Below are 115,343 nucleotides of genomic sequence, written 5' to 3'. Positions count from 1 at the left end.
TGCCAATTTTATGATCAAGATCATGAATGCGTATATTAATATTACCTGTGCCTCGATGGCAGCTGGCAAAGTAACCAAATATTCTAGCTTTTTTTGTTATTACTTCAATTAAATCATTAGGATGTAATGAAAATTTAAAGTTAAAACTATCATCAATAAGTTGCCAATCTTCTTCATCTTTAAAAGCGATAACAGCTCTATCCGGCAAAATCCCTTTCGCTACCTGCCAACTGTAAATCGGAACCAGATAATACTTGCCGCCTTTCTCAAACACATCTACGCGCACCATGGTTGCGTTGTCGGCAATGCCGTTATGGTTGCGCACCCATACGCCGGTTTTCTGTACTTGCTCTACGCGTACGGCTTTTACTTGTTGGGTGCGGTTGCCTGCTTTATCGTATTTGTAAAACGGCTCGGCAAAGGCTTTGGCAGGATCGTCTTTATGTGCTTCCAAACATGCTTTCAGTCCTTCGTATAGCTTAGGTTCGCGCTCCCGATTGACCATTTTTTCCAAGTCTTTCAGTTTTAACTGTGTCAGCGGTACGCGCAACACGCTGATGCCTTCGTCCAGTCGTTTGGCGGATTTGACAGTCTCCATATGGCCTTGCCCGCTCATCTTCCGATTGGGCGCGCGTGAAACAAACAGTGGCGTAACGTATTCGTGTACGGCTTCTGGGCGAGAAGATAATTTTTCTGCGAGCAGGGTACGCAGTTTTTCGGAGGTATCCGCTTCTTCAAATTCGGGTTTGCCGTCCGATTTGCCGAAGACGCGAATCATGACTTCTTGTGCGAAAAATTCCCAAGGTTGCGGGAAGTGTGTTTTTTGATGTAGCACTTCTCCTGTTTCTTTATCTATGGTTTTACCGTCAAACGCGTTCATCTCTTTATAGCGTACAAAACGGGTAATTTTCTGCTGCATGGCAACGGTCGAGCAGGCAACGACGACGGCGTCCAAGGCGTGATGGCGGTCGTTTTCCGTACGCACTTTGCGTAATCCCCAAAAGCCGCGCAACAGATTGGTAATTTGCCCGTTGGATGCAAAGACACGTCTTTTCCCTTTACCTGTCAGCCGCATACGGTCGGCAACGAATTGACACAGGAAACGGTTGACGTAGCGCGTATCGTTCAGATTGCGTTCTTTAAAGCCATCTTCATCGAATTTTTGCAGCAGAATCCGTTGTTTTTTACTGCGTGGGAAACGGCTGGTCTCGACACGCGCTTTAAATTCCTGCCATTCGCGGCTGTTGTCTTTGCCGTTGAAGTATTCGTAAGGAGTTTGGTTGCCTTTATTTTGGTTTTCGCTGCCTAATACCAGCACTTTATTGTTGAAACTGTCGTCCCATGTGCGCGAGAACGGCAGGGCATGGTCGATTTCGACATAACCTTCTTCGTTCAGACGGCCTAAGTTGATTTCTTTGCCCGAATACAGGCATTTGCCGTGTTGTTGCTCGTACAGGCGCAGTTTCAGAATATCTTTGGATTTGGGTTCGCCGACAAAATTGGGGAAATACTCTCGGAATTTGGCGGCGGCTTTTTCCCGGTCTTTACGATTTTCTTCTTGGCGTTTTTCGATTTCTTTGCGGTCTTTAAACGATTTTCCTACTTCCCTTGCCGTTTCAATATGAATACGTGCAGGGGAGCCGTAACGGCGCACAACGGCGTTAATAACTTTCCGTGCTTGAGATAAGGCGCGTAAGACGACGGGGTTGCGGATTTCGTCGGCTGGAATCGGCGGCAGATAAATCTCTTCTTCTGTATTCTTCTTGCCGTAATGGTCTCCGTAGATTTCGGCGCAGGCTTCATCGTAACGTTTGCCTTGCTCCATTAGAGGCACAATTCGGCGCAACGCTTTCAAGGAAATTTGGACGAACTTATCGAAGCTGATGTGTTTCAACAGCGCTTCTAAGATTTCGGGCTGTACACGGTCTTTCAGACGGCCTGTAATGTCTTCATCGGTTTTGAACAGGGAGAATGCCGTACCGATTTCGTCTTGTAATTCGGGAGAAAGGTTTAATGGGGATTTTTTGTCTTTCAATCCTTCTTTTTCCAACGCACGGCTGATGGCATGGTAGGCCTTCATTTCCATCAATGTTGAGGCTTCGGCATTGTCTTTACCATAGCGCAAGCCTTTGAAAAAGGCGGTATCGTCTAGATCCAAAAGTTTACGGGCTTGTGCGTAAGTCAGTTTGGATTTTCTGTATGGCTCGTCCATAAGCGTGGCGCGTTCGGTATCGGTCAATGGCCGCTCGCTGCCTTGCTCTAAAATACGCAGGTTGTTCAGCTTGGTCAGCCAGATGAAACGTTCGGCGATGTAGGTGTTTTTAGCGGCTTTCGGCTCTGTCGGCTCAAAGGTGCAATACCCCAACATTTTTTGAACAGCATCGCCGGACAGGGCAGGGCGTTGCGCCATCAGCAGGGTTTCAATACCTTCTTTAAGGCTGTCTGAAATATGCGGATTGCCGAATTCTTTTTGTTTTTTAAACAGTACATTCAGCTCTGCCTGCAAATCTTTGCGGCTGAACGTATGCGAATAATCGCCGTGCTGGTTGCGGATATGGCCGCTTTCTTTCTCAAATTTATTTAAAGCCAATTCGGCCGGAGTACGGAAATCGCCTGTCTGTAAGGCATGGGCATTGTCAGCTACGCCTTTAAGCAAAGCGCCAAGTTCCTTATCGGCAGTTTCACCCTCGTTTTTTCTTTGTGACAAATAGCCGCGGTGTTTGATTAAATGTAGTAAGACTGCCGACCACTCTAAAGGCGTTAGTTTGCGGTCTAATGCGGCTGTGCGAAGTTGCCATGGTGTATTCGGTAAGGATTTGATTAAGCCGTTTTCATCAAAATCGGCGGCTTGTAATACGCCTTCGCGTTTCAATAGGCGGCGGGCTCGAAGCAGGCGGTGGGCGCGACGGCGGGTCAGGAGGCGAACACTGCGAGCCAAGCGTCTTGCCGCTGCGAGAGAGTCGCCTGTTTTCGGTACTTCTGCACGCTCAAATACGCGCACGCCCAAATCAATCAGGCGGATGGGGTTTTCTTCTTCGTCAATTTCTACCATCGCCCAGCCGACGGATGCGATGCCGATATCGAGGCCGAGGATGTAGTTGATTGGATTGGGTTTGAATACAGCCATCAGTTTCTCCGTAATGTGATGTTTAGTAAGTATAAATATATCCTAGGTAAGTATTTCCATGCAAATGAAATGCTTGACTGGGTGCCGATTTGGAATTAGAATCTGTCCATATTGTTGCACTGCGAAATGAGAAACGTTGCTACAATAAGGCCGTCTGAAAAGATGTGCCGCAACGCTCTGCCCCTTAAGGCTTCTGCTTTAAGGGGCATCGTTTTGTCTCAATGGCAGGGATTAAAAAGGCCGTCTGAAATTTCAGACGGCCTTTGGTGTTACCAGATATCGGATTTGATTTTGCGTTTCAAGCCAGGGTGTTCGGAGAGTTTGAACTCTGGGGCTTTGCCCATTTTTAGTTTGGCTGTGTAGTCTTTCAACAGCAGGAAGGCAAGTGGGGACAGGAGCAGGATGGCGACGAGGTTAATCCATGCCATGATGCCCATTGCCATGTCTGCCATATCCCATACCAAGGGTACGTTGGCAACTGCACCGAAGTAGACCCATGCCAAAACCAGCATACGGAAAACGGCGGTAACCAGCCAATGGCTCTTGATGAATTGGACGTTGGACTCGGCATAGGCATAGTTACCGATAACGGTTGAAAAGGCAAACATAAACAGGATGACGGCAAGGAAGCCCGCGCCCCATTCGCCTACCTGGCTGACGATTGCCGCTTGGGTCAGCGCTGCACCGCTCAGGTCGCCGTAAGGCTGTTGATAGGTCAAGACGATAAAGGCGGTGCATGAGCAGACGATGATGGTATCGACGAAAACGCCCAGCATTTGAATCATGCCTTGGGAGACGGGGTGTTTCACTTCGGCTGCGGCTGCGGCGTTTGGCGCGGAACCCATACCCGCCTCATTGGAATACAGACCGCGTTTGATACCCTGCATCATGGTGGTCGAAATCAGACCGCCGAGGAAACCGCCTGCAGCCGAATCGAAGTTGAACGCGTTGGAGAAAATCTGACCGAACACGTCAGGAATCAGGGAAATATTGGTAGCAATGATGAAGAGTGCTATGACGAGATATAAAACTGCCATCAGCGGAACGATGATTTCCGCGGCTTTGGATACGCGGCGGATACCGCCGAAGATAATCGGGGCGGTCAGAATGACCAGGGCGACGCCGACATAGTGTTGATCCCAGCCCCATGCCGCTTTGGTGGTATCGGCGATGGTATTGGTCTGTACAGCTTCAAATACAAAGCCGAAACAGAAAATCAGGCTCAGGGCGAACAAAACGCCCAGCCATTTTTGTCCCAAGCCTTGAGTGATGTAGTAGGCGGGGCCGCCGCGGAAGTGGTGGTTGTCGTAGTCGCGGATTTTGAACAGTTGGGCCAGTGAAGATTCGACAAACGCCGAACTCATGCCGATTAAGGCGGTTACCCACATCCAGAACACCGCGCCCGGTCCGCCAAGTTTGATGGCAATCGCCACGCCGGCGATGTTGCCCACGCCTACGCGGCTGGCCAAGCCGGTAACAAATGCTTGGAACGGTGTGATTCCGTGCGGATCATCACCTTGTTTGCGGCCGCCCAACATTTCTTTGATACTGCGACCGAAGAGGCGGAATTGTACAAAACCGGTAGTAACGGTGAAAAAGAGGCCTGCGCCTAAAAGCATATATACCAACCCCGACCACATTGGGTCGTTGATGGCGTTTACCCAGCCGTGAAGCTGTTCGAAAAATTGATCCATACAAACCTTTCAGAGTTTCTGCATTTTCAGACGGCCTGTGTGTGAAGGCTGTCTGTAACTGGATGTATTCTAGCAGACTGTCAACAAACTGAAAAACGTTTACATATTCTTTTTTATATTATCTTTTTGATTATCATGTAATTTTATTATTATGATGTAAAGGATTTATCGATTTTAATTTTCCCGGTTTACATATTTGAACAAAAAGGCCGTCTGAAAACAGAGTCTTGTTTTCAGACGGCCTTGATTTTATTTCAATGCGTTATTCGGGACGCATTTGCGGGAACAGAATCACGTCGCGGATGGTTTGCGAATCGGTCAGCAACATGACCAAGCGGTCGATGCCAATGCCGCAGCCGCCGGTCGGCGGCAGGCCGAATTCCATTGCACGGATGTAGTCGGCATCGTAGTGCATGGCTTCGTCGTCGCCGGCGTCTTTTTGGGCCACTTGCGCTTTGAAGCGTTCGGCTTGGTCTTCCGGATCGTTCAACTCAGAGTAGCCGTTTGCCAATTCGCGGCCGACAACGAAAAGCTCGAAGCGTTCGGTCAAACCCGGTTTGCTGTCGGATGCGCGTGCCAATGGCGACACTTCGACAGGGTAGTCGATGATGAAAGTCGGGTTCCACAGTTTGCCCTCGGCGCAACCTTCAAACAAGGCAAGCTGCAGGCTGCCGATGCCCGGAGAAGGAGGCAGGCTTTCGCCGTGTTTGACGATTTCTTTTTTCAGCCATTCTTCATCGTTCAACTGCTCATCGGTGTAGTGCGGATTGTATTTCTTGATGGCACCGAGAATGGTCAGGCGTTCAAACGGGCTTTCCAAATCGACTTCTTTGCCGTTGTAGTTGATTTTTGCCGTGCCGTTTACCGCGCGGGAAGCGTTGCGGATGATGTCTTCCGCCATTTGCATCATGCGTTCGTAGTCGGAGAAAGCTTCGTAGAATTCGATCATGGTGAATTCAGGGTTGTGGCGTACGGACATGCCTTCGTTACGGAAGCTGCGGTTGATTTCAAACACGCGTTCCAAACCGCCGACAACCAAGCGTTTCAGATACAGCTCGGGCGCAATGCGCAGGTAGAGCGGGATATCCAAAGCGTTGTGGTGGGTAACGAATGGTTTTGCTGTCGCACCGCCCGGAATCGGGTGCATCATTGGGGTTTCAACTTCCAAATAATGCTCGTTGACCATGAAATTGCGTACGGATTGGATGATTTGGCTGCGTTTGATGAAGGTATTGCGCGATTCTTCGTTGGCAATCAAATCAACGTAGCGTTGACGGTATTTGGTTTCCTGATCGCTCAAACCTTTGTGTTTGTCCGGCAGAGGGCGCAGGGATTTGGACAACAGACGGATGTTGGACACGCGCACGGTCAATTCACCGTGGTTGGTTTTGAACAAAGTACCTTCCGCGCCGATGATGTCGCCCAAGTCCCAATGGTTGAAATCATCCAAAACTTCTTGGCTCACGCCTTTGTTGTTCAGATAAAGCTGGATTTGACCGGTAACGTCTTGAATGGTGGCGAAGCTGGCTTTGCCCATTTGACGTTTGAGCATCATGCGGCCGGCCACTTTGACGGGAATGCCTTGCGGGTCGAGTTCTTCTTTGCTGATTTCACCGTATTGGGTATGCAGGTCGGCGGCAAAGCTGTCGCGTTTGAAATCGTTAGGGTAGGCGTTGCGTTCTTTGCGGATGTTGTGCAGTTTCTCGCGGCGCAGGGCGATGATTTGGTTTTCGTCCAACTGCGGCTCGATTTGCGGATTGTTTTGTTCGCTCATGGTGTTTTCCGGAAAAATGAGTCAGGCTGCCGGAGTTTGCAGACGGCCTGAATAAAGTGAAAAATTGGCTCTATTTTACGCGATGTCGGTGTTTTTTTCTATAAAGGCAGAAAGGCCGTCTGAAACCTGAAAAATCGGTTTCAGACGGCCTTTTGTTTCATGAAGGGCCGTATCGGCAGTTAGATATCGGTTTCTAAATAAACAACTTGGGTTTGCAGATATTCTTCCAAACCGTGTTTACCGTCCGCGCCGCCGATACCTGATTTTTTCCAACCGGCATGGAAGCCCTGCATGGCTTCGAAGTTTTCGCGGTTGATGTAGGTTTCGCCGAAACGCAGGCGGCGGGTTACATAAAACGCTTCATTCAGATTGGTGGTATAGACGGAGCTGGTCAGGCCGAATTCGCTGTCGTTTGCCAAAGCGATGACTTGATCGAGCGTATCGAAAGCGGCAACCGGCAGGACGGGGCCGAAGGTTTCTTCCTTCATGATGTCCATGCTGTTGTCGGTATCGGTCAGCAGGGTCGGTTCGAAGAAATAGCCGCGTCCTTCGGCGCGTTTGCCGCCGCAGACCAGTGTCGCACCTTGTTTGACGGCGCGTTCCACTTTTTCGGCAACGGCTTTGACAGCGCGCTCTTCAATCAGCGGACCCATTTCCAGCGCGCCTGCTTCGGCTTCGGCCGGGTTGCCGTAGCGCACGCCTTTCATGGCGGCGGTCATTTTTTCGATAAACGCGTCTTTCAGGCTGTTGTGGACATACACGCGTTCGGCGCAGTTACAGATTTGGCCGGTATTGCCCACGCGTGAAGCCAAGATGGATTTGACGGCCAGATCCAAGTCGGCATCTTTCAGAACGATGGCAGGGGCTTTGCCACCCAGTTCCAGTGAGACTTTGGTGATGTTGGCGGCGGCGGCTTCCATCACTTGGCGGCCGGCATCGACAGAACCGGTCAGGCTGACCATATCGACTTGTGGATGCGATGCCAAGGCATTGCCGATTTCTGCGCCCGGGCCGTTAACGACGTTGAATACGCCGGCCGGTAAGCCTGAGGCATGGACGATTTCAGCAAAGATGTGGCAGTTAATTGGGGTAACGCTGCTTGGTTTGACGACGATGGTATTGCCTGTTACCAAAGCCGGGCCCATTTTGCGGGCAATCAGGAAGAATGGGAAGTTCCACGGCAAAATGCCGGCGATCACGCCCAAAGGACGTTTGAACAATAAAATGTTTTCGCGCGGACGGTCGCTTTGGATGATTTCGCCTTCATAACGGCGCGCCCATTCTGCTTGATAGTCGAGATAATCGGCAGTGAACATGACTTCTATGCGTGCCAAATCTTTGGTTTTGCCGCCTTCGGCGACAATGGTATCTGTCAGCTCGTCGGCGCGTTCGCGGATGCCTTGGGCAATTTTGCGCAGGTATGCGCCGCGTTCAACGGCAGGCAAACGCTCCCATGTAGTTTGTGCATCTCTGGCTGCGGCAACGGCACGATCAACATCGGCTTTTCCACCTTTAGGCTCACGCGCGATGACTTCTTCGGTTGCCGGATTCAATACATCACGCCATGTGCCGTTAAAGTCGGTTTCAAAGCGGCCGTTGATATACATAGACAGTTGTTTCATCAAACCTTCTCCTGTTATTGTAGTTGGATGTAGTTTTAGTCTATGCCTAAATTGTCTGGCATACAAGAGGATTTGGCGTGGGTTGATGGTAGGTATTTGGAAGTTTTTAGAAAAAGATGATGGGTGGGGAGTTGGGTTTGATTGATTCAAGAGGTTGGTGATGCTTTGAGTTATATCTATAACAGCATTGTGACAAAGCTCGAATATTCTTGATGTTGATAATAATGGAGGTATTGAGTGAAGAAAGGCTTGATGGAGAATATAAAAAAACCTGCTTTTTTCAAAGCAGGTTTTCATATTTGGTGGGTCGTGAGCGATTCGAACGCTCGACCAACGGATTAAAAGTCCGCTGCTCTACCGACTGAGCTAACGACCCAATAAGCTGTGCATTATAGGTAGCTTGTTTCTTTTCGTCAACTGTTTTTTTGAAATTTTTTTCAAAAAACGTAAACCAGCTGTTATTTGGCGTTAATTCTCCCTTTTTTGAGCGTTTATTATGTTATGATTTTTTAGTCTGTCAGTTTTGACAGATATTTTTTAGACCAAAGGATATACAACATGAAAAAATTATTGATTGCTGCAATGATGGTAGCCGGCTTGGCGGCGTGTACACAAGAAGCGAAAAAAGAAACCCAAGAGGCGGCTTCTGCTGTTGCTTCCGATGTAAACACTGCTGCTGAAAATGCAGCTTCTGCTGTTGATGCTGCTGCTTCTGAAGCCAAAGGTGCGGCTGAGCAAGCTGTTTCTGATGTTAAAGACGCTGCTGCAGATGCTAAAGCAACTGCAGATAAAGCAGTTTCTGACGCTAAAGATGCTGCCGGTAAAGCGGTTGAAGAAGCTAAAGAAGCGGTTTCTGATGCTAAAGATGCTGCCAAAGACGCAGCTAAAGACGCTATGGGTAAAGCAGCCGATGCGACTCAAGAAGCTGCCGACAAATTGAAAGACGCTGCTAAATAAGCTAGTGTTTGATATTTGAAAAGGCCGTCTGAAATGTTCAGACGGCCTTTTTATATCGGTAGATTATTTTTTCTCTTGCTGACGCGTATATACCAAAGAAGTCAGGATGGACGCGCCCAGTGCGCCGAAGACGACGGACAGGGAGATGGAAATCGTGATATGCACCCAGTGCATAATCAGCATCTTGATGCCGATAAAGCTCAATACGAAAGCCAAGCCGTATTTGAGGAAAATAAAGCGTTCGGCAAAGTCTGCCAGTAAGAAGTACATGGCACGCAGGCCCAAGATGGCAAAAATGTTGGAAGTGAGGACGATGAAAGGGTCGGTGGTTACGGCAAAAATAGCGGGGATGCTGTCCACGGCAAAGATGACGTCGCTCAATTCGATCATAATCAATACCAGCAAAAGCGGTGTAGCGATGCGTTTGCCGTTTTCAAGGGTAAAGAATTTTTCACCGTCAAACTGTTGGCTGGTTGGGATGACTTTTTTGAGCAGGGTCAGGATCTTGTTTTGGGAAAGGTCTTCTTCAGCTTCGGCTTCGGGCTTCATCATGTGAATGCCGGTGTATAAGAGGAACGCGCCGAAGAGGTACAAAATCCATTCAAATTGTTGTACCAAGGCGGCGCCGATGAAGATCATGATGGCGCGCAGGACGATGGCACCGAATACGCCATAGAGCAAGACGCGGTGTTGGAATTTGGGTTCGACTTTGAAGTAGCCGAAAATCATCAGGAAAACGAATATGTTATCGACGGCAAGGGATTTTTCGAGTACATAGCCGGTGAAGAATTCGAGGACTTTTTCTTTGGCGACAACGGCCCCGTAAGTCGGGTTGCCAGCCAGTTCAAAATAGAGCCAGCCTGCAAATGCGCAGGATACGGCCACCCAAATGCCGCTCCAGGCGAGGGCTTCTTTGATGCTGACTTTGTGGGCGCCGTTTTTTTTCAGCGATACCATATCGATGGCGATCATGATTAAGACGGCAATAAAGAAGATGCCGTAAAACATCGGCGAGCCGACGGACGGGTATTGGGTCATAAAAAATCCTTGTGTGTGGGGTATGGGTAAGGTTTACCAAGACAGGTAGAACATCGCCTTGGCAAAAAAGACGATAAACAGCATATGGCTGAAGACAACGGCGTGTATGTATTTCGACCAGCCGACGGTGAGGGTGTATCGGGCCATTTTGACAACGGCGATGGCAAAATGTATCAAAACGCTTACTGCCAACAGGATTTTGATGCTCAACATAATGCTGAAGGCGCTGTCGAGAGGATGGTGCAACATTGGCAGATAACGGTTGTACACCATAACGATGCCGCTGATGAAAAGGGCGATGACGACAATCGGCATCACGCGGACGGCACGATGGGACATGGCACGTTCGACTTCGCGGCGCGATTCACGCGAAACGCGGCCGGTGTGCAAAACGGAGAGAACCAGCATTTCGAAAAATACGCCGCCGACAAAGGCAATCGCGCAATAAACGTGGATGATGTGTGCCAGTGCGTAGGTACTCATGACGGGTGTTTCCGGTAGTTCAGACAAGTCGTCATTGTATCACTACCAAATGCGGTTGATGTATGCGCAATTTTATGCCAAATATATTAAATTTTATAAATATTCTATTGGAATTTCCGTTTGTTTTTGAAGTTAACCGTTCATCAAAAGCGTTATCTTAGTTTAATCTGTCTTTACTTATCAGAAAACATATTAATGAAAGGTTGTGCCATACTGCTCCATATACAGCTTAAACCCTGATGGAGAATCAAACCATGAAGAAAACTTTTGCAAAAACTGTGACCTTGATCATGCTGGCTGCCTCTTTGGGTGCATGTGCCAATATGACTCAAACCCAACGCAACACTGCTGCTGGTGCGGTATTGGGTGGCGTGGCAGGTAACTTGATTGGTGGCGATACCGGCTCTACCTTGGGTGGTGCGGCTTTGGGTGGCGTTATCGGCAGTCAGGTTCATACCCGCTACTAATCCTTTATTCGGTTAAAAATAAAAAGGCCGTCTGAATATTCAGACGGCCTTTTGTTTTGCGGTTCATTCGTTGACGAAGGTTACACCGGTCAGTTGCGATTGCAAAATGGCAGTACGCAAAGCAGTCAGTGCTTTCGGACGGACAAAGTTGCGGCGATAGGCCAAAACGACACGGCGCTGCGGCGCATTGCCTTCAAACGGGATAATGCTGAAAAGCATATGGTCGTTTTCGGTCAATGCGGTAGCAGGCATGACGCTGATGGCCAAACCGCTGGCAACCATGTGGCGGATGGTGTTGATGGAGCTGCCTTGCAGGGTATTGGTCAAACCTTGGATTTTCTGTTTGGAGGCCAATTCGGAACAGCTTGCCAACACTTGGTCGCGCATACAGTTGCCTTCGGACAGCAGCAACACTTGTTCTTCGCTCAAAAGCTGAGGTGTAACGGCATCGAGTTCTTCAAAGTGATGGCCTTTGGGAACAATGACGAAGAAAGGTTCGTCATACAGAGGCTCGGTCACGATGCCCGGCTCTTGGAACGGCTCGGCAACGACGATTGCATCGACATCGCCACGTTTGAGCGACTCGGTCAGGATGTGGGTATAGTTCTCTTCCAGCATCAGCGGCATTTTCGGCGCAGTTTCACGCAGCGCGGTAATGAGCTTGGGCAGAAGGTAGGGGGCAACGGTAAAAATCAGGCCGAGTTTGAATGCGCCTTCCAATTCGTTTTGCTCTTCATTGGCAAGGTGCTTGATGAGTTCTGCTTCTTCCAGAACCCGGCGGGCTTGGGCGACAATGCGCTCGCCCGCTTCGGTCGTGATGATGTCGTTGCTGCTACGGTCGAACAGAGATACCGACAGCTCTTCCTCCAGCTTTTTGATGGCGATGGAGAGGGTGGGCTGGCTGACAAAGCAGCGTCGTGCGGCACGTCCGAAGTGACGTTCTTGTGCGACGGCTACGATGTAACGCAATTCGGTCAAGGTCATGTGTTAAGCCTTTTTTGTTCCGGCAGGGTGATGTTCAGCTCAAGAACGTCCAAGCCGTCTTGTTTCTCTTGGGAGATGCGGATGTCGTCCAATGATACGTTGACGTATTTGGACAGGACTTCCAACAACTCTTTACGCAGGGTCGGCAGATAGTCCGGGGCTTGGCCTTCTTGTGCGCGCTCTTGCGCGATGATGATTTGCAGGCGGTCGCGCGCGACTGTGGCGGTTTTCGGCTTTCTGCCGAACAGCATATCGAGCAGTGACATGTATTAACCTCCGAACAGTCGTTTTAAGAAGCTTTTCTTCTCAGCCTCGAGGAAACGCATTTCGCGGTTTTCACCCAAGAGGCGGGCGATAACGTCTTTGTAGGCTTCTGCTGCTGCGGCATTGTCTTGGTGGATGACAGGTTCGCCGGCGTTGGAAGCTTGCAGAACGTTTTGTGATTCAGGAATCACACCGATCAACGGAATACGCAGGATGTCGCAGATGTCTTGTACAGACAGCATTTCGCCTTTGGCTACGCGCTCAGGGGAGTAGCGGGTAATCAGCAGGTGCTCTTTAACAGTGCCGCCTTGTTCGGCTTTGCGGGATTTGCTTTGCAAAATGCCCAGGATGCGGTCGGAGTCGCGGACGCTGGATACTTCCGGATTGGTGGTAATGATGGCTTCGTCGGCAAAGTAGAGTGCCATCAGTGCACCTTGTTCGATACCGGCAGGGGAGTCGCAGATGATGAATTCGAAGCCCATTTTTTCGCTGGCCAGCTCTTTCATCACGTTGTCCACGCCTTCGCGGGTCAGTGCGTCTTTATCGCGGGTTTGCGATGCAGGCAGGATGTAGAGGTTTTCGCAGTTTTTGTCTTTAATCAGGGCTTGATTGAGAGTCGCTTCGCCGTGGATGACGTTGATGAGGTCGTATACGACGCGGCGTTCGCAACCCATAATCAGGTCAAGGTTGCGCAAACCGACGTCGAAGTCGATCACGGCGGTTTTGTGGCCGCGCAGGGCCAGGCCGGTTGCGATGCTGGCGCTGGTAGTGGTCTTGCCTACGCCGCCTTTACCTGAAGTTACTACGATGATTTTGGACACGATATTTCCTTTTTAAGTACTGATGTTTATTCGGCGTCGATTGCGCTGATAACCAGTCGGTTGTCTTGCAATGATACTTGTACGGGTTTTTTGTGCAGATGCTCGGGCAGGTCTTGCTCGAAGTTGCGGTAGATACCTGCAACGGAGACTAATTCGGCCTGCATGGAATGAATAAAGATGCGTGCGTTGGTATTGCCTTTTGCACCGGCCAACGCTCTGCCGCGCATGGGGGCGTAAATATGGATGTTGCCGTCGGCGATAAGTTCCGCACCTTGGCTGACGATGCCGGTGACGATGAGGTCGCCGTTTTCAGCGTAAACCTGCTGGCCGGTACGCACGGGCGTGCTGACCAATACGGTCGGATTGTTGATGACGGTGGCTTGTACGTCTTGCGGCTGCGGTGCTTGGCGCGGAGCAGGTGCTGCCTGTGTGTCGGCTGCCTGGGTGGAGTTACCTTGTTTGAATACCAAGTGGTAACGTGCCGCCGCTGCCGCCCATGTGTCGCTGGTGTGGTGCAGTCCTAAGATTTGCATGCCGTAACGGGCAAACAGGGAAATCATGCCGCCCAAATCGATGGATTCGGGGTGGTCGAAATCTTGTACGTCTAAAATGAAGGGAACGAATTCGTCTTGGGATTGGCCTGCCAGTTGGCGCAGGAATTCTTCCAATTCGGTTAAATCTGCGGTGTGCAGATGGATGGATAAGACGTCCAAACGTGACGTTTTTATGTCGAATGCGGGTTTCATTGTCATGAAATAATAAAATTTTTTAATGACGTAAGTTTACCGTGTAAATCTTGGCTATTCAATCTGTTTGGCCGTCTAAAACCAAAATATTTTGTTTGAACGTTTTTCAGCTGTATTTAGTGTGGTTTTTTGGTGTGAACGCAGGTTTCAGACGGCCTTGGGAAAGGGGTAGCCATGTGCGTCGATGTCATCGGCGGCGGCCCACGGCGTGTGGATAAGGGTAGACGGCAGGTGCGCCAATTCGGGGACGTAACTGCGGATGTAGCTGCCGTCGGGATCAATTTGATGCGAACGGTGGGTATAGCGGACGGTGGCCGGGTCTTGTGCGGCGAGGTGCCAGTTGGCTTGGTTGAGCGCGGGGTCGGTGCCGGTTTGGACGGAGGCTGTCCACGCGATGCCTTGGTTGGGGTCGAAGTTGAGCGCATGGCAGAAATAGTGGGCGCACAGCTGCTGGAGAACGGGGTGTAAGTGACCGGTGGCTTCGAGGCCGCGGATGGAGGCATCGATGATGGGCACGCCGGTTTGGCCGTGTCGCCAGTATTCGCGTACCGGAGCGGCATCGGTTGTTTCGGGCAGGCGGCGGTGGTAGGCGAGTTGGTAGCAGTAGTCGCGGAAAATGAGCTTGTCCAGCCACTCGAAATGTCGGTTTGCCAAGCCTTCGGCGGCCAGCAGGTGCGGGGAAATGCAGCCTGCGGACAGGTAGGCATTGAGGAGGCTGGTGTTTTTTCGTGCCGGAAAGTTTTGGGTAATCGGGTAGTGAACCAAATTCTGTTTGAACGCGTGCCATTGCGTTAAGGCTGCGGTTTCGCCGCCTTGCTGATAGGCAGGCAATACCGCGCCGGTATAGGCTGGAAACAGTGGAACGTTTTGTCCGGTTTGAACAGGCAATTCGGTTTCAGACGGCCTTTGTCCTGAATAAGCCTGCAACCATGCCTGTTTATAGGCGGTAAAATCGGTGTAGGGCAGGCCGTTGGCATCCATAAGGGGGGCTTTGGCCAAAATGCCGCGGTCGTTGGCGTGTTGCAGGGCAATGCCTGCTCGGTCGAAATTGTGCCAGAGGTGGTTGTCTTGGCGGATTTCGGCTTCGGTGTATGCTTCGTCTGTGATGACGGTATGGGCATTGAGCGCAGCAGCCAAGGGGAGGAGGTCTTCATCGGAAGCGACGACATATAAAGGAATATGGTGCGCCGCCAGACGGGTATGCAGTTCTTGCGCGGCTTGATAGTGGAACAGGCTTTGACGCGGATTGTGGTTTTCAGACGGCCTTTGGTTGACCCAGACGCAGGCGATGGGCAAACCGCTTGCAACGGCGGCATTAAGCGCGGCATTGTCGTGCAGGCGGAGGTTGCGGCGGAACCAGACAAGGACGTGAGCAGATTTCATGAGCATGTTCCGACGGAAAAGGGGAGACCATTTTATCAGAATCAGCCTCATGTATCAGGCCGTCTGAAAAATCTTTTGGTTTGATTTTGCTATATAATTTTGGTTTTAGCAACGAGGCGGCAATCATGACCGAGCAAACCGTTTTGGCACTCATTACCTGCCAAACTTATCCCGAACCATCGGACAACCTGAAAACATTGGCGGCATGCTTGGAAACCATGGGCGTGAAAACCGTATTTGATGCGTGGCAAAACCATCCGTCCGCGCCATTTTTGCTGCCTTTGTGTGCATGGGATTATGCCGCCGAGCCCGAAGCCTTCCGCCAATGGTTGGAGCAAGCCGAGCAGGCGGGGCAGCGTTTTATCAATCCGCCCGAGCTGATGGCTTGGAATATGGAAAAGACTTATTTGTGCGATTTGGCGGCGAGCGGCACGCAAGTGATTCCCAGCGTGTTCGTTCCGCCGCAAAAAGCCGAATTGGCCGACATCCTGAACCGACATGGCTGGACGGAAGCAGTCATCAAGCCGGCATTCGGGCAGAGTGGCAAAGGCGTGGTCAAAGTTTGTGCGGAGATATTGGACGTGGATATGGCGGATTATCCGCAAGGCATGATTGTTCAACCTTATATCCGCGAAATCGAAACAGCAGGCGAAACCTCGCTGGTGTTTTTCAACGGTATATTCAGCCATGCCGTACGCCGTCAGCCGCCACAAGGAGAATGGCGCGCCAACTCGGCCTATGGCGTGTCGGTGTTCGGTATCGAGCCGCCCGAGTTTGCCGTCCGTGCCGCGCAAGACGTACTGGCCGCTTTGCCGCAAATGCCGGTTTACGCCCGAGTGGACGGCACATTGGTTGGCGACACCTTCCTGCTCAATGAATTGGAACTCATCGAACCTGCCCTGTATTTGCACACCAGCGAAGGCACGACGGAACGCTTTGCCCGAGTGTTGGCACAGTTGCTTGGGTAACATTCATCAACCTGACTTTATAAATAACAAGCCTCAGGCCGTCTGAAAACCATCTTTCAGACGGCCTGAGGCTTTTTTTAAACAAGATTTGCGCATTTGTATTTTTCAATAATGTGCCATTTGTCGATTGTGTCATTTTAATTGTTGCAGTCTTAATTGATGGTTGATTAACTTTCATTTGGCATTTTATCTCGGCCGCAGCCTTTATTTTTAGCGGATTGTAAACAATCTGGTCGGTCTAAATAGATATCTTTTTAGGGTAAAACCTCAAAAATCTTTTTAAAAAGAAAGATATTGTCTTATTGAATATTCTGTGCTGAAATTACATGACACTACAAAAAGTAGTGCATAAAAAATAAAACAGACAAAGGAGAAAGCCATGCAATTTTTTTTAGATAATCTCAAAGCCTTTTTCGAAACCATCAGCGGCTGGGTCTGGGGACCTATTATGTTGATGCTGCTGGTCGGTACGGGCATTTTGCTGACCGTTTTGCTGAAAGGCTTGCAGTTCACCATGTTAGGTTATGCGCTGAAACAGGCGTTTGTGCCGTCAAAGAAGCATGAAGACGGCGAAGACCACGAAGGCGATATTTCCCATTTTGCGGCGTTGATGACCGCGCTGTCCGCCACCATCGGTACGGGCAACATCGCCGGTGTGGCGACTGCGGTGGTAACCGGCGGCCCGGGCGCGGTATTTTGGATGTGGATGACCGCCATTTTCGGCATGGCAACCAAATACGGCGAGGGCGTGTTGGCGGTGAAATACCGCGTCACCAATTCCAAAGGTGAAATGTCCGGCGGCCCGATGTACTACATCGAAAAAGGCTTGGGCAAAAACTGGAAATGGATGGCCGTCGCGTTTGCGCTGTTCGGCACATTCGCTTCATTCGGTATCGGCAGCTCGGTGCAGTCCAACTCGGTTGCGCAGGCAGTGCAAACCAGCTTCGGTGTCGAACCTGCCTACACCGGCGTGATATTGACCGTATTAACGGCCATTGTGCTTTTGGGTGGCATTAAGGGCATCGCCAAAGCCGCGTCCTTTATCGTACCTGCCATGGCTGTGTTTTATGTAGTAGGCGGTATTGCCATTATCGTGATTAATTCCGATGTACTGATGCCTGCCGTCAAACTGATTTTCTCCGATGCGTTTAGCGCGCAAGCCGTGGCAGGCGGTGCCATCGGTACAGTCATCCGCTACGGCGTGGCGCGCGGCGTGTTCTCCAATGAGGCGGGTATGGGTTCTGCACCGATTGCCGCCGCAGCCGCGAAAACCGACCACCCCGTCCGTCAGGCTTTGGTTTCCATGACCGGTACTTTTTTGGACACCATCGTTGTCTGCTCGATTACCGGTATCGTGTTGGTCATGGGTCTGCTCGGCGCAGGTGGCGAGTTTGTCAAACCTGAATTGAGCGGCGCGGCGCTGACAACCGTCACTTTCCAAAAAATGCTGCCCGGCATCGGCGGTTGGATTGTGACCATCGGCCTGATTTTCTTTGCTTACTCAACCATTCTCGGTTGGTGTTATTACGGCGAGAAATGCGCGGTTTACGTCTTCGGCGAGAAGTTTGCCGGTTTGTACCGTGTCGGTTATGTTTCTTCGGTCATGCTGGGTACCGTTTTGAGCCTTGATTTGGTGTGGCTGGCTTCGGACACATTCAACGGCTTGATGGCCTTACCCAACCTGATTGCACTTTTGTTGATGGCGAAAGTTATCGTCAATGAAACACGCGACTTCAAACAAAAAATCAAAAACGGCGAATTGCCGCATTGATGCCTAAGGTCGTCTGAATTTTCAGACGACCTAATATCTATTATATAGTGAATTAAATTTAAATCAGGACAAGGCGACGAAGCCGCAGACAGTACAAATAGTACGGCAAGGCAAGGCAACGCCGTACTGGTTTAAATTTAATCCACTATATTTTTGAAAAAAGTCAGAGGAGGAACACAATGAAAGTGCTTGTTTTAGGTGCTGGTGTGGCCGGCGTATCTTCCGCGTGGTATCTGGCAGAGGCAGGATATGAAGTAACGGTCATCGACCGCGCCGAGGGCGTGGCGATGGAAACCAGTTTTGCCAATGCAGGCCAGCTTTCTTACGGCTATACCACGCCTTGGGCTGCACCCGGTATCCCGACCAAAGCACTGAAATGGCTGTTTAAAAGCCATCCGCCTTTGCTGTTCCGCCCTGACGGCAGCCTGTATCAAATCGAATGGCTGTGGCAAATGCTGCAAAACTGCACGGCAGCGCGCTATCAAATCAATAAAGAGCGCATGGTCAGGATTTCCGAATACAGCCGTGAAATGTTCCGCCGTTTTGAAGCGCAAACCGGCATGAATTTTGAAGGGCGTAAAAAAGGGACGTTGCAGATTTTCCGCCAAACCAAAGAAGTCGAAGCGGCAGAACAAGACATTGCTGTTTTGGAACGCTACGGCGTGCCGTACCGTCGTCTGAAACCCGAAGAATGCGCAGAATTCGAGCCTGCGCTGGCACGCGTTACCGCCAAAATTGCCGGCGGACTGCACCTGCCTGCGGACGCGACCGGCGACTGCCACCTCTTCACCCAAAACCTGTACCAACTCTGTCTGGAAAAAGGCGTACAGTTCCATTTCAACCAAACCATCCGCCGCATCGACCACAACGGGCTGCGCATCAAAGCCGTTGAAACCGAAACAGGGCGGTTTGAAGCAGATGCCGTTGTCTGCGCGCTCGGCTGCTTCAGTAGGACGGTTTTGGCGCAGTTAGACCTCAATCTGCCGATTTATCCCGTTAAAGGCTATTCCTTGACCCTGCCGGTCACAAATTCCGATGGCGCGCCGGTCTCCACCGTCTTGGATGAAAGCTACAAAGTCGCCATCACGCGCTTTGACAACAGAATCCGCGTCGGCGGCATGGCGGAATTGTCGGGCTACGAAATCAAACTGCCCAAAAAACGCCGTGAAACCTTGGCTTTGGTCGTCAACGACTTGTTCCCAGAAGGCGGCGATTTGAGCCAGGCATTGTTCTGGAGCGGCCTCAGACCGATGACGCCCGACAGCACGCCGTTAATCGGGCGCACCCGCTTTGAAAACTTATTCCTAAATACCGGCCACGGCACTTTGGGCTGGACCATGTCGCTGGGTTCGGCAAAATTAACCGCCGATATCGTGAGCGGCAAAGACACCGAAATCCGCAGCGATGATTTGAGCCTGTCGCGCTATCAGGCTTAAGCTGGAAAGCGATAAGGTTTAGTGACATTTCAAATTTAAAGGCCGTCTGAAAATTATTTTTCAGACGGCCTGAGACCTTTGCAAAATTCCTTTCCTTCCAACAGCCGAAATCCAAACACAGGTTTTCGGCTGTTTTCGCCTCCAATTACTCCTGATTTTACCCAAATTCCCCCTTTTTTCTCCCCGGACACCCCATAATCAGGCATCCGGCCGCCTTTTAGGCAGCTACAGGCGCACTTAGCCTGTTGGCGGCTTTCAAAAGGTTCAAACACATCGCCTTCAGATGGCTTTGCGCACTCACTTTGAGCAGCCCGAAATAGGCTGCCCGCGCATAGCGGAATTTACGGTGCAGCGTACCGAAGCTTTGTTCGACCACATAACGGGTCTTCGACAAATATCGGTTGCGTTTGGTTTGCGCTTCCGTCAGCGGATGTTTACGGTGGGCTTTGCGCATAATGCCGTCCTGCAGTCGACGCTCTTCCAGATATTGACGGTTTTCCGCACTGTCATAGCCTTTATCGGCATAGATAGTCGTGCCTTCGGCTATCCCTTCTAGCAAAGGCGACAGATGTTTGCACTCATGGGCATTGGCGGGGGTAATGTGCAGTTTCTCGATATAGCCTTCCCCATCGGTACGGGTATGTTGTTTGTAACCGAGTTTGTAGAGGCCGTTTTTCTTTATCCAACGGGCATCGCTGTCTTTACTCGGTGTGGTTTGGCTGCTGACTTGTCCTTCTTCATCGACTTCTATGGCCTGGCGCTGTTTGCTGCCGGCGGTCTGGATAATGGTGGCGTCAATGACGGCGGCGGATGCTTTCTCTACTTTTAAGCCTTTTTCGGTCAGTTGGCGGTTGATCAGTTCCAATAATTCGGACAGGGTGTTGTCTTGCGCAAGCCAGTTGCGGTAACGGCATAAGGTGCTGTAATCGGGGATGCTCAGTTCGTCAAAACGGCAAAACAGGTTGAAATCGATGCGGGTGATGAGGCTGTGTTCGAGTTCGGGATCGGAGAGGCTGTGCCATTGTCCGAGCAGGATAGCTTTGAACATGGACAACAGGGGATAGGCGGGACGGCCGCGGTGGTCTCTAAGGTAACGGGTTCTTTGACGATTCAGGTACTGTTCGATCGGTTGCCAATCAATCACCTGATCCAACTTCAATAGTGGGAAACGGTCGATGTGTTTGGCAATCATGGCTTGTGCGGTTTGCTGGAAGAAGGTGCTCATGGAAAATCCCCTAAATGTCTTGGTGGGAATTTAGGGGATTTTGGGGAATTTTGCAAAGGTCTCGGCCTTTTGTTTCAAAATCCGTGTATCCAATCAATAAAATAAATAATAACTATTATCATGCGCATTAAAAAGTGTTAGTCTAAACCTGTCCCAGCTTTGAGCGCAGGTTTTCTCATGCCCGATTTTTCGATGTCCAATTTGGCTGTCGCCTTTTCCATCACGTTGGCTGCCGGTTTGTTTACCGTATTAGGCAGCGGCTTGGTAATGTTTTCCAAAACGCCCAATCCGCGCGTGTTGTCGTTTGGTTTGGCATTTGCCGGCGGTGCGATGGTGTATGTCTCCCTGACGGAGATTTTCAGTAAATCCAGCGAGGCGTTCGCTGAAATTTATGATAAAGACCACGCGTTTGCGGCGGCGACCATGGCATTTTTGGCCGGGATGGGCGGCATCGCGCTGATTGACCGCCTGGTGCCGAACCCGCATGAAACCTTAGACGCGCAAGACCCGTCGTTTCAAGAAAGCAAACGCCGCCATATCGCGCGAGTCGGCATGATGGCGGCGTTTGCGATTACTGCGCACAATTTCCCCGAAGGCTTGGCGACGTTTTTTGCCACCTTGGAAAATCCGGCGGTCGGGATGCCTTTGGCCTTGGCGATTGCCATCCATAATATTCCGGAGGGCATTTCCATCGCCGCGCCGGTTTATTTTGCCACCCGAAGCCGTAAGAAAACGGTATGGGCGTGCCTGCTATCCGGCCTGGCCGAGCCTTTGGGTGCGGCTTTGGGCTATTTGGTTTTACAGCCGTTTTTATCGCCTGCCGTATTTGGTTCGGTGTTTGGCGTGATAGCCGGTGTGATGGTGTTTTTGGCGTTGGACGAGCTGCTGCCGGCCGCCAAACGCTATTCAGACGGCCATGAAACCGTTTACGGCCTGACAACGGGTATGGCGGTGATTGCCGTCAGCCTGGTATTGTTCCATTTTTAAAACCCGTATGCCAAAGGCCGTCTGAAATGATTCAGACGGCCTTTTTGCGTTATAATCCGCACATCAAAAATAACCTTAATTTCACAAAGTTCCATCATGTTAGACAAATACAATCCAGCCGAAATCGAATCCAAACATTATCAAAACTGGGAAGAGCAGGGCTATTTCCAGCCTGATATGGATTTGACGAAACCGTCTTTCTCCATCCAACTGCCGCCGCCTAACGTAACCGGCACGCTGCACATGGGCCATGCCTTCAACCAAACCATCATGGACGGCCTGACCCGCTACTACCGCATGAAAGGCTGCAATACCGCCTGGATTCCCGGCACCGACCACGCGGGCATCGCCACGCAAATCGTAGTTGAACGTCAGCTTGCCGCGCAAAACGTGTCCCGTCATGACTTGGGCCGCGAAAAATTCTTGGAAAAAGTGTGGGAATGGAAAGAAGTTTCCGGCGGTACGATTACCCAACAAATGCGCCGCGTGGGCTGCTCTGCCGACTGGACGCGCGAGTATTTCACGATGGACGACGTGCGCGCCGAAACCGTGACCGAAGTGTTCGTGCGCCTGTTTGAGCAAGGCTTGATTTACCGCGGCAAACGCTTGGTGAACTGGGATCCGGTATTGGGTACCGCAGTGTCTGATTTGGAAGTGGAAAGCGTGGAAGAACAAGGCTCTATGTGGCACATCCGCTATCCGCTGGCGGACAATCCTGCCGAAGCCGTGATCGTGGCGACTACCCGTCCCGAAACGCTGCTGGGCGACGTGGCCGTAGCCGTCAATCCTGAAGACGAACGTTACACCCACTTAATCGGCAAAGAATTAATCCTGCCGCTGACCGGCCGCACCATCCCCGTGATTGCTGACGAATACGTTGAAAAAGACTTCGGCACCGGCTGCGTGAAAATCACGCCTGCGCACGACTTCAACGACTACGAAGTCGGCAAACGCCACGACACGCGCCTGATTAATGTGTTCGATTTGGAAGCCAAAGTGTTGGCAAACGCCGAAGTGTTCAACTTCAAAGGCGAAGCGCAACAAGGTTTTGCCCTGCCTGAAAAATACGCAGGCTTAGACCGCTTTGCCGCGCGCAAACAAATGGTTGCCGATTTGCAGGAACAAGGCTTCTTGGTTGAAATCAAACCGCACACGCTGATGACGCCGAAAGGTGACCGTACAGGTTCGGTGATTGAGCCGATGCTGACCAGCCAATGGTTTGTCGCCATGTCCGCCACGCCAAACGGCGGCGAGCCTGACAGCGAATTCAAAGGCTTAAGCCTTGCCGACAAAGCCAAAAAAGCCGTTGATAGCGGCGCAGTGCGCTTTATCCCTGAAAACTGGGTCAACACCTACAACCAATGGATGAACAACATCCAAGACTGGTGTATCTCGCGCCAACTGTGGTGGGGGCATCAAATCCCTGCATGGTACGACGAAGCAGGCAATGTTTACGTCGCCCGCAATCAGGCGGAAGCCGAAAAACAAGCCGGCAAAACCGGTTTGACCCGCGAAGAAGACGTATTGGACACATGGTTCTCCTCCGCGCTCGTGCCGTTCTCCACGCTCGGCTGGCCGTCTGAAACTGATGAACTCAAAGCCTTCCTGCCGTCCAACGTCTTGGTCACCGGCTACGAAATCATCTTCTTCTGGGTGGCGCGCATGATTATGATGACCACCCACTTCACCGGCAAAGTGCCGTTTAAAGACGTGTACATCCACGGCATCGTGCGCGACCACGAAGGCAAAAAAATGTCCAAATCCGAAGGCAACGTCATCGACCCTGTGGATTTGATCGACGGCATCGACTTGGAAAAACTGCTGGTAAAACGTACCACCGGCCTGCGCAAACCCGAAACTGCGCCGAAAGTGGAAGAAGCAACCAAAAAACTCTTCCCCGAAGGCATTCCGAGCATGGGTGCGGACGCATTGCGCTTCACCATGGCGAGCTACGCCAGCCTCGGCCGCAGCGTCAACTTCGACTTCAAACGCGCCGAAGGCTACCGCAACTTCTGCAATAAATTGTGGAACGCCACCAATTTCGTGTTGATGAACACCGAAGACAAAGACTGCGGTCAAGACGAAATGCAGCCGTTGGCGTTTACCTTTGCCGACCAATGGATTATCGGCAAACTGCAACAAGCCGAAGCCGCCGTTACCGAAGCCTTTGAAACCTACCGCTTCGACCTTGCCGCACAAACGCTGTACGAATTTGTGTGGAACGAATATTGCGACTGGTACATCGAGCTGGCAAAAGTGCAAATCCAAACCGGCTGCCCGACAACCCAGCGCACCACACGCCGCACCCTCGTGCGCGTACTCGAAGCCATCCTGCGCCTGCTGCACCCAATCATGCCTTTCATTACCGAAGAACTGTGGCAGGTCGTTGCGCCTCTGGCCAATGCCAAAACCGCCGACAGCATTATGCTGGCCGCTTATCCCAAAGCCGACCCGGAAAAAATCGTGCAGGCTGCTTTTGACCAAATGGCGCAACTGCAAGACCTGATTGGCGCCGTGCGCAACCTGCGTGGCGAAATGGGCATTGCCCCGAACGTGAAAGCGCCGCTGTTTGTGGAAGGCAGTGTGCCTGAAGCGCTGCTGAAATACCTGCCCGCCCTCACGCGCCTGACCGAAGCCAAAACAGTGGACAGGCTGCCCGAAAGCGAAGACGCACCTAGCGCCGTCTGCAATTGCGCGCGCCTGATGCTGAAAGTTGAAATCGACAAAGCCGCCGAAACCGCCCGTTTGAGCAAAGAAGCCGAGAAGCTGCAAAAAGCCTTGGACAAACTCAATGCCAAACTCTCCAAACCCGGCTACACCGAAAAAGCCCCCGCGCATTTGGTGGAAAAAGACAAAGCCGATTTGGCGGAATTGGAAGACAAAATGGCAAAAGTTCAAACTCAGTTGGCGAAGTTGAAAGACTGATTTTGATTGAATAGACAAGGCCGTCTGAAACTTAAATTTCAGACGGCCTTTTTCTTTTTTAATCTCCATCACATTCAATCAAACCAAACAATCTGATTTTCATCCACGCTGATGCGGATTTCCTGTCCGGTTTGCGGTTTGTCCGTATCGTGGTCGGCATGGGGATACCAAATCAAATCGCCGTATTGCGGATGGGCGAGGGTGAGACGTGTGCCTTCGGCGAGGGGGACAGATTCGCTGATGCGGACAGCCGTGCCGTTTGGGTCGAATCGGATGGCATGTTGGGGAATGTAGCGTGTGTCGCCGGTGTTGGCCAAACCGAGCAGCAGGGCGGCTTGGGCGTTGACGGGGCGGCGGATAAGGGTTTCCGGCGTGCCGTGTTGGAGGATGCGGCCTTCGTGCATGATGGCGATGGTGTCGGCCATGGTGCAGGCTTCCTCGGCGGAGTGGGTCACGAGGATGGCGGGGATGTTTTGACTGCGGATGCGTTCGGCGGTCAGGGTGCGCAGGTGGTGGCGCAGGTGGGTGTCGAGGCTGGAGAAGGCTTCGTCCAAGAGCAACAGCGACGGGCGCGTGATGAGGGCGCGTGCGAGGGCGAGGCGTTGCTGTTCGCCGCCGGAGAGGCTTTCGGGTTTGCGTTGCGCTTCGTGTTCCAAACCGATGTCGCGCAAGGCCTGCATGGATTGTTCTTCGATTTCGGCTTTGGGCAGACGGCGCATTTTGAGGCCGAAGCCGACGTTGTCGAGGGCGGTTAAATGCGGCAAAAGGGCGTAGTCTTGAAACATCAGCGAGATATTGCGTTTTTCAGACGGCATGTCGGTGATGTTGTCGCCGTTGAGCCAGACTTCGCCGCTGTCAGGACGCACCAGGCCGACGATGGTTTTGAGTAGGGTGGATTTGCCGCAGCCGGAGCGGCCGAGTACGGCGAGGATTTCGCCTGCTTCGACGTTTAGATTAATGTCTTGGGCAACGGTTTTGCTGCCGAAGCGTTTGTTGATGTTTTTGAGTTGCAACATGGTTTCAGACGGCCTTTAAAAATGGGGTCGGCAACGGATGCTGTCGAGCCATGCGGACAGCGGATGTTTAGGGTCGATCAGGCCGTATCGCCGGCAGGCTTCGATCGTGACCAGCTGGGCATCGTGCATCATGTGTCCGCCCAACATGGCATCGAGCAGGGTGGGGATGTCCATCAGTTCAAAACCGGCGACTTCGCCGTCTTGGTTGGCGGGTTGGAAGCCTTCGGGCAGGACGATGTCGAAGATATACAGGATTTCGTTGTGGACACCGCGATTAACGGGGCGCAAACTATATATTTGGGCGGTCGGTCGGATATGGGGTGTTAACGAAGCGGGAATGCCTGCTTCTTCTTCGCCCTCGCGGCAGACGGCTTCAGACGGCCTCTCGCCGCTGCTGATGCCGCCGCCGGTCAGGTTGTCGAGTTTGTTCGGATCGACGGCTTTGTGCGGACTGCGGCGGCCTATCCAAAAGCGCAGACCGTCTTTTGTTTCGACCAATCCGTTCAAATGCACTGCCTGACTCATCAGGCCGAACGGACGAAAGGCGGCGCGTTCGAGTGCGCATAAAGGCTTGCCCGACTGGTCGCAGATGTCAAACTTTTCACCGCGCCAACCTTTGAGCCAACCGCAATCGCGCCATTGTTGCGCCAGCGTTTGCAAACTATCGCCCACCTGAGCCCAGCTGTCGGTTTCCAAATTCAGGCCATCTGAAAGGATTGACTGCCTGCCTGTCCAATCTTGCCCGAGGCGTTCGCGCCATAACGGGTTCAGACGGCCTAAAGGCAGGCCGTTGAGATACAGAATGCACCAATCGTCGGATGCGCCATAGCTTGTCTGCGCCCAATCCCACAATGCGTCGTGGACATCGAGGGTGAATACCTGTTCAAAACGGAAAGACTGAGACATGGCACATCCTCCAAAAGAACTAAAGATACGTCGATTTTAGCCGTTTACGGCGAATTTGCAAAACGACCATACCCCTTGAAAACCGCTATAATAGAGTAAACCATCCGAAACGAGTACATCATCATGAGTGAATTGACTGATATTCTTTCCTACAACCAACATTTCGTTGAATCGGGAGAGTACGAAAAATATTTCACCAACAAATACCCCGGCCGCGAGCTGGCCATTCTTTCCTGCATGGACGCACGCATTATTGAATTGTTGCCCAATGCTTTAGGCTTGAAAAACGGCGATGCCAAGCTCATCAAAAACGCCGGCGCGCTGGTGACCCACCCTTGGGGTTCGGTGATGCGCAGTTTGTTGGTGGCCGTATTTGAACTCAAAGTCAAAGAAATCATGGTCATTGCCCACCACGACTGCGGTATGCGCGGACTGCATGCCGAGGAATTCCTCCAACGCGTACACGACAGCAATATCCCCGACGACCGTATCGAAACCCTGCGCAATGCCGGTATCGATTTGGACGGCTGGCTGACCGGTTTTGACAACGTCGAAGACAGCGTGCGCCATACCGTCGAGCTGATTCGCAAACATCCGCTGATGCCCGACAACATCGCCATCCACGGCCTGGTCATCCACCCGACCACAGGCAAGCTCAACCTGATTGTTGACGGCAGCCAGCCTGCTTCAGACGGCCAAAACATTTAACGCAGACACCACCACGAAATGAAAAACATCGGATTATTCGGCGGCACGTTTGACCCCATCCACAACGGCCACCTCCACATCGCCCGCGCCTTCGCCGACGAAATCGGTTTGGACCTTGTCGTCTTCCTGCCGGCAGGCGACCCGTACCACAAAGACAGCACGCGCACGCCGGCGAAAGAGCGCCTCAATATGGTCGAACTCGCCATCGCCGACGAGCCGAAATTCGCTGCCAGCGACTGCGACATCGTCCGCGACGGCGCGACTTATACGTTTGACACCGTCCAAATCTTCCGCCAGCAGTTTCCCGGCGCGCAACTGTGGTGGCTGATGGGCAGCGACAGCCTGATGCAGCTGCACACATGGAAAAAATGGCAAACCCTCGTGCGCCAGACCCATATCGCCATCGCCATGCGCCAGGGCGACAACCTCAACAAAACCCCGCGCGAATTGCACGCATGGCTCGGCGAAGCCCTGCAAAACGGCAGCGTCCGCATCCTCAACGCGCCGTTGCACAACACCAGCTCCACCCAAATCCGTGCCAATCTCGCCAAAACGCACCATTCAGACGGCCTGCCGCAACCCGTCGCCCAGTACATCCGCCAACACAAACTCTATGAAAAATAGCGTTTATTCAGGCAGATAAGCTATAATGCCGTCTGAAAACATTTCAACTAGGAAAATAATGAACGAACAAGAATTGCAAGACCTGCAAAAAATGGTCGAAGTGGCCGTAAACGCCCTCGAAGACATCAAAGCCAAAGACATCTCTGTTTTGGAAACCCAAGACAAAACCTCCCTGTTCGCCCGCATGATTATTGCCAGCGGCGACAGCACACGCCAAGTCAAAGCACTGGCGAACAACGTTGCCGTCGATTTGAAAGAAGCCGGTTTCGAAATCCTCAGCACCGAAGGCGACAGCGGCGAATGGACGCTCGTCGACGCAGGCGACCTCGTTGTCCACGTCATGCTCCCTGCCGTGCGCGACTTCTACGACATCGACACCTTGTGGGGCGGAGAAAAACCGAGTTTCCACGCCGGTATGCAAAAACCTTGGCACGCCGCCGACTAAAACGGTTTATCCATACAAAGGCCGTCTGAAACTTGAAAGCAAGCAAGTTTCAGACGGCCTTTTGCTATAATTCCATTCTTTTCACATTATTCAATTTATTGCACCATCATGCCGCAACCCGATTTCGCCCAAACTCTCTCCAAAGACCGCCATTTTCTGCGATCTGCCTTTAAAAACCCCAATAAATACGGCGGCTTGGCCAAGGTTGAGGAAAAATACAAAAAATCGCACGACCTCTATCTGCAACGCCTGTCCAAACTGCCCAAGCCCGAATTCGACAACACGCTGCCCGTTCACGAAAAACTCGACGAAATCAAAAAAGCCATTGCTGAAAATCAGGTAACGATTATTTGCGGCGAAACCGGTTCGGGCAAAACCACGCAGTTGCCCAAGATTTGTTTGGAACTCGGGCGCGGGGCGGCGGGGCTGATCGGGCATACCCAGCCGCGCCGTTTGGCCGCGCGCTCCGTAGCAGAGCGGATTGCCGAAGAGCTGAAATCCGAAATTGGCAGTGCAGTCGGCTATAAAGTGCGCTTTACCGACCACACCTCGCGCGATGCCTGTGTCAAGCTGATGACCGACGGCATCCTGTTGGCAGAAACCCAGACCGACCGTTATCTCGCCGCCTACGACACGATTATCATCGACGAAGCGCACGAACGTAGCCTGAACATCGACTTCCTCTTGGGCTACCTGAAACAACTGCTGCCGCGCCGACCCGATTTGAAAGTCATCATCACCTCGGCAACCATAGACGCAGAACGCTTCTCCCAACACTTCAACGGCGCGCCCGTGTTGGAAGTGAGCGGACGCACCTATCCCGTCGAAATCCTCTACCGCCCGCTGACCAGCAAAGACGAAGACGACGCAGAAGTCGAGCTGACCGACGCGATTGTCGATGCGGCGGACGAATTGGCACGCTACGGCGAAGGCGATATTTTGGTGTTCCTGCCGGGCGAGCGCGAAATCCGCGAAGCCGCCGAAGCCTTGCGCAAATCCACGCTGCGCCGCAACGACGAAATCCTACCCCTGTTCGCACGCCTGTCGCACGCCGAGCAGCACAAAATCTTCCACCCTTCAGGCGCGAAACGCCGCATCGTGTTAGCAACCAACGTCGCCGAAACTTCGCTCACCGTGCCGGGCATCAAATACGTCATCGACACCGGCCTCGCGCGCGTCAAACGCTATTCCGCGCGGGCGAAGGTGGAACAGCTTCATGTCGAAAAAATCTCCCAAGCCGCCGCCCGCCAACGCTCCGGCCGCTGCGGCCGCGTCTCCGCAGGCGTATGTATCCGACTGTTTTCAGAAGAAGATTTCAACAGCCGCCCCGAATTCACCGACCCTGAAATCGTCCGCAGCAACCTCGCCGCCGTCATCCTACGCATGGCATCACTGAACTTGGGCGACGTAGCAGCATTCCCATTTTTAGAAATGCCCGACTCGCGGTATATCAATGACGGTTTTCAGGTATTGCTGGAATTGGGGGCGGTGGAGGCCGTCTGAAAATAAAATCTTTCTTAATCAAATGGCAGGCCATGTTTCATTTTCAGACGGCCTAAATCATTGAGAAACTAAAAACTATTGAAAAGGGAATATTGGGTTTTAAAACCCAATCGGTAAATTTTTTATTGTGAAATATTAATGATGAAAAAATCTTTATTCACGCTTGTTCTGTATTCGTCTTTACTTACTGCCAGCGAAATTGCCTATCGCTTTGTATTTGGGATTGAAACCCTGCCGGTTGCGAAAATGGCGGAAACGTTTGCGCTGACATTTGTGATTGCTGCGCTGTATCTGTTTGCGCGGTATAAGGCGACGCGTTTGTTGATTGCGGTATTTTTTGCGTTCAGTATTATTGCCAACAATGTGCATTATGCGGTTTATCAAAGTTGGATGACGGGCATTAATTATTGGCTGATGCTGAAAGAGGTTACCGAAGTCGGCAGCGCGGGCGCGTCGATGTTGGATAAGTTGTGGCTGCCTGTGTTGTGGGGCGTGTTGGAAGTCGTGTTGTTTTGCAGCCTTGCCAAGTTCCGCCGTAAGACGCATTTTGCCGCCGATATTTTATTTATTGCGGCGATGTTGCTGATTTTTGGACGCTCATTCAGTACAACGCAGGAACACGGTATTTCGCCCAAACCGACATACAGCCGTATCAAAGCCAATTATTTCAGCTTCGGTTATTTTGTCGGGCGCGTGTTGCCGTATCAGTTGTTTGATTTAAGCAAGATTCCTGTGTTCAAACAGCCAGCGCCAAGCAAAATCGGGCAGGGCAGTGTTCAAAATATCGTCCTGATTATGGGCGAAAGCGAAAGCGCGGCGCATTTGAAATTGTTTGGCTACGGACGCGAAACTTCGCCGTTTTTGACCCAGCTTTCGCAAGCCGAATTTAAGCCGATTGTGAAGCAAAGCTATTCCGCCGCTTTGATGACGGCTGTGTCCCTGCCCAGCTTTTTCAATGCGATACCGCATGCCAACGGCTATGAGCAAATCAGCAGCGGCGATACCAATATGTTCCGCCTCGCCAAAGAGCAGGGTTATGAAACGTATTTTTACAGCGCGCAGGCGGAAAACGAGATGGCGATTTTGAACTTAATCGGTAAGAAATGGATAGACCATCTGATTCAGCCGACGCAGCTTGGCTATGGCAACGGCGACAATATGCCTGATGAGAAGCTGCTGCCGCTGTTCGACAAAATCAATTTGCAGCAGGGCAAGCATTTTATTGTGTTGCACCAACGCGGTTCGCATGTCCCATACGGCGCATTGTTGCAGCCTCAAGATAAAGTTTTCGGCGAAGCCAATATTGTGGATAAGTACGACAACACCATCCATAAAACCGACCAAATGATTCAAACCGTATTCGAGCAGCTGCAAAAGCAGCCTGACGGCAACTGGCTGTTTGCCTATACCTCTGATCATGGCCAGTATGTGCGCCAGGATACCTACAATCAAGGTACAGTGCAGCCCGACAGCTATCTCGTGCCGCTGGTGTTGTACAGCCCGGATAAGGCCGTGCAACAGGCTGCCAACCAGGCTTTTGCGCCTTGCGAGATTGCCTTCCATCAGCAGCTTTCAACGTTCCTGATTCACACGCTGGGCTACGATATGCCGGTTTCAGGTTGTCGCGAAGGCTCGGTAACGGGCAATCTGATTACAGGTGATGCAGGCAGCTTGAACATTCGCGACGGCAAGGCGGAATATGTTTATCCGCAATAAGCGGCGTGAAAACCAATAAAGACAAATTTAGATGATGTCGGGGAAGATGCCCGACCGACAAGACTATGCAAAATATGAAAAACCAAGTACGCGGATCAGGCATGGATGCCCGATCCAATCCAGCCAATGTTTCAGACGGCCTGCAAAACAGTTCGGGCCATATCGGTGCCAACACGCGCTACCGCCTGACCAAGCTCGGCGAACAAATGGCGCGCCTGCCCATCGATCCGAAAATTGCGCGCATTTTGCTGGCGGCGAAGAAACACGACTGTATGGCGGAAATATTGGTGATTGCGTCCGCACTGTCGATTCAAGACCCGCGTGAGCGGCCGCTGGAAGCGCGCGATGCCGCCGCCAAGGCGCATGAGCGCTTTACCGACAAGCAATCCGACTTCCTTGCCTATCTGAACATTTGGGACAGCTTCCAGCGCGAGCGCGACAAGGGTTTGTCCAACAAGCAGCTGGTGCAATGGTGCCGCCAATATTTCCTGTCGCACCTGCGTATGCGCGAATGGCGCGAGCTACACCACCAGCTTGCCCAAACCGCGATTGAAATGGGTTTGACCACCAAAGAAGCCGCGTTTCGACAACCTCCTACCCAAGAGCAATTAAGGCCGTCTGAAAGCCAAGGCGACCAAGATTTGGCGGCCAAACTCAAACAAAAACAACTGGATAAGAAACAACACCGCGCCCAAATCCGTGCCGCCAAAGAAGCCGGCTACGAACAAATCCACCGTGCCCTGCTCACCGGCCTTATCGCCAACGTCGGCATGAAATCGCCCGACGGCAACGACTACACCGGCGCGCGCGGCAGCCGTTTCCACCTTTTCCCCGCCTCCGCCCTGTTCAAAGCCAAACCCAAATGGGTGATGGCGGCAGAATTGGTTGAAACCACGCGCCTTTACGCGCGCGACGTCGCCGTTATCCAGCCCGAATGGATAGAGCAGGAAGCGCCGCACCTCGTCCGCTACCATTATTTCGAGCCACACTGGGAACAAAAACGCGGCGAAGTCGTCGCCAGCGAACGGGTAACGCTTTACGGCCTGACCGTATTGCCGCGCCGCCCCGTGTCTTACGGCAAAGTTGCGCCCGAAGAAGCGCGCGAAATCTTTATCCGCGGCGCATTGGTGGCACAGGAAAGCAATCTTCAGACGACCTTTTTTGCCCACAATAAAAAGCTGATTAAAGAAATTACCGAGCTCGAACACAAATCGCGCAAGCAAGACGTATTGGTCGATGACGAAGCCCTGTTTGCGTTTTATAACGAACGCCTGCCCGAGCTGGTGTGGAAAGACGCGAAAGGCGGCGTTTGGGGAAGCGAAGAGGGTGGACAAACCCAGTCGGACAAGACAGCCGGACAAAACGGACAAGCAAACCAGCGCAACGCAGGGCGTGTGGCGCAAGCCACGCACGCGGATTCCAAAGATGCATCCAACCGCGAGCGTGAACCGAGTTCACACACCCGACAAAATGTTTCAGACGGTCCCAAACCCAAAAAGCAGCCTGCATCTCAAAAAGGCCGTCTGAAACCTTTGCCCCTTGCCGATATCCGCACTTTTGAAGCCTGGCTCAAAACCGCCGAGCGCGACAATCCGCGTCTGCTGTTCCTCAGCCGCGACGATTTGATGCAACACGCCGCCGCGCACATTACCGAAGAACAGTTCCCCAAATTCTGGCAAACCGCAGACGGCAAGTTCAAACTTTCCTACCGCTTCGAGCCGCACCATCCGCTCGACGGCGTGACCATGACCGTGCCGCTGACCGTCCTCAACCGCCTGCACGCGCCGTCACTCGAATGGCTGGTGCCCGGTATGTTACGCGAAAAAATCCAGCTGCTGATTAAAGCACTGCCGAAGCAAATCCGCCGCATTTGCGTGCCCGTACCTGATTTCATCACCAAATTCCTCGAAAGCAATCCCGACCGCCAAGCGGCCATCATTCCCCAGTTGGCACACTTTATCGCCAAAAGCGCCGGCGATATGCGGATTCTCGAGCAAATCGACCAAGACGCATGGGCGGCGCAAGAATTGCCCGAACACTGCTATCTGAATCTGCGCATTATCGACGACGGCGGACAAGAGCTTGCCGGCGGCCGCAAACTGCACGAATTGCAACAACAGCTCGGCCAAGCCGCCGCCGTCACCTTCCGCGACAACACCCAAGAATTTGAGCGCGACAACGTGACCACATGGGACATCGGCACCCTGCCCGAATCCATCAAATTCGCACGCGGCAAACAACAGCTTACCGGCTACCTCGGTCTGCAAAAAGAAAAAGACGGCCGCATCGCCCTGCGCCTGTTTGATACCACAGAAGCCGTAGAGCAGGCACACCGTCAAGGTGTCATTGAATTGATGAAGCTGCAATTAAAAGAGCAGGTAAAAGATTTGAACAAAGGCATCCAAGGCTTCACCCAAGCCGCCATGCTGCTCAAACACATCAACGCCGACACCCTGCGCGACGACCTTACACAGGCCGTCTGCGACCGCGCCTTTATCGGCGAAGACGAGCTGCCGCGCAACGAAAAAGCCTTTAAAGAACAAATCAAACGCGCCCGCAGCCGCCTGCCCGCCGTCAAAGAAGCCCTCAGCCGCTACTTGCAGGAAATCGCAGCCGCCTACGCCGAACTCAACGGCAAACTCGGCAAACATCCATTGACCCACCTCCTAAGACTACGCCTGCAAACCCTGCTTGCCCCCGGCTTCGCCAGCCATACCCCATGGACACAATGGCCGCGCCTCCCCATCTACCTCAAAGCCATGACCCTGCGCCTCGAAAAATACAGCAGCAACCCCGCCCGCGACGCAGCCCGCGAAGCCGATATTCAAGAGCTGGAAAATATGTGGCAAGAAAAAACAGATAGCTTGATAAAACAAGGATTAACCGTTTCAGACGACCTCGCTGCGTTTCGTTGGCAGATTGAGGAACTTCGGGTATCATTATTCGCTCAGGAATTGAAAACACAATATCACGTTTCAGTTAAAAGATTAAAAAACATTTGGTCAAATCTTCCCAAGTAATACTAGTATAGGAAATAAAATGAATTTTAAATTTAAAAAATTAGGAAATATAGATAACGGAAATGTTGAAGTAGGAGACTTAACTGTTATCTGCGGTCCAAATAATGTTGGAAAAACTTATATTAGTTATGCAATCTATGGTTTTATTAGGTACTTTAGAAGGTTGATAGATTTACAATTATCTAGCGAAACAATTTCAGAACTCCGCCAAGAGGGTACCGTAGAGATTAATTTGCAATTTTATTCAGAAAACATTTCCTTATATATTGACCAAGCATCAAAAGAATTTTCTTCTGATTTAGATGACTATTTTAATACAATTGATGATTTTTTTGGAGAATCACAAATTGCTCTTGAACTAAAAGACTTTAAATTTAACTTTGAAGACGAATATAAAAGCATTGTTCAATTCGGGAAGAAAGAAAGCCTAATTTTTAATAAAGAAAAAGAGGATATTCATTTAACAGTAACTCTCCAAACTGATGATGAAAGTAAAAATTTACGTGTACCTAATAGTATTTTAAATAGTGTCATTAGCAATCAAATCGCTGAATATCTTTTCCGTAGCGTACTACCCAGACCTTTTGTTATTACATCAGAAAGAACAGGAATTTCTCTATTTTATAAAGAATTAGATATAAGTAAGAATGCTATATTAGAACATATAACTGCTTCTGAAAAAGTAAATCCTATTGAATTAATTAACGTTATGCGTTCAAGATATGCACAGCCAATTCAAGATAATATAACTACTATAAGAGATTATGATAGTATCTTAAAAAGAAAAAGCTTTATAAAATCTGACCAGCAAAAATATAAATACATTTTAGATAGTCTATCAAACATGCTGGGGGGAGTTATAAATCTATTGACAAACAAGTTGTCTTTGTACCTAAAAAGGAGAGAAACAGAGACAAAGTAAATGTTCCTGTTTATATCGCATCTTCATCTATTAAATCACTATTTTTAATAGATATGTATGTTAATTATCTTGCAGAGCCTAATGGCTTATTAATTATTGATGAACCGGAATTAAACTTGCACCCCGATAATCAAAGAAAAATGGCAGGTCTATTAGCTTCTTTAGTAAATTCAGGGATAAAAATTCTTATTACAACTCATAGCGATTATCTTATTAGGGAGTTAAATAATAGAATTATGCTGAGTTCTAATTTTAAAAATAAAAATGCTATATTAAAAGAAGAGTATATTGATAGTCATGAGATTTTGAGACCAGAACAAGTAAAAGCGTATTCATTAACTGGTGATCACAAGATCAATTCTATTGAGGTTGGATTATATGGAATGAATATGGAAATATTTGATTGTCTTATCGAGAAAGCTAATAGATTGTCAGAAAATATATTTTATGGAATGGAGAATTTACGTGATTAATAGCCTTAAGGAGATTATTTGTCCTGATGTTGTTTTAGCATTAGATACGAGTCATCAAGAGTACGATACTTTACCATTAAAGGAAAATTCTAAAGATAGCAAACTAAATAAATTATTAATAGAACGCATCCCTAAAAATTCTTTTGCATTTACTCTAGATTGTAATTCAAAAGGAGCTCATTTTAAACAATTATCTTGCTATTTAAATAAAACAACAGCGGGTATAAATAAAGGTTGTGATTTGGTTATTTTTTTTATGAATAATGGAAAATATTGCGTACTAATTTTTGATTTAAAATCAGATAAGCCAAATACTAAAGATACAAAAATTCAACTCATGAATTCACGTATTTATGTGAGGTATTTAATAGGCATTATAGCAAACCATTATCATATTGACTGTAATAGCGTGCGTATTATTTCTCGAGCAGGTGTTACTAGACCAAATTACATGATACCAAAGTGTAAAACATTTCGTCATCCTATAAATGAAAATAACACTGATGAAGAATTTAAATTTGTGCGTATAGATCAAATAATTGGCAGGGAAGGGAAAATTTCTCTAGATAAAATAATAGGATTCGTGTAATAACTAAATCTATGAGCAAGTTAAAAACCATGAAAAATAGGTTATCTAAAAAATTTTGACGCTGTACTAGATAAGTCCTAAATTCCACACTGCCGATGCAGTACTTTTAAGCTGTTTGGAAGGTGTGCTAAAGTTAAAATGGAACTTGAATTCTTTCAAAAACAACAGGAAAGATTTACGGTTGATTCCGTTGTGTTTGTTCGGCACGCACTATAAAACCTATTTTCAAATTACCTTTCCCCTTAATAATAATCCACACTCCAAAATCACATCCCCATCATGCCCGAACTTCCCGAAGTAGAAACCACCCTACGCGGTATCGCTCCGCATATCCTCAACCAAACCGTCTCCGCCGTAACCGTCCGTGAGCCCAAGCTGCGCTGGCAAATCCCGCCTGCGCTGCCTGAAACCCTGCGCGGGTTGGTGGTGCGTGAATGCCGCCGCCGTGCCAAATACCTGCTGATTCGTTTTGACACAGGCGTGCCGCTGGTTCATTTGGGTATGTCGGGCAGCAAGTAGTGGCCTGCATCAAACCGCATGCGTGCCTTTGGGCACACACCCTACAAATGAATCACAAAGAATTTGAAATTTATGCGTAGGGTGTGTGCGATACGCACGCACGCGGTCTTTTTAAAATGTTCTTTCCAATCAAACCAAAGGCCGTCTGAAAGTACTCTTTAACTTTCAGACGGCCTTTTTATATTCATATTTCTGTTTATTTTTCCAAACGCGCAATCAGTTCATCGGCCAAGTCCAGATAAGCCTGGGTGCCTTTGGCGTGGGCGTCGTAGGCGAGGGCGGGGAGGCCGTGGCTGGGGGCTTCGGCAAGGCGGATGTTGCGGGGGATGACGGTGTCGAAGAGCAGGTTGTCGAAGTGTTGTTTGAGCTGTTCGCTGACTTCGACGACGAGGCGGCTGCGGCTGTCGTACATGGTGCGGACGATGCCGGTTACGTCGAGGTCGGGGTTGATGGCTTGGCGGATTTTGCGGACGGTGGCCACTAAGTCGGAAATGCCTTCGAGGGCGTAGTATTCGCAAAGCATGGGGACGATGACGCCGTTGGCGGCGACCAGGCCGTTGAGGGTGAGCAGGGTCAGGGACGGAGGGCAGTCGATGAGGACGTAGTCGTAGTCGTCGGCAACGAGCTGCAGGGCGTTTTTGAGGCGGATTTCGCGTGCGATTTCTTGGACGAGTTCGACTTCTGCGCCGGCCAGTGTGCGGTTGGCGCCCAATACGTCGTAGCCGCCTTCTTTGCTGCGGACGACGGCGTCGGGGATGTCGGTTTCGCCGAGGACGACTTGGTAAACGCCGTTTTCGATGGTGGCTTTGTTGATGCCGCTGCCTGTGGTGGCGTTGCCTTGGGGGTCGAGGTCGACGACGAGGACGCGGCGGCCTTTGGAGGCCAGGGAGGCGGCGAGGTTGACGGTGGTGGTGGTTTTGCCGACTCCGCCTTTTTGGTTGGCGACGGCGAGGATTTGTGCGCTCATGTGCTTTGCTGTCGTGTTAAGTGTGGATGGCTGGATTGTACCGTTATTCGGTATGCTTGGGTTGTTTTCAGACGGCCTTTTTACGGATGATGACGATATGGCGTTCGGCATTGAGTTGGGGGACGTGCAATGCTTCGACTTTTTCGACGGCGACGCTTTCGGGCAGTTTGTCGATTTCTTCTTGCGGATATACGCCTTTCATGGCTGCCCAGTAGCCGCCGTCTTTGAGGAGGTGCTCGGTCCAGTTGACGAAGTCGGCGAGTTCGGCAAAGGCGCGGCTGGTGATGACGTCGGCGCGGCAGTCGGCAGCGGCTTCTACGCGGCCGCTGATGACGCGGACGTTTTTAAGGCCGAGTTCGATGACGGCTTGTTGCAGAAAGGCGGTTTTTTTGGTGTTGGCATCGAGGAGGGTAATGTCAAGGTCGGGACGGCAGATGGCGGTGGGTATGCCGGGCTGTCCGCCGCCGGAGCCTACGTCGAGCATGGTTTGTGCGTGTTCGATATAGGGCAGGAGGGTCAGGCTGTCGAGCAGATGATGGCTGACGGTTTGGGCGGGATCGCGCAGGGCGGTCAGGTTGTAGGTTTTGTTCCACTTTTGCAGCAGGGCGGCATAGTCTAGGAGTTTGGCCTGTTTGGCTTCGTCGATGTCCAAACCCAGTGCCTGTATGCCGTCGCGGAGCTGTTGCGCCTGATTCATTTGTTATTCCTTATTGGTTAAAACGCGTTGGATGTAATGGTAACGGAAAGCATGCCGTCTGAAAATGTTTGTGCCTGTTGAATCAACGTTTCATTTTGTGAAAGACGATGGGCTGCTCCGGCGCGCGCGTGAGCTGTTTAGGCAGGGTCAGCATGGCGATGATCCATACGGAGAGGGTGTAGTAGAACACGCCTTGCCCGCGCATACCGGCCAATGCGGCATTGCCTAAGATGGCTTCAAAAATCAAACCCGCCGCCGCCGAGGCACACGCTGCGACACCGGCAAGGAAGATGGCGTAACGCGAATGCCGGCGCATCATTTTTTTATACGCCAGCTTGGTCAGTCCGCCGGCAATCGGCAGGTTGAGGAAGGCAAACATGCCGCAGACAAACCATGCGACGGAATCCTGCCAGCCGCTTTGCCATGCCCACGCGCCGTCTTTGACCGTAACCAACAGACCTTGGCCGTCTGAAAAGGCGATTTGCACGATATTGTGCAATATCATCGCCAGCGGCAGGGTGAGGAACATCAGTGCGACCAATAGGGGGCGGTAGGGCTTTTCTTGAGTCAGGTACATGGCGGTTTGCCTTGGGGAAATAAGTTGAAATGATAGCAGATCGGCGGTTGATTCACGTTAGTTTGCCACCGAAATTGCTGACAAAAGCAGTCAATTAAAAAAGAAATGAAAAATTCTTTTTTCTTTGCAAACATTGGCAGATAAAGGGTAAGAAAACGTTTTCAGACGGCCTAATCTATTATTTTTATATGAACCGAACAGAAAATCTTTGCATTTCTCCGTAAAATCTACTAAATTCTTAATAACATATTATAAAGACCTGAAATCTGGAACCCAAACCGAAACTGCCTTCCGCCATTTACGCTCGGAAACTCAGCAGGCAAAAAGTTTCACACACAACAAAACCAAAAAATAATTCCTCTGAAATCAGTTGTTTATAATGATAGATAACCACAAGGCAAACCATGCCTGACTTTAGTAGGAGTAAAACCATGGCTGAAGCAACCGATGTCGTATTAGTAGGCGGCGGCATTATGAGCGCCACTTTGGGCGTATTGCTCAAAGAACTCGAACCATCTTGGGAAATCACCCTGATCGAACGCTTGGAAGATGTAGCGTTGGAATCATCAAATGCATGGAACAATGCCGGTACGGGACACTCTGCGCTGTGCGAATTGAACTATGCGCCCCTGACTGCCGACGGCACGATCGATCCGACCCGCGCCCTCAATATTGCCGAACAATTCCATATCAGCCGCCAATTTTGGGCGACTTTGGTCGAAGAAGGCAAACTGACCGACCGTTCTTTCATCAATTCCGTCCCCCATATGTCGCTGGTGATGAACGCCGACCATTGCAGTTATCTGCAAAAACGTTTCGACGTGTTCAAAAACCAAAAACTCTTTGAAAAAATGGAGTTTTCTACCGACCGCACCAAAATCGCCGAATGGGCGCCGCTGGTTGTCAACGGTCGTGATGAAAGCCAACCCATTGCCGCCAACTATTCCGCCGAAGGCACAGACGTCGATTTCGGCAGCCTGACCCGCCAGATGGTCAAATACTTGAGCGACAAAGGCGTAAAAATCAAATTCAACCGTCATGTCGACGACCTCAACCGCGAATCGGACGGAGCATGGGTGCTGAAAACCAGCAGCACCAAAGAGGATGACGACCCGTTGACACTCCGCACCCGTTTCGTCTTCCTCGGCGCAGGCGGCGGCGCACTGACCCTGCTGCAAAAATCCGGTATCCCCGAAGGCAAAGGCTACGGCGGCTTTCCGGTTTCCGGCCTCTTCTTCCGCAACAGCAATCCCGAAACGGCCGCGCAACACAACGCCAAAGTGTACGGCCAAGCCTCCGTCGGCGCGCCCCCTATGTCCGTTCCGCATTTGGATACCCGCAACGTGGACGGCCAACGCCATTTGATGTTCGGCCCGTATGCAGGCTTCCGCCCCAACTTCCTCAAACAAGGCTCGCTCATGGATTTGCCGATGTCCATCCAAATGGACAACCTCTATCCTATGCTCCGCGCCGGTTGGGACAATATGCCGCTGACCAAATACCTCTTGGGCGAATTGCGCAAAACCAAAGAAGAACGCTTCGCCTCGCTGCTCGACTACTATCCGGAAGCCAATCCTGACGATTGGGAACTGATTACCGCCGGTCAGCGTGTGCAAATCATCAAAAAAGACCCGAAAAAAGGCGGCGTACTCCAATTCGGTACCGAAATCGTCGCCCATGCCGACGGCTCGCTGGCCGCATTGCTGGGTGCGTCTCCTGGTGCATCGACAGCAGTTCCGCTGATGATCAAACTCGTCCACCAATGCTTCCCCGATCATGCCGAATCATGGTCAGGCCGTCTGAAAGAATTGGTGCCTGGCTACGGTATCAAGCTAAACGACAATCCATCTTTGGCGGACGAAATCATCAGCCACAACGCGTCCGTTTTGGGCATTCATCACTAAATGGAAGCAGACACAAAGGCGGGCATTCTTGCCCGCCTTTTTTCAAACCATTAAAATAGCGGCATTCAGGCCGTCTGAAATCTAATCTGCGGCAGCATGTTGCACGATTCAAACCCGAAAATCAGCCCCAATAGAAAAACGCCATGACCGATATTCTCAACAAAATCCTTGCCACCAAAGCAGAAGAAGTAGCCGCCCAAAAAGCCGCCGTTTCCTTGGAAGACATCAAAACCCAAGCGCAGGCTGCCGCGCCGGTTCGCAGCTTTATCGGCTTGATCCGTGAAAAACACGCGCAGAATCTGCCTGCCATTATTGCCGAAGTCAAAAAAGCCAGCCCGAGCAAAGGCCTGATCCGTCCTGATTTTAATCCTGCCGAAATCGCCGTTGCCTATGAAAAAGCGGGTGCGGCCTGTTTGTCCGTGTTGACGGATGAACCTTATTTCCAAGGCTCGCCCGAGTATTTGAAACAGGCGCGTGCGGCCGTGGCGCTGCCGGTCTTGCGTAAAGATTTCATCATCGACGAATACCAAATCTATCAGGCGCGCGCGTGGGGTGCGGATGCGGTTCTTCTGATTGCCGCCGCCTTGGAAGCAGAGCAGCTTGAGCGTTTTGAAGCCGTTGCCCATGAATTGGGCATGACTGTATTGTTGGAGTTGCACGATGCGTCCGAGCTGGAAAAATGCCGCAACATGACCACGCCGTTGTGGGGCGTCAACAACCGCAACCTGCGTACGTTTGAAGTGACCCTGCAACAAACCCTCGACCTCTTGCCTGAATTGAACGGCAAAACCGTTGTCACCGAAAGCGGCATCCGCAACAAAGAAGACGTCGATTTCATGCGCAGCCACGGCGTGCATACTTTCCTGATCGGCGAAACCTTTATGCGAGCCGACGATATCGAAGCCGAAGTCAAAAAACTGTTTTAAACCCTAAAAACATCAGGCTGTCTGAATTTTCAGACGGCCTGAATCGATTTGAAGGCAGACATAATGTTTACCGTACAACGCATTTACGCTTATCAGCCCAATACCGAGCAGACCGCCGTCTTTATCGACCGCCTCTATCCGCGCGGCGTCCGCAAAGAGGTTTTCGCCACCGCACTTTGGCTGAAAGACATTACGCCCAGTGCAAACCTGCGCCGCTGGTATCACGAAAATCCGACTCAAAATTTCGACGGTTTTGTTAGCCGTTATCATGAAGAGTTACATGGTGATACCGAGCAGGTCGCCATCAAGCAGCTGCTGGATTTGGAGCGGCAACATGGCAATATCCTGCTGCTGACCGCCGTCAAAGATCCCCGACATTCCCACGTCTCTGCGCTGGCTCAATTTTTGGGTGCAAGGTTTGAATATCGCGATTAAAAAATCAGTGTTTGAGCTGAATACAAAAAGGCCGTCTGAAATCAAGGTTTCAGACGGCCTGCTATTTTCAAATCAAGAAGGATAACGGTGTGCTACCAATTTTCCGTCTATGTATTCGCCGATATAGACTTGCGAGGCTTCAAGGTGGAGGCGGTCAAGTTCCTGTTGCAGCCATTCTTCATCACGCTTAATGATTTCGAGGATGTCGGGGTCAACTTGGCCGTCTGTAATCAGTGGATAGCGCAGGCTTTCGTCGCCGTACTTAATGACGGCGAGCTGGCCGTTTTGTTCCATCACGGCACGTTTGACGGCAGAGATTTCGTAGATGCCGGCGGCGCGGAGTTTGAACATGAGGTCGTGTGCGCTGATGCCGTTTTTCATGCATTCATCGGTTTGGATTTTGCCGTTGACGATAACCCAGACGGATTTGCCGTCAATTACGGATTTGACCCAGCGGTTGTGGTTTTTGATGAATTTCAGGCTCAAGACCAACAGCGTCCACAAAATCAGCACGAGGAAAAATTGCAACAGGCCGACGCTGTCGCTGTAAATCACGCCGCCGATGATGCCGCCGAGTACATAGTTTTGCACTTGGTCCATGGCGGAGGTCGGCGCGAGGTTACCTTTACCTAAGAGGTTGATTTGCAAAATCAAACCTAAAATACCCATCAGCAGTTTGAGGGCGAGCAGGGAGTATGCTTCCATGTGTGTGTATCCTGTTATTCTTTATCGATGAGTTCGATATTGTTGTTGACCAAATTGATGGGTGTCAGCGTGTAGGCGGAGAAGTCTTGATTGAAATGGACTTCGTAGTATTGGTTTTTGATGCCGATAATCATGCCGTTGAACAGGCGCGTGCTGTTGACGATGATATCTTGTTTTTCAACTTTTTGGTTTTCAATCAAGGCATTGAGAAAACCTACCATGCGCGAAGTATCGGCGGCAAAGTTTTGACGCTCGCTGTATGAAAGATATTGCGTGCCGCAGATGAGGATGAGCAACAACAGCGCAATAATGCTCAGGTCGCGGTATTTGGTGTCCATGCGGTGGCGCAGGTATTGCGATACGGCGAGCAGGAGGATGACGAGGGCGGCGAAAATCAGGATATATTTCAAGTAGTCATGGAAATACATATGATTTTCAAGATAAAAGTGAGAAAAGAATTTCATGGTATTTGATAAATTTGGGAAGGGTAATAAGGCCGTCTGAAACTTAAATTTCAGACGGCCTCGTCTATTAAACAAGGATGTTGCGTTAAGGTTTCGGATAAAGCACACATGGTGATTCCCGAAATAGTATCAGTTGATAAATCCGTCGTCTTTCATTTTCTTTTCGGAAAAATACTGGCTGATTACCAGTAAGCTGGCCAGAATGATAATGAAAAGACCTGCCATGGTCAGGGTGATTTTGAGAAACAAATCGGCATCGACGAAGGAAAACCACAGTTGCAAAATCAAGAGTAACACCCAGCTGACGAACAATCCGAGACAGGCATAGACGCCGAGTTTAAACACGTTCTTTTTCCAAAATGACGACGTAGGCTTCACGCACGAAAAACAGCAGCATGCGGCGCTGGTCTTTTTCCATGGTAACGACCTTCCAGCCTTGCGAAGCGTGGCTGTTGAGGAAATCGCTGAATTTGACCGGATTGATTTTGGCGCTGCCGAAAACCAAACTGGAAAGCAGGTTCTCTTGATAAATGACGGCTTTATATTCTTTCATTTTATTCCTTTAAAAATAAGGGGGCTTTAAAGCCCCCTGATTCTACTCCTTATTATTCAACTGCGGTAATACGGAGCCTTCGCCCAATGCCAACAAACCGCTTTGCGAGTAGATACCCAGTTTGGCGCGGGTGTCGGTAATGTCGAGGTTGCGCATGGTCAGTTGGCCGATGCGGTCGAGCGGTGTGAACGCTGCATCTTCGACTTTTTCCATGCTCAGGCGTTCGGGTTGGTAGGTCAGGTTGGGCGATTCGGTGTTCAGAATCGAGTAGTCGTTGCCGCGACGCAGTTCGAGGGTTACTTCGCCGGTGATGGCTTTGGCAACCCAGCGTTGGGCGGTTTCACGCAACATCAGGGCTTGGCTGTCAAACCAGCGGCCTTGGTAGAGCAAGCGGCCAAGGCGCAGGCCGTTGATGCGGTATTGTTCGATGGTGTCTTCGTTGTGGATACCGGTAACCAAACGCTCGTAGGCGATGTGGAACAATGCCATGCCCGGGGCTTCGTAGATGCCGCGTGATTTGGCTTCGATGATGCGGTTTTCGATTTGGTCGCTCATGCCCAAGCCGTGGCGGCCGCCGATGCGGTTGGCTTCGAGGAAGAGTTCGACAGGGTCGGCGTATTCTTTGCCGTTTAATGCAACCGGCACGCCTTCTTCAAAGCGCACGCTGACTTCTTCGGGTTTGACTTCGACGTTTTCGTCCCAGAAGGCAACGCCCATGATGGGCTTAACGATTTTGATGCCGCTGTTGAGGAATTCCAAGTCTTTGGCTTCGTGGGTGGCACCCAGCATATTGGAGTCGGTAGAGTAGGCTTTTTCAACCGACATTTTGTAGTTGAAGCCGTTGGCAATCAGAAATTCGCTCATTTCGTGGCGGCCGCCGAGTTCGTCGATAAATTGTTGGTCGAGCCAAGGTTTGTAGATTTTCAACGCCGGATTGGTCAAGAGGCCGTAGCGGTAGAAACGCTCGATGTCGTTGCCTTTGTAGGTACTGCCGTCGCCCCAGATATTCACATCGTCTTCTTTCATGGCGGAAACGAGCATGGTGCCGGTCACGGCGCGGCCCAAAGGCGTGGTGTTGAAGTAGGCGATGCCGCCGGTGGAAACGTGGAATGCGCCGCATTGGATGGCGGCGATGCCTTCGTGTGCCAGCTGCGCGCGGCAGTCGATCAGGCGGGCATTTTCTGCGCCGTATTCCATCGCTTTTTTAGGAATGGCGTTGTAATCGTCTTCGTCAGGTTGGCCGAGGTTGGCGGTGTAGGCGTAAGGCAGTGCGCCTTTGAGTTTCATCCACAGTAGTGCGGCAGAGGTATCAAGACCGCCGGAGAAGGCGATGCCGACTTTTTGGCCGATGGGGAGATTTTGTAAAATGGTATGGTTTTGGCTCATTGGGATTCCTCCAGACTTGAAAAGTTGAAACCATTATCTTATAAATGGAATACATTGTCAGCAATTAGGCCGTCTGAATGTTCGGGGGGCCGTATTAAAGAAACCTCATCATGAACGCTTTTAACCTCATCATCATCGGCGACGAAATCCTGCACGGCAGCCGTCAAGACAAGCATTTTGCCTTTTTTAAATCCCTGCTGGAATCGCATGGACTGAAGCTCAATCAGGTGCAATATCTGCCTGACGAACCCGATTTGCTGGTCAAGCAGCTGCGCCGCAGCTTTTCAGACGGCCTGCCGACTTTCGTGACCGGCGGTATCGGTTCTACGCCTGACGACCACACGCGCCAAGCCGCAGCGGCCGCTTTGGATTTGCCTGTCGTCCGCCATCCTGAAGCCGCTAAGTTTATCGAAGGCGTGACCCGGAAACGCGGTGAACCGCTTGATTCGCCGGAACACGCCCAACGCCTGAAGATGGCGGATTTTCCCGAAGGCGCGGAATTGGTGCCCAATCCGTTTAACAACATCGCCGGATTTTCCATCTGCGAGCATTATTTCTTTCCCGGTTTCCCCGTGATGGCGCACCCGATGGCCGAATGGGTATTGGAAACTTATTACGCCGACCGCTTTAACCAAACCGAACGCGGCAGCCGCAGCGTGTATGTGTTCAACCAACCCGAATCTCGCATTACGCCGATTATGGAACATCTTGAGCGTACCTACGCCGGTATCCGCTCGTACAGCCTGCCCACAGTGAGCCGTACCGATTCAGACGGCCGTTATACTCCGCCGCATATCGAGTTCGGCATCAAAGCGGAAGGCGAGGCCTGCCGATTGCTGGATGCGGCGTGGGAAGATGCGTTGCAGGGTTTGCAGGCGATTGGCGCGACTTTGAAAGAAACGGTGGAATAATGCACTTATCCCCAGCCCAATCCAGACGCGCACTGACTTTTACCTCTTTGCTGTTTTTACCGCCAACCCTCATCATCGGCATTTGGCTGGCTCAATATGGCGGCTTCGCTTTTGAGCCGCCTCTGATGCACGCCGTCCATACCCACGCGGGAACATGGTTTGACCCGATTGCCACCGTGTTGCACTATCTGGGCAAAACCGCGATTGCCGTGCCGCTGATCGGTGCGGTTGCCGCCGCCCTGTATTTTGCCGATAAGAAACGCGAAGCACTGTTTTGCGTGTTGGCGGCATTGGTGCCGACTTTGAACATGCTGATTGTGAAGGTATGGTTTGCCCGCGAACGCCCGCTGCTTTGGCCGCGCCTGATTGAAGAGAGCAATTTTTCCTTTCCCAGCGGCCACAGTACGTTTTCCGCCGCCATTGCCGTCATGCTGATATTGCTTTGCCGCCGCACGCGCTACCGCCGCGCCGCTTGGATAGGCGGTATTTCCTTTGCCCTGTTGACCGGGTTTTCACGCATTTATTTGGGCGTGCATTATCCCACCGACGTTTGGGCAGGCTGGACAAACGGCACGCTGACTGCCTTGCTGGTGTATATGCTCATCTTCAGGCCGTCTGAAAAATAGAAGAAATAAATCATGAATACACGTTCACCCAACACGCCTTATTGGCTCAGAAACGGCCATGCCGACACCCTGTTTGCCAAGCTGCTGCAAGGCAAGGCGCCCGACTACCGCCGCGAGCTTCTGCCCGACAGTACCGGCAAAACCCAAGTTGCCTACGATTTTGTCGACAGCGCCAATCCCGATGCGCCGCTGGTGGTTTTGTTCCACGGACTGGAAGGCAGCAGCGAAAGCCATTACGCGGTCGAGCTGATGAAAGCCGTACAGCAGCGCGGTTGGAACGGCGTAGTTGCCCATTTCCGCAGTTGCGGCGGCATAGAAAACACCGCGCCCGTGTTTTACCACCTCGGCGATACGCCCGAAATTGCCTTTATGCTCAACACGCTGGCACAACGCTATTCAACCATCTACGCCGTCGGCGTTTCTTTGGGGGGCAATGCTTTGGCTAAATATTTGGGCGAGCAGGGCAGCAATGCCGTTCCGCGCGCTTCTGCCGTCGTTTCTGCACCGGTTGATGCCGTGGCCGCCGGTACGCGTTTCGATCAGGGCATGACGCGACTGATTTACACGCGCTATTTTTTAAATTCGCTATTGCCGAAAGCCCAGGCGATTCCCCGGTTTCAGACGGCCTTAAGCCAGCAAAACTGCAAAACGCTTGGCGACTTTGACGACCGCTTTACCGCGCCGTTACACGGTTTTGCCGACCGCCACGATTACTACCGCCGCAATTCCTGCAAACCGTTTCTGAAAGGCGTGAATACGCCGTTGCTGCTGCTCAATGCCGTCAACGACCCTTTCCTGCCGCCGGAAGCCCTGCCGACCGGGCGGGATGTGTCCTCGGCCGTTACGCTGCTGCAACCGGTATACGGCGGTCATGTCGGCTTTGTCAGCCGCGATCAAGGCCGTCTGAATCTGCAATGGCTGCCGCAAACGGTGTTGGACTATTTCAAACAGTATCAGCCGTAAATAGAAAAGAGCATGTATGCGACATGCCCTTAGGGTGTAGAAAGGAAAAAGGCCGTCTGAAAACGAATTTCAGACGGCCTTTTGAATAGCTTGATTATTTGCTTTTGTCGGCTTTGGCTTCTTTTTTCAGAGAAGCGTACAACTCAGGGTCGCGGTTTTTCAGCAGGGAAGCAACGGCCAAGTCGTCACGGTTAACTTTAGCCAAATCTACGCGCTCAATGTGTACCAAACGCAGCAATTCGCGTACAGGTTTAGGCATATTGCGGCCTGATTCGTAACGGGAACCACCGGATTGAGTCACACCAATGCGACTCCAGAAGTCCATTTGGTTCAGGCCGAGTTTTTTACGGATATCGCGGATATTTTCAATTTTTTCGAACGATTTCATGAATCTTCCTTATGTGGTATTTGTTGCATGCCTCTAGGCATAAAAATGGGTCTGCAAGAATGCCGGCATCCCTTTCCTGTAGGCGTTTGGGGTGATATGTGGGCGTATTGCAAATGACTGATCTAGATAATTAGACAGTATATTCGAAAGAAGTTTTCCTCTGTCTGCCATAATTTGTGTAAATATTTCTTAATTCATTATTTCGGTAAATTTTCATTATATAAATCATCAAATTATGCGTTTATCTTAAATATGGCGTAAGCAAATTTTTACATAATTAAACAATTCAATTTGGGTAAAAACTTAATTTCGAGTTTTTATTCGGTTTTCTAGGTTGAGAATGCGAATAAATTTCAGGCCGTCTGAATCTATATTTTCAGACGGCCTGAAGGTTTTTTCAAGGTTAAGGCTTACCGCTGGCAGGGCTGATGGTAAGGATTTCGTAGCCGGTTTCGGTAACCAAAACTTCGTGTTCCCACTGGGCGGAGAGTGAGCGGTCTTTGGTGACCACTGTCCAACCGTCGTTCAGGATGCGCAGATGGCGTTTGCCTTGGTTGATCATCGGCTCGATGGTGAAAATCATGCCCGGTTTGAGGACGAGGCCCTGACCTTTGCGGCCGTAATGGACTACTTGCGGTGCTTCGTGGAAGCCGCGGCCGATGCCGTGTCCGCAGAATTCCTGTACTACGGAGTAGCCGGCATTTTCGGCAACCTGTTGGCAGGCATAGCCGACGTCGCCGAGGGTGGCGCCGGGTTTGACTGCTTCGATACCCGCCATCATGGAGGCGTGGGTCACGTCGATCAGGCGTTGGGCAATCGGGGAGACTTTGCCGACGGTAAACATGCGGCTGGAGTCGCCGTGGAAGCCGTCTTTTTTGATGGTCAGGTCGATGTTGACGATGTCGCCTTCTTTCAGCGGCTTGTCATCGGGAATGCCGTGGCAGATGACGTGGTTGACGGAGGTGCAGCAGGATTTCGGGTAGGGCGGGTTGCCGTAGTTGAGGGGGCCGGATAACCGCCTTGGACGTTGACGTGGTAGTCGTAAACGAGTTTGTCGATTTCGTTGGTGGTGACGCCGGGTTTGACGAATTGGCCGATGTAATCGAGGGCTTCGGCGACCAAGCGGCCGAGTTCGCGCATTTTTTCGATTTCTTCGGGGGTTTTGATGATGACTTTGTCCATGAGGTTTCCTTCTTGTTTCAGACGGCATGGGGGCCGTCTGAACGGGACGGGTGTGCCGTCTGTTTAAAACAGGTTGTCGAGATTGTCTTTATTGCGCGGCTTGGCTTGTGGTTTGGCCTCGGGCTCGGCTTTCGGAGTCGGTTTGGACTCGGGGGCTTTGGCTTTTTCCGGTTTGTTTTCTACTGCTTGTGCGGCAGGTTTATTGCTTGCGGTTTTGTTTTCTACCGGCTGGCTGTCTGCTTTCGGTTTGTTTGGAGCGGCAGAACTGCTGTTATCGGATTGTGTGTTTTCTGATTTGTCGGCTTCAGCGCGTTTGTTTTCTGTGCGTTTGCTGCGGTGTGCGGCAGGACGGTCGTTTTTTGCACCTTCTTCGGCGTTGTCGCTTTTTTCGGTTTGGGGAACAATCGGGTTGCCGGAGGCGGTTTTTGCGTCGCTGTCTTTGGCAGGCTGAACGGTTTCAGGTTCGACAGTGCCGTTGGGGCGCCAAACTTCAATGCGTGTGTCGGTTTGTTCGGCAGGGCTTTTTTCGGGTACGTCGGTTTTACCGGAGTTTAGGGTGCTGAATACGCCGGCAACAAGGGCTGCGACGGCGATAAAGCTGACAAGGAATAAAGCGCGGATTAGGTGTTTGGGCTTAAGTTGGAAAGGGGTTTTATTATTCTTGGACATGATGTGGCAGGTAATCGTTGGAGGAATGGCCGTCTGAATATTCAGACGGCCCCGGGTTGCCTGTGAATCAATTGGCAACGTAGTTTTGATAGAGGGTCACGACTTTTTGTACGCCGACGGTCGTGCTGACTTTTTGGGTCACGCGGGCTTGTTCGTCAGGCGTGAGAATACCCATCACATAGGTCACGTTGCCGTAAGTCACGATTTTGACGCGTGCTTGGGTGGCCGGGCTGAGGCCCAACAGGGAGGCGCGGACTTTGGATGTACCCCAGGTGTCGTTGGTCACGTCGCCGAGCGAACGCGCTTGTGAGGCAACGGTGATGTAGTTGTACACGCCTTCTGCGGCTTGTTCGGAACGGGCAATGCGTTCAACAAATTGTTTTTCGCCTTCGGTAGCCACTTGGCCGAGCAGGAGCAGGTGGCGGTTGTAACCGACAACGTTCAGTTTGGGCTTGTAGCCTTCGACTTGGTTGTTTTGGCGCAGGTAGGAGCGTGCGGTGGTTTCGACGCGCAGTGCCATAACGTTGTCGTCGGTTTGTGCGCCGGTGGTGCGGCGGTCGACGGCGGATTTGGTGCCGACGGCTGCACCGCCGATCAGTGCGCCGACACAGCCGCTCAGACTCAGGCTTAAGAGGGTCGCAGTCAGAACGGGGAGGGCGTAGCGTTTGATATTCTTCATATCCTTTTCCTTGGGTATGGACGGTTGGGTGTTCAGACGGCCTTTAAGGGATGGGCCGTCTGAAAAGAAAGGGTTACATGCCTTCAAGCAGGACGGAGTCGATGCAGTCGCACATGGCGTGAATCAGCAAAATATGGTTTTCCTGAATGCGGGCAGTGCGCGGATAAGGGACGTTGAGCAAAACGTCAGTATCTTTGAGCATGGCGGCGATTTTTCCGCCGTCGCGGCCGGTCATGGCGATGACGTGCATGTCACGCTCGTGTGCCGCTTTGATGGCTTCGATGACGTTGGCGGAGTTGCCGGAGGTGGAGATGCCGACCAATACGTCGCCGGCACGTCCGAGCGCGCGCACTTGTTTGCTGAATACATGGTCGAAACCGTAGTCGTTGCCGATGGCGGTCAGGGCGGAAGTGTCTGTTGTCAGCGCGACGGCGGCCAATTCCATGCGTTCTTTTTCAAAACGGCCGGTCATTTCTGCGGCGAAGTGTTGCGCGTCGGCAGCCGAACCGCCGTTGCCGCAGGCCAGGATTTTGCCGTCGTTCATCAGGCATTGCAGCATCAGCTCGGCAGCCTGTGCGGTCGGCTCGACCAGTACTTTTTCGGCTTCCTGCTTGGCGCGGATGCTCTCGGCAAAATGCGCGGAAACGCGTTCTTGTAATGTTGTCATGAGGTTAACCTGTAATATTTTGGATCCATTCGGGTTGGCCGTCGCCCTCAATCAGTACCGCATCCAGGCGGCAGGGCGCATGGTTCAACCCGTGCTTTTGCAGATAATACTCTACACTTCGTTGCAATTTCAATAATTTGGACGGCGGGATGCTGTATGCGGCACCACCGAAACCTCGGTTTTTGCGGTATTTTACTTCAACAAACACAATCGTACCGCCGTTTTTGACGATTAAATCGATTTCACCGTAGGCGCAATGCCAGTTCCGCGCCAGCAGCGAGCAGCCTTTGCCCAGCAGGAATGCCAGCGCCGCATCTTCAGCCGCCGCCCCCTGTTTGTGGTTTAAGCGCATGAAAAGTTTACCCGTTATATAATCATTGTTTTTAAAGAGACGCCGTTTCAGACGGCCTTGAATCTATGTACACAAAACACCTGCAAAAAGCCGTCGACAGCATCGAAAAACAGACATTATACGTTGTCGCCACACCCATCGGCAATTTAGCCGACATAACGCTGCGCGCGCTGGCCGTGCTGCAAAAGGCCGACATTATCTGCGCCGAGGACACCCGTGTTACCGCCCAGCTTTTGAGTGCGTACGGCATTCAGGGCAAACTCGTGAGCGTGCGCGAACACAACGAGCAGCAAATGGCCGATAAAATCATCGCCTATCTTTCAGACGGCCTGAGCGTCGCCCAAGTTTCGGATGCGGGCACACCTGCGGTTTGCGATCCCGGTGCGAAACTTGCCGCCCGCGTGCGCGAAGCCGGATTTAAAGTGGTGCCTGTGGTCGGCGCAAGCGCGGTCATGGGGGCGTTGAGCGTGGCAGGTGTGACGGAATCCGATTTTTACTTCAACGGTTTCCTGCCGCCTAAAGCCGGCGAACGTCAAAAGCTGTTGGCCAAATGGGCGGAAGCCGATTTTCCGATTGTGATGTTTGAAACGCCACACCGTATCGAAGCAAGCCTTGCGGATATGGCCGCGCAGTTCCCCGAACGCCGTTTGACTTTGGCACGCGAAATCACCAAAACGTTTGAAACCTTCCTCAGCGGCACGGTTGCCGAAATCCAAGCCGCCCTTAAAAACGACAGCAACCAAACGCGTGGAGAAATGGTGCTGGTGTTGCACCCTGCGGTGAAAGAGAAACACAGCGATTTGCCCGAGGCGGCGCAAAACACCATGAAAATCCTTGCGGCCGAGTTGCCGACCAAACAAGCTGCCGAGCTTGCCGCCAAGATTACCGGCGAGAATAAAAAGGCGCTGTATGATTTGGCTTTGGAATGGAAACGGATTTCAGACGACGCTTGAGGTCTTGCAGGCTTATTTTTCTCAACTTGTGGTGTGAACAATGCGACGATTTCCTACAGGCAAAAGGCTGGGTATTGTTCGTTATCCGTTTGCCGGTTCTACAGGCTGTACATAGGTAAAGTTCCGTTTGCCGCATTGCTCCCCCCCCCTTGTAATTTACAATGACACTGCATACAACTTGTATGTTCTTAAATCTTTCAATCTACGGGAGTGGACTTATGAAACAAAACATCATCGTTGCCTTATTCAACATCTCCAGCGAAGCTTATCAAGCCTTTTCTGAATTGAAAGCTTACTCGCAGACAACAGATGCTTTGGTGGCACAAGCCGTTTTGGTTAAAAAGGAAAATGACCTGATTATCCCAGCAGAAAGCACCGACTTTACCGCCAATACGGTCGAAGGCACATGGACGGGCGGCCTCATTGGTTCACTGGTCGGCATTCTCGGCGGTCCTATCGGTGTTCTGTTGGGTGGAGCTACTGGCGCACTCATCGGCAGTGATGCAGGTACTGCCCAAACATTGGAAGAGGGGGCGTTGCTGGAAAATACAGCCAAAAAACTGGATAACGGCAGTACTGCAATCATTATTTTGGCGCAAGAATCCGACGAAGCTGTATTGGATGCCTTCTTCCACCGTTTCAAAACCGTTATTCTCCGGCAAGATGCAGCCGTTGCCCAACAGGACGTATTGGCAGCAATAGAAGCGCAGGAAGAAGTGGCACGTCAGGCACACGAAGCTTGGAAAAAACAGCGCAAAGCCGAGCGCAAAGAGAAAGTGGAAGCCTTCAAGGCCGACATCAAACAAAAATTCGACAAATTGGCAGCCAAGTTGAAATAACACTGCCACCAACCCAAGGTATGTAACCGCTCAAATTTTCCGTTTCGGATGCATGCCAAACCGGTTTGAGGCTACCTGAAAATCTATTTTTCAGGTAGCCTCTCCCTTTTTCATGCCCCGAGACCTTTGCAAAGGTCTCGGCCTTTTTATAATTGGATTTTAGATCGATCCAATAGGTTCAATACGCTTCTAAGTTTGCGTTTCAGACGGCCTCGATGTTTGGCAAACCTGCTTCAACGCTGCCATGCGCCGCGCAAATATTCGATGCAGTCGGTCAGGGCGTAAAACGGGGCGTTGCCGTGATTGGCGTTGGGGTAGAGGGTAAAGCGGACATCTGCGCCGAGGTGGTGCAAAGTGCCGGCAAGGATTTTAGCTTGTGCGACCATGCCGCGGCTGGTTTGGTCGGGACGGTTGTTTCTGCCTTCATGCTCGCCTGCGCCGAGGCGGATGCCGATTCCTTGCGGCAAAGCGTCGGGCAGCCAATCAAGTACGCGGCGGTCTTGCCACCAGATAGACGGCGAAACCAGCAAATAATGGCGGAATCGTTCGGGACGGGTGAACAGGGAATAGAGGCCGTACAGTGCGCCGAACGAATGGCCGAAGACGGCTTGGTTTTGGGTATCGATGCGGTATTTGCTGTTGAGCAGGGCGGAGAGTTCGTCATCGATAAAGCGGCTGAAGCGGTCGGCTTGGCCGTATTGTTTGCGTTCGGATTCGGGCGCGTTGTCGGGCAGCGGTGGCGTGTAGTCGAGTGCGCGTTGGCTTAGGTCGCGGATGTTGCCACCAGTGTAGCCGATACCGACAATCAGACAGGCGGCATGGCTTTGGGTGATGGGGTTGATGAGCAGGGATTGCGCCATATTGAGGATGGCGGGGAAAAAGGCATCCCCGTCAAGGATATACAGCACGGGATAGCCGCCTGCCGGACGCTCGCCGAGTGTCGCGGCTTGAATGCGGTAGGTGCGGCCGGTGTGGGCGGAGGTAACGGAGGTTTCTTCGGCTTGCAGCAGGGTAGCGGTTTGCCAGTTGGGACGGATGGGCATGATGGGGTGCTTTAATCAATGGGTTGCTTAAGTAAAAGGAGAAAAGGCCGTCTGAACAATGGATTTCAGACGGCCTTATTGTACGGATTTCTGCCTTTTTAACAATACGCGCGATTAGCGTACGTCAACGTATGAGCTGCTGTGCAGTTCGCGCAGGAGGTTGGTGGTCGCCTGTTGTGCTTTTTGTTGGGACAGGTATTGGCGGACGGCGTTTTGTTGGCGCTCTTCAGGTGTACCTGCTTCGCGGACGTCGTTCAGCTTGATGATGTGCCAGCCGAATTGGGTGCGGACAGGGGCGCTGATTTGGCCGGGTTTGAGTTTGTGGACGGCTTCTTCAAATGGGGCAACCATCATGCCGTCGGCAAACCAGCCCAAATCACCGCCATTGCCGGCGCTGCTGTCTTGCGAGTATTGGCGTGCCAAACCGCCGAAATCTGCGCCGCTGCGGGCCTGTGAGTAGATTTTGCGGATGGTGCTTTCTGCGCCGACGGCGGCATTGTCGTTGTCGGCTTTAATGAGGATGTGTTGGGCATGGTATTGGCGCACAGGGTCTGCTTCAGGCAGGGTTACGCCTTGTTGTTTGGCCTGCTCGATGTAGCGTGCCACTTCGGAGTCGCTCACGCGGCTGTTTTGCATGATGGCTTGTTGGCGCACTTTTTCAACAATAATGCTGTCGGCGATGTCTTGACGGACGGCGGCAGACGGATTTTTGATGTTGGGGTTGTGCGCGATAACGGCTTCGATTTCGCTATCGGTTGCTTGGATATTACGGCGTTTGCCGGCTTGGAGGATCAGGGATTGGTTGATCATTTGTGCCAAAACCTGTTGGCGCAGCTCGTTGGCGTCCATTTGTGTGCCTTTAGGCATGGTTTGACGCGCTTGTGCCACGGCTTGTTCTACTTGACGGTGGGTAATGACTTCGTTGTCGACAACCGCGGCAATGCCGTCTGAAAGATGTACGCCGCTTTGTACGGCAGGCATGGTGGTTGCGCTGACGGCAGCTGCTTTGGCTGCACGCGCTTTGCTTGCTTTGGCTTTAGGGGCGGCGTGTGCGCCTACTGCGAGAGTGAGTGCGGCGACGAGAATCAGGGGTTTGAAGTTCATTGTTTGACTACCTCGTTGGTTTTGCTGTAACCGGGGATGGCTAAGCGGAGTTTTTCGAATGGGTTGTTGCTGATATTGCTCAAGTCTTTGAGTTGGAGGTTGAAGAATACGGCGTTTTTGTGGCTGTTTTCGCCGGTAACATAGCGTTGGCCGACCAAGCTTGCGCTCCAGCAGCCGCAGTTGCTTTTGTATTCTGCACCGATGAGCATTTCCAGCGGTTTTTTGGCTTCGATTTCGTAGTTGTAACGGGCAACGGCATACAGGTTTTTACTCAACGGCCATTGGGCGGCAAGGTCGATTTGGCTGAGCCTGTCGTAGAAATAGTCGCCGTTGGCTTGCAGATAAATGCGCTCGTTGCGTCCGTATTTGTAGCGCGCGCTTAAGACTTTGCCGGGTTCGGGGTTGTAGGTAATCCCTGCGGCGTAGCTTTCGGCACGGCTTAGGTTTTGGTTGTAGTGGATGTCCAAATCAATGCGGGTGCTCGGGGTAATGTTGCCGTGTGCAAAGGCTACCCAGTCGGATTGGCTGCGCGGATAATTGCTGACGTTGCCGTCAGGCAGGACGTTGTCTTTTTTGAAATAAAACTTCTGGCCGATACCTGCACGGAAGAGTTCTGCACCGGTGTTGGGGTTGAGGATACGGCTTTGTGTGGCCAGCGTCAGGCTGTTGGCCGAATTGATGCGGTCGTTGCCCGAATACAGATTTTCGCGGAACAGCTGCGAATAGGTAAAGCTGTTTTCGGAGCTGTCGAAATTAGGCAGGTCGTTTTGGGACTTGGTCGGAATGTAGTTGTAAAACAGGCGCGGTTCGAGCGTTTGCAGGTATTCTCCGCCGAATAGACGGGCCCTGCGCTCGAAAGTCAGGCCGCTGTCGACGTTGATGATCGGCAGGACGCGGCTGACATTGCGGCTGCTTTGGCCGTTGAAGCTGTTGAGGCTGTAATAAGTGGCGTGTACGCCGACTTTAGGCCGGATGTAGCCCCATTGGTTGTGGAAGTCCCATTTGACGCTCGGGTAGAGCACCACGCGGCTGCCGTCTTGCTTGGTATCGTGGTCAAAACGGGTAAATTGGCCGAACACGTTGAGTTGCGCTTTGCCGAGATGGCTTTGCCAACGGCCGGTCAGACGGGGCATGATGGCATAAGGTTCGTCTTTATAACCGTCTTGGTTGGCAAGCGTTTGATATTTTTGTACGCGCAACGAGCCGTCGAAGCTGCCGCCTAGCAGTTTGTCGCTGTAATTGAGCCATGCCTGACGGTCGAGGTTGACGTTGCGCGCGATGTCTTCGCGGCCGTAGAAGTCGCGGTAGTAATCGTCGTCGGAAACTTGGTTGTAGTTGATGCCGCCGCTGATTTTGCCGTTCAGCTGCTGCTGGTGTTTCCATTTGAACTGGTAGCGGTTGTTGTGGACGCTTTTTTGGTCGTTGGGCATCCAGTCGCCATCGACTTCGCCGCTGTAATTCGGTTTCAGATAACGGACTTGGCCGCCCAGTTGCACGCCGCGTTTGCTGATGATGCCCGGGCGGATGGTGGCATCCAAATTCGGCGCAAGGTTGAAGTAGTAGGGCAGGCTCAGCTCAAGGCCGTCTGAACCTGTGGCAATGGTCGGAACGAGCAGGCCGCTTTTGCGGTTGCCGTTGATGGGGAAGTCCGCCCAAGGCGTGTAGAGGACGGGTACGCCGCCGAATACGAGCGAAGCGTGTTTGGCCACGCCGATACCTGTCGATTCATCGGCTTCAATGCTTTGCGCTTGGATATACCAGCTGGCATCGCCGGGCGAACAGGTGTTGAATTTGGTATTGATGAGTTTGTAGAGGCCTTTGCCTTTGAGTTCGGCTTTTTCGCTGACACTTTGAAGGCGGCGGCCGCCTTGTTCGGTATTGAGGCGTACGGCAGTGCCGGAACCGGTTTGGTCTTTGAGGTTGTAAACCAATTGGTCGCCGGATACGGTCGAACCGTTTTGATACAGGGTAAAGCGGTCGCCGGCGGTAACGGTATCGGTGGCTTGGTCGTATTGCGCCCAATCGGCGTTGAGAACATCGGCATTGCGCTCGACAATGACATCGCCTTCGGCACGGACGCCGACTTGGGTCTGACCTTCTATTTTATCAGCGTTGACGCGGGTGTAATCGGCAGGCAGGGCAGGCTCGCCGCTACGTTTGATTTCGGCGGTTTCGGCCGGCTTGGCATCTTCGTGGTCGCAAAACAGGCAAGTACTGCCCAAAGAAAGCGGATCGGCTTCGCTTTGGCTGGTTTTTGCCGGTTTGGATGCAGCGGTGTGGGCAGGGGTATAGTCTTCTGCCTGCGGAACAGAAGCATCTTCCGCGCGCACGGCTGTTGCGCCAAAGCCCATAATTAAGGCGAGTACCAAGGGTTTGAGTGAAAATAAACGAGCCAAAATCGCCCCTTAAATCGGTTTGCCAGTTAGAATAGCGGTTATTGTAACCTGAAATTCTGCGATACCGCTATGCAACGACAAACCGAATTACAAAACTGGCTGGAGTCTGTTTACCCGAACCAGCCGTTCGAATTGAGCTTTGCGGCAGCCGATGCCGACTTCCGCCGTTATTTCCGCGCGACGTTTTCAGACGGCCAAACCGTCATCTGTATGGATGCGCCTCCTGAGAAGATGAGTGTTGCACCGTATTTGAAAGTGCAAAAATTGTTTAATATGGTCAATGTGCCGCAAGTGCTTCATGTGGATGAAGCATTGGGCTTTATGGTGTTGAACGATTTGGGCAATACCACATTCCTGACCGCCATGAATCAGGAAAACAGCGAAACCGCCCACAAAGCCCTGCTGCTCGAAGCCATCGACGAACTGATCGAACTGCAAAAGGCCAGCCAACCCGGCAAACTGCCGGAATACGACCGCGAAGTCATGCTGCGCGAGATTAACTTGTTCCCCGAATGGTTTGTGGCCAAAGAATTGGGCCGCGAGCTGACCTTCAAGCAACGCCAGTTGTGGCAGCAAACCGTTGATACACTGTTGCCGCCCTTATTGGAGCAACCTAAAGTTTATGTCCACCGCGACTTTATCGTCCGCAATCTAATGCTGGCAAAAGGCCGCCCGGGCGTGTTGGACTTCCAAGACGCGCTTTACGGCCCAATTTCTTATGATTTGGTGTCGCTGCTGCGCGATGCGTTTATCGAATGGGAAGAAGAATTTGTATTGGACTTGGTCATCCGTTACTGGGAAAAAGCACGCGCTGCCGAGCTGCCTGTGCCTGCCGAGTTTGACGAGTTCTACCGTTGGTTTGAATGGATGGGCGTACAACGCCATTTGAAAGTGGCCGGTATTTTTGCACGCCTGTACTACCGCGACGACAAAGACAAATACCGCCCGGAAATCCCGCGCTTCTTGAACTACTTGCGCCGCGTATCGCGCCGTTACAACGATTTGGCACCGCTCTATGCGTTGCTGGTCGAATTGGTCGGCGATGACGAATTGGAAACAGGCTATACCTTCTAAGCTTGGTTTTTAAGATTTGATTCCATTTTTCAGACGGCCTGATCAACAAAAGGCCGTCTGAAACCTTTACAGAACACATAAACATGACTTACATGATTTATCCCAAAACCTACGACGTGATTGTCGTCGGTGGCGGCCATGCCGGTACCGAAGCTGCACTTGCCGCCGCACGTATGGGTGCGCAAACCCTGCTGCTCTCACACAACATCGAAACCCTCGGCCAAATGTCGTGCAACCCTTCCATCGGCGGTATCGGCAAAGGCCACCTCGTGCGCGAACTCGACGCACTGGGCGGCGCGATGGCACTGGCCACCGACAAATCCGGTATCCAGTTCCGCCGCTTGAATGCCAGCAAAGGCGCGGCAGTACGAGCCACACGCGCGCAGGCCGACCGTATCCTATATAAAGCCGCCATCCGCGAGATGTTGGAAAACCAAGAAAACCTCGACCTTTTCCAACAAGCCGTCGAAGACGTCACGCTCGACGGAGAACGCATCAGCGGCGTGGTGACCGCAATGGGCGTGGAGTTTAAAGCACGCGCCGTCGTGTTGACCGCAGGCACGTTTTTGTCCGGCAAAATCCACATCGGTTTGGAAAACTACGAAGGTGGCCGCGCCGGCGATCCAGCCGCCAAATCCTTGGGCGGTCGTTTACGCGAATTGAACCTGCCTCAAGGCCGTCTGAAAACCGGCACGCCGCCGCGTATTGACGGACGCACGATTGACTTCTCCCAACTGACCGAACAGCCCGGCGACACACCCGTTCCCGTAATGTCTGTACGCGGCAACGCCGATATGCACCCACGCCAAGTGTCTTGCTGGATTACGCATACCAACACGCAAACCCACGACATCATCCGATCAGGCTTCGACCGCAGCCCGATGTTTACCGGCAAAATCGAAGGCGTGGGTCCGCGTTATTGTCCGTCTATCGAAGACAAAATCAACCGCTTCGCCGACAAAGACAGCCACCAGATTTTCCTCGAACCCGAAGGCCTGACTACGCACGAATACTACCCAAACGGTATCTCCACCAGCCTGCCGTTCGATATTCAAATCGCGCTTGTACGCAGCATGAAAGGCCTCGAAAACGCCCATATCCTGCGCCCCGGCTACGCCATCGAATACGACTACTTCGATCCGCGCAACCTCAAAGCCAGCCTCGAAACCAAAACCATCCAAGGCCTCTTCTTCGCCGGACAAATCAACGGCACCACCGGTTACGAAGAAGCCGCCGCGCAAGGCCTGCTCGCAGGCGCAAATGCCGTGCAATACATCCGCGAACAAGACCCGCTCCTGCTGCGCCGCGAACAAGCCTATCTCGGCGTATTGGTGGACGACCTCATCACCAAAGGCGTGAACGAACCTTACCGAATGTTCACCAGCCGCGCCGAATACCGCCTGCAACTCAGGGAAGACAACGCCGATATGCGCCTGACCGAGGACGGCTACAAAATCGGCTTGGTGGGTGAAGAACAATGGCGTATGTTCAACGAAAAACGCGAAGCCATCGAACGCGAAATCCAACGTTTGAAAACAACGTGGTACACGCCGCAAAAACTCGCCGAAGACGAACAAATCCGCGTGTTCGGGCAAAAACTCAGCCGGGAAGCCAACCTGCACGACCTCCTGCGCCGCCCGAACCTCGACTACGCCGCACTGATGACGCTCGAAGGCGCACAACCCGAGTGCAGGCTGCCTGAAAACGTGATTGAGCAAGTCGAAATCCAAGTCAAATACCAAGGCTATATCGACCGCCAAAACGAAGAAATCGACAGCCGCCGCGACATCGAAACCTTAAAGCTGCCCGACGACATCGATTACAGCAAAGTCAAAGGTTTATCCGCCGAAGTGCAGCAAAAGCTCAACCAGCACAAACCCGAAACCGTTGGACAGGCAAGCCGAATTTCCGGCGTAACCCCTGCGGCGGTGGCGTTGCTGATGGTGCATTTGAAACGCGGGTTTAAAGATGCGCAATAGAAATCAAAGTTGTCTAAACTTCTCGGAAGAAATTTATTTAAATATACAGTCTAAAAAGGAGACTATGCATGAAACTGTCGTCAACTGCCGTATTAACTGTTTTTTTATTGAGTTCCTGCACTCAACAAGTAAGTAGTAGTAGGAACAAAGAACATTCCCCAAATACCCAAACTGTAAAGAAAGAAACGATGATGGAACAGGTACGAAATCGCTGCCGCAGAATGTTGCATAAAGTGGAAAGTCGTGATGATTTGATTAAACAGATGTACGAAACAGCGTTTAAAGATGACTGTCTGTATGTGATGCATGCCGAAGAATTGAAAGAAATATGGAAAGTTCCAGTAATAGACAGCTACCCTGAGATGCCAAAGTATTTAGATATAGAGTCACCAATTGGAATGTATGTTGTTATCGAGCATACGTCTTATAAAACAAATATATACATATCAATGACAAAAAAATATCGAGAAAAAAAAGGAAGTATTTTTCCTGAGAATACCTTTCCTGCTTTTCTTCCTGTTCCTACAGAAGATGAAATGCCAGATTCCTATTATACGGACACAATCTTTGTGGATAGAAAAGAAAGTGATTCAATTAAAGAACGGTTTCATTATTATTGGAGAGAAAATGGTAGAGAGATGATTGCTACAAATTCAGGTACTGGTGCTATTTTAGCTCTTTCTTTTTATAGCAATCTTGAAATGAGTCCGATGAATTAAGGAGTTTTTATGGCAAATATAATATTAAATCAACAGGCAGAAGCTGAATTAAAGAAACTTGGTTTCCATAATAAAAGAATGCCTAATTCTACCATGACGGAGTTGGACAGGATAAAAGCTGATGAAGAATTGGTTGCGCAAATCAATGAATTTATTGGGAAAGGGAAAAGTTTTCTTGAAATTCCTAATAAAGGCTCAGGTGCCTATTACAGCCCTAAAAAAGGAAATATCTATTTTGAGCCAAATTCTCAATACATTACTGCCCGAATTTTAGCCCATGAAGTTGGACATGCATTAGGTAAAAATCAAGCCAAATCGGTTGATTACTACCTTACTGCCAAATCCTACGCCCAAGCCCGAGGCTACGGCGAAGCCGAAGCGATTTACAACGAGGCGCGTATGGTCGCTTACGAAGAGCGGCGCAACGGCAGAGCGTACAACACCCATATCAGCGGCGGTCTTTATCCCCAAGTCAAAGGTAAAAGTTATGAGCAGGTCAAAGATTTGCTTGCCCGTGAAAATATGTATGGGATGTATCCGAGTACGAACGGGTCGGTCAGGTTGTCTTACTACGAAAACGACATTCTCTTCTTTATGCACCGCCGGACCGCTTTTGAAAAAGATTTTGCCGAGGCAGGATTAAGGCAAAGAGACATGGTCGGTTTCGTCAAGCATATGGCAAATTACGATACTTTCGGCGATAGTAGAGGCAACAGCGTCAATGCAAACGGCGCGGTCGACCGTCAAAGCCTACTGCACGGCAAACCAACTACCCGTCTGAACGGCGGTGCGTCTATGTACGGTGATGCGGGTAATGATGTGATGACGGGGACAAAATCGAACGACAGGATGCTGGGCGGCAGTGGGGACGATAAGCTTAAAGGTGGGGACGGCAATGACCTTTTGGCTGGTAATGAGGGTAAAGACGAGCTGTACGGGGGCAGAGGTTACGACACCTACCGTGCCGACAGATACGATACTATCCGTGATGAAGACGGCAAAGGAGAAGTGTTTTTGGACGGACGTAGGTTGCACGGTGGTGTGCGCGATTTGTCCGAACACGACCGTACGATTTTCCGAGACGGCAATACAGTTTACGACTGGAATAAAAAAACGGGGACTTTGGATGTTAACGGTCTAAAAATCGAAAACTTCAAAAACGGCGATTTGGGCATCCGTTTGGAGGAGCCGAAAAAAAATATGTCTGGCAGTGGTGTATCGATAATGGAGATGTACCAAAAGACAAGGGAGAACATAGATAGAGATTGGAACAAAATGTCGCAGAACCGCCGGGATTTTGAGATGGAGCGGATGGCAGTTGCCGAAGGGAGTTTGTCAAGAATTGAAGATTTGCCTCTGCCAGCACAAAAACTTTTCCATTCTATTAAAGAGCGACTTGGTGAATATCATGAAAAACATGGCCTTCCAACGAAGAATGAGGAGGCAATGAATAATGCTGCAATGTCGTTAGCTGCTTTGGGGTATTCTAAAACAATGGGTAAAGGGAATGCAGAACTACTGTTCAATATTAAGGATGGACACTATTTAATCGGCGAACTTACTCCTATTTTGATAAAGGCTACTATGGACGTAAATAGTGCTGGATCCACATCGATTGAAGAGAGTATTAAAAACATTCGACAAACGGAACAGAAGTTTGAATATGAAGTGCTGCAAAGGCAGTTGGATCAATCACAATCCTATGGCATGAGTAGATAAGCCTGTGGGAGCAAGATTGAAAATAACCTAAAAATGTTTAGACTGCCTTGTTTATTAAATCTTGTGGTGGAGAAGCAAAGATCCAACCTTCTCATTATGAGAAGGTGTTGCTCTTAAATTGATTAAGCTGAACAGGAGCAACAATCATTTTCATATACATAAATTTATTTTTTTATAATGTAAAGTTAATTTGAAAAAGACTATTTATCTGCATATGTATTGTTAATAAATTGATGATTTTGAGATGGGATAATCTCTAAGCTACTATAGATTGTCACGCTCAAGGCTTTCTAAATTTCAATACACCAAGTTCGGAGACAAAGCCGTTTAGGGGATATCATGGGGTTCGGTCGGCAGGGTGTCGGTCAGCTGGCAGCCGAAGCCTACGCCTAGGGTTTGGGTTTGCAGGCGGTATTTCGTGGCGGAGAGGGTGGCGTCGTAATAGCCGCCGGCCTGTCCGAGGCGGTAGCCGCGTTTGTCGATGCCGACGATGGGGACCAGCAGCAGGCTGAGTTGGTGGACGCGGATTTTTTTGCCGGTAAATTGGGGAACGCTCAATTTGGCGCGGCCGCGTTTGCGTTCTTGTTTTGCGCCGTCGGCAGGATAGGGGGTGAACCACATCCGCCGCGTGTTCGGTTCGATATAGGGCAGGTAGAGTTTTGCGCCGCGTTTTTGTGCGGCACGGATAAAGCCGTCCAGTCGCAATTCCTTGCCTATCGGCCAATACACGCCGATTTTCCGTCCTTTTTTGATGTAGGGTTTGAGCAGGCGGCTGATGGTTTCGGTGGCGGCGTTGCGCTCGTCTGCGCTCATTTGGGCGCGTGCGCGGCGGAACTGTTTGCGTAATGCCGATTTGTCGGGATTTCTCATTTTCAGACGGCCTTTCGGGATTGCGGTAGAATGTTGCGATTATAACGATTTTATTAACATTCAAACAGGACGCACACAATGTGGCACATTGTCGCCATCGGCTATCTTTTTGTCGCCGTGATGTTTTCCGCCGCGCAGCCGAGTATTGCGCGCGCGTTGATTTATTTGGTTTTTTGGGCGGTGTTGCCCACTGTGTTCACGGTCTTCGTCGTGACCATCCGCCGCCGCAACCGCCTGATGAAACGGCAGGAGCAGGCGGAGTTTGAAGCGGCCCGCCAAAAGGCGGTACAGGCGGATGAAAAACAGGATGGAAAGGTATAAAATCCCTTTTCAGACGGCCTCTTATCCGCTATAATCCATAAGTTTTCCATTTCGGAAACACTCTTTTATTTTTTAAAACTTATGCCCACTTTCGCCGAAGGGTGCTTGCCAATAGGCGCCGCCTATCAAGTTCTATGCGATTGAATGTGTGCTCTTTAACCCTTTCAAGGAAATAACATGTCTCAAATTACTATGCGTCAGATGATTGAAGCCGGTGTTCACTTCGGTCACCAAACCCGTTTCTGGAACCCGAAAATGGCTCAATACATTTTCGGTGCGCGCAACAAAATCCATATCGTAAACTTGGAAAAAACCCTGCCGATGTTCCAAGAGGCGCAAGAAGCCGTACGTCGTCTGGTTGCCAACAAAGGTACAGTATTGTTCGTAGGTACCAAACGCCAAGCCCGCGACATCATCCGCGAAGAAGCTACCCGTGCCGGTATGCCTTTCGTTGATTACCGCTGGTTGGGTGGTATGCTGACTAACTACAAAACCGTTAAGCAATCCATCAAACGCCTGGAAGAAAAAACTGCTGCTCTGGAAAACGCTGCTGAAGGTGGTTTCAACAAAAAAGAAATTCTGGAAATGCAACGCGACGTTGAAAAACTGGAACGTTCTTTGGGCGGTATCAAAAACATGAAAGGTCTGCCTGACGCGATTTTCGTTATCGATACCGGCTACCAAAAAGGTACTCTGGTTGAAGCTGAAAAATTGGGCATCCCTGTTATCGCCGTAGTCGATACCAACAACAGCCCTGACGGCGTGAAATACGTTATCCCTGGTAACGATGACTCCGCCAAAGCCATCCGCCTGTACTGCCGCGGCATCGCTGACGCAGTTTTGGAAGGCAAAAACCAAGCGCTGCAAGAAACTGTAGCCGCTGCCCAAGAAGCTGCTGCCGAGTAATTCGGTACACAGAAGAGGGGCGTTATGCCCCTTTTCTCAAATCCCGTTCTGAAATCTGTTTCAGACGGCCACTATTTCCAAACACGGCAATCGCCGTGTTCCCAAAAATCTAGGAGATTCAAAATGGCAGAAATTACTGCAAAAATGGTTGCCGACCTGCGCGCCGCTACCGGCCTGGGCATGATGGAATGCAAAAAAGCCTTGGTTGAAGCTGAAGGCAACTTCGATAAAGCCGAAGAAATCCTGCGTATTAAATCTGGTGCGAAAGCCGGTAAACTGGCTGGCCGTACTGCTGCCGAAGGCGTATTGGCTTACGCGATCAACGGCAATGTCGGTGCATTGGTTGAAGTAAACTGCGAAACCGACTTCGTTGCTAAAGACGCCGGCTTCGTAGAATTTGCCAACTTCGTTGCTAAAACTGCTGCCGAGAAAAAACCGGCTTCTGTTGAAGAACTGAGCGAACTGGTTGAAGCAGAACGTAAAGCCATCATCGCTAAATTGGGCGAGAACATGTCTGTTCGCCGCTTCCAAGTGATCGACACTGCCAACCAACTGGTTGCCTACATCCACGGTGCTTTGGCTACCGAAGGCGTATTGGTTGAGTTCAAAGGCTCTGAAGACGTAGCACGCAAAATCGGTATGCACATCGTTGCCGCTAAACCACAATGCGTAAGCGAAGCCGAAGTAGATGCTGAAACCGTTGAAAAAGAACGCCACATCTACACCGAACAAGCTATCGCTTCCGGCAAACCTGCCGACATCGCCGCTAAAATGGTTGAAGGCCGTATCCGCAAATTCTTGGCTGAAATCACTCTGAACGGCCAAGCGTTCGTGATGAACCCTGACCAAACTGTTGCCCAATTCGCTAAAGAAAACGGCACTGAAGTGGTTAGCTTCGTACGCTACAAAGTAGGCGACGGTATCGAGAAAGCCGTTGTTGACTACGCAGCCGAAGTTGCTGCCGCTGCTAAAGTGTAAGGCACTTATGAAAAAGAAAGCACCTAGATTCCAAACGAATCAGGGTGCTTTTTTTTGAGAAAACCGTTTACGGTACCTATTTTAAGACGACCGAATATAAAGGCCGTCTGAAAACAAAACAATAATAGAACGACACACTATATCATTGTAATCCGACCGTTTGAAATTCAGACGGCCCAACTCCGACCGACAACATTCAAGAAAGCAAGGTATCCCATGACACAGCAAATCAAATACAAACGCGTATTACTGAAACTCTCCGGCGAATCCCTGATGGGTTCCGATCCGTTTGGCATCAATCACGATACCATCGTTCAAACTGTCGGCGAAATTGCCGAAGTCGTTAAAATGGGCGTGCAAGTCGGTATCGTTGTCGGTGGTGGTAATATTTTCCGCGGCGTATCTGCACAAGCGGGCAGCATGGACCGCGCCACTGCCGACTACATGGGCATGATGGCAACCGTGATGAACGCGTTGGCACTCAAAGACGCATTTGAAACTTTGGGCATCAAAGCGCGCGTACAATCCGCACTTTCCATGCAGCAAATCGCTGAAACTTACGCCCGTCCTAAAGCCATTCAATATTTGGAAGAAGGCAAAGTCGTGATTTTTGCCGCCGGTACCGGTAACCCATTCTTCACGACCGACACTGCCGCCGCATTGCGCGGTGCGGAAATGAACTGCGACGTGATGCTCAAAGCCACCAACGTTGACGGCGTGTACACCGCAGACCCGAAAAAAGACCCATCTGCAACACGCTACGAAACCATTACTTTTGACGAAGCCTTGTTGAAAAACCTCAAAGTGATGGATGCCACCGCTTTCGCCCTCTGCCGCGAACGCAAACTCAATATCGTGGTATTCGGCATTGCTAAAGAAGGTTCGCTCAAACGCGTGGTAACCGGCGAAAACGAAGGTACACTGGTTCACTGCTAATCATTGAAAGGCCGTCTGAAATAGCCGAAAGGGATACATTCGGCTTTCAGACGGCCTTTTATTTTCAGTCGGTTGCGTGGGCAGTTCCCATGGCTGGGACAGGTTAAGGGTTTGCTTGACCATAATATCCAACCGACAATTCGATAACAAAAGGATACTTCATGAATATCACCGTCTTGGCTGTCGGCACGAAAATGCCGCGTTGGGTGGATGAAGCCGTCGGCGAGTACGCCAAACGCTTCGGGCGCGATGTTAATTATGCGCTGAAAGAAATCAAGCCAGAGAAACGCGGCGCGGGTGTAAATGCGGCTCAGGGCATGGCGGCTGAAGAAAAACGCCTGTTGGAAGCCATACCGCAGGGCGCGTTTTTGGTGGTATTGGACGAACGCGGCAAAGCGCCGACTTCGGTCGAATTGGCACAACATCTGAAAAGCTGGCAGCAAAACGGCGAACACGTCTGCTTTATTATCGGCGGCGCAGACGGCATGACCGACCGTTTGAAACAGCAGGCAAACATAATGATGCGCCTTTCCAGCCTGACTTTGCCGCACGGCATGGTGCGCGTTTTATTGACCGAGCAGCTTTATCGCGCCGTTTCGATTTTGCACAACCATCCTTATCATCGGGAATAATCCGTTTTGATTGCTGGGATAAGACGGCAATGCCGCCTTGTCGGTTTGAAAGGGAATAGGGCAAGTCGGTTTAAAGCGGGGTTGAACCTGTTTTCAGACGGCCTGATTTTTCCGCATGAATCCTTTATAATCGTTTCTTTGATAAATCAACATCTTTCGAGAGAACCCAAATGTCCGATTTCCGTCAAGACTTCCTCAAATTCGCTTTGGCACAAAACGTGTTGAAATTCGGCGAATTTACAACCAAGGCCGGCCGTCAGTCGCCTTATTTTTTCAATGCCGGTTTGTTCAATGACGGCGCATCGACTTTGCAGCTGGCGAAGTTTTACTCCGAGGCCATTATTGCCAGCGGCGTGAAGTTCGATATGCTGTTCGGCCCAGCCTATAAAGGCATTATTTTGGCGGCGGCAACAGCGATGATGTTGGCGGAAAAAGGCGTAAACGTACCGTTTGCCTACAACCGCAAAGAAGCCAAAGACCACGGCGAGGGCGGTGTGTTGGTGGGCGCTCCTTTGAAGGGTCGCGTGCTGATTATCGATGATGTGATTTCCGCCGGTACATCCGTGCGCGAGTCGGTCAAACTGATTGAGGCCGAAGGCGCAACGCCTGCCGCAGTGGCCATTGCGCTCGACCGCATGGAAAAAGGCACGGGCGAATTGTCGGCGGTTCAGGAAGTGGAAAAACAATACGGCCTGCCGGTGGTTTCGATTGCCAACTTGAACGACTTGTTTACGCTCTTGCAAAACAATGCCGAATTTGGCGGCTTCTTTGAGCCGGTCAAAGCCTATCGCGAACGTTACGGCGCGGTTTAAACCATAACATCATGCTCAGGTCGTCTGAAACATTTTTCAGACGGCCTGAAACATTGGCTAAAATATATTTTTGATTCAATACACTTACGGAAAATACTCATGCCTGCTTGTTCTTGTCCTCATTGTAAAACACCGCATTGGGTGAAAGATGCCCAGTTGAACGTGGCGCAAGGTTTCGTGGTCTGCACGCGTTGTTCGGGGATGTTTAAGGCCAAGGATTATCTGTCGGGCAACCTGCCGGCCGATCCAGCCCATCTGCCTGTGGCGGTAACGGATGTGCGCCTCGTGCATAATATCGGTGCGCAAATTCTCAAGCATTCCAAATTCTCGCGCAAAGAAATTTCCGATTTGCTCAACAGCGCGCTCAAGGAAGAGTCTAAGGTGGAAGAGCCGGCGGCGGTCAAAACGCGCAAGGACGGTTTCAACTGGACTTTGGCATCGCTGATTGCGCTGACGGTTTTGATTATGCAACTCTTTTATCTTGCCCTGCTATGAGTGCCATCGCCCATTTTGTCGCCAGCTTTCGCGAGGCCGCGCCCTATATCCAATATTTGCGCGGCAAAACCATGGTGGTCGGCGTGACCGACAGCCTGTTAGAAGGCGAAACCCTGATTCGTTTGGCCGCAGATTTGAATCTGTTGGCCAGCTTGGGCTTGCGTTTGGTCTTGGTACACGGTTCGCGGCATTTGCTCGACAAATTGGCTTCGGGTCGGGATTTTGTTCCGAAATACAGTGGCAGCCGACGGATTACCGATGAAGCGACTTTAATGGAAGTGAAGCAGGTGGCGGGGATTATCCGCAGCGATGTGGAAGCAGCTTTGTTCAGCAGCGTATCCGCACCGCAACGGAGCAAGCCGCCGGTTATCGCGTGTGGCAACTTTATTACCGCCCGTCCGTTGGGCGTTATCGACGGCGTGGACATGGGCTATACCGGTACCGTCCGCAAAATCGACGCAGAAGAAATCCGTTTGCGTTTGGATGGCGGCGCGGTGGTGCTTATCAGCCCTTTGGGGCATTCGTACAGCGGTAAAACCTTCAATCTGAGTATGTGCGAAACCGCTCAGGAAGTAGCCATGGCTTTGCAGGCGGAAAAACTGGTTTTCTTGACCGAAGAAACCGGTATTCGTCGTGCCGACGGCTCGTTGGCCAATACTTTGTCTGTCGGCGAAGTGCAGGAACTGATACACGACAATCCGGATGCGCCGGCCGATTTATTGCATGCGGCGGTAGGCGCGTTGGAAAACGGCGTATCGCGGGTGCAGATTCTCAACGGCCGTGAAGACGGCAGCCTGTTGCGCGAGCTGTTTACCCGCGAGGGCAGCGGTACATCTATTGCGCGTGAGCCGTTTGTTTCCATCCGTCAGGCACGTAGCGACGACATTCCGCACATCATCGCCTTAATCCGTCCTTTGGCGGAACAAGGCATCTTGTTACACCGCAGCCGAGAGTATTTGGAAAACCATATTTCCAGTTTTTCCGTATTGGAACACGATCAAAACATTTACGGCTGCGTGGCGTTGAAAACCTTTTCCGAGCCGGACTGCGGCGAATTGGCCTGTCTGGTGGTGTCGCCCGAAGCGCGCGATGGCGGCTACGGCGAATTGCTGTTGGAACATCTGTTTCAAAAAGCACGCGCCTTAAATATCAAAACGCTTTTCGCCTTATCCACGCACACGGGCGAATGGTTTGTTGAACGGGGCTTTCAGACGGCCTCAGCCGATGACCTGCCTGCTGAACGCCGGCAGGAATACAATGCCAACGGTCGCAATTCCAAAGTATTTGTTTATGACTTGCAGGCCGTCTGAAAACCTCAATCCTATTATCCGTTTTTAAAAATTACTCAAATCTTATGTTGAAAATCATCTCTGCCAACGTCAACGGCATCCGCTCCGCCTATAAAAAAGGTTTTTATGAATACATCGCCGCTTCCGGTGCCGACATCGTCTGCGTGCAGGAACTGAAAGCTCAAGAAGCCGACCTGTCAGACGATATGAAGAATCCGCACGGTATGCACGGCTACTGGCATTGCGCCGAAAAGCGCGGTTACAGCGGCGTGGCGGTGTACAGCAAGCGCAAACCTGACAATGTGCAAATCGGCATGGGCATTGAAGAATTTGACAGGGAAGGCCGTTTTGTCCGTTGCGATTTCGGCAAGTTGTCGGTAATTTCGCTGTATCTGCCCAGCGGCAGTAGCGCGGAAGAACGCCAACAAGTGAAATACCGCTTTTTGGACGCGTTCTATCCCATGCTCGAAGCCATGAAAAACGAAGGACGCGACATCGTCGTCTGCGGCGACTGGAACATTGCCCACCAAAACATCGACTTGAAAAACTGGAAGGGCAATCAGAAAAATTCGGGCTTCTTGCCAGAAGAGCGCGAATGGATAGGCAAAGTCATCCACAAGCTTGGTTGGACGGATATGTGGCGCACACTTTATCCCGATGTGCCGGGCTATACCTGGTGGAGCAACCGCGGACAAGCGTATGCGAAAGATGTCGGGTGGCGCATCGATTATCAGATGGTTACGCCGGAGTTGGCCGCCAAAGCCGTTTCCGCACATGTTTATAAAGACGAAAAATTCTCGGATCACGCCCCTTTAGTTGTGGAGTATGACTATGTTGCCGAATAAGGTTTTGGGTAAATATGATTGGAATATAAACGGCAAAACCGGCGTAGGCGCGGCGTGGGTTGTGGCGGCATTTGTATTGCCTATGCTGGTGTGGGCGGTGTTTATGCTGGCGCGGATGTCCGGTTGGGTTGCGCCGACCAAGGCCAATCCGACTTGGGCGTTGGTATGGCTGCTGTTTTCCCTGCCTTGCCTGCTGATTGCGGCCAAATGCTTTGCTTGGAAGGGCTGGCGGCTGATTGCCAACATCGTACTTTGTCTGGCGACTTGTGCCATCCTTAGCGTGCCTGCCGCATTGCTGATTGCATTTACACTCAACGACTTGCTCAAATAGGCCGTCTGAAATGCAGAGCTTCGAACTCGAAGAAATGGCACTGTTTCTGATACGCGATGCGGATGAAGCGGAAATGTGGATAGACCGCTGGGCGGTCAGCTATCCGATTGTTCAAACTGCCGAAGCCGATAGTCGGCAGACCATTTCCGAATGGCAACACGAGATTCAGACGGCCTTCGACCATATCGTCAGTAGAAATATTGCCGTCGTGGCTCATGGTGCCGGCGTATCCGCATTTTTAGCATGGCTGTATCAAGCCGACATCATGACGCAAAAACGCCTGACCAATATTATTTTGGTCTCGCCGCGTCCAGAAGCTTTTCCCGAGGACGAAATCCATACGTTTCAACGTGTCCGCTGCCCTTGCCGTACAGCGCTGGTTATCGCCGAAACAAACGGCACGCCACGCGATTGGGCGCAAGAACAGGCCGACCGCTGGCATGCACGCCTGCTTCAATCACCGCATTCCGGCCAGTTGAACGGTGCACTCGGTGGCTGGCAATGGGGCATGAAGCTGATGCAGGAAATGCTGTTGAGTAAGTAGTTTGAAGTGTCTATTAATAAACAAAGGCCGTCTGAAACCGATATGTATTTCAGACGGCCTTTGTTTACAAATATCATGTTAAATATAATTAAAAGAAACTATTCTCATTTCTTTTTTGAAGCAATATAATTCGGTTGTTTCGTTAAATTGAGTATAAAAATGCAAATACCATTTCATTTGGCTTTATTACCCACGCTGATTATCGCTTCCTTCCCTGTTGCTGCCGCCGATACGCAGGACAATGGTGAACATTACACCGCTACTTTGCCCACTGTTTCTGTGGTCGGACAGTCCGATACCAGCGTACTCAAAGGCTGAGACCTTTGCAAAAATAGTCTGTTAACGAAATTTGACGCATAAAAATGCGCCAAAAAATTTTCAATTGACTAAAACCCTCCTAATATTGAGCAAAAAGTAGGAAAATCAGAAAGGTTTTGCATTTTGAAAATGAGATTGAGCATAAAATTTTAGTAACCTATGTTATTGCAAAGGTCTCAGGCTACATCAACTACGACGAAGCCGCTGTTACCCGCAACGGACAGCTCATTAAAGAAACGCCGCAAACCGTCGATACGCTCAATATCCAGAAAAACAAAAATTACGGCACGAACGATTTGAGTTCTATCCTTGAAGGCAATGCCGGCATCGACGCTGCTTACGATATGCGCGGCGAAAGCATTTTCCTGCGAGGCTTTCAAGCCGATGCATCCGATATTTACCGCGACGGCGTGCGCGAAAGCGGGCAGGTGCGCCGCAGCACCGCCAACATCGAGCGCGTGGAAATCCTGAAAGGCCCGTCTTCCGTACTTTACGGGCGCACCAACGGCGGCGGCGTCATCAACATGGTCAGCAAATATGCCAACTTTAAACAAAGCCGCAACATCGGTGCGGTTTATGGCTCGTGGGCAAACCGCAGCCTGAATATGGACATCAACGAAGTGCTGAACAAAAACGTCGCCATCCGCCTCACCGGCGAAGTCGGGCGCGCCAATTCGTTCCGCAGCGGCATAGACAGCAAAAACGTCATGGTTTCGCCCAGCATTACCGTCAAACTCGACAACGGCTTGAAATGGACGGGGCAATACACCTACGACAATGTGGAGCGCACACCCGACCGCAGCCCGACCAAGTCCGTGTACGACCGCTTCGGATTGCCTTACCGCATGGGTTTTGCCCACCCGAACGATTTTGTGAAAGACAAGCTGCAAGTTTGGCGTTCCGACCTTGAATACGCCTTCAACGACAAATGGCGTGCCCAATGGCAGCTCGCCCACCGCACGGCGGCGCAGGATTTTGACCATTTCTATGCAGGCAGCGAAAACGGCAGCCGAATCAAACGCAACTACGCTTGGCAACAGACCGACAACAAAACCCTGTCATCCAACTTTACGCTCAACGGCGACTACACCATCGGCCGTTTTGAAAACCACCTGACCGTAGGCATGGACTACAGTCGCGAACACCGCAACCCGACATTGGGTTACAGTCGCGCCTTTACCGCCTCCATCGATCCATACGACCGAGCAAGCTGGCCGGCTTCGGGCAGATTGCAACCCGTCCTCACCCAAAACCGCCACAAAGCCGACTCCTACGGCATTTTCGTGCAAAACATCTTCTCCGCCACGCCCGACTTGAAATTTGTCCTCGGCGGTCGTTACGACAAGTACACCTTTAATTCCGAAAACAAACTCACCGGCAGTAGCCGCCAATACAGCGGACACTCGTTCAGCCCCAACATCGGCGCAGTGTGGAACGTAACGCCCGCCCACACGCTCTACGCCTCGTATAATAAAGGCTTCGCGCCTTATGGCGGACGCGGCGGCTATTTGAGTATCGACACTTCGTCTGCCGCCGTGTTCAACGCCGACCCCGAGTACACCCGCCAATACGAAACCGGCGTCAAAAGCAGCTGGCTGGACGACCGCCTCAGCACCACATTGTCCGCCTACCAAATCGAACGCTTCAATATCCGCTATCGCCCCGACGCGCAAAATAATCCCTACACTTGGGCAGTCAGCGGCAAACACCGTTCGCACGGCGTGGAGTTGTCCGCCATTGGACAAATCATCCCCAAAAAACTCTACCTGCGCGGCTCGTTGGGCGTGATGCAGGCGAAAGTGGTTGAAGACAAGGAAAATCCAAACCGCGTGGGCATCCATCTGGACAACACCAGTAACGTTACCGGCAACCTGTTTTTCCGTTATACCCCGACTGAAAACCTCTACGGCGAAATCGGCGTAACCGGTACAGGCAAACGCTACGGCTACGACTCAAGAAATAAAGAAGTTACCACGCTTCCAGGCTTTGCCCGAGTTGATGCCATGCTCGGCTGGAACCATAAAAATGTTAACGTTACCTTTGCCGCAGCCAATCTGCTCAATCAAAAATACTGGCGTTCGGACTCTATGCCGGGTAATCCGCGCGGCTATACTGCTCGGGTAAATTACCGTTTCTGATGAAATCAGGCAAAGGCCGTCTGAAAATAAGGCTAATTATCTAAGCCATATTTCAGACGGCCTTTATAAAGGCTGAAATAAAACTAAACACATTTTTTCACTCAAATTGAACACGCCTTCAACAAAATGCCATAAAATCCGCACATTGATTTGAATGTAAAGAGATACCTATGAAACTGAAAACCTTAGCTTTGACTTCATTGACCCTGTTGGCATTGGCCGCTTGCGGCAAACAGGCTGAAACCAGCGTTCCGGCAGACAGCGCCCAAAGCAGCGCATCCGCTCCGGCAGCGCCAGCCCCATTGACCGAAGGCGTGAACTACACTGTATTGTCTACGTCTATTCCGCAACAACAGGCCGGCAAAGTCGAAGTATTGGAATTTTTCGGCTACTTCTGCCCGCATTGCGCCCATTTGGAGCCGGTTTTGAGCGAACACACCAAAACGTTCAAAGACGATACCTACCTGCGTCGCGAGCATGTGATTTGGGGCGACGAAATGAAACCTTTGGCACGTTTGGCCGCCGCAGTGGAAATGGCCGGCGAATCAGATAAAGCCAACAGCCATATTTTCGATGCGATGGTTAATCAAAAAATCAATCTGGCCGATACCGATACCCTGAAAAAATGGTTGTCCGAGCAAACAGCGTTTGACGGCAAAAAAGTATTGGCTGCATTTGAAGCGCCCGAAAGCCAAGCACGTGCGGCTCAAATGGAAGAGTTGACCAATAAATTCCAAATCAGCGGCACACCGACCGTTATCGTCGGCGGCAAATATCAAGTTGAATTTAAAGACTGGCAGTCCGGCATGACCACGATTGATCAGTTGGTGGACAAAGTACGCGAAGAGCAGAAAAAGCCGCAATAATTTAAAGGCTGAATGAGCAAAGGCCGTCTGAAAATAGGATTTCAGACGGCCTTTTATATGAGACGTTATAGAATAGATGGTTGCTAAAGCCTCATGATTTTAAATCAGAATACAAAACCAAAACGCCGTCTGAAACTTTTCAGACGGCGTTTTCTGTCAAATCGGCTTACAAACCTGGGAACATGCCTTTCATTCCCTTCATGCCTTTGGCCAAGCGCATCAGTTTGCCTAAACCGTTGCCGCTGAACATCTTCATCATTTGTTGCATTTGTTCAAACTGTTTGAGCAATTTGTTTACTTCCTGTACGGTCGTACCCGCACCCATTGCAATACGGCGTTTGCGGCTGGCTTTGAGCAGGGCAGGGTTGGCGCGTTCTTTTGGAGTCATCGAGTTGATGATGGCTTCCACTTTGCCCATCGCTTTTTCAGCCGTACCTTCGGGGATTTGTTTCGATATTTGGCCCAGTTCACCCGGCATTTTCGACATCAGGTTTTCCAAGCCGCCCATATTGCGCATCTGCTGAATTTGTTCTTTAAAGTCATTGAGGTCAAAGCCTTTGCCTTTTTGCAGCTTTTTTGCCATTTTGGCGGCGGCTTCTTCATCAATACCTTTTTGAACGTCTTCAATCAGGGTCAATACGTCGCCCATGCCGAGGATACGGCTGGCAAGACGGTCGGGGTGGAAAGGTTCGAGGCCGTTGATTTTCTCGCCGACGCCGATAAATTTAATCGGTTTGCCGGTTACATGGCGTACGGACAATGCCGCACCGCCGCGCGAGTCGCCGTCCATCTTGGTCAATACGACACCTGTCAGCGGCAGGGCTTCATTAAATGCCTGAGCGGTATTTACCGCATCCTGACCTAACATGGCATCGATAACGAACAAAGTTTCAACAGGGTTAACTGCCGCATGAAGCGCTTTGATTTCGTTCATCATCTCTTCATCGATTGCCAGGCGGCCGGCGGTATCGACCATCAATACATCGTAAAAATGTTTTTTGGCATAATCGACGGCGGCAGTTGCAATCTCAACCGGTTTTTGGTTGGTATCGGATGGGAAAAAGTCCACGCCGACCTGTTCGGCCAACAGGCGCAGCTGTTCAATCGCGGCAGGGCGGTAAACGTCGGCAGATACCACCAAAACTTTTTTCTTCTGATCGTTTTTCAGCAGGCGGGCGAGTTTGCCGACGGTTGTTGTCTTACCGGCACCCTGCAAACCGGCCATCAAAACAATGGCAGGTGGTGAAACTGATAAATCCAGCGTTTTGTTTTCCTTACCCATCAGTTCGACTAAGGCTTGGTTGACCACGCCGATAAAGGCTTGGTCAGGCGTCAGGCTGCCGACAACTTCTTGGCCAAGGGCCTGTTCTTTGACTGTGTTGACGAATTCTTTAACGACGGGCAATGCAACGTCGGCTTCCAGCAGGGCAAGACGAACCTCGCGCAAGGCTTCTTTAATATTGTCTTCGGTCAGCGTTGATTGGCCACGAATATTTTTAAGTACCTTGCTGAAGCGGTTGGTCAGGTTGTCTAACATACTTATCCTTGATAATGAGAATAGCTGCCCAATACAGGGCATTCTTTGTTAAAATAAAATTCGGATTATTTTACACGATAGTCCGAAGTTATGCTTCAAGAACACAAACACGCACACCAAGGCCGTCTGAAACCCTGCCGGGTGTCCGTCAAGTGTTCACATGTCTATTGAGAAAGATATTTATGCCGATTGTCTTAATCTGCCTTATGCTGGTGTATGCCGGATTGGGCGCATTTTCCTGGTTGCAACATAAAAAACACAATAATAAGTCTTACCCGCTGAAAACCGAGCTGCTGATTTTGAGTGGCGCATTATTGGTACATGGCGCAGCATTGATGTTCCCGGTATTGCAAGATAGGGTATTGATTACCGGTTTTGGTTATTCGCTTAGTCTGATAGTTTGGCTGATGCTGATGATGTATTGCCTGGGCAGTTTCTTTTATTGTCTGCGCGGGGTGCAACTCTTATTGTATCCCTGTGCCGCATTGACCTTATTGCTGGGTTTCCTTTTCCCAGGTAATTTTTCAGGCCGCCAAATCGTAGACTTATTGCCGCTGTCGCACATCGCATCATCATTGCTCGCATACGGATTGTTTGGCATCGTTACCTTATTTGCCATCCTGATCCTTTTGCTCGACCGCAATCTGCACAAACGCCGTTTTTCCGCATTGGTCAGCTTCTTGCCGCCTTTATTGAGTTTGGAGAAACTTATGTTCCAAGGTATTTGGGCAGGTTTCATTTTATTGACCTATTCCGTTATCAGCGGTACGTTTTTTGCAGAAGCCGTTTTCGGCAAACCCATGACCTTCACGCATAAAACCATCTTCAGTATTATGTCGTGGCTGATTTATGGCGCATTATTGTTGAAACACAGCATGACCGCATGGCGGGGTAAAAAAGCCGCCGTTTGGACCATTGTTGGATTTGTTAGTCTGATTTTTGCCTATGTAGGCAGTAAATTCGTCCTAGAAATTGTCCTTCAACGTATTGGATAAATAGAAAACATAACAAAGGCCGTCTGGAAGAGCAATTCAGACGGCCTTTGTTTTGTGTTTTTTTGTATGTATGGATAGTGTAGGAAGGTTGCTGGAGTTTTTTATAAAATAAAAACCCTGTTAAAACAGGGCGGTGGTTGGATTTTTGAAAATATTTTTGCGAGAGGTGTTGACTGGTTTTGTTGTGAGGCGTATAGTTCGGTTCTTCGCTGCTGACGCGGTGAAGAAAACGAAGCAGACAGTATAACACAGTTGGTTGAAATTTTCGATAATTTTAGTTGACATTTGCTAAATGTACTGTATAATTCGATTCGCTCTTTAAAAAACAGATTACCGATAAGTGTGAGTGCATTAGGCCTCACACTGTTTGAAAGACAGACAAGATGATGTTTTAGACATTGTCCTGTCGGTTTCTTTGAAGCAGACCAGAAGTTATAAGTTAGAGATTGAACATAAGAGTTTGATCCTGGCTCAGATTGAACGCTGGCGGCATGCTTTACACATGCAAGTCGAACGGCAGCACAGAGAAGCTTGCTTCTTGGGTGGCGAGTGGCGAACGGGTGAGTAATATATCGGAACGTACCGAGTAATGGGGGATAACTAATCGAAAGATTAGCTAATACCGCATATTCTCTGAGGAGGAAAGCAGGGGACCTTCGGGCCTTGCGTTATTCGAGCGGCCGATATCTGATTAGCTAGTTGGTGGGGTAAAGGCCTACCAAGGCGACGATCAGTAGCGGGTCTGAGAGGATGATCCGCCACACTGGGACTGAGACACGGCCCAGACTCCTACGGGAGGCAGCAGTGGGGAATTTTGGACAATGGGCGCAAGCCTGATCCAGCCATGCCGCGTGTCTGAAGAAGGCCTTCGGGTTGTAAAGGACTTTTGTCAGGGAAGAAAAGGACAGGGTTAATACCCCTGTCTGATGACGGTACCTGAAGAATAAGCACCGGCTAACTACGTGCCAGCAGCCGCGGTAATACGTAGGGTGCGAGCGTTAATCGGAATTACTGGGCGTAAAGCGAGCGCAGACGGTTACTTAAGCAGGATGTGAAATCCCCGGGCTCAACCTGGGAACTGCGTTCTGAACTGGGTGACTAGAGTGTGTCAGAGGGAGGTAGAATTCCACGTGTAGCAGTGAAATGCGTAGAGATGTGGAGGAATACCGATGGCGAAGGCAGCCTCCTGGGATAACACTGACGTTCATGCTCGAAAGCGTGGGTAGCAAACAGGATTAGATACCCTGGTAGTCCACGCCCTAAACGATGTCAATTAGCTGTTGGGCAACTTGATTGCTTAGTAGCGTAGCTAACGCGTGAAATTGACCGCCTGGGGAGTACGGTCGCAAGATTAAAACTCAAAGGAATTGACGGGGACCCGCACAAGCGGTGGATGATGTGGATTAATTCGATGCAACGCGAAGAACCTTACCTGGTCTTGACATGTACGGAATCCTCCAGAGACGGAGGAGTGCCTTCGGGAGCCGTAACACAGGTGCTGCATGGCTGTCGTCAGCTCGTGTCGTGAGATGTTGGGTTAAGTCCCGCAACGAGCGCAACCCTTGTCATTAGTTGCCATCATTTAGTTGGGCACTCTAATGAGACTGCCGGTGACAAGCCGGAGGAAGGTGGGGATGACGTCAAGTCCTCATGGCCCTTATGACCAGGGCTTCACACGTCATACAATGGTCGGTACAGAGGGTAGCCAAGCCGCGAGGTGGAGCCAATCTCACAAAACCGATCGTAGTCCGGATTGCACTCTGCAACTCGAGTGCATGAAGTCGGAATCGCTAGTAATCGCAGGTCAGCATACTGCGGTGAATACGTTCCCGGGTCTTGTACACACCGCCCGTCACACCATGGGAGTGGGGGATACCAGAAGTAGGTAGGGTAACCGCAAGGGGCCCGCTTACCACGGTATGCTTCATGACTGGGGTGAAGTCGTAACAAGGTAGCCGTAGGGGAACCTGCGGCTGGATCACCTCCTTTCTAGAGAAAGAAGAGGTCTGATGCATTCACACTTATCGGTAAACTGTAAAAGATGCGGAAGAGAAAAGCTTGAGTGAAGACAAGATTCGCTTAAGAAGAGAATCCGGGTTTGTAGCTCAGCTGGTTAGAGCACACGCTTGATAAGCGTGGGGTCGGAGGTTCAAGTCCTCCCAGACCCACCAAGAACGGGGGCATAGCTCAGTTGGTAGAGCACCTGCTTTGCAAGCAGGGGGTCATCGGTTCGATCCCGTTTGCCTCCACCAAGAACTTTACAAATCAAAGGAAGCCTGCTATACTTAGCAGCTTATTTTGATTTGCGAAGTGAAATATCGACGCATCGATCTTTAACAAATTGGAAAGCCGAAATCAACAAACAAAGACAATGAGTTTGTTTTGATTTTTTGTTCTTTGCAAAGGATAAAAAATCTCTCACAAGAGAAAAGAAAACAAACACAGTATTTGGGTGATGATTGTATCGACTTAATCCTGAAACACAAAAGGCAGGATTAAGACACAACAAAGCAGTAAGCTTTATCAAAGTAGGAATTTCAAGTTTGCTTCCCTAGTCAACGGGTAGGCAAACGAAGTCAAAGAGGTTCTTGAAATGATAGAGTCAAGTGAATAAGTGCATCAGGTGGATGCCTTGGCGATGATAGGCGACGAAGGACGTGTAAGCCTGCGAAAAGCGCGGGGGAGCTGGCAATAAAGCTATGATCCCGCGGTGTCCGAATGGGGAAACCCACCTCTTAGGAGGTATCCTTATCTGAATACATAGGATAAGCGAAGCGAACCCGGAGAACTGAACCATCTAAGTACCCGGAGGAAAAGAAATCAACCGAGATTCCGCAAGTAGTGGCGAGCGAACGCGGAGGAGCCTGTACGTGATAACTGTCGAGATAGAAGAACAAGCTGGGAAGCTTGACCATAGTGGGTGATAGTCCCGTATTCGAAATCTCAATAGTGGTACTAAGCGTACGAAAAGTAGGGCGGGACACGTGAAATCCTGTCTGAATATGGGGGACCATCCTCCAAGGCTAAATACTCATCATCGACCGATAGTGAACCAGTACCGTGAGGGAAAGGCGAAAAGAACCCCGGGAGGGGAGTGAAATAGAACCTGAAACCTGATGCATACAAACAGTGGGAGCACCCTTGTGGTGTGACTGCGTACCTTTTGTATAATGGGTCAACGACTTACATTCAGTAGCGAGCTTAACCGAATAGGGGAGGCGTAGGGAAACCGAGTCTTAATAGGGCGAACAGTTGCTGGGTGTAGACCCGAAACCGAGTGATCTATCCATGGCCAGGTTGAAGGTGCCGTAACAGGTACTGGAGGACCGAACCCACGCATGTTGCAAAATGCGGGGATGAGCTGTGGATAGGGGTGAAAGGCTAAACAAACTCGGAGATAGCTGGTTCTCCCCGAAAACTATTTAGGTAGTGCCTCGAGCAAGACACTGATGGGGGTAAAGCACTGTTATGGCTAGGGGTTATTGCAACTTACCAACCCATGGCAAACTAAGAATACCATCAAGTGGTTCCTCGGGAGACAGACAGCGGGTGCTAACGTCCGTTGTCAAGAGGGAAACAACCCAGACCGCCAGCTAAGGTCCCAAATGATAGATTAAGTGGTAAACGAAGTGGGAAGGCCCAGACAGCCAGGATGTTGGCTTAGAAGCAGCCATCATTTAAAGAAAGCGTAATAGCTCACTGGTCGAGTCGTCCTGCGCGGAAGATGTAACGGGGCTCAAATCTATAACCGAAGCTGCGGATGCCAGTTTACTGGCATGGTAGGGGAGCGTTCTGTAGGCCGATGAAGGTGCATTGTAAAGTGTGCTGGAGGTATCAGAAGTGCGAATGTTGACATGAGTAGCGATAAAGCGGGTGAAAAGCCCGCTCGCCGAAAGCCCAAGGTTTCCTACGCAACGTTCATCGGCGTAGGGTGAGTCGGCCCCTAAGGCGAGGCAGAAATGCGTAGTCGATGGGAAACAGGTTAATATTCCTGTACTTGATTCAAATGCGATGTGGGGACGGAGAAGGTTAGGTTAGCAAGCTGTTGGAATAGCTTGTTTAAGCCGGTAGGTGGAAGACTTAGGCAAATCCGGGTCTTCTTAACACCGAGAAGTGATGACGAGTGTCTACGGACATGAAGTAACCGATACCACGCTTCCAGGAAAAGCCACTAAGCTTCAGTTTGAATCGAACCGTACCGCAAACCGACACAGGTGGGCAGGATGAGAATTCTAAGGCGCTTGAGAGAACTCAGGAGAAGGAACTCGGCAAATTGATACCGTAACTTCGGGAGAAGGTATGCCCTCTAAGGTTAAGGACTTGCTCCGTAAGCCTCGGAGGGTCGCAGAGAATAGGTGGCTGCGACTGTTTATTAAAAACACAGCACTCTGCTAACACGAAAGTGGACGTATAGGGTGTGACGCCTGCCCGGTGCTGGAAGGTTAATTGAAGATGTGCAAGCATCGGATCGAAGCCCCAGTAAACGGCGGCCGTAACTATAACGGTCCTAAGGTAGCGAAATTCCTTGTCGGGTAAGTTCCGACCCGCACGAATGGCGTAACGATGGCCACACTGTCTCCTCCTGAGACTCAGCGAAGTTGAAGTGGTTGTGAAGATGCAATCTACCCGCTGCTAGACGGAAAGACCCCGTGAACCTTTACTGTAGCTTTGCATTGGACTTTGAAGTCACTTGTGTAGGATAGGTGGGAGGCTTTGAAGCAGAGACGCCAGTCTCTGTGGAGCCGTCCTTGAAATACCACCCTGGTGTCTTTGAGGTTCTAACCCAGACCCGTAATCCGGGTCGGGGACCGTGCATGGTAGGCAGTTTGACTGGGGCGGTCTCCTCCCAAAGAGTAACGGAGGAGTTCGAAGGTTACCTAGGTCCGGTCGGAAATCGGACTGATAGTGCAATGGCAAAAGGTAGCTTAACTGCGAGACCGACAAGTCGAGCAGGTGCGAAAGCAGGACATAGTGATCCGGTGGTTCTGTATGGAAGGGCCATCGCTCAACGGATAAAAGGTACTCCGGGGATAACAGGCTGATTCCGCCCAAGAGTTCATATCGACGGCGGAGTTTGGCACCTCGATGTCGGCTCATCACATCCTGGGGCTGTAGTCGGTCCCAAGGGTATGGCTGTTCGCCATTTAAAGTGGTACGTGAGCTGGGTTTAAAACGTCGTGAGACAGTTTGGTCCCTATCTGCAGTGGGCGTTGGAAGTTTGACGGGGGCTGCTCCTAGTACGAGAGGACCGGAGTGGACGAACCTCTGGTGTACCGGTTGTAACGCCAGTTGCATAGCCGGGTAGCTAAGTTCGGAAGAGATAAGCGCTGAAAGCATCTAAGCGCGAAACTCGCCTGAAGATGAGACTTCCCTTGTGGTTTAACCACACTAAAGAGTCGTTCGAGACCAGGACGTTGATAGGTGGGGTGTGGAAGCGCGGTAACGCGTGAAGCTAACCCATACTAATTGCTCGTGAGGCTTGACTCTATCATTTGAAGAACTTCAAAAGATAAAAGCTTACTGACTGATTCAGTCATCACCAAATAATTGATTAAGGCTTTACCGATTTGTAACAGTTTAAGTTTGGCGGCCATAGCGAGTTGGTCCCACGCCTTCCCATCCCGAACAGGACCGTGAAACGACTCAGCGCCGATGATAGTGTGGTTCTTCCATGTGAAAGTAGGTCACCGCCAAACACCCATTCTGAAGCCCCCGACTAATGTCGGGGGCTTTTTACATGCCTGTCGTTTCTGTCGGTTTGGTGATGGGTAACAGGTATTGTATGATTGCCCTGTTGTTATTCTTGAACAAAAGTACCGAAAGTTACGGTTAACTGTTTAGAATATTTGAAATCAAACGATATTTGCGTTAATATGTCGTAAGCATTTATGCGGGTATAGGCTGTTGCCCTATCTGCGTATGTGCAGTGTTTACAGAGTGGGATAAAACCATTCGGTAGACTTTATGACTGATTCAATCAAATATGTTATGGGAAAAAATCTGATGAAGAAATTTTTATTTGGTGCATTTGCCGCCGTCTGTGCAGCGTTCTCTTTGGCTGCCGTGAACATCAATACCGCGTCTTCTGCCGAACTGGAGGCCTTGCCGGGTATCGGCCCGGCTAAGGCGAAATCGATTGTGGAATACCGTCAGAAGAACGGTGCGTTCAAATCGGTGGAGGAGCTGAAAAACGTGAAGGGCATCGGTGATGCGGTGCTGAACAAGTTGAAGGCGGAGGCGACGGTTTCTTCTGCCGCGCCTAAGACCGCACAGCCTGCCGTGAAAAAATAAGCCTGACGGTTAACTGCCGTACGCCGCCCTGATGCCGAACCGTTTGCCGGTTCGGGCTGACGGGCGGCTTTGTATGGGGCCGGCAATGAGAGCTTGGACCAATGGGGCCATTGGGTGAAAAGGGACAAACGGATAGCCATCCTGTCGGATGGGGATAAAAAGATAAAGGGAATTAAAGATATGTACTTAAAGGTATTTGACGGAAAACGGAATGGGACAACTGTGCAGAGGGGCTACTCTTTGATACAGCTGCTGGTGGTGATGCTGGTGGTTTCGATCTTGGCGACGGTGGCATTTACGGCCTATCGGGAATCGGTCCGCTCGGCCAACCTGCGCGCGGCGCATGCCGCCCTGCTGGAAAATGCGCGCTTTATGGAGCAGTTCTATACGAAAAAGGGCAGCTTTAAGCTGACGTCGACGAAGTGGCCGGAGTTGCCGGTCAAGGAGGCGGGCGGTTTCTGTATCAGGATGAGCGGCCAGGCTAAGGGGATCTTGGAGGGGAAGTTTACTTTGAAGGCGGTGGCGCTGGATAGGGAGGCGGAACCGAGGGTATTGCGCTTGAATGAGTCGCTGACGGCGGTGGTGTGCGGGAAGATGAAGGGGAAGGGAAGCTGTACGGACGGTGAGGAGATATTTAGGGGTAATGATGCGGAGTGTCGGCCTTTTATGGGGTAGAAATCTGATCTAAAGGGAGGATGCGGATAAAGAAAAAGGACGTGCTCAGGCACGTCCTTTGGGGGAAAGGTAGTTTAATTGTTCCGGCTAACACAACCAACCTCAGTTAGCTAAGAAAGAAAATGAAATATTTGGTTTTGTCAGATTAGCACACTATCAATTTTCAGACGGCCCTTTGTTATAATCTTCTCTTTACCTGAACATAAAACAGGCCGTCTTATGGAAGTCATCCAATATCCCAATTCTCCGTTTAAACTCCACCAACCCTTCCCGCCCGCCGGCGACCAGCCTACCGCCATTGCAGGCCTGCTCGAAGGGCTTTCAGACGGCCTTGCTTATCAAACCTTGCTCGGCGTAACTGGTTCGGGCAAAACCTATACCATGGCGAACGTCATCGCGCAAAGCGGCCGCCCCGCCATCATCATGGCGCACAACAAAACCCTTGCCGCCCAGCTCTACGCCGAAATGCGCGAGTTTTTCCCCGAAAACGCGGTGGAATATTTCGTTTCCTACTACGACTATTACCAACCCGAAGCCTATGTGCCCAGCCGCGATTTGTTCATCGAAAAAGACAGCGCGATCAACGAACACATCGAGCAGATGCGCCTTTCCGCCACCAAAAACCTGATGACGCGCGATGATGTGATTATCGTCGCCACCGTGTCCGCTATTTACGGTATCGGCGACCCGACCGAGTATCAACAAATGGTGTTGTCCGTCAAAGAAGGTGACACCATCGAGCAACGCGACATCATCGCCACGCTCGTTTCCATGCAGTACGAACGCGGCGATTTGGATTTTAAACGCGGCAGCTTCCGCGTGCGCGGCGACGTGATTGACGTGTACCCTGCCGAAAGCTCCGAAAATGCCTTGCGCATTAGCCTATTTGATGACGAAATCGACCGCCTCGATATGTTTGACCCGCTTTCAGGCAGCCTTATTCAACGCGTCGGCCGCTACACAGTCTTCCCGTCCAGCCACTACGTTACCCCGCGCGACACTGTATTGCGCGCCTGTGAGTCCATCAAAGAAGAATTGCGCGAACGCATCGAATTTTTCGCCCGCGAACAACGTCCTGTCGAACAACAGCGCATCGAACAGCGCACCCGCTTCGACCTCGAAATGCTCTACGAAATGGGCTTCTGCAAAGGCATCGAAAACTACTCCCGCCACTTCTCCGGAAAAAAAGAAGGCGAACCGCCGCCCACGCTGATGGACTACCTGCCCGACAACGCCATCATGTTCATCGACGAAAGCCACGTTACCGTCACCCAAATCGGCGGCATGTACAAAGGCGACGCATCGCGCAAGCAAAACCTCGTGGACTACGGCTTCCGCCTGCCTTCCGCCCGAGACAACCGACCGCTCAAGTTCCACGAATTTGAAAAAGTCATGCCGCAAACCATTTTCGTTTCCGCCACCCCCGCCAAATACGAAGAAGAACACGCCGGACAAGTAGTCGAACAAGTCGTCCGCCCCACCGGGCTGGTCGATCCCCAAATCATCATCCGCCCCGTCGCCACCCAAGTTGATGACTTAATGAGCGAAATCAACGACCGCATCCAAAAAGGCGAACGCGTGCTCGTTACCACCCTCACCAAACGCATGGCGGAACAACTCACCGACTATTACAGCGAACTCGGCATCAAAGTGCGCTACCTGCACAGCGACATTGATACCGTAGAGCGTGTTGAAATTATTAGAGATTTGCGGCTCGGATTGTTTGACGTACTCGTCGGCATCAACCTCTTGCGCGAAGGCTTGGACATCCCCGAAGTCTCCCTCGTCGCTATCCTCGACGCTGACAAAGAAGGCTTCCTGCGCTCCCACCGCAGCCTGATTCAAACCATAGGCCGAGCCGCGCGCAACGTGAACGGTGTCGCCATCCTGTACGCCGACAAAATTACCGATTCCATGAAAGCCGCCATCGATGAAACCGAACGCCGCCGCGAAAAACAGATTAAATTCAACGAAGAACACGACATCGTGCCGCAGCAGATTAAAAAACAGGTCAAAGACATCATCGACGGCGTGTACCACGAAGAAGACAGCGGCAAAGGCCGTCTGAAAGGCAAAAACAAAGTCAAAGTCGGCGAGATTCACAATGAAGAAGACGCGATTAAAGAAATCGCCAAACTGGAAAAAGCCATGCAGCAGGCAGCTAGGGATTTGCAGTTTGAAGAAGCGGCTGTGTTGCGGGATAGGATTCGGGGGATTAAAGAGAATTTGTTGTTTTAACTGTGCTATACTTTCAAAAATGTTATTTCTCACAATAAATACCTTATTTATGGATGATAAACAAAATGCATGGTTATAATGATTATCCACCACATTTGTTTTATAAAGGGACAGTAAAAATATCTGTTATTTTGGAGCAAGCGCAAAGAGATACAAATGGTATAAATAAACTTAATAAAGTTCACGAGTTATTTGGAACGCCCGCTGTTGGGCTTGTTGCTAGGATTCGTAGATACATAAATGGGGAAGCTTTAAAAATGCCAGAAGCAATAAATAATGAAAAATATCCATTTAAAGCAATTAAATATGCTCACTGTACCGATTGGGATAAATTCAATGAAGAAAATGGTTCTATTAATGATTTAGCTCATTTACGTGCTTATTTTTGGGATTGCAACCCATATGGTGAGGAACTAATGTGTATTACACATTTTTTGAGAAAACAAACAGAAAAATTACATCCAAAAGATACAGAAATTTCTTTGCAAGAAAAAGATAAATTCGAAAAAAATGGATTCAGTTATGAAGACTAACGTACTAGCTTTAAGTAGTAGAAGTGAATTTGATCAAGCAGTATATCAAGAAGATATTCTTATTGAATTGTCAGAAAGACTGGCTCTAGAGATGGAATATGCCCAAATCCAACCTGAGGAATTGCAAAAACTGTTAGGGAAAAATGAGGCATATGTGACAGGTTTATTGGAGGGCTTTGCTAATATTAGATTAAAAGAATTGGCAGATATTTTTTCTGTTTTTAATAAATATGTTAAGCTTATGCCTGCTTATGAAGGTCAAAAAGTTTGCTATTTAGAAGATAGTAAATTTAATACCGTGAAGTTAAATATTAATCCTGAGGTAAAGATAGCTGAAGACTTTAGAAATTTCTCCATTATAAAACATAATGATAACACGCAAACGATATCAAAATTAGTTAATGTTACAGTTAATAATAATTTTAGTTGCAACTCTGAGTTTCAGGGAATTTTAGAAAGTCAGTATATTGGAAATTCATTACCAAATAATCAGCATCAAATTCAAGATATTATCTGTGGAAACAATTCTTTGGTGAGTAATGTAAAATGAATGATATTAAATTATCAAATAAATCAATATTTTTTAAAGATTTATTTTATAAAACATCCTTAGACTCAATATCAAGAGATGATATTGGCGGTGGAGAAATGCAAATTCTTGCACAACCACAAATAGAAAAGAAATCTGATACAGAGTTTAAAGTTACTGCAATTGCAGATGTGTCTAGCACAAGCAAAGAGTTCATTTTAACAGCGTCTATTTGGGTTAAATTTGAATTTAGCTTGGTGCATGCAGAGTTACCAGATGATGCAAAAATAAAAAATGTTGCACAAGAAATCTTTGAAGATTTAGTTTATAAATTTATTCAGGAGTTCACAGAACGAACGCCTTTTCATATGACTACTAGCAAGCCGTAGCCTGTATCTCCACCAACCACGTTGCGTGGTTGCGCCATACTCTACTTGCAGGTGGCACAAAATTTAAAACCGACGTGTAGTGTATGTGCGGTACGCACGCACGCGTTCTTTTCCGTTCAAACCATTATTTCAAACTTTCAGAAGACCTCAAATGTCGTCTGAAAACTTTTAGAATAAAGGCCGTCTGAAATCCAGTTTTCAGACGGCCTGATTTTTTCTTAATTCAAAGTGTTAGCAGTCAAACTCTGCAATTACCGGTGTGTGGTCGCTGGGGCGTTCTTGGGCACGGGTTTCTAGGTCGACAGTGACGTCGGTAAGGGTGGCGGCGAGTTCGGGGCTGCTGAGAATGTGGTCGATGCGCAGGCCGAGTTTGCGTTGGAACATGGCGCCGCGGTAGTCGAACCATGTGTAGAACGCGCCTTCGGGGTGGATTTTGCGTAGGCTGTCGGTCAGGCCGAGGTCGAGTAGGTTTTTAAACCATTGTCTTTCGATGGAGGAACAGTGGATTTTTTCGTGCCATTTTTCGGGGTCGTAGCAGTCGGCATCGGCCGGGGCGATGTTGAAGTCGCCGAGCAGGACGAGTTTGGGGTGGGCAGCCATTTCGGTGCGGACAAACTCGGTCAATGCGGCAAACCATTGTTCTTTGTATTGGAATTTGGGGCTGTCCAGGGCTTCGCCGTTGACGCAATAGACGTTGATGACGCGCACGCCGTTGATGGTGGCGGCGATGACGCGGCGTTGCGGGTCGTCGGGGAGGGCGGGAAGGCCGCAATGTACGTCTTGCGGCTCGTGGCGGCTGATGATAGCGACGCCGTTGTAGGTTTTTTGGCCGCTCCAGACGCAGTGCCAGCCCATCATTTGCAGGGCGGCTGCCGGGAATTTGTCTTGATCGAGTTTGAGTTCTTGTAAGGCGAGTATGTCGGCTTGGTGGTCGGCTAGCCAGTTTTGTACTTGGGGCAGGCGGACGTTGAGGGAATTGACGTTCCAAGTAGCGATTTTCATGATGTTTCCGTGTGTGCTGTTGGGTGGGAAGGCGGCGGATTGCGCCTGTGGGCATGGGCGGTATTGTAGCGGATTGGTTTATTTTTCGATATGGGCTGAAAGTGGCAGGCCGTCTGAAAGCTGATGTTTCAGACGGCCTTGTTGTTGTGATATGGAATTATTTGTTTATTCGGCTTGGTCTTTGAGCGTGCGCAGGGTATTGAGGATGGTGGTGGCTTCTTCGGAGATGATGCGGTATTCGATGATGCGGTGGTAGCGTGTGAAATCGATGATGCCTTCGGTGCGCAGGCGTGCGAGGTGGTTGGCGATGCCGGTCGGGGAGGAGTCGAGCGCTTGTGCCAGTTCGGTAATGCTGCGGTCGCCGTTAAGCAGCAGAAAAAGGATGGCCATGCGTTCGGGGTTGGCAATCAGTTTGAGAATGGTAGAGAGACGCTTGATTTCCATATTATTGTTCCTTTTGTCTGTTATATGAATGCTTGATTTGGGTTAAATTTGGATGATTGTAGTTTTTATTAAGATTAACCTTATAATTCAAACTCTTACCTTGCAGTGTACACGGTTTTGTAAAATTTGAGGGCATTGTTTTGCAATTTTTTGTTCATTTTCGATATTTTGCTTCGGTTGCAAAAATGGATTGAAAAGAGACGAAAAGGCCGTCTGAAATGTTCCGTTGCAGATGATTTTGCTGACGGATGTTTCAGACGGCCTTTGATTTGGCTTTAAGTTGTTTTTTCTTTTATGTTTGTTTTGAATCAGCCGATTGATTGTTTTTAAACAAACAACTAGGTTTTATGATTCTATGCTTAGGACTACACGCCAAAGGCTTGTCAGATGCTTGGACGTGTTGTCGAAATGCGACTACTTTTTCTTCCAGCCTGCGGTCATGGCGAAGGTGATGGGGTCGTAGTATTTCGGCAGCTTGGACGGAATGCCTACATCGTTACGGTACACGACGCGGTAGCGGTCGGCGAACCAGTTTGGAACGATGGTGTATTGGTGGCGGATCAGTCGGTCGAGCGCGCGCGAGGTGGTTTGCAGCTCTTGGCGGTTGGTAAAGCTGTTGAAATGGGTCAACAGTTTTTCAACCGCAGGATGACAGACACCGGATAGGTTGCGGCTGCCTTCGGTTTTGGCGGCGGCGCAGCTGAAGTAGTCGTATTGCTCGTTGCCGGGGCTTTCGCTGTTGCCGTAGTAGCCGGTGGTCACGTCAAAATCGAAGTCGTTCATGCGTTTTTGGTACACGGCGGAGTCGGCGGTGCGCACGTTCATGGTAATGCCGATTTTGGCGAGGTCGCTCTGCCATTTGGAGGTAATGCGTTCGTAGTTTTTGCTTGGTGCGAGGAATTCAAAGGTCAGCGGTTTGCCTTGTTTGTCGACTGCTTTGCCGTTTTTGTATTGATAGCCGCCTTTTTCAAGCAGGGCGCGTGCTTTGAGCAGGTTCGGGCGCACGCCCAGTTTGGGGTCGGTAACCGGCGGCATAGGGACGTCTTGATCCAATACGCCGTCGGGCAGCTTGGTACCCAATGATTTGAGCAATGCGGTTTCCGCGCTGTCCGGCTTGCCGGTTGCGGCCATGGTGCTATTGGTAAAGAAGCTGTCGGTGCGGCGGTATGCGCCGTAGAAGATGCGGCGGTTGACGCTTTCGTAGTCGAAGCTTTCAATCAAGGCGCGGCGGACGTAAATATTGTCCAAGGGCTTGTGGCGCATATTGATGACGAAGCCTTGCATGCCGGCTGTGCTGTTTTGTATCCATTCGTGTTTGGACAGATTACGTTTTTTGAGGACTTCGTCGGAGTAGGCGCGCGCCCAGTTGCGGGCGACGTTTTCTTGTACGAAGTCATATTGGCCGCCTTTCAGCCCTTCGATGCGGACAACTTCGTCTTTGACGTATTTGATGCGGATGTGGTCGTAGTTGTAGCGGCCTTTGCGCACGGGCAGATTTTGCGCCCAGTAGTTTTTGTCGCGGACAAACTCGCTGATGCGGCCGTTTTCGGCTTTGGCAAAACGGTAGGGGCCGGAACCGATCGGCAGGCTGTTGGGAGCGGCGGCCAGGCCTTTGGGATAGCTTTTATGCGAGAAGACGGGCAGGCTGCCGAGAATCATGTGTAATTCTGAGTTGCGTTGTTTGAAGCGGAACACGACGGTGCGGTCGTTGGGCGTTTCCACTTTGGCCACGTCGCTCCAGTAGAAGTGGTACATGGGGGCGGCAGCTTTGTCTTTGGTCAGGATGTTAAATGAAGCGGCAACGTCTTTGGCCAAAACGGGGTCACCATTGTGGAATTTGGCTTTGGGGTTGATTTTGAAGGTAACGGAAAGGCCGTCCGGTGCCAGGGCGATGTCTTCGGCAATCAGGCCGTAAACGGCGTAAGGTTCGTCCATGCTTTGCTCGGTCAGGGTGTCGAGCGTCAGCATGCTGATGCCGTATTCGTGGTTGCCTTTGAGGGTAAAGGGGTTGAGCGTGTCAAAAGCACCGAGGAAAGGCGTGGTAAATGTGCCACCTTTGGGAGCGTTGGGATTGACGTATTCGAAAGCGGTGAAGTTGGCCGGATATTTGGGTGGTTGGCCAAGGCCTACGCCGTGGGCGGCAAAGGCGGCAGATGGAATCAAACCGAGCAGAGAGAGTAGGGCTGGTGTTTTCATCTATTTTTCCTTGTAGGTCGAATGTAATATTCAGTAGTGTGCCGATTATAGCAAAGGCCGTCTGAAACTTGATATTTTTGGTTTCAGACGGCATCAGGTTTAAGAGGATTGTTTTTTCGTATGGGCACTGAACTCGGCCAGCGTCATGTTCAAGGTTTCCAAGCAGGGCTGCATGATGTGGTCAACCGTTTGATTGACCTTGTCTTTATTAAGCGTTTGCGGACAGTAGACAAAGAGTTTGAACAGCTCCGCCAAGGCGATGGATTCCGCCCCATTTTCAAGACCCAGCCCTGACGGCCGGAATAGACATAACCGTGCCGCGCCAGCTTTTCCAAAAGCTCGCCCAATTCATCGTAGCCCATATTGATATGCCGTCTGAACTCCTGTACAGGCAATGCCTTGCCGTTTTGCTGGGCAGAATCGAGCAGCAGCAGGATTTTCAATACATCGTCAAAGCGGCCGCGCGCATCCAGACTGCAGCGGAATGCTTCGCCTCGCCAGTAGGACAGGGACGAGGTCAAAACCGCGCCGCCCAATACCAGCGTCCATAACAGGTTGAGCCACAACAGGAAAAACGGTACTGCGGCAAATGCGCCGTAAATCGATTTGTAGCCGTCAAAGTTGCCCATATACCAAGCGAACAAAAAGCGTGCCGTTTCCAAGCAAAACGCTGTTACGGCCGCGCCGACCAAGGCATGGCTGGCCGGCACGAAACGGTTGGGCACAAAGCGGTATAAGCCCCACAGCAGTACCGTAATAAATGAAACCTCGGTTATGACCCTCGGCCATTCCGAGCCGCCCACCACTTGCACCTGACCGATTACGACCGATAGGCCCACGCCCAAAGACAAAGGTCCAAACGTCAGCAACGCCCAATACACCAAAAACTGCATCATCCAAGGCCGTTGCGAATTGACGCGCCAAATCCGGTTGAACGCATTGTCTATCGTCCGAATCAGCATCAGCGAGGTGACGACCAACATCACACTACCGATCGCCGTCAGATTGGTGGCCTTATCGCGGAACGCATTGATGTAGTCAAACACCATGTCCGCGCCCTGCGGTACGATGGTGCGGTTGATGAAAGAGACAAACGCCCCCGACCATTGGTCGAAAACGGGGAAGGCCGAAGCAATGACGACCATCACCGTCAACACGGGCACCAAAGCCAAAAGCGTTGTAAACGTCATGCTTGCCGCTACCTGCGGCACACGCTCTTCACCAAAACGGCGCACGACAAACCAAGCGAACGCCACGCCTTTACTCTTTAAAAAACCTTGCCACCATTGCGAAAACGGCATAACCTTTTCCCACTTCTAAATTGAAACTTTTTCTTTTCAGACGGCCTGAGTATTTAAAAGGCCGTCTGAAACCTGACAGCATTGTAACGGAAACCCCAAATGAACCCAAATCCCCTGAAAATCCTCGTTCTCTTTTATTCCCAAAATGGCAGCACGCGCAACCTTGCCCGCCAAATCGCACGCGGTATCGAAAGCGTGGAGGGATGCGAAGCTGTGTTGCGTACCGTTCCCAAAGTTTCCACCGTTTGCGAAGCCGTTGAAAAAGGCATTCCCGACGAAGGCGCGCCATACGCGACTGCCGACGACCTCAAAAACTGCGCCGGCCTTGCGCTCGGCAGCCCGACACGTTTCGGCAATATGGCCGCCGCGATGAAATACTTTATCGACGGCACCATTCCCCTTTGGCTCGGTGCAGAACTCGTCGGCAAACCTGCCACCGTATTCACCAGCACATCTTCTCTGCACGGCGGCCAAGAAAGCACCCTGCTGACCATGATGCTGCCCCTGCTGCACCACGGCATGGTCATCAGCGGTATTCCATATACCGAGTCCGCGCTTAGCAATACCCAAAGCGGCGGCACGCCTTACGGCGCAAGCCATGTTTCCGGCCACGACAGCAAACCGGCATTGACTGTCGAAGAAAACGATATTGCCTTTGCGCAAGGTAAACGTTTGGCAGAATTGGTACGAAAATTGGCAGATTGATTACCTTGTAATAAAAAGATTAAGGCCGTCTGAAAACCTAATGATATGGGTTTCAGACGGCCTTTTTTAGTCAATTAGGACTAGCTTAAGAATAAATATTTTGAATTAAACGAACTACTTAGAAAATAGTGATTAGAACATAGTTTCATCGGGCTACCTCTTTTTGATAGAATCTGCGACCAAATTGTAAAGATAAGCTAATTGGAGAAGCTATGTCACTACCTGTATTTCCCTATGGCAAATTAAGCTTTGCCGTCAGTCTGGCGCTGTGTTCGGCGTATTCTGTTGCGACCGAAGTAGAAAATACCCAGCCGCAAGAGCGTGTCGATTTACCGACAGTTACCGTCCAAGGTGTCGGAAAACAGACTACTTCCAACTACACCATTCCCGCTTCCTCCGCCGCGACAGGCATCCGCCTGACCCAGCGTGAAACGCCGCAGTCCTTGTCTGTCGTCACTGAAAAACAAATGGACGACCAAGGTTTGGATACCTTGCAGGACGTGTTGAAACAAACACCGGGCGTGTTCCACAGCAAAATGGGCAACAACGTATCCGGCCACAGCCAATTTATTTCGCGCAGTCAGGCGATTGACAGCATTTCCGTGGATGGTGCACCCAAATTCCTTTACGACGGTAAAGCCATCCGTCGCGGCACCAACAATCTGGACAGCACATTGTACGAACAAGTCGTCGTCGTACGCGGCGCAAGCGGTTTGTCTAACGGCGGTATGGGCGAGCCGGGTGGTACGGTTGCTTTGGAACGCAAGAAACCGACTGCCAAGCCAGCCATCAGCGTAGAAGCCGGTGTCGGTTCGTGGAACCACTACCGCTTCGTCCTTGATGCCAATCAGCCTTTAAATGTAGACAATACCTTGCGCGGCCGCGCTATTTTGGTCAGCGACCACGGCGGCGATTACCTGCCGAACACTTCGCGCCACAATCACACTTTCTACGGTACTTTGTCTTACGATATCACGCCGCAAACCCAATGGCGCCTCGGTACGGAAATACACCGTTTCCGCAATACCGGCAGCTCGCGTTTCAGCTACCTGACCGCAGCAGGTTCGCGCCGTACTGGATTCATACCATTTGAGTCTTCGCCGCGCAGCAATTCTTCCGCACGCTGGGCATACGGCAAGGACACCAGTGCTGAAGTATTCACTTCCCTCAGCCATGAGTTTGACAACGGCTGGAAACTGACAGGCAATTACAGCCATGTTTCGGGCAAAAACGACATCGTTTCAGGCATTGCCGGTACATACGAAATCAATCCCGACTATTCCGCGCTCTTTACATCCGACCGCGATCGCAGCAAATATCGTGACCAAGATTTCTCCCTGACTTTGGATGGTCACTATCCTGCATTGGGCCGTTCGCATGAGTTCAATGCGGGCATCAGCTATCAGGACAACAAAGAAAACCTGTCTTTCTATGAAGAAGGCGAATCGACGATTCCTGATTTGCGTAAATTTGACGGCAACATCGCCAAACCCGATATGCCGTATCTGCGCGATGGTTTTTCACGCATGAAAAACCTGTCGGTTTACGGCTCGACCCGTTTCAAACTGACCGACAAGCTCGCCTTTATCGGCGGCAGCCGTTTTGTGGATTGGCGTTACCGTTACAGCACCAGCCGTAACAAATTCGCACACAGCAGCCACAAACAAAACGTTTTCATTCCTTATTTGGGCGTAACCTACGACATCGGTGACAATCTGACTGCCTATGCGTCTTACACCACCATTTTCCGTCCGCAAGTGCGTTACCTGACCAAAGACGGCGCGGCGCTCAAACCACAACGCGGCAAAACCTACGAGACCGGTTTGAAAGCCTCATGGTTTGAAGGCCGTCTGAATGCTTCCGCCTCCGTCTTTATGAACAAACGCGACCATTTGGGCGTGGTTGCAGGCAAATTCGCAAATGGCGAGGAATACTACCGCGCAGCCGACAACACCACAACAAAAGGCGTGGAACTCTCTGTCGGCGGCCGCCTGAGCGACAAATGGCTGTTGAATGCGTCTTATGCACGTTCCAAAATTAAAGACAGCGAAGGTGTTCAACTGCATCCGTCTTACCCGGTTCATTTGTTCAAACTCTTTACCGCGTATGACGTGACCGACCGTTTGAACCTGGGAGCCAACGTCAACTGGCAAAGCCGCAGCCACACGCTGGACGAATACCCTGCAGACATCAATCCGGCCGCCGCCGCCGCGTTGACCCAACGTCCGTACGCAACGCTGGACTTGACCGGTCATTATAAAATCGGCAAATCCACCCGCATCAGTTTGGACTTTGAAAACGTGTTTAACAAACGCTATCGCACCATGCCAGATATTCATGTGTACGGCACGCCGCGTAGTGTAACTGCAACGGTTAAACATACGTTCTAATTGAAAAGAAAAATAGTGCAGGCCGTCTGAAAACCTAAATTATCGGGTTTTCAGACGGCCTGAATTTTTTTCTCATATTGTTTTGATGTCAAACCTGACTAAAACTTGCTCGGTATCTTGAGCAAAGAAATCAAAATAACAGACACAAAAAAGACCGGAACATATCCGGTCTTTTTAATGGTTTCGCACTTACGCTTGGTAACCTTTCGCTTCGGCAAGCAGGGCCAGCAATGCTTCAGTTGTATCCCAACCGATGCAGGCATCCGTAATACTTTGACCGTAAACTTCAGGCTTATCTTGACGGCCTTCAACCAAGTGGCTTTCCACCATCACGCCCATGATGTTTTCTTCACCGGCTTTCAGCTGCGCCGCAACATCACGCGCCACATCCATTTGTTTGCGGAAGTCTTTACGGCTGTTGGCATGGCTGCAGTCCACCATCAGTTTGCTGCTCACGCCGGCTTTTTGAAGCTGGGCAACCGCGTCTTTAACGTGTTCCGCACTGTAATTAGGCTCTTTACCGCCACGCAAAATCGCATGGCAGTCAGGGTTGCCGCTGGTGTGGACAATCGCAGAATGACCGGCTTTGGTTACAGACAAGAAGTGGTGCGGATGGTTGGCGGCGCCGATGGCGTCGATGGCGATTTTCAGGTTGCCGTCCGTACCGTTTTTAAAACCGACAGGGCAGGAGAGGCCGCTGGCCAATTCGCGGTGTACCTGGCTTTCAGTCGTACGCGCACCAATTGCGCCCCAAGAAATCAGGTCGGCGTAGTATTGCGGCGTAATCATGTCCAAGAATTCAGTCGAGGCAGGCATGCCCATCTCGTTCAAAGTCAGCAACAACTGACGCGCTTGGCGCAGGCCGTAGTTGATGTCAAACGTACCGTCCAAGTGCGGATCGTTAATCAAGCCTTTCCAGCCAACGGTTGTACGCGGTTTTTCAAAATACACGCGCATTACAATCAGCAGCTCTTTCTCGTATTTTTTGCGCAAGGGCAGCAATTTTTGCGCATATTCTACTGCCGCCTTAGTATCGTGAATCGAGCATGGGCCGATGATGACCAGCAAACGGTTGTCGCGGCCGTGAACCAAATCCGAAATCTCATGACGTGTTTTATAAACCAAATTGGCAACCTGAGGCGTAACAGGCAGCTCATACAAATGTGCGATTGGAGGGAGTAACTCTTTGACTTCTTTAATCTTAATATCGTCGGTAGGGTGGTGTTGGGACATGATGGACTCTCTTGTTTATTTTTGATACAGGTTACAGGTTTTAGCGAAATTAAACAAGGCTTGATTTTTTGTTTTAGCAATTTTATTCTAAAATTTCTTTATTTCAATAATTTTATAGAATTTAAAATCTATTTGTTTATTAAAATTAAAATTTAATGCCATTAAAAAATTTCATTTATATAATAAAGGGCTTTGAGCTTTTATCAAAATATAGGCCGTCTGAAAAAGTTCAGACGGCCTGAAGTTTTACAGAGACCCAAAAATTGAGAAGCATGGAGACTATCGGTATTGTTCCAGCAAGGGCGAAGAGAAAGGAGTCCAATACACGCCTTTTAGGCCGCTTTCCACCAATTTGTCATTTAGCCAAGTGTTACAAGTATTGAATAAATGATAGCGCCCTTTGGCTTCGTAAAAAGCATCGTTAGATTGATGATGAACTCCTTTTAGCAAGATGGGTTGCCCATTTTCTTGTTGAAAACCGGCCAAGAGTGATTTTGTTAAATTCCTGTATTGCTCAGGCGTGACCAAAAATTTGACGACGTGGCTATTTTCTCGTGGCTCAAAAGAATAATAAGTAATATGAATCAGCGTACGGTTCAGCCCGCTTAATGCCCCTAAGGCATTGGAGAAAGTCAAATCTTTCCACTCAGGCGTGTATAAATAAAAATTGCGTTCCCCCAGCCTAAACCGATATGCGTTATTTGAGGATTAGTAGAAAGAGACCTTTGCAAAATTCCCCAAAATCCCCTAAATTCCCACCAAGACATTTAGGGGATTTCTCATGAGCACCTTCTTCCAGCAAACCGCACAAGTCATGATCGCCAAACACATCGACCGTTTCCCACTATTGAAGTTGGATCAGGTGATTGATTGGCAGCCGATCGAACAATACCTGAATCGTCAAAGAACCCGTTACCTTAGAGACCACCGCGGCCGTCCCGCCTATCCCCTGTTGTCCATGTTCAAAGCTATCCTGCTCGGACAATGGCACAGCCTCTCCGATCCCGAACTCGAACACAGCCTCATCACCCGCATCGATTTCAACCTGTTTTGCCGTTTTGACGAACTGAGCATCCCCGATTACAGCACCTTATGCCGCTACCGCAACTGGCTGGCGCAAGACGACACCCTGTCCGAATTATTGGAACTGATCAACCGCCAACTGACCGAAAAAGGCCTAAAAGTAGAGAAAGCATCCGCCGCCGCCGTTGACGCCACCATTATTCAGACCGCCGGCAGCAAACAGCGCCAGGCCATAGAAGTTGATGAGGAAGGACAAGTCAGAGGCCAAACTACACCGAGTAAAGACAAAGATGCCCGTTGGATAAAGAAAAACGGCCTCTACAGACTCGGTTACAAACAACATACCCGCACCGATGCGGAAGGCTATATCGAGAAACTGCACATTACCCCCGCCAATGCCCATGAGTGCAAACATCTGTCGCCTTTGCTAGAAGGGATAGCCGAAGGCACGACTATCTATGCCGATAAAGGCTATGACAGTGCGGAAAACCGTCAATATCTGGAAGAGCGTCGACTGCAGGACGGCATTATGCGCAAAGCCCACCGTAAACATCCGCTGACGGAAGCGCAAACCAAACGCAACCGATATTTGTCGAAGACCCGTTATGTGGTCGAACAAAGCTTTGGTACGTTGCACCGTAAATTCCGCTACGCCCGGGCAGCCTATTTCGGACTGAGCAAAGTGAGTGCACAAAGCCATCTAAAGGCGATGTGTTTGAATCTGTTGAAAGCCGCCAACAGGCTAAGTGCGCCTGTAGCTGCCTAAAAGGCGGCCGGATGCCTGATTATCAGGTATTCAAAGAGGATTAAGGGGGGTATTTGAGTAGAATCAGAAGCGATTTTGGATGAAAACAGCCGAAAACCTGTGTTTGGATTTCGGCTGTTTGGGGGAAAAGGAATTTTGCAAAGGTCTCAGGAAGCGTGTCTTTCGGATTGACGACATCCGACCAATCAAAAATATCATTCTTCAGCGGCATGACTACATCAGTATGCACGCCGTTACTGACTAAAAATAAAGTAATTTCCCCTTTGGGTTGATCTTCATTAAGCGGCAATGAAGCCATTATCCAAGCAGATAAAAAATACAATAGGGCAAAAATAGGGATGATCAGCACTATTTTGCCGATTTTTTTGAGGATGTGGAGAAAGGAGCGCATTCGTTTTTTAAAGGCGATTAAGTTTGAAGGTATGTATTTTCTATTAAATTTGTACTTTTTTCATTAGAAATGAGAGGGTGGTATCTTACGACCAATAATAAAAACGGTTGTTTAATGTGAATAAGAAAGGCCGTCTGAAAATGTTCAGACGGCCTTTTTCCAATTAAAACGGGATACAAAATCTCATCTCAATCTATGTTGCGAACGATTATTTTGCAGAACTGCTGACTTGCTTCATCCAGGCAAACAGTTCGTCCAAGTCATAATCGCCGCCGTGGCCGACATCCCAAGGCAGGGCGTAGTCGACGGTTTGGCCGTTGTTTTGCAGTTTGGCGGCTAAGACGGCGGAGACTGCCAGTGAGGTGTCGCGGTCGTTGGTGCCGACGCGGATGCGCCAGTTTTGCGGTAGGTTCGCCCCCGGTTTGCCGATGTAGTTGAGCGGGTTCATGATTTTGATGGTTTCTTCATCTGCGATTTCTGCGTTGGCGGCGGTGTTGTGTTGCATGGAGAACGCGGTGAAGTGGCGTTTGTCGACGGTATTGGTACCGAAGAGTTGGTTTTCGCCTGCGCTTAAATCTACGCCGTCAAAGGCGGGCGGTGTTTTTTGGCGGCCGGCGGCTTTGGCGTAGGCATCAAAATCGACGGAGACGACTTTGCCTTTGCGGACGGTCAGCCAAGTGCGGTCGCTCAGGTCTTTGCCTGCATCAAGCTGGGTTTGTGCGGATTGGGCGAGCAGGCCGGCAATATGGTTTTTAAAGCTGCCGTTGCCTTGGGCATTCAGCGTCAGTGGTTTGCCTTCGGGGGATTTCAGGTTCAGGCTGTTGAGATAGGCGGGGTATAAGGGTTTGAGGAGGTTGGACAGTTTTTTCTCGTCATCGGTCAGCGTGCCGGCGACCAGCTCGCGTTTGACGCGGTAGTCGAGCATGGAAATGTTCATTTTTTTGTAGTCGTTAACGCCGTTGAACTGCCATTCGTAAGCCATGTCGGCATGATCCAAGTCGGTAATTGGGCAGTAGGCGGATACGGCGAAAACTTTGTCGCTGCCGTCTGCCGCACCCAATGCTTTCAGATATTTTTCGTAATCTTTTTGGTCGGCTGTTGCACCTAAGAGAGCGGACATCGCGCCGCCCGCGCTTGTGCCGTTGGAAATGATTTTTTCAGCATCGCCGGGCATAACTTTGTCGTTGGCTTTCAGATAGCGGACGGCGGCTTTCAAATCGACAATGGCGGCAGGTGCTTTACCGGTGGATTCTGTCCGGCCGCGTGCGCCAGGAGAGGCGACGACGTAGCCTTTGGAGAGGGCAACCAGGGCGGCGTTGGGCGATTTTTGGCCGTCTTCAGGCTCGCCGCGTTTGCCTTCCAAAGCAGGTTTACCCGGTTCGGCAGGCATATAACCGCCGATTTGGTTGGGCAGGAAAATCGGTGCGGTTTCAGCATTGAAACCATCTATCTCGCCGCCGTTGTAATAGGCTTCGGGTACATAAATATTGATGATTTCGTAACGGGTATCGACAGGATTGCGGACGTAAACCACGCCCTCGTAAGCGCGGAATTTGACGGCTTGACCGTTTACTTCGATGCTTTGTTCGGTGTATTTTTGTTTGGAGAAGTCTAGGTCGTAGGTGTCTGCGGTTTTGACGGAAGCGCAGGCGCTCAATCCTAGCGCGACAGAAACGGATAAGAGGGTTTTGTTCAGGGCGTTCATCATCATACTTTCTGAAGAGGTGAACGGATATAATAACCAATACCAAGGCCGTCTGAAACACCAAGTCGGGTTTCAGACGGCCTGATTTTTTTGTAACGTTATGCGGTGTTGTACATTACGTTGGTAAAATAATATCGGTTTGAATTTTATCTATTTGATAAATATGAATTTAATGAGACATTATGCCTTAAAAAATCTATTGATTCGGTATCTGTAAAAGTTTGAATCTGTCTTGTAAATCAGTATGCAGGACAGGCATTTTTGCTTTATTCACAGATTGGTTCTGCTTGTCAGAACGTTTTGCTCAATTCGACAAACATTCTGGTTTTGCCGTATTCGTAGAACTTGTCGTTGCTCCATGTTTTGTTGTGGGCAATGGTCAGGCGCGGGGTGATGCCTTTGAAATGGAGGGCGCGATGCCATACGCTCAGGGAGGCGGAAGCTTCTTTGTCGCGGCGGTTTTGTTCGTTGCTGAAGAAGCTGGGGGCTTGGTAATGGCGTTGGGCGGCGCTGAGGCGTAGGACGGTGGAGAGGCCTTTGGGCCATTCTTGTCCCCATGTGGTGCGCAGGGCGTAGCGGTTGAAGCTGTCGCTTTTGTCGTCGCGGTTGCGTTCGCGGTAGAGGTCGATACCGGCTACCCAGTATTGGCGCGCGTTGCGGTAGTACACGATGGAGTTGCTGAGCAGTTGGCTGGTGTTGTTGGAATGCTCGCGGCGGCCGTTTTTCAGACGGCCTGCTTCAAATGCGCTGAGGGTTTGCAGCTTGGGTTGCCACCAATGGTTGTAGTGGAGGCGTGCGCCGTTGGTGTAGGTGTAGGGGTCGTTGCCGTAGAAGCGGCGTTCATGGAACGGGGTCATGCCGATATCGTTGCGCTGGTCGGCATAGCCGATGCCTGCCGAAAAGCGTGTGGTGAGGTCGTTGTAGTTGGTGTGTTTGGGATAGATTTTGCCGTAATGGTCTGCGCCTGCCGTGGCATAGAAGCCGCGGGGCAGCGACCATTTTTTTTCTGCGCCGATTTGGTAATGGATGGCAGTGGCATCGATGGGTTCGGGGAATGTCCAGCCTCGGAAGCAGTCGTCGTCGGGATAGGCAAGGCGCACGGCGCGGCATTGTTCATCGCTCAGGTGGTTGCCCAGACGGCGTTGGCCGGGGGCTTGGTTGATGTTTTGTTCGCGCGTGATGTTCAAGCCGACGTTGAATTGCCATGAATCGCGTTCGCGCAGGGCTTTGCGATAGGTTTCGATGCGTTCTTGCAAGGCAGGCGGGAGGGATTCGGTTTGCAGTTTGTCGAACTGGTTGGCCGCGGCTTCGTTTTGTTTGTCTTCAAACAAGGCGGTCGCAAGCTGCCAGCGGACGGCGGAAGCGTCGGGCTGCTCGGCGATAAAGCGGCGGTAATGGCCGATGGCTTCGGCGGCGCGCCCTTCGGATTGGGCAAGCAAACCTTTGGCATAGCGTGCCATGGCGCGGTCGTGTTCGGGCCATTGTTCGTAAATGGGCAAAACGGCCTTGATGCCGGGGTGTTGTGGGCGACGACGGCGGAATACATGGCGCGTGCCAGTAATTCTGTGTTGGCAAGCAGGGTGTCGGCATCGACGTTAATGATTTTTTCAGACGGCCTGTTTGTCTGCTCGGCAGGGATGTTGTGCGCTTCGGGTTGTTGGGGTTCGGCAGTGTTGACTTGAAGCTCGGGTTTTACATCAGGCGGCACATCGGCAGCGTGAAGGGAAAGGGGAAGGATGGCGAGGAGGAGCAGACGTTTTTTCATGGCAATGTTGGGGATGTTATCGGTATAAGTGGGCAGATTGTACAATGTTTTGAGTCACAAATTTTGCAAACCGATTGCCATTTTATCTGATAAAGACGACAAAAGGCCGTCTGAAACCCGATGGGATTTCAGACGGCCTTTGTTTGCGAATCGGATTTAGTTTTTGTCCAAGTCCAAATCGGCTTTGTATTCGATACGGCCTTGGCCTTTGTCTTCGATGGAAACGTCCAGCTCTTGTTTGCCGCGTTTGAATTTTAGATCGGCATCGTCGTGTTTGATTTCAGACTCAACCACATGGAAACCTTTGCTGCGCGCGTGGGCGATCACTTTTTTGGCCAGGGAAGGAATGGAATTGCGCTGGCCGGAAAGTTCGGCTTCGTATTCAAATTCGCCGTCGCCTTGATGATCGGCTTTGATGGTGTGCGCGCCATCCGGACGGTAGATTTCGGAAGGCAGTGGGGAGGCGAATGCCGTGGCGGAGAAAAGAGCCAAAATGCCGGTGGCCAGTAACGATTTTGCTTTGGTCATCGGTTTTCCTTTCTGAAAAGGGTTTTGAGAACGAAATCATCTTATCGGCATGCCTGAGGGGCGGCAAGCGGATAAACCTGATTTTACGCGCGGCTACATGATTTGTTTGGAGGGCGTTGATTCTTTGCTTTGGACTGGTGTTTGCTTGCAGAAAAATGTTGCTGGAAAGACTTAGCCGAGGTGGAATAATTCGTCGCCGTGCGCCTTCAGCCATTGTTCAGCTTGGTCGACATGCGGCGTGAGCGAGTGAGTCAGAGCCCAAAACGCAGGGCTATGGTTGGGATGGCGCAGGTGGGCGAGTTCGTGCAGGCAGACGTAGTCGGCGACATATTCGGGCGCGCCGATGAGCCTCCAGTTGAGGCGGATGCCGGTGGTGTGGCGGCAAACACCCCAGAAGGTTTTGGCGTTGGAAAGGGAAATGGCACTCGGGGTCAGGAGGGTGGTTCGGATATGGCCTTCGAGGCGTGGCAGCAGATATTCGTGCGCACGCTCGTGTAGGAAACGGCGCAAATGGGTGAGTTGGGCGGCGTTTTCTTTTTCGGGCAACAGGATTTCAGACGGCCTGATTTGGATGTGGTTTGCCGTGTGGACGGACAAGGTCGTCTGAACGCCTTGATACCAAATCCATTCGGGAAGCGAGTCGGTGGGTGTTTGTCGGGCCGGTGTTTTGTTTAAGGTACGGCGCAGGATGGCTTCGTTGTCGTTCAGCCATTGGGTAAAGGTGTGCTGGGTAACAAACGGAGGGATATTGATGCTGACGGTATCGGCGGAAACGGGGCGCAAGATGAGGTTTTTCTTGGCGCTGCGTTTGAGTTGGATATGAATAGTGAGGCCGTCTGAAAGGGTGTGGGTATGGAGGCGTGGCATGATGTTGTGGGAAAGATTGGACGGCATGAAAAGGGCGGGTATAGCGGCCCACCCGATGGAATGATTTATTTGGTTTTGGGCGCGAACGGGCCTTGTCCGGTAATCAGGGGCTGTTGGCTTTCGATCCATTGCTCGCATTGGGCCATGAGTTCGGCTTCATTGTCGTTGTTGTGGGCAATGGGTTTGCCGATGATGACGCTGACTGTGCCGGGGTATTTGAGGAAGGAGTTGCGCGGCCAAAACTCGCCGCTGTTGAGCGCGACGGGGACGATGTCCATCTCGAACATTTTTGCCATGCGCGCGCCGCCGAGCTTGTAGCGGCCTTTTTCTCCGGGCGGCAGGCGTGTGCCTTCGGGGAAAATGGTAATCCAATAGCCTTCGTTTTTACGCGCAAGGCCTTGTTCTAAGAGTTGTTTGTTGGCTTCGCGGCTGTTGCTGCGGTCGATGCCGATGGTTTTAACCAGCTTCAAGCCCCAGCCGAAGAAAGGGATTTTGAAGAGTTCGCGTTTGGCAACATAGACTTGCGGCGGAAAAATCTCTTGCAGGGCGAGGGTTTCCCAGCCGCTTTGGTGTTTGGCGCAAATGATGGCAGGGCGATCGGGAATGTTTTCCGCGCCGCTTAAGGTGTAGTTCAAACCAATGATGTGCTTGAGCGACCAGTTGAGGATACGCACCCAAACTTGCGCCATTTTGTGCGCGCCGCCTTGAAAGGGCAGGGCAAGCAGCATAAAGGGGAACAGCAAAATAATGCTAGAGGAAAGGATGAACCAGTAAATCAGGTTGCGGATAATCAGCATATCGGGGGAAAGTCAGTCGTTTGAAGGCCGTCTGAACACCGTTGTCGGCTGGTTTCAGACGGCCTTGTCGTTTATAGGATGGCTTGCGCGGCTTCTTCGATTTGTGTGTTTTCACGCATGATGTATTGCGAGAAAGCGAGCAGGTTGTCGAAGACTTGGGTGTGTTCGGGCAGTTCTTGCTCGTGTTGGGCCAGCGTTTTTTTGCCTTTGCCGGTCAGGACGAGAGCGGATTTGCCGCCTGCGGCATCAATGGCTTGCAGGTCGCGCAGGCTGTCGCCGACCAGCCAGGTTTCGGCGGCATTGGCTTTGAAGCGTTCGATGATGTCGATAATCATGCCGGGTTTGGGTTTGCGGCATTCGCAGTTGTCGACGGCGGTATGCGGGCAAAACCAAATGCCGTCGATGGTGCCGCCTGCTTGAACGGCAAGGCGGTGCATTTTCGCGTGCATTTCGGTTAGGTCTTGCACGGTAAAGTATTTGCGGCCAATACCGGATTGGTTGGTGGCCACGGCGATGGTGTAGCCAGCCTGCGTTAAAAAGGCGATGGCATCCATGCTGCCTTCGATGGGAATCCATTCGTCAACGGATTTGACGAAATCGTCGCGGTCTTGGTTGATGACGCCGTCGCGGTCGAGGATGATGAGTTTCATGGTGTGGGCTCTTATTTTTCTGCTTTCAAACTGCTTTTCCATTTTTCAAAGGCCGTCTGAAAAACGGGTGTCAGTTTGGCGAAGGTTTCCGGGGTGTTTTTGACGTGGTAGAAGCCGCCGAGCGAGGGCGTATCGAGGGCGAGGACGTAGTCTTCCATAAATGCGCCGTAGCCGTCTTCTTCGTCGGTGTAGTAGAACTCGGTAAACCGTTGGCCGAGTTCGGTAAAGTCGTCCGCCGTCAATGCGCCGTCCATGTGTTTGAGCAGGAAGTGCCGTCCACTGATTGTGCCTGCAGTCATGGCGGCGAAGTCGGCTGCGGTTTCGGGGGCGGTTTGCCAGACGGGATTGACGAGGCCTGCCTGCGCTGCCCACTGCCAGTACATGCCGATATGGGTGGCGGCGTTTTCGGGCGGGAGCTGGTCGGGATAATCTTCGTCGAGATGGAAGCGGATATTGTCGTACATGGACGGTGTTTGTTGGGAGAAAGGGGGTATTGTAGCGGAAAATAATGAATTAGGCCGTCTGAAAGAGGGTGTTTCAGACGGCCTTAAGGGAATTTAACCTTTAAATACGGGAACAAGTTCCATTTGGCTCAATATTTGGGCGGCAATGTTGATGATGCCGAAGAGGAAGACCCAAACCATCAGCCAGAATCCGCCGTAAACTTTGTAGTTTTTGCCGACGCCGAATTTATGGCGCGAGCGGTAGAGCAGCATGGCGGGGATGATGCCTGTCCAGATGGTGGCGGCCAAGCCGACGTAGCCGATGGCGGTAACGAAGCCGGTAGGGAAGAGCAGACAGGAAATCAAAGGCGGCAGGAAGGTCAGGGCGGCGGTTTTGGTACGGCCGGAAATGCTGTCGTTCCATTTGAAGATATCGGCGATGTAGTCGAACAGGCCGAGCGTTACGCCGAGGAAGGACGTTGCAATCGCCATGTAGGAGAACAGGGTCAATACTTTGTCCATATTGCCGGTTTGGGCGAACTTGGACAGCGTTTCGATCAGGACGGAAACTTGGCCTTCGGCGGCGATAACCGGTGCGAACTCGCTGCGCGGCAGGTTGCCTTGGATGGCGATTTGCCAGAGGACGTAAATCACCAAGGCAATCAGCGTACCCGCCCACAGGGATTTGGCTACTTTGGGTGCGTCGCCTTTAAAGTATTTGAGCAGGCTGGAAACGTTGCCGTGGAAACCGAATGACGCAAGGCAGACGGGTAGGGCGGTGGCGACATAAATCCAGTAGCTGGTGCCGGCAGGGGCTTGGGTATCGAACAAGATAGGCATTTTGGCATCGGCAATCAGGCCGCCGGTTGCCCAAATAAAGGTCAATACCATGCCGCCGATGAGGATGCTGGTGAAACGGTCAACCAAGCGTGCGGATGCCCAAACGCAAAAGGCGAGAATGCCGAAGAAGACGAGTTGGCCGACAGTGAGCGAGATTTCGCTGCCTACCGCGTTGCCGATGCCTTTGGCGGTCAGGTCGCCGCCGACGAAGATGTAGGCGTAGGTGAGCAGGTATAAAACGAAAGCGACGGCAACGCCGTTGATGACGTTCCAAGCCGGGCCGAGCAGGTCTTTAACCATGGTGTCGAAGCTGGCGCCGTGCGGATAATGGGTGTTGACTTCCAAAATCATCAGGCCGCTGGAGAGCATGGAAAACCAGGTGTACAGCAACACGGCCAGCGAGCCGGTAAACCATACGCCGGATGTGGCGGTCGGGTTGGCAAGCATGCCTGCGCCGATAACCGTACCGGCGATAATCATCGCGCCGCCGAATAGGGAAGGGGTTTTGGTTGACATTGTTTATCTTTCTTCTAGAAATGCGTGGCTGCCATTATGCCGTAAAGTGTAAGAAAAGGTAAAGCAAAGGCCGTCTGAAAACCCGATTGTCGTTTTCAGACGGCCTTTGATGTGTATAAACGCAACTGATTAAATCAATTTTCGCAGTTTCAATTCGTTTTTCAGGTAGGCGTAATAAACCGGCGCGACGATGATGCCGCCGATGCCGAAAATGCGTTCAAAGACGACCATCGCCACCAGCAATTCCCATGCGCTGGATTCGATTTCTGAGCCGATGATTTTGGCGTTGAGGAAATATTCGAGTTTATGGATGACAACAAGGAAAACCAGCGAGGCGAGTGCGACGTAAAGCGATGCGCCGAGGCTCAAAATAATGATGATGGTGTTGGAAATCAGGTTGCCCGCCACCGGAATCAGGCCGACGATAAAGGCGACGATCAAGACGGTTATTTTAAACGGCAGGTCAACGCCGAACAGCGGCAAAACCAAGTAGAGGTACAGGCCGGTCAGGAAGGTGTCGATCAGCGAGATTTTGACTTGGGCGAGGAACACGCGTTCAAAGCTGGTTTCAAAATTGACGATGCGCCGCATCAGTTCGGCTTTAAACAGCGGCATTTTGTGGCGGTTTTTGCGCATTTTCAGGCGGTGGAAACTGAGCATGGCGCCGATGATGATGCCGATGAGGATGTACACGAAGGATGTGATGCTGTTTTTACTGATACGGGTCAGCGCGGCGCGGTATTCTTCAATCAGCTTGATCGCCGAGGCTTTGATTTCGGCCATATTGTTAGGCAGCATATTGAGAATGGCCGCAGGCAGGTCTTGGCTGTTTTTGGTGTCTTCCAAAATCGCCGCCAGCTTCGCCAGCATAAAGCCGACATGGCCGCCGTGTATCAGGTGGTAAATGCCCAAAGACATCATCGTGATGATGCTGAACACGATGGCCAGCGTCAGCGTGGTGGAAATCAGGTTGATATTGTGCGCGTTGAGCGATTTATGCAGCCGCGTGTTGCGTGGTAAAACGCGGCGGCGGAGTTTGAGGATCACGCCATTGGTGCGCGTAATAAAGATATAGGTCAGGATAACCGACAGCAGCAGCGGCAGAAAATGGTAGTGCAAGACAATCAGCAAAGCCAAGCCCATCAGGATATAGGAAGCGTTGCGGAAAGTCGGGTTGTCGGAGTGTGAAGAGAGTAAGGACATGTGAAGCCAATAAGGTAAAAAGCAAAAAAAACAGGTCAGGCCGTCTGAAAAACCATGTTCAGACGGCCTAACTTAATGACAGCGATTAATCGTGCAATGAGGCCGCGTGTACCGTGTTTTCCAACAAAGTGGCAATTGTCATCGGGCCGACGCCGCCGGGAACGGGCGTAATCATGGACGCGCGTTCTTTGGCGACATCAAACTCCACGTCGCCGCACAGGCTGCCGTCGTCCAAGCGGTTGATGCCCACATCGATAACGACTGCGCCGGGTTTGACCCATTCGCCTTTAACGAAATTCGGAATGCCTACGCCGACCACCAAAATATCTGCGGCCGCAACTTCATCGGCAAGGTTTTGCGTGGCACTGTGGCAAATGGTTACCGTCGCGCGGGACAGCAGCAATTCCAATGCCTGCGGGCGGCCGACAATATTGGACGCGCCGACGACGACCGCTTTTTTGCCTTTCGGGTCGATGCCGTAGGCTTCCAACAAAGTCATCACGCCTTTGGGTGTGCAAGGGCGCATCAGCGGCATTTTGACGACCAGGCGGCCGACGTTGTAAGGGTGGAAGCCGTCTACATCTTTATGCGGCTCGATACGTTCCAAAACCGCTTGGCTGTCAATATGAGCCGGCAGCGGCAGTTGCACCAAAATACCGTCGACGGCAGGGTCGCTGTTCAATTCGTCCACCAGTTTCAGCAAATCGTCTTGCGTGGTTTCAGACGGCAGCTCATAAGAGCGCGATTCTATGCCGCTTTTTTGGCAGGTCAGTTTTTTATTGCGTACATAAACCGCACTGGCAGGGTCGTCGCCAACCAATACCACCGCCAAGCAAGGCGTGTGCAAACCTTTTTCCTGACGCGCTTTTACCGCCTGCGCGACCGCCTCGATGCGTTGCTGGGAGATTTTTTTTCCGTCTATAAGTTGTGCAGCCATGATTTTTTCTCCTAAATAGGGACAAATATTGCGTTTAAATTATCGCATTTTTCAGACGGCCTGACACAAAAGAGTGGGCCTGATTACGAAATATAAAAATAAATAACGATTAAAAATAACAAGATAATTAAAAAATGAAAAAATAAAGCAAAGTAAGTGTTGACCGGGTTGAAAAGGGTCTGTATAGTTCAGGTCTTCAGTCGGGGCGTAGCGCAGCCCGGTTAGCGCATCTGCTTTGGGAGCAGAGGGTCGTGAGTTCGAATCCCACCGCCCCGACCACAAAATTCTTCGCACGAATCGGCATGAGCGCCCGTAGCTCAACCGGATAGAGCACCGACCTTCTAAGTCGGGGGTTACAGGTTCGATTCCTGTCGGGCGTGCCAATTTTTACGGTGGCTGTAGCTCAGTTGGTAGAGCCCTGGATTGTGATTCCAGTTGTCGTGGGTTCGAGCCCCATCAGCCACCCCAGATGAAAGCCTGCATATTGTATGCAGGCTTTTTTTCGTTTATACCCGAATTTTACTTCAGATTTAATTGGGTTTCAAAAAAGTATTTATCAAACCGTTTCATCATGGCATCGGCAAAAATGGCGTTTGCCGTGTTATCAAATGTCAATGAATACGCAATCAAGCCCGAATATTATACCGTTCGGTATCTTTTTATGGTGTTTCGCCGTTATCCTTTATAATACCCCGATTATTTTCTGTTTCATTCCCAAAGGAACCGCATCATGTCCGAATGGTCAGCTCCAGAATTTGAATCCAAAATCTGTCCGCCCGAAAAGCTGGCGGAGCGTTTGGCGGCATTGCCCCGTCCGCTGGTGTTTACCAACGGTTGTTTCGATATTCTCCATAGGGGGCATGTAACCTATCTGGCGCAGGCGCGATCGGCCGGTACGGCTTTGGTGTTGGCGTTGAATACCGATGCTTCGGTGCGCCGTCAGGGCAAAGGCGACGACCGCCCGATTAATCCTTTGGAAAACCGCGCGGCAGTGGCAGCGGCATTGGCCAGCGTGGATTTGGTCACATGGTTTGATGACGATACGCCGGCTGCGTTGATTGAAATGGTCAAACCCGATGTGTTGATTAAAGGCGGTGATTGGCCTGTGGATAAGATTGTCGGTGCGGCCGAGACGTTTGCGCGTGGCGGCAAAGTATTTTCGATTCCGTTTTTACACCAGACTTCGACCACCAAAACGTTGGCGAAAATCCGCGAAGCCGGAGGAGGCGAATGACGGATTTGAACAGCCGCCATTGGGCCTTGCTCGCCGCGCTTTCAGACGGCCTGCCGCAACACGTTTCTCAGTTGGCGCGTGTGGTCGGGATGAAGCCGCAACAATTAAACGGATTCTGGCAGCAGATGCCGGGCCATATTCGCGGTTTGCTGCGCCAGCATGACGGGCAATGGCGCTTGGTGCGCCCTTTGGCTGTGTTTGCCGAAGAATCTCTGCAGCAAATGGCCGGAAAACAGGGTTTTCGTGCGCAGTTGAAACACGAATGTTCGTCCAGTAACGATGAAATCATGGCTTTGGCGCGCCAGTCGGCGGACTTGGCGCATAAAGCCTTGTGTGTGGCGCATTTCCAAACCAAAGGACGCGGACGGCAAGGGAGGAGTTGGGTCAACCGACAGGGCGAATGTCTGATGTTCAGCTTGGGCTGGGCGTTTGACAAGCCGCAGTATGAGCTGGGTTCGCTGGCGTTGGTGGTGGCATTGGCTTGCCGCCGTGCGCTTGCCGATATTGGTTTGGACGTAAATATCAAGTGGCCGAACGATTTGGTTGTGGCCAACGATAAATTGGCCGGTATTTTGATTGAAACGGCGCGGGTAGAGAATAAAACCGTCGCCGTCATCGGCATCGGCATCAATTTTGTATTGCCGAAAGAAGTTGAAAACGCCACTTCCGTGCAGGCTTTGTTTCAGACGGCCTCTAAGCAGGGCGTAAGCGTCAAAACCTTGTTGAATGCGGTATTGGCGCAACTCGATGCGCTGTTGAACGAATACGCGCAAAACGGATTTTCGTCATGTGTCGGCGAATACGATGCCGCCAACCGCGATACGGACAGGCCGGTGTTGTTGCTTCAGGAAGGACGTGTTGTTCACGAAGGCGTGGTCAAAGGCGTGGATGCGCAAGGTGCGTTGCGTTTGCTGACGGACAAGGGCGAAAAAACCATTGTCAGCGGTGAGATCAGTTTGCGCCCGGATAACCGCCCGGCACAACCTGCCGCTGCGAAACCGGAACGCTTTTTGCTGCTGGACGGCGGCAACAGTCAGTTGAAATGGGCGTGGGTAGAGAACGGCATATTTTCCGAAGTCGGCCGCGCGCCGTATCGTGATTTGACCCAGCTGGGCGAAGAATGGCTGCAATTTGCCGATGATGATGTGAAGATTGTCGGTTGCGCCGTGTGTGGTTCGGTAAAAAAAGCGATGGTTGAAGAACAACTAACCCGTCCGGTCGAATGGCTGTCTTCCATGCCGCAGGCTTTGGGTATCCGCAACCATTACCGCCGCCCTGAAGAACATGGCTCCGACCGCTGGTTTAATGCGCTGGGCAGTCGCCGTTTTACGCAAAACGCCTGCGTCGTCGTCAGCTGCGGCACCGCCGTAACCACCGACGCGCTGACGGAAGACAATCATTATCTCGGTGGCACCATCATGCCCGGTTTCCACTTGATGAAAGAGGCGATGGCGCTCAAGACCGCCAACCTCAACCGCCCCATCGGCAAGGTATATCCGTTCCCAACCACAACGCCGAACGCCATTGCCAGCGGCATGATGGATGCCGTTTGCGGCGCGTTGATGATGATGCATGGCCGTCTGAAAGACAAAACGGGCGGAGGCAAACCGGTCGATATTATTATCACGGGCGGCGGCGCGGCCAGAGTCGTGCAGGCGCTGCCGGAGTCATTTGTTCATGACAATCAAGTGAAAATCGTCGATAATCTCGTGATTCACGGGCTCTTGCATTGGATTGCCCATCGCAACGGACAATAAAAAGGAAAACGCATCATGAAATGGCTGTTTGCGGTCTTGGTCGCACTCAACATCATTGTTTTTGGTAGCATGGTTGCCTATCGGACACAACATAAAACTGCCAAACCCGAATCTGCTTTGGAGGGCGGTACGCACGAATTATTGCGCCCGTCTTCTTTGGACGCACCCAAAGCCGAGCCTCAGCAGGCATCGCAACCCGATTGGGTGGTGGTTGAATCAGACGGCTTGATTATGGCCGAACCTGAATCCGAAGAAGCGGAAGCCTTGCGTAAAAAACAAGAAGCGCAGCAGTTGAAAGAGAAAAAAGAAAAAATGCGCCGCGAGAAAGAGGCGCAAGAGCGTCGCGCCGCCGAAGAAGAGATAGGCGAGGCCGGCGTGGAACGCTTGTGTACCAGCAGCGCCACCGTGGTGATGGATGAAGACGATTACCACCGCATCAAAGGCCTGTTGGGCAAATGGCCTCATGCGGCCAGCCGCAGTATCGAAAAACGCAACGGCGCATCCGGTGGTGAGACTTCTTCCAAAACCTTCCGCGTGGTCTTGCCAGCCGACGGCGACATTTCTGCCCAGCTTGATGCCTTGGGCAGCCACGGCTTTAGCGGCAGCATTCACAACGGCGAAATCAGCATTGACGTAACACGCAGCCGCTCTTCCGCCCAAGTTTTGATTTCACGCTTGTCCAGCGCAGGTTTCGGCGGCGCGCGTATTGTCGAACAGGAAGACAGAAGCGCGCCCGATACCGGTTTGAGCGTGGCGCGTATGACCGTGGTCTTTATGGCGGTTGACGAGCGCGATGCCCAAGACATCAGAAACATTGTCGGCCGTTATGGCAAATTGAACATGAAAACCTGCCGATAATCAGGCCTGTTCGGTTTCAGACGGCCTGATAAGCAGCCGGCAAAGCCTGATAAACCGAACGCCACAAAACACGAAACCCACTGTATCGGCAGTGGGTTTCATGTTTTTCGGTTTTGAGTATCTGATATAAAGGGGAACAGGTATGTTTCGTATATGCGCACTCCGAGTGTCAAGAGATAATGGGGAAGAGGGGGATAAAATCTGTCGTTTAATGGCTCGGATTAGGACGTCTTCCGAGTGGTTTTGATTATACGCTAATAATAACTATTATCAATAGCAAAATTGAAAAAATAAGAGATTTTGCTGTAATATTTTGTTTTGTATGGAAATTAAA

The 115,343-nt window shown here is 50.9% G+C and carries 99 protein-coding genes, 6 tRNA genes, 3 rRNA genes and 9 pseudogenes (1 of these 117 cut by a window edge); 65 read left to right on the top strand and 52 right to left on the bottom strand.

Going from position 1 to position 115,343, the window contains the following annotated elements; all coding sequences use genetic code 11:
* The 5 genes from cas9 to KCG55_RS03640 form a co-directional block, all read right to left on the bottom strand.
* Positions 1–3,127 carry the 5' portion of a type II CRISPR RNA-guided endonuclease Cas9 gene (gene cas9, locus KCG55_RS03660; protein WP_254323420.1) on the bottom strand. Its footprint begins 122 nt before the window's first position, so the window shows 3,127 of its 3,249 coding nt (coding positions 1–3,127); the start codon lies at positions 3,125–3,127; the stop codon falls past the left edge of the window.
* 269 nt (positions 3,128–3,396) lie between these two features.
* Positions 3,397–4,821, bottom strand: coding sequence for an alanine/glycine:cation symporter family protein (locus KCG55_RS03655; protein ID WP_254323419.1), 1,425 nt, complete (start codon positions 4,819–4,821; stop codon positions 3,397–3,399).
* Positions 4,822–5,083: 262 nt separating this feature from the next.
* Complete coding sequence (lysS, locus tag KCG55_RS03650) at positions 5,084–6,595, bottom strand: lysine--tRNA ligase (protein ID WP_254323418.1); 1,512 nt, start codon at positions 6,593–6,595, stop codon at positions 5,084–5,086.
* 179 nt (positions 6,596–6,774) lie between these two features.
* Complete coding sequence (gene aldA / locus KCG55_RS03645; RefSeq protein ID WP_254323417.1) at positions 6,775–8,217, bottom strand: aldehyde dehydrogenase; 1,443 nt, start codon at positions 8,215–8,217, stop codon at positions 6,775–6,777.
* 300 nt (positions 8,218–8,517) lie between these two features.
* Positions 8,518–8,593, bottom strand: a tRNA-Lys gene (locus KCG55_RS03640).
* A gap of 182 nt (positions 8,594–8,775) precedes the next feature.
* Here KCG55_RS03640 and KCG55_RS03635 point away from each other — a divergent pair.
* Positions 8,776–9,174 carry an Ag473 family lipoprotein gene (locus KCG55_RS03635; RefSeq protein WP_254321230.1) on the top strand — a complete coding sequence of 133 codons (399 nt, stop codon included), beginning with the start codon at positions 8,776–8,778 and terminating at the stop codon, positions 9,172–9,174.
* 63 nt (positions 9,175–9,237) lie between these two features.
* On the opposite strand, the gene KCG55_RS03630 is transcribed toward KCG55_RS03635, so the two are convergent.
* Positions 9,238–10,212: a TerC family protein gene (locus KCG55_RS03630; protein WP_039862275.1), complete on the bottom strand. Its 975-nt coding sequence runs from the start codon at positions 10,210–10,212 to the stop codon at positions 9,238–9,240.
* A gap of 33 nt (positions 10,213–10,245) precedes the next feature.
* On the bottom strand, positions 10,246–10,695 hold the full coding sequence (locus KCG55_RS03625) for a CopD family copper resistance protein (RefSeq protein ID WP_254323416.1): 450 nt from the start codon (positions 10,693–10,695) through the stop codon (positions 10,246–10,248).
* Between the two features lie 254 nt (positions 10,696–10,949).
* Here KCG55_RS03625 and KCG55_RS03620 point away from each other — a divergent pair, with 254 nt between their 5' ends.
* Positions 10,950–11,162, top strand: a complete 213-nt coding sequence (locus tag KCG55_RS03620) for a glycine zipper 2TM domain-containing protein (protein ID WP_003684747.1) — start codon at positions 10,950–10,952, stop codon at positions 11,160–11,162.
* Positions 11,163–11,225: 63 nt separating this feature from the next.
* Here KCG55_RS03620 and KCG55_RS03615 read toward each other — a convergent pair whose 3' ends face one another.
* The 5 genes from KCG55_RS03615 to KCG55_RS03595 form a co-directional block, all read right to left on the bottom strand.
* A complete protein-coding gene (locus tag KCG55_RS03615) occupies positions 11,226–12,146 on the bottom strand; it encodes a hydrogen peroxide-inducible genes activator (protein WP_063076225.1) in 921 nt (306 codons plus the stop codon).
* Positions 12,143–12,412 (bottom strand): cell division topological specificity factor MinE, encoded by a 270-nt coding sequence (minE, locus tag KCG55_RS03610; protein ID WP_254323415.1) that lies wholly within the window; start codon positions 12,410–12,412, stop codon positions 12,143–12,145. Before minE ends, KCG55_RS03615 begins: the two co-directional genes overlap by 4 nt.
* 3 nt (positions 12,413–12,415) lie before the next feature.
* The gene (gene minD / locus KCG55_RS03605) at positions 12,416–13,231 is read right to left on the bottom strand and encodes a septum site-determining protein MinD (protein WP_070590544.1); all 816 of its coding nucleotides are present in this window, start codon (positions 13,229–13,231) and stop codon (positions 12,416–12,418) included.
* A gap of 26 nt (positions 13,232–13,257) precedes the next feature.
* Positions 13,258–13,977, bottom strand: a complete 720-nt coding sequence (minC, locus tag KCG55_RS03600; protein WP_063076223.1) for a septum site-determining protein MinC — start codon at positions 13,975–13,977, stop codon at positions 13,258–13,260.
* A 147-nt stretch (positions 13,978–14,124) separates the two neighbouring features.
* Positions 14,125–15,360 (bottom strand): FAD-binding domain-containing protein, encoded by a 1,236-nt coding sequence (locus KCG55_RS03595; RefSeq protein ID WP_254323414.1) that lies wholly within the window; start codon positions 15,358–15,360, stop codon positions 14,125–14,127.
* Between the two features lie 125 nt (positions 15,361–15,485).
* On the opposite strand from KCG55_RS03595, the gene KCG55_RS03590 reads away from it, so the two are divergent.
* The 4 genes and pseudogenes from KCG55_RS03590 to KCG55_RS03575 all read left to right on the top strand — a co-directional run bounded on the left by KCG55_RS03590 (position 15,486) and on the right by KCG55_RS03575 (position 19,535).
* Positions 15,486–16,328: an ATP-grasp domain-containing protein gene (locus KCG55_RS03590; protein WP_254323413.1), complete on the top strand. Its 843-nt coding sequence runs from the start codon at positions 15,486–15,488 to the stop codon at positions 16,326–16,328.
* Positions 16,329–16,707: 379 nt separating this feature from the next.
* Positions 16,708–18,099, top strand: coding sequence for an alanine/glycine:cation symporter family protein (locus tag KCG55_RS03585; protein WP_070608402.1), 1,392 nt, complete (start codon positions 16,708–16,710; stop codon positions 18,097–18,099).
* A gap of 43 nt (positions 18,100–18,142) precedes the next feature.
* Positions 18,143–18,250: pseudogene (locus tag KCG55_RS03580) on the top strand (IS5/IS1182 family transposase); the annotation flags it as partial.
* Positions 18,251–18,278: 28 nt separating this feature from the next.
* Entirely contained in the window at positions 18,279–19,535 is a 1,257-nt protein-coding gene (locus KCG55_RS03575; RefSeq protein ID WP_254323412.1) for a D-amino acid dehydrogenase, read from the top strand.
* Between the two features lie 217 nt (positions 19,536–19,752).
* Here KCG55_RS03575 and KCG55_RS03570 read toward each other — a convergent pair whose 3' ends face one another.
* Positions 19,753–20,760: an IS5 family transposase gene (locus tag KCG55_RS03570; RefSeq protein WP_254322406.1), complete on the bottom strand. Its 1,008-nt coding sequence runs from the start codon at positions 20,758–20,760 to the stop codon at positions 19,753–19,755.
* A gap of 177 nt (positions 20,761–20,937) precedes the next feature.
* Here KCG55_RS03570 and zupT point away from each other — a divergent pair, with 177 nt between their 5' ends.
* Positions 20,938–21,747: a zinc transporter ZupT gene (gene zupT / locus KCG55_RS03565; RefSeq protein ID WP_002224778.1), complete on the top strand. Its 810-nt coding sequence runs from the start codon at positions 20,938–20,940 to the stop codon at positions 21,745–21,747.
* A 96-nt stretch (positions 21,748–21,843) separates the two neighbouring features.
* Positions 21,844–24,672 carry a valine--tRNA ligase gene (locus KCG55_RS03560; RefSeq protein ID WP_254323411.1) on the top strand — a complete coding sequence of 943 codons (2,829 nt, stop codon included), beginning with the start codon at positions 21,844–21,846 and terminating at the stop codon, positions 24,670–24,672.
* A gap of 74 nt (positions 24,673–24,746) precedes the next feature.
* Here KCG55_RS03560 and KCG55_RS03555 read toward each other — a convergent pair whose 3' ends face one another.
* Together KCG55_RS03555 and KCG55_RS03550 are read right to left on the bottom strand one after the other, a co-directional pair.
* Entirely contained in the window at positions 24,747–25,688 is a 942-nt protein-coding gene (locus KCG55_RS03555) for an ABC transporter ATP-binding protein (RefSeq protein WP_254323410.1), read from the bottom strand.
* A gap of 15 nt (positions 25,689–25,703) precedes the next feature.
* A complete protein-coding gene (locus KCG55_RS03550) occupies positions 25,704–26,594 on the bottom strand; it encodes an NUDIX hydrolase (protein ID WP_254323409.1) in 891 nt (296 codons plus the stop codon).
* 123 nt (positions 26,595–26,717) lie between these two features.
* On the opposite strand from KCG55_RS03550, the gene KCG55_RS03545 reads away from it, so the two are divergent.
* From KCG55_RS03545 to KCG55_RS03505, 9 genes are all read left to right on the top strand, one after another.
* Positions 26,718–27,302 (top strand): beta-class carbonic anhydrase, encoded by a 585-nt coding sequence (locus tag KCG55_RS03545; RefSeq protein WP_070631772.1) that lies wholly within the window; start codon positions 26,718–26,720, stop codon positions 27,300–27,302.
* Between the two features lie 18 nt (positions 27,303–27,320).
* Positions 27,321–27,926, top strand: a complete 606-nt coding sequence (gene nadD, locus KCG55_RS03540) for a nicotinate-nucleotide adenylyltransferase (protein ID WP_188212915.1) — start codon at positions 27,321–27,323, stop codon at positions 27,924–27,926.
* 58 nt (positions 27,927–27,984) lie between these two features.
* Positions 27,985–28,371 carry a ribosome silencing factor gene (gene rsfS / locus KCG55_RS03535; protein WP_002246503.1) on the top strand — a complete coding sequence of 129 codons (387 nt, stop codon included), beginning with the start codon at positions 27,985–27,987 and terminating at the stop codon, positions 28,369–28,371.
* 108 nt (positions 28,372–28,479) lie between these two features.
* A complete protein-coding gene (gene hrpA, locus KCG55_RS03530; protein ID WP_107858181.1) occupies positions 28,480–29,874 on the top strand; it encodes an ATP-dependent RNA helicase HrpA in 1,395 nt (464 codons plus the stop codon).
* 138 nt (positions 29,875–30,012) lie between these two features.
* A complete protein-coding gene (gene lpt3, locus KCG55_RS03525) occupies positions 30,013–31,590 on the top strand; it encodes a lipooligosaccharide phosphoethanolamine transferase (RefSeq protein ID WP_254323408.1) in 1,578 nt (525 codons plus the stop codon).
* A 65-nt stretch (positions 31,591–31,655) separates the two neighbouring features.
* Entirely contained in the window at positions 31,656–34,610 is a 2,955-nt protein-coding gene (locus KCG55_RS03520; RefSeq protein ID WP_254323407.1) for a DUF3418 domain-containing protein, read from the top strand.
* A 19-nt stretch (positions 34,611–34,629) separates the two neighbouring features.
* The gene (locus KCG55_RS03515) at positions 34,630–35,532 is read left to right on the top strand and encodes an AAA family ATPase (protein ID WP_254323406.1); all 903 of its coding nucleotides are present in this window, start codon (positions 34,630–34,632) and stop codon (positions 35,530–35,532) included.
* Positions 35,448–36,005, top strand: coding sequence for an AAA family ATPase (locus tag KCG55_RS03510; protein ID WP_349306503.1), 558 nt, complete (start codon positions 35,448–35,450; stop codon positions 36,003–36,005). The genes KCG55_RS03515 and KCG55_RS03510 overlap by 85 nt, the downstream gene beginning before the upstream one ends.
* Complete coding sequence (locus KCG55_RS03505) at positions 35,998–36,594, top strand: hypothetical protein (RefSeq protein WP_254323405.1); 597 nt, start codon at positions 35,998–36,000, stop codon at positions 36,592–36,594. Before KCG55_RS03510 ends, KCG55_RS03505 begins: the two co-directional genes overlap by 8 nt.
* Positions 36,595–36,671: 77 nt before the next feature.
* On the opposite strand, the pseudogene KCG55_RS03500 reads toward KCG55_RS03505, so the two are convergent.
* Positions 36,672–36,801: pseudogene (locus KCG55_RS03500) on the bottom strand (IS1595 family transposase); the annotation flags it as partial.
* Between the two features lie 72 nt (positions 36,802–36,873).
* On the opposite strand from KCG55_RS03500, the pseudogene KCG55_RS03495 reads away from it, so the two are divergent.
* A pseudogene (locus KCG55_RS03495) lies at positions 36,874–37,107 on the top strand (DNA-formamidopyrimidine glycosylase family protein); the annotation flags it as partial.
* Between the two features lie 202 nt (positions 37,108–37,309).
* Here the strand turns inward: KCG55_RS03495 and KCG55_RS03490 are convergent.
* The 3 genes from KCG55_RS03490 to KCG55_RS03480 all read right to left on the bottom strand — a co-directional run bounded on the left by KCG55_RS03490 (position 37,310) and on the right by KCG55_RS03480 (position 39,354).
* Complete coding sequence (locus KCG55_RS03490; protein WP_254323404.1) at positions 37,310–38,080, bottom strand: ParA family protein; 771 nt, start codon at positions 38,078–38,080, stop codon at positions 37,310–37,312.
* Between the two features lie 67 nt (positions 38,081–38,147).
* Positions 38,148–38,777, bottom strand: coding sequence for a 16S rRNA (guanine(527)-N(7))-methyltransferase RsmG (rsmG, locus tag KCG55_RS03485; RefSeq protein ID WP_036493627.1), 630 nt, complete (start codon positions 38,775–38,777; stop codon positions 38,148–38,150).
* 82 nt (positions 38,778–38,859) lie between these two features.
* Complete coding sequence (locus tag KCG55_RS03480; protein WP_003749363.1) at positions 38,860–39,354, bottom strand: hypothetical protein; 495 nt, start codon at positions 39,352–39,354, stop codon at positions 38,860–38,862.
* A gap of 431 nt (positions 39,355–39,785) precedes the next feature.
* Here KCG55_RS03480 and KCG55_RS03475 point away from each other — a divergent pair, with 431 nt between their 5' ends.
* The 3 genes from KCG55_RS03475 (at position 39,786) to KCG55_RS03465 (ending at position 42,619) form a co-directional block, all read left to right on the top strand.
* Positions 39,786–41,258, top strand: coding sequence for a malate:quinone oxidoreductase (locus KCG55_RS03475; protein WP_254323403.1), 1,473 nt, complete (start codon positions 39,786–39,788; stop codon positions 41,256–41,258).
* Positions 41,259–41,401: 143 nt separating this feature from the next.
* Positions 41,402–42,184: an indole-3-glycerol phosphate synthase TrpC gene (gene trpC, locus KCG55_RS03470; protein ID WP_254323402.1), complete on the top strand. Its 783-nt coding sequence runs from the start codon at positions 41,402–41,404 to the stop codon at positions 42,182–42,184.
* Positions 42,185–42,247: 63 nt separating this feature from the next.
* The gene (locus KCG55_RS03465; protein WP_254323401.1) at positions 42,248–42,619 is read left to right on the top strand and encodes a DUF488 domain-containing protein; all 372 of its coding nucleotides are present in this window, start codon (positions 42,248–42,250) and stop codon (positions 42,617–42,619) included.
* A 72-nt stretch (positions 42,620–42,691) separates the two neighbouring features.
* On the opposite strand, the gene KCG55_RS03460 is transcribed toward KCG55_RS03465, so the two are convergent.
* From KCG55_RS03460 to argG, 5 genes are all read right to left on the bottom strand, one after another.
* The gene (locus KCG55_RS03460; RefSeq protein ID WP_250581037.1) at positions 42,692–43,324 is read right to left on the bottom strand and encodes a DUF421 domain-containing protein; all 633 of its coding nucleotides are present in this window, start codon (positions 43,322–43,324) and stop codon (positions 42,692–42,694) included.
* 14 nt (positions 43,325–43,338) lie between these two features.
* Complete coding sequence (locus KCG55_RS03455; RefSeq protein ID WP_049336847.1) at positions 43,339–43,788, bottom strand: DUF3290 domain-containing protein; 450 nt, start codon at positions 43,786–43,788, stop codon at positions 43,339–43,341.
* A gap of 129 nt (positions 43,789–43,917) precedes the next feature.
* Positions 43,918–44,133 (bottom strand): hypothetical protein, encoded by a 216-nt coding sequence (locus tag KCG55_RS03450; RefSeq protein WP_049330864.1) that lies wholly within the window; start codon positions 44,131–44,133, stop codon positions 43,918–43,920.
* Positions 44,126–44,341 carry a DUF4177 domain-containing protein gene (locus KCG55_RS03445; protein WP_003749376.1) on the bottom strand — a complete coding sequence of 72 codons (216 nt, stop codon included), beginning with the start codon at positions 44,339–44,341 and terminating at the stop codon, positions 44,126–44,128. The genes KCG55_RS03450 and KCG55_RS03445 overlap by 8 nt, the downstream gene beginning before the upstream one ends.
* A 42-nt stretch (positions 44,342–44,383) precedes the next feature.
* On the bottom strand, positions 44,384–45,727 hold the full coding sequence (gene argG, locus KCG55_RS03440; protein ID WP_049322465.1) for an argininosuccinate synthase: 1,344 nt from the start codon (positions 45,725–45,727) through the stop codon (positions 44,384–44,386).
* Positions 45,728–45,837: 110 nt separating this feature from the next.
* Between argG and KCG55_RS03435 the strand changes: the two genes are divergently transcribed.
* From KCG55_RS03435 to KCG55_RS03425, 3 genes are read left to right on the top strand one after another with little or no spacing between them, the layout of a single operon-like run.
* The gene (locus KCG55_RS03435) at positions 45,838–46,638 is read left to right on the top strand and encodes a competence/damage-inducible protein A (RefSeq protein WP_254323400.1); all 801 of its coding nucleotides are present in this window, start codon (positions 45,838–45,840) and stop codon (positions 46,636–46,638) included.
* Positions 46,638–47,264, top strand: coding sequence for a phosphatase PAP2 family protein (locus KCG55_RS03430; protein ID WP_070838786.1), 627 nt, complete (start codon positions 46,638–46,640; stop codon positions 47,262–47,264). Before KCG55_RS03435 ends, KCG55_RS03430 begins: the two co-directional genes overlap by 1 nt.
* Positions 47,265–47,276: 12 nt before the next feature.
* A complete protein-coding gene (locus KCG55_RS03425) occupies positions 47,277–48,227 on the top strand; it encodes a YheT family hydrolase (RefSeq protein WP_254323399.1) in 951 nt (316 codons plus the stop codon).
* A gap of 94 nt (positions 48,228–48,321) precedes the next feature.
* Here KCG55_RS03425 and KCG55_RS03420 read toward each other — a convergent pair whose 3' ends face one another.
* The 6 genes and pseudogenes from KCG55_RS03420 to KCG55_RS03395 form a co-directional block, all read right to left on the bottom strand.
* A complete protein-coding gene (locus KCG55_RS03420; protein WP_154954141.1) occupies positions 48,322–48,615 on the bottom strand; it encodes a helix-turn-helix domain-containing protein in 294 nt (97 codons plus the stop codon).
* 403 nt (positions 48,616–49,018) lie between these two features.
* Positions 49,019–49,797: pseudogene (gene map / locus KCG55_RS03415) on the bottom strand (type I methionyl aminopeptidase).
* A gap of 63 nt (positions 49,798–49,860) precedes the next feature.
* On the bottom strand, positions 49,861–50,466 hold the full coding sequence (locus tag KCG55_RS03410; protein WP_254323398.1) for a hypothetical protein: 606 nt from the start codon (positions 50,464–50,466) through the stop codon (positions 49,861–49,863).
* 67 nt (positions 50,467–50,533) lie between these two features.
* Positions 50,534–51,145 (bottom strand): BON domain-containing protein, encoded by a 612-nt coding sequence (locus KCG55_RS03405; RefSeq protein WP_049329280.1) that lies wholly within the window; start codon positions 51,143–51,145, stop codon positions 50,534–50,536.
* A 73-nt stretch (positions 51,146–51,218) separates the two neighbouring features.
* Positions 51,219–51,812: a phosphoheptose isomerase gene (locus KCG55_RS03400; RefSeq protein WP_003749391.1), complete on the bottom strand. Its 594-nt coding sequence runs from the start codon at positions 51,810–51,812 to the stop codon at positions 51,219–51,221.
* Positions 51,813–51,816: 4 nt separating this feature from the next.
* Positions 51,817–52,164 (bottom strand): YraN family protein, encoded by a 348-nt coding sequence (locus KCG55_RS03395; protein ID WP_070829721.1) that lies wholly within the window; start codon positions 52,162–52,164, stop codon positions 51,817–51,819.
* A 65-nt stretch (positions 52,165–52,229) separates the two neighbouring features.
* Here KCG55_RS03395 and rsmI point away from each other — a divergent pair, with 65 nt between their 5' ends.
* Positions 52,230–53,117: a 16S rRNA (cytidine(1402)-2'-O)-methyltransferase gene (rsmI, locus tag KCG55_RS03390; RefSeq protein WP_254323397.1), complete on the top strand. Its 888-nt coding sequence runs from the start codon at positions 52,230–52,232 to the stop codon at positions 53,115–53,117.
* A 218-nt stretch (positions 53,118–53,335) separates the two neighbouring features.
* A complete protein-coding gene (locus tag KCG55_RS03385; RefSeq protein ID WP_070590430.1) occupies positions 53,336–53,956 on the top strand; it encodes a DUF1269 domain-containing protein in 621 nt (206 codons plus the stop codon).
* Between the two features lie 233 nt (positions 53,957–54,189).
* On the opposite strand, the gene KCG55_RS03380 is transcribed toward KCG55_RS03385, so the two are convergent.
* The 3 genes from KCG55_RS03380 to KCG55_RS03370 form a co-directional block, all read right to left on the bottom strand.
* Complete coding sequence (locus KCG55_RS03380; protein ID WP_254323396.1) at positions 54,190–54,999, bottom strand: alpha/beta hydrolase; 810 nt, start codon at positions 54,997–54,999, stop codon at positions 54,190–54,192.
* A gap of 114 nt (positions 55,000–55,113) precedes the next feature.
* A complete protein-coding gene (locus KCG55_RS03375) occupies positions 55,114–56,103 on the bottom strand; it encodes a peptidylprolyl isomerase (protein ID WP_049336860.1) in 990 nt (329 codons plus the stop codon).
* A complete protein-coding gene (locus KCG55_RS03370; protein ID WP_349306501.1) occupies positions 56,100–58,499 on the bottom strand; it encodes an LPS-assembly protein LptD in 2,400 nt (799 codons plus the stop codon). The genes KCG55_RS03375 and KCG55_RS03370 overlap by 4 nt, the downstream gene beginning before the upstream one ends.
* A 69-nt stretch (positions 58,500–58,568) precedes the next feature.
* Here KCG55_RS03370 and amgK point away from each other — a divergent pair, with 69 nt between their 5' ends.
* The 4 genes from amgK (at position 58,569) to KCG55_RS03350 (ending at position 63,990) form a co-directional block, all read left to right on the top strand.
* Positions 58,569–59,573: an N-acetylmuramate/N-acetylglucosamine kinase AmgK gene (gene amgK / locus KCG55_RS03365; RefSeq protein ID WP_254323395.1), complete on the top strand. Its 1,005-nt coding sequence runs from the start codon at positions 58,569–58,571 to the stop codon at positions 59,571–59,573.
* 83 nt (positions 59,574–59,656) lie between these two features.
* Entirely contained in the window at positions 59,657–61,552 is a 1,896-nt protein-coding gene (gene mnmG, locus KCG55_RS03360) for a tRNA uridine-5-carboxymethylaminomethyl(34) synthesis enzyme MnmG (protein WP_254323394.1), read from the top strand.
* A 68-nt stretch (positions 61,553–61,620) separates the two neighbouring features.
* Complete coding sequence (locus KCG55_RS03355) at positions 61,621–62,271, top strand: hypothetical protein (RefSeq protein WP_254323393.1); 651 nt, start codon at positions 61,621–61,623, stop codon at positions 62,269–62,271.
* Positions 62,272–62,280: 9 nt separating this feature from the next.
* Positions 62,281–63,990: a calcium-binding protein gene (locus KCG55_RS03350; protein WP_254323392.1), complete on the top strand. Its 1,710-nt coding sequence runs from the start codon at positions 62,281–62,283 to the stop codon at positions 63,988–63,990.
* 280 nt (positions 63,991–64,270) lie between these two features.
* Here KCG55_RS03350 and KCG55_RS03345 read toward each other — a convergent pair.
* Positions 64,271–64,860 (bottom strand): annotated as a pseudogene (locus KCG55_RS03345) (5-formyltetrahydrofolate cyclo-ligase).
* A 78-nt stretch (positions 64,861–64,938) separates the two neighbouring features.
* Here KCG55_RS03345 and KCG55_RS03340 point away from each other — a divergent pair.
* The 14 genes and pseudogenes from KCG55_RS03340 to KCG55_RS03275 all read left to right on the top strand — a co-directional run bounded on the left by KCG55_RS03340 (position 64,939) and on the right by KCG55_RS03275 (position 76,271).
* Positions 64,939–65,181 (top strand): hypothetical protein, encoded by a 243-nt coding sequence (locus tag KCG55_RS03340; protein WP_063076190.1) that lies wholly within the window; start codon positions 64,939–64,941, stop codon positions 65,179–65,181.
* Positions 65,182–65,358: 177 nt separating this feature from the next.
* On the top strand, positions 65,359–66,087 hold the full coding sequence (gene rpsB / locus KCG55_RS03335; protein ID WP_002230071.1) for a 30S ribosomal protein S2: 729 nt from the start codon (positions 65,359–65,361) through the stop codon (positions 66,085–66,087).
* A gap of 123 nt (positions 66,088–66,210) precedes the next feature.
* The gene (gene tsf, locus KCG55_RS03330) at positions 66,211–67,065 is read left to right on the top strand and encodes a translation elongation factor Ts (protein WP_012779539.1); all 855 of its coding nucleotides are present in this window, start codon (positions 66,211–66,213) and stop codon (positions 67,063–67,065) included.
* A 216-nt stretch (positions 67,066–67,281) separates the two neighbouring features.
* Positions 67,282–68,001, top strand: coding sequence for a UMP kinase (pyrH, locus tag KCG55_RS03325; RefSeq protein WP_002243681.1), 720 nt, complete (start codon positions 67,282–67,284; stop codon positions 67,999–68,001).
* 161 nt (positions 68,002–68,162) lie between these two features.
* On the top strand, positions 68,163–68,633 hold the full coding sequence (gene rlmH, locus KCG55_RS03320) for a 23S rRNA (pseudouridine(1915)-N(3))-methyltransferase RlmH (RefSeq protein WP_254323391.1): 471 nt from the start codon (positions 68,163–68,165) through the stop codon (positions 68,631–68,633).
* Positions 68,634–68,803: 170 nt separating this feature from the next.
* Positions 68,804–69,445, top strand: a complete 642-nt coding sequence (pyrE, locus tag KCG55_RS03315; protein WP_254323390.1) for an orotate phosphoribosyltransferase — start codon at positions 68,804–68,806, stop codon at positions 69,443–69,445.
* A 99-nt stretch (positions 69,446–69,544) separates the two neighbouring features.
* Positions 69,545–69,940, top strand: a complete 396-nt coding sequence (locus tag KCG55_RS03310; RefSeq protein ID WP_070631685.1) for an MJ0042-type zinc finger domain-containing protein — start codon at positions 69,545–69,547, stop codon at positions 69,938–69,940.
* Positions 69,937–71,250 (top strand): amino-acid N-acetyltransferase, encoded by a 1,314-nt coding sequence (argA, locus tag KCG55_RS03305; protein WP_254323389.1) that lies wholly within the window; start codon positions 69,937–69,939, stop codon positions 71,248–71,250. The genes KCG55_RS03310 and argA overlap by 4 nt, the downstream gene beginning before the upstream one ends.
* Positions 71,251–71,294: 44 nt before the next feature.
* On the top strand, positions 71,295–72,074 hold the full coding sequence (locus tag KCG55_RS03300) for an exodeoxyribonuclease III (protein WP_003684015.1): 780 nt from the start codon (positions 71,295–71,297) through the stop codon (positions 72,072–72,074).
* Positions 72,061–72,405 (top strand): hypothetical protein, encoded by a 345-nt coding sequence (locus KCG55_RS03295; protein WP_063076184.1) that lies wholly within the window; start codon positions 72,061–72,063, stop codon positions 72,403–72,405. Before KCG55_RS03300 ends, KCG55_RS03295 begins: the two co-directional genes overlap by 14 nt.
* Before the next feature lie 10 nt (positions 72,406–72,415).
* Positions 72,416–72,949 (top strand): alpha/beta hydrolase, encoded by a 534-nt coding sequence (locus KCG55_RS03290; RefSeq protein ID WP_254323388.1) that lies wholly within the window; start codon positions 72,416–72,418, stop codon positions 72,947–72,949.
* Positions 72,950–73,108: 159 nt separating this feature from the next.
* Positions 73,109–73,267 carry a hypothetical protein gene (locus KCG55_RS03285; RefSeq protein WP_254323387.1) on the top strand — a complete coding sequence of 53 codons (159 nt, stop codon included), beginning with the start codon at positions 73,109–73,111 and terminating at the stop codon, positions 73,265–73,267.
* Between the two features lie 173 nt (positions 73,268–73,440).
* Positions 73,441–75,405: pseudogene (locus tag KCG55_RS03280) on the top strand (TonB-dependent receptor); the annotation flags it as partial.
* A gap of 170 nt (positions 75,406–75,575) precedes the next feature.
* Positions 75,576–76,271, top strand: a complete 696-nt coding sequence (locus KCG55_RS03275) for a thiol:disulfide interchange protein DsbA/DsbL (protein WP_254323386.1) — start codon at positions 75,576–75,578, stop codon at positions 76,269–76,271.
* A gap of 166 nt (positions 76,272–76,437) precedes the next feature.
* Here the strand turns inward: KCG55_RS03275 and ffh are convergent, their stop codons facing one another.
* Positions 76,438–77,808 (bottom strand): signal recognition particle protein, encoded by a 1,371-nt coding sequence (ffh, locus tag KCG55_RS03270; protein WP_003684000.1) that lies wholly within the window; start codon positions 77,806–77,808, stop codon positions 76,438–76,440.
* A gap of 182 nt (positions 77,809–77,990) precedes the next feature.
* On the opposite strand from ffh, the gene KCG55_RS03265 reads away from it, so the two are divergent.
* The 12 genes from KCG55_RS03265 (at position 77,991) to KCG55_RS03210 (ending at position 89,458) form a co-directional block, all read left to right on the top strand.
* Positions 77,991–78,803 carry a cytochrome C assembly family protein gene (locus KCG55_RS03265; protein ID WP_254323385.1) on the top strand — a complete coding sequence of 271 codons (813 nt, stop codon included), beginning with the start codon at positions 77,991–77,993 and terminating at the stop codon, positions 78,801–78,803.
* Between the two features lie 448 nt (positions 78,804–79,251).
* Positions 79,252–80,792 (top strand): 16S ribosomal RNA (locus KCG55_RS03260).
* Positions 80,793–80,897: 105 nt separating this feature from the next.
* Positions 80,898–80,974: transfer RNA gene (locus KCG55_RS03255), tRNA-Ile, on the top strand.
* A 5-nt stretch (positions 80,975–80,979) separates the two neighbouring features.
* Positions 80,980–81,055 (top strand) — tRNA-Ala (locus KCG55_RS03250).
* A gap of 348 nt (positions 81,056–81,403) precedes the next feature.
* Positions 81,404–84,290: ribosomal RNA gene (locus KCG55_RS03245) — 23S ribosomal RNA — on the top strand.
* 95 nt (positions 84,291–84,385) lie between these two features.
* A 5S ribosomal RNA gene (rrf, locus tag KCG55_RS03240) occupies positions 84,386–84,499 on the top strand.
* The 16S, 23S and 5S rRNA genes sit together here with 2 tRNA genes alongside, the layout of an rRNA operon.
* 307 nt (positions 84,500–84,806) lie before the next feature.
* Entirely contained in the window at positions 84,807–85,094 is a 288-nt protein-coding gene (locus tag KCG55_RS03235; protein ID WP_254322411.1) for a ComEA family DNA-binding protein, read from the top strand.
* Positions 85,095–85,355: 261 nt separating this feature from the next.
* Positions 85,356–85,769 (top strand): type IV pilin protein, encoded by a 414-nt coding sequence (locus tag KCG55_RS03230; RefSeq protein WP_254323645.1) that lies wholly within the window; start codon positions 85,356–85,358, stop codon positions 85,767–85,769.
* Positions 85,770–85,988: 219 nt separating this feature from the next.
* Positions 85,989–88,007 (top strand): excinuclease ABC subunit UvrB, encoded by a 2,019-nt coding sequence (uvrB, locus tag KCG55_RS03225; RefSeq protein ID WP_254323384.1) that lies wholly within the window; start codon positions 85,989–85,991, stop codon positions 88,005–88,007.
* Between the two features lie 65 nt (positions 88,008–88,072).
* Complete coding sequence (locus KCG55_RS03220) at positions 88,073–88,540, top strand: hypothetical protein (protein WP_107769084.1); 468 nt, start codon at positions 88,073–88,075, stop codon at positions 88,538–88,540.
* Positions 88,530–89,090: a hypothetical protein gene (locus tag KCG55_RS03215; protein ID WP_070460621.1), complete on the top strand. Its 561-nt coding sequence runs from the start codon at positions 88,530–88,532 to the stop codon at positions 89,088–89,090. Before KCG55_RS03220 ends, KCG55_RS03215 begins: the two co-directional genes overlap by 11 nt.
* Complete coding sequence (locus KCG55_RS03210) at positions 89,087–89,458, top strand: hypothetical protein (RefSeq protein WP_070460620.1); 372 nt, start codon at positions 89,087–89,089, stop codon at positions 89,456–89,458. The genes KCG55_RS03215 and KCG55_RS03210 overlap by 4 nt, the downstream gene beginning before the upstream one ends.
* 231 nt (positions 89,459–89,689) lie before the next feature.
* Here the strand turns inward: KCG55_RS03210 and xth are convergent, their stop codons facing one another.
* The 4 genes and pseudogenes from xth to KCG55_RS03190 form a co-directional block, all read right to left on the bottom strand.
* Positions 89,690–90,460 carry an exodeoxyribonuclease III gene (gene xth / locus KCG55_RS03205; RefSeq protein WP_254323383.1) on the bottom strand — a complete coding sequence of 257 codons (771 nt, stop codon included), beginning with the start codon at positions 90,458–90,460 and terminating at the stop codon, positions 89,690–89,692.
* Positions 90,461–90,625: 165 nt separating this feature from the next.
* Positions 90,626–90,904 (bottom strand): ArsR/SmtB family transcription factor, encoded by a 279-nt coding sequence (locus tag KCG55_RS03200; protein ID WP_070460616.1) that lies wholly within the window; start codon positions 90,902–90,904, stop codon positions 90,626–90,628.
* 414 nt (positions 90,905–91,318) lie between these two features.
* Positions 91,319–93,100, bottom strand: coding sequence for an extracellular solute-binding protein (locus KCG55_RS03195; RefSeq protein WP_254323382.1), 1,782 nt, complete (start codon positions 93,098–93,100; stop codon positions 91,319–91,321).
* A gap of 99 nt (positions 93,101–93,199) precedes the next feature.
* A pseudogene (locus tag KCG55_RS03190) lies at positions 93,200–94,401 on the bottom strand (YihY family inner membrane protein).
* A gap of 99 nt (positions 94,402–94,500) precedes the next feature.
* On the opposite strand from KCG55_RS03190, the gene wrbA reads away from it, so the two are divergent.
* Both wrbA and KCG55_RS03180 read left to right on the top strand, forming a co-directional pair.
* Positions 94,501–95,106, top strand: coding sequence for an NAD(P)H:quinone oxidoreductase (gene wrbA / locus KCG55_RS03185; RefSeq protein ID WP_254323381.1), 606 nt, complete (start codon positions 94,501–94,503; stop codon positions 95,104–95,106).
* Between the two features lie 212 nt (positions 95,107–95,318).
* Positions 95,319–97,496 (top strand): TonB-dependent siderophore receptor, encoded by a 2,178-nt coding sequence (locus KCG55_RS03180; RefSeq protein WP_254323380.1) that lies wholly within the window; start codon positions 95,319–95,321, stop codon positions 97,494–97,496.
* 189 nt (positions 97,497–97,685) lie between these two features.
* On the opposite strand, the gene aroG is transcribed toward KCG55_RS03180, so the two are convergent.
* Together aroG and KCG55_RS03170 are read right to left on the bottom strand one after the other, a co-directional pair.
* Positions 97,686–98,729 (bottom strand): 3-deoxy-7-phosphoheptulonate synthase AroG, encoded by a 1,044-nt coding sequence (gene aroG / locus KCG55_RS03175; protein ID WP_254323379.1) that lies wholly within the window; start codon positions 98,727–98,729, stop codon positions 97,686–97,688.
* Between the two features lie 279 nt (positions 98,730–99,008).
* Positions 99,009–99,451, bottom strand: a pseudogene (locus KCG55_RS03170) (DUF2459 domain-containing protein); the annotation flags it as partial.
* A 59-nt stretch (positions 99,452–99,510) separates the two neighbouring features.
* Here KCG55_RS03170 and KCG55_RS03165 point away from each other — a divergent pair.
* Positions 99,511–100,518 carry an IS5 family transposase gene (locus KCG55_RS03165; RefSeq protein ID WP_254323377.1) on the top strand — a complete coding sequence of 336 codons (1,008 nt, stop codon included), beginning with the start codon at positions 99,511–99,513 and terminating at the stop codon, positions 100,516–100,518.
* A 40-nt stretch (positions 100,519–100,558) separates the two neighbouring features.
* Here KCG55_RS03165 and KCG55_RS03160 read toward each other — a convergent pair whose 3' ends face one another.
* The 11 genes and pseudogenes from KCG55_RS03160 to folD all read right to left on the bottom strand — a co-directional run bounded on the left by KCG55_RS03160 (position 100,559) and on the right by folD (position 111,160).
* On the bottom strand, positions 100,559–100,867 hold the full coding sequence (locus tag KCG55_RS03160; protein WP_254323376.1) for a DUF2459 domain-containing protein: 309 nt from the start codon (positions 100,865–100,867) through the stop codon (positions 100,559–100,561).
* 250 nt (positions 100,868–101,117) lie between these two features.
* Positions 101,118–102,614, bottom strand: a complete 1,497-nt coding sequence (locus KCG55_RS03155; RefSeq protein ID WP_254323627.1) for a subtype B tannase — start codon at positions 102,612–102,614, stop codon at positions 101,118–101,120.
* 290 nt (positions 102,615–102,904) lie between these two features.
* A pseudogene (locus KCG55_RS03150) lies at positions 102,905–104,379 on the bottom strand (surface lipoprotein assembly modifier).
* Between the two features lie 156 nt (positions 104,380–104,535).
* On the bottom strand, positions 104,536–104,907 hold the full coding sequence (locus KCG55_RS03145) for a hypothetical protein (protein WP_004520945.1): 372 nt from the start codon (positions 104,905–104,907) through the stop codon (positions 104,536–104,538).
* A gap of 171 nt (positions 104,908–105,078) precedes the next feature.
* Positions 105,079–105,774, bottom strand: a complete 696-nt coding sequence (locus KCG55_RS03140; RefSeq protein ID WP_254323626.1) for a M48 family metallopeptidase — start codon at positions 105,772–105,774, stop codon at positions 105,079–105,081.
* A 65-nt stretch (positions 105,775–105,839) separates the two neighbouring features.
* Positions 105,840–106,571: a lysophospholipid acyltransferase family protein gene (locus KCG55_RS03135; RefSeq protein ID WP_254323375.1), complete on the bottom strand. Its 732-nt coding sequence runs from the start codon at positions 106,569–106,571 to the stop codon at positions 105,840–105,842.
* Between the two features lie 71 nt (positions 106,572–106,642).
* Entirely contained in the window at positions 106,643–107,221 is a 579-nt protein-coding gene (gene gmhB / locus KCG55_RS03130) for a D-glycero-beta-D-manno-heptose 1,7-bisphosphate 7-phosphatase (RefSeq protein ID WP_254323374.1), read from the bottom strand.
* Positions 107,222–107,232: 11 nt separating this feature from the next.
* Entirely contained in the window at positions 107,233–107,685 is a 453-nt protein-coding gene (locus tag KCG55_RS03125; RefSeq protein ID WP_254323373.1) for a cell surface protein, read from the bottom strand.
* A 93-nt stretch (positions 107,686–107,778) separates the two neighbouring features.
* A complete protein-coding gene (locus tag KCG55_RS03120; protein WP_254323372.1) occupies positions 107,779–109,020 on the bottom strand; it encodes an aromatic amino acid transporter in 1,242 nt (413 codons plus the stop codon).
* A gap of 129 nt (positions 109,021–109,149) precedes the next feature.
* Entirely contained in the window at positions 109,150–110,223 is a 1,074-nt protein-coding gene (locus KCG55_RS03115) for an AI-2E family transporter (protein WP_254323371.1), read from the bottom strand.
* 85 nt (positions 110,224–110,308) lie between these two features.
* The gene (gene folD, locus KCG55_RS03110) at positions 110,309–111,160 is read right to left on the bottom strand and encodes a bifunctional methylenetetrahydrofolate dehydrogenase/methenyltetrahydrofolate cyclohydrolase FolD (RefSeq protein ID WP_003683785.1); all 852 of its coding nucleotides are present in this window, start codon (positions 111,158–111,160) and stop codon (positions 110,309–110,311) included.
* A gap of 201 nt (positions 111,161–111,361) precedes the next feature.
* Here folD and KCG55_RS03105 point away from each other — a divergent pair.
* From KCG55_RS03105 to KCG55_RS03080, 6 genes are all read left to right on the top strand, one after another.
* Positions 111,362–111,439: transfer RNA gene (locus KCG55_RS03105), tRNA-Pro, on the top strand.
* Between the two features lie 27 nt (positions 111,440–111,466).
* Positions 111,467–111,543: transfer RNA gene (locus tag KCG55_RS03100), tRNA-Arg, on the top strand.
* A 9-nt stretch (positions 111,544–111,552) separates the two neighbouring features.
* Positions 111,553–111,628, top strand: a tRNA-His gene (locus tag KCG55_RS03095).
* 259 nt (positions 111,629–111,887) lie between these two features.
* On the top strand, positions 111,888–112,394 hold the full coding sequence (locus KCG55_RS03090; protein ID WP_254323625.1) for an adenylyltransferase/cytidyltransferase family protein: 507 nt from the start codon (positions 111,888–111,890) through the stop codon (positions 112,392–112,394).
* Positions 112,391–114,151 (top strand): bifunctional biotin--[acetyl-CoA-carboxylase] ligase/type III pantothenate kinase, encoded by a 1,761-nt coding sequence (locus KCG55_RS03085; protein ID WP_254323370.1) that lies wholly within the window; start codon positions 112,391–112,393, stop codon positions 114,149–114,151. The genes KCG55_RS03090 and KCG55_RS03085 overlap by 4 nt, the downstream gene beginning before the upstream one ends.
* Positions 114,152–114,166: 15 nt before the next feature.
* Complete coding sequence (locus tag KCG55_RS03080; RefSeq protein ID WP_254323369.1) at positions 114,167–115,009, top strand: cell division protein; 843 nt, start codon at positions 114,167–114,169, stop codon at positions 115,007–115,009.
* Positions 115,010–115,343: the final 334 nt, after the last annotated feature.

Source organism: Neisseria subflava (genome assembly GCF_024205745.1).
In the GTDB taxonomy this organism is placed as follows: Bacteria; Pseudomonadota; Gammaproteobacteria; order Burkholderiales; family Neisseriaceae; genus Neisseria; species Neisseria flavescens_B.
This window is presented reverse-complemented; position numbering and strand designations above follow the sequence as displayed.

Coding starts and splice junctions, on each gene's coding strand:
- KCG55_RS03655 (WP_254323419.1), bottom strand. CDS start 4,821: ATGGATCAATTTTTCGAACAGCTTCACGGCTGGGTAAACGCCATCAAC.
- lysS (WP_254323418.1), bottom strand. CDS start 6,595: ATGAGCGAACAAAACAATCCGCAAATCGAGCCGCAGTTGGACGAAAAC.
- aldA (WP_254323417.1), bottom strand. CDS start 8,217: ATGAAACAACTGTCTATGTATATCAACGGCCGCTTTGAAACCGACTTT.
- KCG55_RS03635 (WP_254321230.1), top strand. CDS start 8,776: ATGAAAAAATTATTGATTGCTGCAATGATGGTAGCCGGCTTGGCGGCG.
- KCG55_RS03630 (WP_039862275.1), bottom strand. CDS start 10,212: ATGACCCAATACCCGTCCGTCGGCTCGCCGATGTTTTACGGCATCTTC.
- KCG55_RS03625 (WP_254323416.1), bottom strand. CDS start 10,695: ATGAGTACCTACGCACTGGCACACATCATCCACGTTTATTGCGCGATT.
- KCG55_RS03620 (WP_003684747.1), top strand. CDS start 10,950: ATGAAGAAAACTTTTGCAAAAACTGTGACCTTGATCATGCTGGCTGCC.
- KCG55_RS03615 (WP_063076225.1), bottom strand. CDS start 12,146: ATGACCTTGACCGAATTGCGTTACATCGTAGCCGTCGCACAAGAACGT.
- minE (WP_254323415.1), bottom strand. CDS start 12,412: ATGTCACTGCTCGATATGCTGTTCGGCAGAAAGCCGAAAACCGCCACA.
- minC (WP_063076223.1), bottom strand. CDS start 13,977: ATGAAACCCGCATTCGACATAAAAACGTCACGTTTGGACGTCTTATCC.
- KCG55_RS03595 (WP_254323414.1), bottom strand. CDS start 15,360: ATGAAATCTGCTCACGTCCTTGTCTGGTTCCGCCGCAACCTCCGCCTG.
- KCG55_RS03590 (WP_254323413.1), top strand. CDS start 15,486: ATGACCGAGCAAACCGTTTTGGCACTCATTACCTGCCAAACTTATCCC.
- KCG55_RS03585 (WP_070608402.1), top strand. CDS start 16,708: ATGCAATTTTTTTTAGATAATCTCAAAGCCTTTTTCGAAACCATCAGC.
- KCG55_RS03575 (WP_254323412.1), top strand. CDS start 18,279: ATGAAAGTGCTTGTTTTAGGTGCTGGTGTGGCCGGCGTATCTTCCGCG.
- KCG55_RS03570 (WP_254322406.1), bottom strand. CDS start 20,760: ATGAGCACCTTCTTCCAGCAAACCGCACAAGCCATGATTGCCAAACAC.
- zupT (WP_002224778.1), top strand. CDS start 20,938: ATGCCCGATTTTTCGATGTCCAATTTGGCTGTCGCCTTTTCCATCACG.
- KCG55_RS03560 (WP_254323411.1), top strand. CDS start 21,844: ATGTTAGACAAATACAATCCAGCCGAAATCGAATCCAAACATTATCAA.
- KCG55_RS03555 (WP_254323410.1), bottom strand. CDS start 25,688: ATGTTGCAACTCAAAAACATCAACAAACGCTTCGGCAGCAAAACCGTT.
- KCG55_RS03550 (WP_254323409.1), bottom strand. CDS start 26,594: ATGTCTCAGTCTTTCCGTTTTGAACAGGTATTCACCCTCGATGTCCAC.
- KCG55_RS03545 (WP_070631772.1), top strand. CDS start 26,718: ATGAGTGAATTGACTGATATTCTTTCCTACAACCAACATTTCGTTGAA.
- nadD (WP_188212915.1), top strand. CDS start 27,321: ATGAAAAACATCGGATTATTCGGCGGCACGTTTGACCCCATCCACAAC.
- rsfS (WP_002246503.1), top strand. CDS start 27,985: ATGAACGAACAAGAATTGCAAGACCTGCAAAAAATGGTCGAAGTGGCC.
- hrpA (WP_107858181.1), top strand. CDS start 28,480: ATGCCGCAACCCGATTTCGCCCAAACTCTCTCCAAAGACCGCCATTTT.
- lpt3 (WP_254323408.1), top strand. CDS start 30,013: ATGATGAAAAAATCTTTATTCACGCTTGTTCTGTATTCGTCTTTACTT.
- KCG55_RS03520 (WP_254323407.1), top strand. CDS start 31,656: ATGCAAAATATGAAAAACCAAGTACGCGGATCAGGCATGGATGCCCGA.
- KCG55_RS03515 (WP_254323406.1), top strand. CDS start 34,630: ATGAATTTTAAATTTAAAAAATTAGGAAATATAGATAACGGAAATGTT.
- KCG55_RS03490 (WP_254323404.1), bottom strand. CDS start 38,080: ATGAGCGCACAAATCCTCGCCGTCGCCAACCAAAAAGGCGGAGTCGGC.
- rsmG (WP_036493627.1), bottom strand. CDS start 38,777: ATGAATCAGGCGCAACAGCTCCGCGACGGCATACAGGCACTGGGTTTG.
- KCG55_RS03480 (WP_003749363.1), bottom strand. CDS start 39,354: ATGTACCTGACTCAAGAAAAGCCCTACCGCCCCCTATTGGTCGCACTG.
- KCG55_RS03475 (WP_254323403.1), top strand. CDS start 39,786: ATGGCTGAAGCAACCGATGTCGTATTAGTAGGCGGCGGCATTATGAGC.
- trpC (WP_254323402.1), top strand. CDS start 41,402: ATGACCGATATTCTCAACAAAATCCTTGCCACCAAAGCAGAAGAAGTA.
- KCG55_RS03465 (WP_254323401.1), top strand. CDS start 42,248: ATGTTTACCGTACAACGCATTTACGCTTATCAGCCCAATACCGAGCAG.
- KCG55_RS03460 (WP_250581037.1), bottom strand. CDS start 43,324: ATGGAAGCATACTCCCTGCTCGCCCTCAAACTGCTGATGGGTATTTTA.
- KCG55_RS03455 (WP_049336847.1), bottom strand. CDS start 43,788: ATGAAATTCTTTTCTCACTTTTATCTTGAAAATCATATGTATTTCCAT.
- KCG55_RS03445 (WP_003749376.1), bottom strand. CDS start 44,341: ATGAAAGAATATAAAGCCGTCATTTATCAAGAGAACCTGCTTTCCAGT.
- argG (WP_049322465.1), bottom strand. CDS start 45,727: ATGAGCCAAAACCATACCATTTTACAAAATCTCCCCATCGGCCAAAAA.
- KCG55_RS03435 (WP_254323400.1), top strand. CDS start 45,838: ATGAACGCTTTTAACCTCATCATCATCGGCGACGAAATCCTGCACGGC.
- KCG55_RS03430 (WP_070838786.1), top strand. CDS start 46,638: ATGCACTTATCCCCAGCCCAATCCAGACGCGCACTGACTTTTACCTCT.
- KCG55_RS03425 (WP_254323399.1), top strand. CDS start 47,277: ATGAATACACGTTCACCCAACACGCCTTATTGGCTCAGAAACGGCCAT.
- KCG55_RS03420 (WP_154954141.1), bottom strand. CDS start 48,615: ATGAAATCGTTCGAAAAAATTGAAAATATCCGCGATATCCGTAAAAAA.
- KCG55_RS03410 (WP_254323398.1), bottom strand. CDS start 50,466: ATGTCCAAGAATAATAAAACCCCTTTCCAACTTAAGCCCAAACACCTA.
- KCG55_RS03405 (WP_049329280.1), bottom strand. CDS start 51,145: ATGAAGAATATCAAACGCTACGCCCTCCCCGTTCTGACTGCGACCCTC.
- KCG55_RS03400 (WP_003749391.1), bottom strand. CDS start 51,812: ATGACAACATTACAAGAACGCGTTTCCGCGCATTTTGCCGAGAGCATC.
- KCG55_RS03395 (WP_070829721.1), bottom strand. CDS start 52,164: ATGCGCTTAAACCACAAACAGGGGGCGGCGGCTGAAGATGCGGCGCTG.
- rsmI (WP_254323397.1), top strand. CDS start 52,230: ATGTACACAAAACACCTGCAAAAAGCCGTCGACAGCATCGAAAAACAG.
- KCG55_RS03385 (WP_070590430.1), top strand. CDS start 53,336: ATGAAACAAAACATCATCGTTGCCTTATTCAACATCTCCAGCGAAGCT.
- KCG55_RS03380 (WP_254323396.1), bottom strand. CDS start 54,999: ATGCCCATCCGTCCCAACTGGCAAACCGCTACCCTGCTGCAAGCCGAA.
- KCG55_RS03375 (WP_049336860.1), bottom strand. CDS start 56,103: ATGAACTTCAAACCCCTGATTCTCGTCGCCGCACTCACTCTCGCAGTA.
- amgK (WP_254323395.1), top strand. CDS start 58,569: ATGCAACGACAAACCGAATTACAAAACTGGCTGGAGTCTGTTTACCCG.
- mnmG (WP_254323394.1), top strand. CDS start 59,657: ATGACTTACATGATTTATCCCAAAACCTACGACGTGATTGTCGTCGGT.
- KCG55_RS03355 (WP_254323393.1), top strand. CDS start 61,621: ATGAAACTGTCGTCAACTGCCGTATTAACTGTTTTTTTATTGAGTTCC.
- KCG55_RS03350 (WP_254323392.1), top strand. CDS start 62,281: ATGGCAAATATAATATTAAATCAACAGGCAGAAGCTGAATTAAAGAAA.
- KCG55_RS03340 (WP_063076190.1), top strand. CDS start 64,939: ATGTGGCACATTGTCGCCATCGGCTATCTTTTTGTCGCCGTGATGTTT.
- rpsB (WP_002230071.1), top strand. CDS start 65,359: ATGTCTCAAATTACTATGCGTCAGATGATTGAAGCCGGTGTTCACTTC.
- tsf (WP_012779539.1), top strand. CDS start 66,211: ATGGCAGAAATTACTGCAAAAATGGTTGCCGACCTGCGCGCCGCTACC.
- pyrH (WP_002243681.1), top strand. CDS start 67,282: ATGACACAGCAAATCAAATACAAACGCGTATTACTGAAACTCTCCGGC.
- rlmH (WP_254323391.1), top strand. CDS start 68,163: ATGAATATCACCGTCTTGGCTGTCGGCACGAAAATGCCGCGTTGGGTG.
- pyrE (WP_254323390.1), top strand. CDS start 68,804: ATGTCCGATTTCCGTCAAGACTTCCTCAAATTCGCTTTGGCACAAAAC.
- KCG55_RS03310 (WP_070631685.1), top strand. CDS start 69,545: ATGCCTGCTTGTTCTTGTCCTCATTGTAAAACACCGCATTGGGTGAAA.
- argA (WP_254323389.1), top strand. CDS start 69,937: ATGAGTGCCATCGCCCATTTTGTCGCCAGCTTTCGCGAGGCCGCGCCC.
- KCG55_RS03300 (WP_003684015.1), top strand. CDS start 71,295: ATGTTGAAAATCATCTCTGCCAACGTCAACGGCATCCGCTCCGCCTAT.
- KCG55_RS03295 (WP_063076184.1), top strand. CDS start 72,061: ATGTTGCCGAATAAGGTTTTGGGTAAATATGATTGGAATATAAACGGC.
- KCG55_RS03290 (WP_254323388.1), top strand. CDS start 72,416: ATGCAGAGCTTCGAACTCGAAGAAATGGCACTGTTTCTGATACGCGAT.
- KCG55_RS03285 (WP_254323387.1), top strand. CDS start 73,109: ATGCAAATACCATTTCATTTGGCTTTATTACCCACGCTGATTATCGCT.
- KCG55_RS03275 (WP_254323386.1), top strand. CDS start 75,576: ATGAAACTGAAAACCTTAGCTTTGACTTCATTGACCCTGTTGGCATTG.
- ffh (WP_003684000.1), bottom strand. CDS start 77,808: ATGTTAGACAACCTGACCAACCGCTTCAGCAAGGTACTTAAAAATATT.
- KCG55_RS03265 (WP_254323385.1), top strand. CDS start 77,991: ATGCCGATTGTCTTAATCTGCCTTATGCTGGTGTATGCCGGATTGGGC.
- KCG55_RS03235 (WP_254322411.1), top strand. CDS start 84,807: ATGAAGAAATTTTTATTTGGTGCATTTGCCGCCGTCTGTGCAGCGTTC.
- KCG55_RS03230 (WP_254323645.1), top strand. CDS start 85,356: ATGCTGGTGGTTTCGATCTTGGCGACGGTGGCATTTACGGCCTATCGG.
- uvrB (WP_254323384.1), top strand. CDS start 85,989: ATGGAAGTCATCCAATATCCCAATTCTCCGTTTAAACTCCACCAACCC.
- KCG55_RS03220 (WP_107769084.1), top strand. CDS start 88,073: ATGCATGGTTATAATGATTATCCACCACATTTGTTTTATAAAGGGACA.
- KCG55_RS03215 (WP_070460621.1), top strand. CDS start 88,530: ATGAAGACTAACGTACTAGCTTTAAGTAGTAGAAGTGAATTTGATCAA.
- KCG55_RS03210 (WP_070460620.1), top strand. CDS start 89,087: ATGAATGATATTAAATTATCAAATAAATCAATATTTTTTAAAGATTTA.
- xth (WP_254323383.1), bottom strand. CDS start 90,460: ATGAAAATCGCTACTTGGAACGTCAATTCCCTCAACGTCCGCCTGCCC.
- KCG55_RS03200 (WP_070460616.1), bottom strand. CDS start 90,904: ATGGAAATCAAGCGTCTCTCTACCATTCTCAAACTGATTGCCAACCCC.
- KCG55_RS03195 (WP_254323382.1), bottom strand. CDS start 93,100: ATGAAAACACCAGCCCTACTCTCTCTGCTCGGTTTGATTCCATCTGCC.
- wrbA (WP_254323381.1), top strand. CDS start 94,501: ATGAACCCAAATCCCCTGAAAATCCTCGTTCTCTTTTATTCCCAAAAT.
- KCG55_RS03180 (WP_254323380.1), top strand. CDS start 95,319: ATGTCACTACCTGTATTTCCCTATGGCAAATTAAGCTTTGCCGTCAGT.
- aroG (WP_254323379.1), bottom strand. CDS start 98,729: ATGTCCCAACACCACCCTACCGACGATATTAAGATTAAAGAAGTCAAA.
- KCG55_RS03165 (WP_254323377.1), top strand. CDS start 99,511: ATGAGCACCTTCTTCCAGCAAACCGCACAAGTCATGATCGCCAAACAC.
- KCG55_RS03155 (WP_254323627.1), bottom strand. CDS start 102,614: ATGAACGCCCTGAACAAAACCCTCTTATCCGTTTCTGTCGCGCTAGGA.
- KCG55_RS03145 (WP_004520945.1), bottom strand. CDS start 104,907: ATGACCAAAGCAAAATCGTTACTGGCCACCGGCATTTTGGCTCTTTTC.
- KCG55_RS03140 (WP_254323626.1), bottom strand. CDS start 105,774: ATGCCACGCCTCCATACCCACACCCTTTCAGACGGCCTCACTATTCAT.
- KCG55_RS03135 (WP_254323375.1), bottom strand. CDS start 106,571: ATGCTGATTATCCGCAACCTGATTTACTGGTTCATCCTTTCCTCTAGC.
- gmhB (WP_254323374.1), bottom strand. CDS start 107,221: ATGAAACTCATCATCCTCGACCGCGACGGCGTCATCAACCAAGACCGC.
- KCG55_RS03125 (WP_254323373.1), bottom strand. CDS start 107,685: ATGTACGACAATATCCGCTTCCATCTCGACGAAGATTATCCCGACCAG.
- KCG55_RS03120 (WP_254323372.1), bottom strand. CDS start 109,020: ATGTCAACCAAAACCCCTTCCCTATTCGGCGGCGCGATGATTATCGCC.
- KCG55_RS03115 (WP_254323371.1), bottom strand. CDS start 110,223: ATGTCCTTACTCTCTTCACACTCCGACAACCCGACTTTCCGCAACGCT.
- folD (WP_003683785.1), bottom strand. CDS start 111,160: ATGGCTGCACAACTTATAGACGGAAAAAAAATCTCCCAGCAACGCATC.
- KCG55_RS03085 (WP_254323370.1), top strand. CDS start 112,391: ATGACGGATTTGAACAGCCGCCATTGGGCCTTGCTCGCCGCGCTTTCA.
- KCG55_RS03080 (WP_254323369.1), top strand. CDS start 114,167: ATGAAATGGCTGTTTGCGGTCTTGGTCGCACTCAACATCATTGTTTTT.